This is a genomic window from Rhodococcus sp. 1168 (genome assembly GCF_002091955.1).
GTDB lineage: Bacteria > Actinomycetota > Actinomycetes > Mycobacteriales > Mycobacteriaceae > Rhodococcoides.
On record NZ_MKKY01000072.1, the window covers coordinates 288,084 to 403,426 of the forward strand.

At 62.0% G+C, this 115,343-nt stretch carries 101 protein-coding genes, 5 pseudogenes and 1 riboswitch (2 of these 107 cut by a window edge); of the genes and pseudogenes, 76 read left to right on the forward strand and 30 right to left on the reverse strand.

The genetic code is table 11. The annotated features are described in order from the left end of the window. The 23 genes from BJI47_RS15510 to trmD all read left to right on the forward strand — a co-directional run. Positions 1 to 1,242, forward strand: the 3' end of a protein-coding gene (locus tag BJI47_RS15510; RefSeq protein WP_088944514.1) for a pyruvate carboxylase. 2,169 nt of this gene lie to the left of the window's left edge; 1,242 of the gene's 3,411 nt are visible here — the last part of the coding sequence; its start codon lies off the left edge, out of view; the stop codon is at positions 1,240 to 1,242. 75 nt (positions 1,243 to 1,317) lie between these two features. After that, positions 1,318 to 1,875 (forward strand): 16S rRNA (guanine(966)-N(2))-methyltransferase RsmD, encoded by a 558-nt coding sequence (gene rsmD, locus BJI47_RS15515; protein ID WP_088944515.1) that lies wholly within the window; start codon positions 1,318 to 1,320, stop codon positions 1,873 to 1,875. A gap of 13 nt (positions 1,876 to 1,888) precedes the next feature. After that, entirely contained in the window at positions 1,889 to 2,377 is a 489-nt protein-coding gene (gene coaD, locus BJI47_RS15520; RefSeq protein WP_088944516.1) for a pantetheine-phosphate adenylyltransferase, read from the forward strand. Positions 2,378 to 2,486: 109 nt separating this feature from the next. Continuing rightward, positions 2,487 to 3,254: a DivIVA domain-containing protein gene (locus tag BJI47_RS15525; protein ID WP_088944517.1), complete on the forward strand. Its 768-nt coding sequence runs from the start codon at positions 2,487 to 2,489 to the stop codon at positions 3,252 to 3,254. A gap of 192 nt (positions 3,255 to 3,446) precedes the next feature. Next, positions 3,447 to 4,007: a DUF177 domain-containing protein gene (locus BJI47_RS15530; RefSeq protein WP_254900632.1), complete on the forward strand. Its 561-nt coding sequence runs from the start codon at positions 3,447 to 3,449 to the stop codon at positions 4,005 to 4,007. Between the two features lie 2 nt (positions 4,008 to 4,009). Beyond that, a complete protein-coding gene (rpmF, locus tag BJI47_RS15535; RefSeq protein WP_084348580.1) occupies positions 4,010 to 4,192 on the forward strand; it encodes a 50S ribosomal protein L32 in 183 nt (60 codons plus the stop codon). A 10-nt stretch (positions 4,193 to 4,202) separates the two neighbouring features. After that, positions 4,203 to 5,030 (forward strand): ribonuclease III, encoded by an 828-nt coding sequence (gene rnc / locus BJI47_RS15540; RefSeq protein WP_088944518.1) that lies wholly within the window; start codon positions 4,203 to 4,205, stop codon positions 5,028 to 5,030. Between the two features lie 10 nt (positions 5,031 to 5,040). Next, positions 5,041 to 5,907 (forward strand): bifunctional DNA-formamidopyrimidine glycosylase/DNA-(apurinic or apyrimidinic site) lyase, encoded by an 867-nt coding sequence (gene mutM / locus BJI47_RS15545; protein WP_088944519.1) that lies wholly within the window; start codon positions 5,041 to 5,043, stop codon positions 5,905 to 5,907. Positions 5,908 to 5,945: 38 nt separating this feature from the next. Next, positions 5,946 to 6,374 carry an OsmC family protein gene (locus BJI47_RS15550; RefSeq protein WP_088944520.1) on the forward strand — a complete coding sequence of 143 codons (429 nt, stop codon included), beginning with the start codon at positions 5,946 to 5,948 and terminating at the stop codon, positions 6,372 to 6,374. A gap of 67 nt (positions 6,375 to 6,441) precedes the next feature. Then, positions 6,442 to 6,717, forward strand: coding sequence for an acylphosphatase (locus BJI47_RS15555; RefSeq protein WP_088944521.1), 276 nt, complete (start codon positions 6,442 to 6,444; stop codon positions 6,715 to 6,717). Positions 6,718 to 6,793: 76 nt separating this feature from the next. Continuing rightward, a complete protein-coding gene (gene smc / locus BJI47_RS15560) occupies positions 6,794 to 10,522 on the forward strand; it encodes a chromosome segregation protein SMC (RefSeq protein WP_088944522.1) in 3,729 nt (1,242 codons plus the stop codon). A gap of 76 nt (positions 10,523 to 10,598) precedes the next feature. Continuing rightward, complete coding sequence (gene ftsY, locus BJI47_RS15565; RefSeq protein WP_088944523.1) at positions 10,599 to 11,981, forward strand: signal recognition particle-docking protein FtsY; 1,383 nt, start codon at positions 10,599 to 10,601, stop codon at positions 11,979 to 11,981. Between the two features lie 268 nt (positions 11,982 to 12,249). After that, the gene (locus tag BJI47_RS15570) at positions 12,250 to 13,509 is read left to right on the forward strand and encodes an ammonium transporter (RefSeq protein ID WP_176224909.1); all 1,260 of its coding nucleotides are present in this window, start codon (positions 12,250 to 12,252) and stop codon (positions 13,507 to 13,509) included. A gap of 74 nt (positions 13,510 to 13,583) precedes the next feature. Continuing rightward, positions 13,584 to 13,922: a P-II family nitrogen regulator gene (locus BJI47_RS15575; RefSeq protein ID WP_019664269.1), complete on the forward strand. Its 339-nt coding sequence runs from the start codon at positions 13,584 to 13,586 to the stop codon at positions 13,920 to 13,922. Beyond that, entirely contained in the window at positions 13,912 to 16,443 is a 2,532-nt protein-coding gene (locus BJI47_RS15580) for a [protein-PII] uridylyltransferase (protein ID WP_088944682.1), read from the forward strand. The genes BJI47_RS15575 and BJI47_RS15580 overlap by 11 nt, the downstream gene beginning before the upstream one ends. 184 nt (positions 16,444 to 16,627) lie before the next feature. Beyond that, positions 16,628 to 17,443 carry a M23 family metallopeptidase gene (locus BJI47_RS15585; protein WP_088944525.1) on the forward strand — a complete coding sequence of 272 codons (816 nt, stop codon included), beginning with the start codon at positions 16,628 to 16,630 and terminating at the stop codon, positions 17,441 to 17,443. A gap of 136 nt (positions 17,444 to 17,579) precedes the next feature. Next, entirely contained in the window at positions 17,580 to 19,136 is a 1,557-nt protein-coding gene (gene ffh / locus BJI47_RS15590; RefSeq protein ID WP_088944683.1) for a signal recognition particle protein, read from the forward strand. A gap of 6 nt (positions 19,137 to 19,142) precedes the next feature. Next, on the forward strand, positions 19,143 to 20,225 hold the full coding sequence (locus BJI47_RS15595) for an amidohydrolase family protein (protein ID WP_088944526.1): 1,083 nt from the start codon (positions 19,143 to 19,145) through the stop codon (positions 20,223 to 20,225). Beyond that, a complete protein-coding gene (locus tag BJI47_RS15600) occupies positions 20,222 to 21,052 on the forward strand; it encodes a CPBP family intramembrane glutamic endopeptidase (protein WP_088944527.1) in 831 nt (276 codons plus the stop codon). The genes BJI47_RS15595 and BJI47_RS15600 overlap by 4 nt, the downstream gene beginning before the upstream one ends. Before the next feature lie 128 nt (positions 21,053 to 21,180). Further along, entirely contained in the window at positions 21,181 to 21,672 is a 492-nt protein-coding gene (rpsP, locus tag BJI47_RS15605; protein ID WP_088944528.1) for a 30S ribosomal protein S16, read from the forward strand. Then, on the forward strand, positions 21,669 to 21,911 hold the full coding sequence (locus BJI47_RS15610) for an RNA-binding protein (protein ID WP_003939023.1): 243 nt from the start codon (positions 21,669 to 21,671) through the stop codon (positions 21,909 to 21,911). Before rpsP ends, BJI47_RS15610 begins: the two co-directional genes overlap by 4 nt. An 11-nt stretch (positions 21,912 to 21,922) precedes the next feature. After that, positions 21,923 to 22,456, forward strand: a complete 534-nt coding sequence (gene rimM, locus BJI47_RS15615) for a ribosome maturation factor RimM (RefSeq protein ID WP_088944529.1) — start codon at positions 21,923 to 21,925, stop codon at positions 22,454 to 22,456. 4 nt (positions 22,457 to 22,460) lie between these two features. Beyond that, positions 22,461 to 23,141: a tRNA (guanosine(37)-N1)-methyltransferase TrmD gene (trmD, locus tag BJI47_RS15620; RefSeq protein WP_088944530.1), complete on the forward strand. Its 681-nt coding sequence runs from the start codon at positions 22,461 to 22,463 to the stop codon at positions 23,139 to 23,141. Between the two features lie 10 nt (positions 23,142 to 23,151). Here trmD and BJI47_RS15625 read toward each other — a convergent pair whose 3' ends face one another. Then, the gene (locus BJI47_RS15625) at positions 23,152 to 24,123 is read right to left on the reverse strand and encodes a serine hydrolase (protein WP_088944531.1); all 972 of its coding nucleotides are present in this window, start codon (positions 24,121 to 24,123) and stop codon (positions 23,152 to 23,154) included. A gap of 64 nt (positions 24,124 to 24,187) precedes the next feature. Between BJI47_RS15625 and BJI47_RS15630 the strand changes: the two genes are divergently transcribed. From BJI47_RS15630 to BJI47_RS15695, 15 genes and pseudogenes are all read left to right on the forward strand, one after another. After that, the gene (locus BJI47_RS15630; RefSeq protein ID WP_176224882.1) at positions 24,188 to 26,521 is read left to right on the forward strand and encodes a Tex family protein; all 2,334 of its coding nucleotides are present in this window, start codon (positions 24,188 to 24,190) and stop codon (positions 26,519 to 26,521) included. 79 nt (positions 26,522 to 26,600) lie between these two features. Further along, a pseudogene (locus BJI47_RS15635) lies at positions 26,601 to 27,456 on the forward strand (hypothetical protein). A 138-nt stretch (positions 27,457 to 27,594) separates the two neighbouring features. Beyond that, positions 27,595 to 27,936 (forward strand): 50S ribosomal protein L19, encoded by a 342-nt coding sequence (rplS, locus tag BJI47_RS15640; RefSeq protein WP_088944685.1) that lies wholly within the window; start codon positions 27,595 to 27,597, stop codon positions 27,934 to 27,936. Between the two features lie 173 nt (positions 27,937 to 28,109). After that, complete coding sequence (lepB, locus tag BJI47_RS15645; protein ID WP_088944533.1) at positions 28,110 to 28,892, forward strand: signal peptidase I; 783 nt, start codon at positions 28,110 to 28,112, stop codon at positions 28,890 to 28,892. Between the two features lie 14 nt (positions 28,893 to 28,906). Continuing rightward, entirely contained in the window at positions 28,907 to 29,647 is a 741-nt protein-coding gene (locus tag BJI47_RS15650) for a ribonuclease HII (RefSeq protein ID WP_088944534.1), read from the forward strand. A 39-nt stretch (positions 29,648 to 29,686) separates the two neighbouring features. Further along, positions 29,687 to 29,992 (forward strand): DUF2469 domain-containing protein, encoded by a 306-nt coding sequence (locus BJI47_RS15655; protein ID WP_084348597.1) that lies wholly within the window; start codon positions 29,687 to 29,689, stop codon positions 29,990 to 29,992. A 10-nt stretch (positions 29,993 to 30,002) separates the two neighbouring features. Beyond that, the gene (locus BJI47_RS24135; protein WP_168708264.1) at positions 30,003 to 30,161 is read left to right on the forward strand and encodes a hypothetical protein; all 159 of its coding nucleotides are present in this window, start codon (positions 30,003 to 30,005) and stop codon (positions 30,159 to 30,161) included. A 242-nt stretch (positions 30,162 to 30,403) separates the two neighbouring features. Next, positions 30,404 to 30,742 carry an Lsr2 family protein gene (locus BJI47_RS15660; RefSeq protein ID WP_084348598.1) on the forward strand — a complete coding sequence of 113 codons (339 nt, stop codon included), beginning with the start codon at positions 30,404 to 30,406 and terminating at the stop codon, positions 30,740 to 30,742. Positions 30,743 to 31,032: 290 nt separating this feature from the next. Further along, the gene (locus tag BJI47_RS15665; protein WP_088944686.1) at positions 31,033 to 31,386 is read left to right on the forward strand and encodes a YraN family protein; all 354 of its coding nucleotides are present in this window, start codon (positions 31,033 to 31,035) and stop codon (positions 31,384 to 31,386) included. Beyond that, on the forward strand, positions 31,386 to 32,894 hold the full coding sequence (locus BJI47_RS15670) for a YifB family Mg chelatase-like AAA ATPase (protein WP_088944535.1): 1,509 nt from the start codon (positions 31,386 to 31,388) through the stop codon (positions 32,892 to 32,894). The genes BJI47_RS15665 and BJI47_RS15670 overlap by 1 nt, the downstream gene beginning before the upstream one ends. After that, a pseudogene (locus BJI47_RS15675) lies at positions 32,891 to 33,358 on the forward strand (DNA-processing protein DprA); the annotation flags it as partial. The gene BJI47_RS15670 and the pseudogene BJI47_RS15675, both read left to right, overlap by 4 nt. Positions 33,359 to 33,619: 261 nt before the next feature. Continuing rightward, a complete protein-coding gene (locus BJI47_RS24720; protein WP_254900621.1) occupies positions 33,620 to 34,873 on the forward strand; it encodes a site-specific integrase in 1,254 nt (417 codons plus the stop codon). A gap of 218 nt (positions 34,874 to 35,091) precedes the next feature. Then, positions 35,092 to 36,792 carry a hypothetical protein gene (locus tag BJI47_RS15685; RefSeq protein WP_254900622.1) on the forward strand — a complete coding sequence of 567 codons (1,701 nt, stop codon included), beginning with the start codon at positions 35,092 to 35,094 and terminating at the stop codon, positions 36,790 to 36,792. Then, the gene (locus tag BJI47_RS15690; protein WP_088944537.1) at positions 36,789 to 38,939 is read left to right on the forward strand and encodes a hypothetical protein; all 2,151 of its coding nucleotides are present in this window, start codon (positions 36,789 to 36,791) and stop codon (positions 38,937 to 38,939) included. The genes BJI47_RS15685 and BJI47_RS15690 overlap by 4 nt, the downstream gene beginning before the upstream one ends. Beyond that, positions 38,936 to 39,373, forward strand: a complete 438-nt coding sequence (locus BJI47_RS15695) for a hypothetical protein (RefSeq protein ID WP_088944538.1) — start codon at positions 38,936 to 38,938, stop codon at positions 39,371 to 39,373. Before BJI47_RS15690 ends, BJI47_RS15695 begins: the two co-directional genes overlap by 4 nt. A gap of 233 nt (positions 39,374 to 39,606) precedes the next feature. Here the strand turns inward: BJI47_RS15695 and BJI47_RS15700 are convergent, their stop codons facing one another. The 6 genes from BJI47_RS15700 to BJI47_RS15725 form a co-directional block, all read right to left on the reverse strand. Next, positions 39,607 to 39,996, reverse strand: coding sequence for a hypothetical protein (locus tag BJI47_RS15700; RefSeq protein WP_088944539.1), 390 nt, complete (start codon positions 39,994 to 39,996; stop codon positions 39,607 to 39,609). 147 nt (positions 39,997 to 40,143) lie between these two features. Beyond that, positions 40,144 to 42,633 carry an N-6 DNA methylase gene (locus tag BJI47_RS15705; protein ID WP_176224885.1) on the reverse strand — a complete coding sequence of 830 codons (2,490 nt, stop codon included), beginning with the start codon at positions 42,631 to 42,633 and terminating at the stop codon, positions 40,144 to 40,146. Between the two features lie 64 nt (positions 42,634 to 42,697). Then, the gene (locus BJI47_RS15710; RefSeq protein WP_088944541.1) at positions 42,698 to 45,913 is read right to left on the reverse strand and encodes a type I restriction endonuclease subunit R; all 3,216 of its coding nucleotides are present in this window, start codon (positions 45,911 to 45,913) and stop codon (positions 42,698 to 42,700) included. Between the two features lie 2 nt (positions 45,914 to 45,915). Then, a complete protein-coding gene (locus tag BJI47_RS15715; RefSeq protein ID WP_088944542.1) occupies positions 45,916 to 47,115 on the reverse strand; it encodes a restriction endonuclease subunit S in 1,200 nt (399 codons plus the stop codon). Continuing rightward, positions 47,112 to 49,118 (reverse strand): class I SAM-dependent DNA methyltransferase, encoded by a 2,007-nt coding sequence (locus BJI47_RS15720; protein ID WP_088944543.1) that lies wholly within the window; start codon positions 49,116 to 49,118, stop codon positions 47,112 to 47,114. Before BJI47_RS15720 ends, BJI47_RS15715 begins: the two co-directional genes overlap by 4 nt. 193 nt (positions 49,119 to 49,311) lie before the next feature. Further along, a complete protein-coding gene (locus tag BJI47_RS15725) occupies positions 49,312 to 51,915 on the reverse strand; it encodes a TrlF family AAA-like ATPase (RefSeq protein ID WP_088944544.1) in 2,604 nt (867 codons plus the stop codon). A 1,148-nt stretch (positions 51,916 to 53,063) separates the two neighbouring features. On the opposite strand from BJI47_RS15725, the gene BJI47_RS15735 reads away from it, so the two are divergent. Then, complete coding sequence (locus BJI47_RS15735; protein ID WP_088944546.1) at positions 53,064 to 53,336, forward strand: helix-turn-helix transcriptional regulator; 273 nt, start codon at positions 53,064 to 53,066, stop codon at positions 53,334 to 53,336. A gap of 413 nt (positions 53,337 to 53,749) precedes the next feature. Here the strand turns inward: BJI47_RS15735 and BJI47_RS15740 are convergent, their stop codons facing one another. The 12 genes from BJI47_RS15740 to BJI47_RS15790 all read right to left on the reverse strand — a co-directional run bounded on the left by BJI47_RS15740 (position 53,750) and on the right by BJI47_RS15790 (position 62,630). Continuing rightward, entirely contained in the window at positions 53,750 to 54,058 is a 309-nt protein-coding gene (locus BJI47_RS15740) for an alpha/beta hydrolase (RefSeq protein WP_368655899.1), read from the reverse strand. 184 nt (positions 54,059 to 54,242) lie between these two features. After that, on the reverse strand, positions 54,243 to 54,386 hold the full coding sequence (locus BJI47_RS24145) for a hypothetical protein (protein WP_176224886.1): 144 nt from the start codon (positions 54,384 to 54,386) through the stop codon (positions 54,243 to 54,245). 89 nt (positions 54,387 to 54,475) lie between these two features. Continuing rightward, positions 54,476 to 54,979, reverse strand: a complete 504-nt coding sequence (locus tag BJI47_RS15745) for a hypothetical protein (RefSeq protein WP_088944548.1) — start codon at positions 54,977 to 54,979, stop codon at positions 54,476 to 54,478. Continuing rightward, a complete protein-coding gene (locus BJI47_RS15750) occupies positions 54,967 to 55,356 on the reverse strand; it encodes a hypothetical protein (protein ID WP_088944549.1) in 390 nt (129 codons plus the stop codon). The genes BJI47_RS15745 and BJI47_RS15750 overlap by 13 nt, the downstream gene beginning before the upstream one ends. 18 nt (positions 55,357 to 55,374) lie before the next feature. Then, positions 55,375 to 55,740 (reverse strand): hypothetical protein, encoded by a 366-nt coding sequence (locus tag BJI47_RS15755; RefSeq protein ID WP_125458737.1) that lies wholly within the window; start codon positions 55,738 to 55,740, stop codon positions 55,375 to 55,377. 17 nt (positions 55,741 to 55,757) lie between these two features. Beyond that, positions 55,758 to 56,459, reverse strand: coding sequence for a recombinase family protein (locus tag BJI47_RS15760; protein ID WP_088944551.1), 702 nt, complete (start codon positions 56,457 to 56,459; stop codon positions 55,758 to 55,760). 198 nt (positions 56,460 to 56,657) lie between these two features. Beyond that, positions 56,658 to 57,563 (reverse strand): hypothetical protein, encoded by a 906-nt coding sequence (locus BJI47_RS15765; protein ID WP_088944552.1) that lies wholly within the window; start codon positions 57,561 to 57,563, stop codon positions 56,658 to 56,660. Positions 57,564 to 57,817: 254 nt separating this feature from the next. Beyond that, entirely contained in the window at positions 57,818 to 58,771 is a 954-nt protein-coding gene (locus BJI47_RS15770) for a GIY-YIG nuclease family protein (protein WP_088944553.1), read from the reverse strand. Positions 58,772 to 59,589: 818 nt separating this feature from the next. Further along, complete coding sequence (locus tag BJI47_RS15775) at positions 59,590 to 59,976, reverse strand: hypothetical protein (RefSeq protein WP_088944554.1); 387 nt, start codon at positions 59,974 to 59,976, stop codon at positions 59,590 to 59,592. Positions 59,977 to 60,007: 31 nt separating this feature from the next. Beyond that, complete coding sequence (locus BJI47_RS15780; RefSeq protein WP_254900623.1) at positions 60,008 to 60,574, reverse strand: LppA family lipoprotein; 567 nt, start codon at positions 60,572 to 60,574, stop codon at positions 60,008 to 60,010. A 41-nt stretch (positions 60,575 to 60,615) separates the two neighbouring features. Next, on the reverse strand, positions 60,616 to 62,295 hold the full coding sequence (locus BJI47_RS15785; RefSeq protein ID WP_254900624.1) for an alpha/beta hydrolase: 1,680 nt from the start codon (positions 62,293 to 62,295) through the stop codon (positions 60,616 to 60,618). 38 nt (positions 62,296 to 62,333) lie between these two features. Further along, a complete protein-coding gene (locus BJI47_RS15790) occupies positions 62,334 to 62,630 on the reverse strand; it encodes a hypothetical protein (protein WP_088944557.1) in 297 nt (98 codons plus the stop codon). 664 nt (positions 62,631 to 63,294) lie between these two features. Here BJI47_RS15790 and BJI47_RS15795 point away from each other — a divergent pair. The 3 genes from BJI47_RS15795 (at position 63,295) to BJI47_RS15800 (ending at position 65,973) form a co-directional block, all read left to right on the forward strand. Further along, positions 63,295 to 64,662 (forward strand): hypothetical protein, encoded by a 1,368-nt coding sequence (locus tag BJI47_RS15795; protein ID WP_254900634.1) that lies wholly within the window; start codon positions 63,295 to 63,297, stop codon positions 64,660 to 64,662. 277 nt (positions 64,663 to 64,939) lie between these two features. Continuing rightward, the gene (locus tag BJI47_RS24150; RefSeq protein WP_176224887.1) at positions 64,940 to 65,083 is read left to right on the forward strand and encodes a hypothetical protein; all 144 of its coding nucleotides are present in this window, start codon (positions 64,940 to 64,942) and stop codon (positions 65,081 to 65,083) included. Beyond that, the gene (locus tag BJI47_RS15800; protein WP_176224888.1) at positions 65,080 to 65,973 is read left to right on the forward strand and encodes a type II toxin-antitoxin system death-on-curing family toxin; all 894 of its coding nucleotides are present in this window, start codon (positions 65,080 to 65,082) and stop codon (positions 65,971 to 65,973) included. The genes BJI47_RS24150 and BJI47_RS15800 overlap by 4 nt, the downstream gene beginning before the upstream one ends. On the opposite strand, the gene BJI47_RS23935 is transcribed toward BJI47_RS15800, so the two are convergent. Beyond that, complete coding sequence (locus BJI47_RS23935; RefSeq protein ID WP_139804867.1) at positions 65,958 to 66,290, reverse strand: hypothetical protein; 333 nt, start codon at positions 66,288 to 66,290, stop codon at positions 65,958 to 65,960. The genes BJI47_RS15800 and BJI47_RS23935 overlap by 16 nt on opposite strands. A gap of 171 nt (positions 66,291 to 66,461) precedes the next feature. Between BJI47_RS23935 and BJI47_RS15805 the strand changes: the two genes are divergently transcribed. Beyond that, positions 66,462 to 66,848, forward strand: a complete 387-nt coding sequence (locus BJI47_RS15805; protein ID WP_254900635.1) for a GNAT family N-acetyltransferase — start codon at positions 66,462 to 66,464, stop codon at positions 66,846 to 66,848. A gap of 5 nt (positions 66,849 to 66,853) precedes the next feature. Here the strand turns inward: BJI47_RS15805 and BJI47_RS24725 are convergent. After that, positions 66,854 to 66,994 (reverse strand): annotated as a pseudogene (locus tag BJI47_RS24725) (IS5 family transposase); the annotation flags it as partial. Between the two features lie 1,042 nt (positions 66,995 to 68,036). Between BJI47_RS24725 and BJI47_RS15810 the strand changes: the two are divergent. From BJI47_RS15810 to BJI47_RS15840, 7 genes and pseudogenes are all read left to right on the forward strand, one after another. Beyond that, on the forward strand, positions 68,037 to 69,704 hold the full coding sequence (locus BJI47_RS15810; protein WP_088944561.1) for a DUF262 domain-containing protein: 1,668 nt from the start codon (positions 68,037 to 68,039) through the stop codon (positions 69,702 to 69,704). Further along, on the forward strand, positions 69,704 to 71,968 hold the full coding sequence (locus BJI47_RS15815; protein ID WP_088944562.1) for a DUF262 domain-containing protein: 2,265 nt from the start codon (positions 69,704 to 69,706) through the stop codon (positions 71,966 to 71,968). Before BJI47_RS15810 ends, BJI47_RS15815 begins: the two co-directional genes overlap by 1 nt. A gap of 174 nt (positions 71,969 to 72,142) precedes the next feature. Next, positions 72,143 to 72,591 (forward strand): annotated as a pseudogene (locus BJI47_RS15820) (IS1380 family transposase); the annotation flags it as partial. Positions 72,592 to 73,008: 417 nt separating this feature from the next. Continuing rightward, positions 73,009 to 73,662 (forward strand): annotated as a pseudogene (locus BJI47_RS15825) (DNA-processing protein DprA); the annotation flags it as partial. A gap of 94 nt (positions 73,663 to 73,756) precedes the next feature. Beyond that, positions 73,757 to 74,527 (forward strand): siderophore-interacting protein, encoded by a 771-nt coding sequence (locus BJI47_RS15830; protein WP_088944564.1) that lies wholly within the window; start codon positions 73,757 to 73,759, stop codon positions 74,525 to 74,527. A gap of 96 nt (positions 74,528 to 74,623) precedes the next feature. Next, a complete protein-coding gene (locus BJI47_RS15835; protein ID WP_088944565.1) occupies positions 74,624 to 75,553 on the forward strand; it encodes a tyrosine recombinase XerC in 930 nt (309 codons plus the stop codon). Between the two features lie 140 nt (positions 75,554 to 75,693). Continuing rightward, positions 75,694 to 77,085 carry a MinD/ParA family protein gene (locus BJI47_RS15840; RefSeq protein WP_088944566.1) on the forward strand — a complete coding sequence of 464 codons (1,392 nt, stop codon included), beginning with the start codon at positions 75,694 to 75,696 and terminating at the stop codon, positions 77,083 to 77,085. Between the two features lie 82 nt (positions 77,086 to 77,167). Here BJI47_RS15840 and BJI47_RS15845 read toward each other — a convergent pair whose 3' ends face one another. Then, on the reverse strand, positions 77,168 to 77,680 hold the full coding sequence (locus BJI47_RS15845) for a M23 family metallopeptidase (RefSeq protein ID WP_088944567.1): 513 nt from the start codon (positions 77,678 to 77,680) through the stop codon (positions 77,168 to 77,170). Positions 77,681 to 78,014: 334 nt separating this feature from the next. Here BJI47_RS15845 and rpsB point away from each other — a divergent pair, with 334 nt between their 5' ends. From rpsB to BJI47_RS15875, 6 genes are all read left to right on the forward strand, one after another. Next, positions 78,015 to 78,914 (forward strand): 30S ribosomal protein S2, encoded by a 900-nt coding sequence (gene rpsB, locus BJI47_RS15850; protein ID WP_088944689.1) that lies wholly within the window; start codon positions 78,015 to 78,017, stop codon positions 78,912 to 78,914. A 107-nt stretch (positions 78,915 to 79,021) separates the two neighbouring features. Further along, positions 79,022 to 79,846, forward strand: a complete 825-nt coding sequence (gene tsf, locus BJI47_RS15855; protein ID WP_088944568.1) for a translation elongation factor Ts — start codon at positions 79,022 to 79,024, stop codon at positions 79,844 to 79,846. A 214-nt stretch (positions 79,847 to 80,060) separates the two neighbouring features. After that, positions 80,061 to 80,789, forward strand: a complete 729-nt coding sequence (gene pyrH, locus BJI47_RS15860; protein WP_088944569.1) for a UMP kinase — start codon at positions 80,061 to 80,063, stop codon at positions 80,787 to 80,789. A 61-nt stretch (positions 80,790 to 80,850) separates the two neighbouring features. Further along, the gene (frr, locus tag BJI47_RS15865; RefSeq protein WP_088944570.1) at positions 80,851 to 81,408 is read left to right on the forward strand and encodes a ribosome recycling factor; all 558 of its coding nucleotides are present in this window, start codon (positions 80,851 to 80,853) and stop codon (positions 81,406 to 81,408) included. Between the two features lie 24 nt (positions 81,409 to 81,432). Further along, positions 81,433 to 82,374 (forward strand): phosphatidate cytidylyltransferase, encoded by a 942-nt coding sequence (locus BJI47_RS15870; protein ID WP_088944571.1) that lies wholly within the window; start codon positions 81,433 to 81,435, stop codon positions 82,372 to 82,374. Between the two features lie 29 nt (positions 82,375 to 82,403). After that, the gene (locus BJI47_RS15875; protein WP_088944690.1) at positions 82,404 to 83,120 is read left to right on the forward strand and encodes a class I SAM-dependent methyltransferase; all 717 of its coding nucleotides are present in this window, start codon (positions 82,404 to 82,406) and stop codon (positions 83,118 to 83,120) included. Here BJI47_RS15875 and BJI47_RS15880 read toward each other — a convergent pair. Continuing rightward, the gene (locus tag BJI47_RS15880) at positions 83,117 to 83,968 is read right to left on the reverse strand and encodes a CoA ester lyase (RefSeq protein WP_088944572.1); all 852 of its coding nucleotides are present in this window, start codon (positions 83,966 to 83,968) and stop codon (positions 83,117 to 83,119) included. The two genes, BJI47_RS15875 and BJI47_RS15880, sit on opposite strands and share 4 nt — an antisense overlap. Before the next feature lie 306 nt (positions 83,969 to 84,274). Between BJI47_RS15880 and rlmN the strand changes: the two genes are divergently transcribed. Next, the gene (gene rlmN, locus BJI47_RS15885; RefSeq protein ID WP_084348611.1) at positions 84,275 to 85,426 is read left to right on the forward strand and encodes a 23S rRNA (adenine(2503)-C(2))-methyltransferase RlmN; all 1,152 of its coding nucleotides are present in this window, start codon (positions 84,275 to 84,277) and stop codon (positions 85,424 to 85,426) included. 67 nt (positions 85,427 to 85,493) lie between these two features. Here rlmN and BJI47_RS15890 read toward each other — a convergent pair whose 3' ends face one another. Together BJI47_RS15890 and BJI47_RS15895 are read right to left on the reverse strand one after the other, a co-directional pair. Continuing rightward, positions 85,494 to 85,763, reverse strand: a complete 270-nt coding sequence (locus tag BJI47_RS15890) for a DUF2631 domain-containing protein (RefSeq protein WP_084348612.1) — start codon at positions 85,761 to 85,763, stop codon at positions 85,494 to 85,496. A 120-nt stretch (positions 85,764 to 85,883) separates the two neighbouring features. Next, positions 85,884 to 86,372: a DUF1990 family protein gene (locus BJI47_RS15895; RefSeq protein WP_088944691.1), complete on the reverse strand. Its 489-nt coding sequence runs from the start codon at positions 86,370 to 86,372 to the stop codon at positions 85,884 to 85,886. Between the two features lie 69 nt (positions 86,373 to 86,441). Here BJI47_RS15895 and dxr point away from each other — a divergent pair, with 69 nt between their 5' ends. The 5 genes from dxr (at position 86,442) to BJI47_RS15920 (ending at position 92,822) form a co-directional block, all read left to right on the forward strand. Beyond that, positions 86,442 to 87,620, forward strand: coding sequence for a 1-deoxy-D-xylulose-5-phosphate reductoisomerase (gene dxr / locus BJI47_RS15900; RefSeq protein WP_368655897.1), 1,179 nt, complete (start codon positions 86,442 to 86,444; stop codon positions 87,618 to 87,620). 6 nt (positions 87,621 to 87,626) lie between these two features. After that, positions 87,627 to 88,841 carry an RIP metalloprotease gene (locus BJI47_RS15905; protein WP_088944574.1) on the forward strand — a complete coding sequence of 405 codons (1,215 nt, stop codon included), beginning with the start codon at positions 87,627 to 87,629 and terminating at the stop codon, positions 88,839 to 88,841. A 62-nt stretch (positions 88,842 to 88,903) separates the two neighbouring features. Then, positions 88,904 to 90,043 (forward strand): flavodoxin-dependent (E)-4-hydroxy-3-methylbut-2-enyl-diphosphate synthase, encoded by a 1,140-nt coding sequence (ispG, locus tag BJI47_RS15910; RefSeq protein WP_088944692.1) that lies wholly within the window; start codon positions 88,904 to 88,906, stop codon positions 90,041 to 90,043. Positions 90,044 to 90,122: 79 nt separating this feature from the next. Continuing rightward, on the forward strand, positions 90,123 to 90,959 hold the full coding sequence (locus BJI47_RS15915) for a GNAT family N-acetyltransferase (RefSeq protein ID WP_088944575.1): 837 nt from the start codon (positions 90,123 to 90,125) through the stop codon (positions 90,957 to 90,959). A gap of 51 nt (positions 90,960 to 91,010) precedes the next feature. Beyond that, positions 91,011 to 92,822 carry a penicillin-binding transpeptidase domain-containing protein gene (locus BJI47_RS15920; RefSeq protein WP_088944576.1) on the forward strand — a complete coding sequence of 604 codons (1,812 nt, stop codon included), beginning with the start codon at positions 91,011 to 91,013 and terminating at the stop codon, positions 92,820 to 92,822. Here BJI47_RS15920 and BJI47_RS15925 read toward each other — a convergent pair. Beyond that, positions 92,819 to 93,688, reverse strand: coding sequence for a LuxR C-terminal-related transcriptional regulator (locus tag BJI47_RS15925; RefSeq protein WP_088944577.1), 870 nt, complete (start codon positions 93,686 to 93,688; stop codon positions 92,819 to 92,821). The genes BJI47_RS15920 and BJI47_RS15925 overlap by 4 nt on opposite strands. A 142-nt stretch (positions 93,689 to 93,830) precedes the next feature. On the opposite strand from BJI47_RS15925, the gene map reads away from it, so the two are divergent. The 3 genes from map (at position 93,831) to BJI47_RS15940 (ending at position 97,041) form a co-directional block, all read left to right on the forward strand. Then, positions 93,831 to 94,706 carry a type I methionyl aminopeptidase gene (gene map / locus BJI47_RS15930; protein ID WP_088944578.1) on the forward strand — a complete coding sequence of 292 codons (876 nt, stop codon included), beginning with the start codon at positions 93,831 to 93,833 and terminating at the stop codon, positions 94,704 to 94,706. Between the two features lie 124 nt (positions 94,707 to 94,830). Next, complete coding sequence (locus BJI47_RS15935; protein ID WP_088944693.1) at positions 94,831 to 96,351, forward strand: cobyric acid synthase; 1,521 nt, start codon at positions 94,831 to 94,833, stop codon at positions 96,349 to 96,351. A gap of 123 nt (positions 96,352 to 96,474) precedes the next feature. After that, positions 96,475 to 97,041, forward strand: coding sequence for an alpha/beta fold hydrolase (locus BJI47_RS15940; protein ID WP_088944694.1), 567 nt, complete (start codon positions 96,475 to 96,477; stop codon positions 97,039 to 97,041). Between the two features lie 12 nt (positions 97,042 to 97,053). On the opposite strand, the gene mtr is transcribed toward BJI47_RS15940, so the two are convergent. Next, positions 97,054 to 98,451, reverse strand: a complete 1,398-nt coding sequence (mtr, locus tag BJI47_RS15945) for a mycothione reductase (protein ID WP_254900625.1) — start codon at positions 98,449 to 98,451, stop codon at positions 97,054 to 97,056. Beyond that, positions 98,448 to 99,488 (reverse strand): alpha/beta hydrolase, encoded by a 1,041-nt coding sequence (locus BJI47_RS15950; RefSeq protein ID WP_088944579.1) that lies wholly within the window; start codon positions 99,486 to 99,488, stop codon positions 98,448 to 98,450. Before BJI47_RS15950 ends, mtr begins: the two co-directional genes overlap by 4 nt. Before the next feature lie 162 nt (positions 99,489 to 99,650). On the opposite strand from BJI47_RS15950, the gene mqo reads away from it, so the two are divergent. The 11 genes from mqo (at position 99,651) to BJI47_RS16005 (ending at position 113,369) form a co-directional block, all read left to right on the forward strand. After that, positions 99,651 to 101,186 (forward strand): malate dehydrogenase (quinone), encoded by a 1,536-nt coding sequence (gene mqo / locus BJI47_RS15955; RefSeq protein WP_088944580.1) that lies wholly within the window; start codon positions 99,651 to 99,653, stop codon positions 101,184 to 101,186. 13 nt (positions 101,187 to 101,199) lie between these two features. Beyond that, positions 101,200 to 101,703 (forward strand): GNAT family N-acetyltransferase, encoded by a 504-nt coding sequence (locus BJI47_RS15960; RefSeq protein ID WP_176224889.1) that lies wholly within the window; start codon positions 101,200 to 101,202, stop codon positions 101,701 to 101,703. Continuing rightward, a riboswitch (cobalamin riboswitch) is annotated at positions 101,685 to 101,832 on the forward strand. Its footprint overlaps the gene before it by 19 nt. Positions 101,833 to 101,896: 64 nt before the next feature. Continuing rightward, positions 101,897 to 103,846, forward strand: coding sequence for a magnesium chelatase subunit D family protein (locus tag BJI47_RS15965; RefSeq protein WP_088944581.1), 1,950 nt, complete (start codon positions 101,897 to 101,899; stop codon positions 103,844 to 103,846). An 11-nt stretch (positions 103,847 to 103,857) separates the two neighbouring features. Next, positions 103,858 to 104,478 carry a cob(I)yrinic acid a,c-diamide adenosyltransferase gene (gene cobO / locus BJI47_RS15970; protein ID WP_088944582.1) on the forward strand — a complete coding sequence of 207 codons (621 nt, stop codon included), beginning with the start codon at positions 103,858 to 103,860 and terminating at the stop codon, positions 104,476 to 104,478. Next, positions 104,472 to 105,878, forward strand: a complete 1,407-nt coding sequence (locus BJI47_RS15975; RefSeq protein WP_176224890.1) for a cobyrinate a,c-diamide synthase — start codon at positions 104,472 to 104,474, stop codon at positions 105,876 to 105,878. The genes cobO and BJI47_RS15975 overlap by 7 nt, the downstream gene beginning before the upstream one ends. Continuing rightward, positions 105,871 to 106,272, forward strand: coding sequence for a cobalamin biosynthesis protein (locus BJI47_RS15980; RefSeq protein WP_176224891.1), 402 nt, complete (start codon positions 105,871 to 105,873; stop codon positions 106,270 to 106,272). Before BJI47_RS15975 ends, BJI47_RS15980 begins: the two co-directional genes overlap by 8 nt. 40 nt (positions 106,273 to 106,312) lie before the next feature. Beyond that, positions 106,313 to 107,179 (forward strand): LLM class F420-dependent oxidoreductase, encoded by an 867-nt coding sequence (locus tag BJI47_RS15985; RefSeq protein ID WP_088944584.1) that lies wholly within the window; start codon positions 106,313 to 106,315, stop codon positions 107,177 to 107,179. 80 nt (positions 107,180 to 107,259) lie between these two features. Then, on the forward strand, positions 107,260 to 108,927 hold the full coding sequence (locus tag BJI47_RS15990) for an alkaline phosphatase D family protein (protein ID WP_088944585.1): 1,668 nt from the start codon (positions 107,260 to 107,262) through the stop codon (positions 108,925 to 108,927). A 16-nt stretch (positions 108,928 to 108,943) separates the two neighbouring features. Continuing rightward, on the forward strand, positions 108,944 to 110,626 hold the full coding sequence (locus BJI47_RS15995; protein WP_088944586.1) for an ABC-F family ATP-binding cassette domain-containing protein: 1,683 nt from the start codon (positions 108,944 to 108,946) through the stop codon (positions 110,624 to 110,626). Continuing rightward, positions 110,593 to 111,855, forward strand: coding sequence for a uroporphyrinogen-III C-methyltransferase (gene cobA, locus BJI47_RS16000; protein WP_088944587.1), 1,263 nt, complete (start codon positions 110,593 to 110,595; stop codon positions 111,853 to 111,855). The genes BJI47_RS15995 and cobA overlap by 34 nt, the downstream gene beginning before the upstream one ends. 53 nt (positions 111,856 to 111,908) lie before the next feature. Further along, the gene (locus tag BJI47_RS16005; protein ID WP_254900636.1) at positions 111,909 to 113,369 is read left to right on the forward strand and encodes an MFS transporter; all 1,461 of its coding nucleotides are present in this window, start codon (positions 111,909 to 111,911) and stop codon (positions 113,367 to 113,369) included. A 99-nt stretch (positions 113,370 to 113,468) separates the two neighbouring features. Here BJI47_RS16005 and BJI47_RS16010 read toward each other — a convergent pair whose 3' ends face one another. Together BJI47_RS16010 and yaaA are read right to left on the reverse strand one after the other, a co-directional pair. Continuing rightward, positions 113,469 to 114,692: a DUF2786 domain-containing protein gene (locus BJI47_RS16010; RefSeq protein ID WP_088944589.1), complete on the reverse strand. Its 1,224-nt coding sequence runs from the start codon at positions 114,690 to 114,692 to the stop codon at positions 113,469 to 113,471. Continuing rightward, positions 114,689 to 115,343: the 3' portion of a peroxide stress protein YaaA gene (gene yaaA, locus BJI47_RS16015; protein WP_088944590.1), read on the reverse strand. It continues 89 nt past the right edge of the window; only the last 655 of its 744 coding nucleotides appear in the window; its start codon lies off the right edge, out of view; its stop codon occupies positions 114,689 to 114,691. Before yaaA ends, BJI47_RS16010 begins: the two co-directional genes overlap by 4 nt.

A 115,343-nucleotide genomic window follows, 5' to 3' on the forward strand; every position in this document is an offset into this window, starting at 1 on the left:
AATTTCGATCTGCCGGTGCATGTGCACACCCACGACACTCCCGGCGGGCAGTTGGCGACGTACCTGGCGGCCTGGGAAGCAGGCGCCGATGCCGTCGACGGTGCGAGTGCATCGATGGCAGGTGCAACTTCGCAGCCTGCGTTGTCTGCGATAGTGGCCGCTGCCGCGCATACCGAACGAGATACGGGCCTGGACCTGGCCGCAGTGTGCGATTTGGAGCCGTATTGGGAGGCGTTGCGGAAAGTGTATGCGCCATTCGAGTCGGGTTTGATGGCTCCGACGGGACGGGTGTATACCCACGAGATTCCGGGTGGGCAGCTCTCGAATCTCCGCCAGCAGGCGATCGCACTAGGTTTGGGCGATAAGTTCGAGACCGTGGAAGCGAATTATGCTGCTGCGGACCGGATGTTGGGGCGTTTGGTCAAGGTGACGCCGAGTTCGAAGGTGGTCGGCGATCTCGCGCTCGCCTTGGTCGGTGCCGATGCGTCGGCAGAGGAGTTCGCGGAGAACCCCGGAAAATTCGATATCCCTGATTCGGTGATCGGTTTTCTGCGTGGCGATCTCGGAACGCCTGCGGGCGGATGGCCGGAACCTCTGCGCACCAAGGCTTTGGAGGGACGAAGTAAGGCCAAGCCTGAGACCGAGCTGACCGTCGAGGAGGAGCGGAGTCTCGATGGAACGTCGGCAACGCGTCGGGAGATGTTGAATCGGTTGCTCTTTCCCGGACCTACTGCGGAGTTGGCGGAGCATCGGGAGAAGTTCGGTGATACTTCGCGGTTGTCGGCGAATCAGTTCTTCTACGGTCTGCGTCAGGGAGATGAGCATCGTGTTCAGCTCGAGAAGGGCGTGGAGTTGCTGATCGGGTTGGAAGCTATTTCCGATGCCGATGAGCGGGGGATGCGCACGGTGATGTGCATTCTGAACGGTCAACTGCGTCCGGTGTCGGTGCGTGATCGTTCGATCTCCAGTGAGGCGCCGACGATCGAGAAAGCGGATCGGTCCAATTCCGGCCACGTTCCGGCACCGTTCGCAGGTGTGGTGACGTTGGCAGTGGCCGTGGGAGACGAGATCTCGGCGGGGGATACGGTTGCGACGATCGAAGCGATGAAGATGGAGGCCGCGATCACGGCACCGAAGGGCGGGAAGGTCAGCCGCCTGGCCATCGGCGGTGTTCAACAAGTCGAGGGCGGGGATCTTCTCGTCGTGATCGGAAGCGGCGAGGGCACTTCGGTGAACGACTGACGAGGTCCGGTGAACATGGCGGCAAAGAGGAACTCGACCCTGAGTGTCCTTTTGTAACTGAGTAACCTTCTGTAGATGACCCGGATCGTGGCAGGCATCGCAGGAGGCCGAACCCTGAAAGTCCCGCCTCGCGGCACGCGTCCGACATCGGACCGTGTCCGCGAGGCGTTGTTCAGCTCGTTGGACTCGCGGCTGGATCTCGACGGCGCTGCCGTGCTCGATCTCTATGCCGGGTCGGGCGCCCTGGGATTGGAAGCACTTTCACGCGGTGCATCGACTGTCGTGATGGTGGAGTCCGATCCGCGAGCGGCAGAGGTGATTCGGGGTAATGCCGCCGGCATCGGGCTGCCCGGTGCGTCCGTCAGATGTGCATCGGTCTCTGCTGTGTTGGCGGGGCAGGCCGACCGCCCCTACGACCTCGTGTTGGCCGACCCCCCCTATGCCATCGCCGATTCTGCGGTTGCGCAGATGCTCGTCGAGCTTCTGACGAACGGTTGGTTGACACCGGAAAGCCTTGTGGTGTTGGAACGCTCATCCAGATCGGCAGAGACCACCTGGCCGGAAGGTTTGGTGGCGGAGAAGGTCAAGAAGTACGGCGAGACACGAATCGAAATCGCCGGATTGGCACGGTGATAGCGTGAGCGACATGACTGGAGCAGTGTGTCCTGGATCCTTCGACCCGGTGACCAATGGCCATATAGATGTGATCACCAGGGCTGCGGCGCAGTTCGACGAGATCATCGTCACCGTCATGATCAACAAGAGCAAGCGTGGCCTGTTCTCTGTGGACGAGCGCATCGAGTTACTCGGCGAAGCGACGGCCCATCTGAAAAACGTCCGGATCTCCTCGTGGCACGGCCTCCTCGTCGACTATGCGAAGCAGGAGGGCTTCACTGCGATCGTCAAGGGTCTGCGTGGGGCAAACGATTTCGACTACGAGCTTCAGATGGCTCAGATGAACCAGCGGTTGACCGGTGTGGACACCCTTTTCATTCCCGCGAATCCGTCGTTCAGCTTCCTGTCCAGTTCGCTGGTCAAGGAAGTTGCTACTTTTGGTGGGGACGTCACAGGCATGGTCCCCGAGAACGTTCACTCCAGGCTGCTGGGCCGCATCGCCGAGCGCGCCGCCGAATAGACCAGGCGACACACCGAGGCGAGTGCGACGCGTATGAAGCAATCACCAGGCAAACTGGAAGTGCACTTTCCGCACGTTTCTTCGTAGTTTCTATCGATTGGGGTTACCGGTGTACCGCGTATTCGAGGCACTCGACGAACTCGTCGCCATTGTCGAGGAGGCGCGCGGTGTCCCTATGACTGCCGGCTGCGTTGTTCCTCGTGGCGACGTTCTTGAACTTCTCGACGATGTGCGCGACTCGATTCCTGGTGAACTCGACGACGCACAGGATGTCCTCGATCACAAGGACAAACTGGTCACGGACGCTCGGGCGACGGCAGAGAAAACTGTCACCTCGGCCAACAACGAAGCCCAGGACACCGTCGAGAATGCGCGCGATTCCGCAGACCGAATATTGGCCGATGCCAAAGCGCAGGCCGATCGTATGGTTGCCGAGGCGAAGGCTCACGCCGAGCAACTCGTCGACGATGCGAACGACACCGCGGAGCGTTCGGTCGAAGCAGGAAGGCGTGAGTACGAGACCCTGACGACGCGGGCGCGGTCGGAGTCGGAGCGTCTCATCGAGTCGGGTCAGGCCTCGTACGATCGCTCGGTCGCAGACGGGACCGAGGAGCAGGCGCGGTTGGTCGATCAAACCGAGGTCGTACAGGCCGCACGCACCGAATCGGCGCGCGTCATCGACGCTGCGCATGCCGAATCCGACCGAATGCGCAGTGAATGCGACGTCTACGTCGATACCAAGCTGGCGGAGTTCGAGGAATTCCTCAGTGGCACTATTCGCTCTGTGGGGCGAGGCCGACAGCAGTTGCGAACCGGATCGGGTGTCCCGGATTACGGCCCGGATCCGTCCGGGGACGGTCGTCGTTCGCGCAGGTAATGCGTCCAGATTTGCTCACGTTCGATTCTGTGCGTACCGTTGTGTGGTTGCCCAAAGGTTGTTTTCGTCAGGCGTGCCCCATCGGTGTCGTCGGTCCGGCAGCTTCAAGGTGATCGAATCAATCGTCTGAGCAGGAAGATTACTGTGTCTACCCGTCGTAATACCCCTCGTGCCGAAGCCGGCACGGGATTCGTGCTGGATATCGACAACCTGAGCCGTCGGCCCGGGTCCATGACGGAGATCCAGCGGACGATTGTCGCGCCTACGCGAATCGGCCTCGATGCGATCGCTATCGAAAAGGGGTCGCCGGTCGATATCGATCTTCGCCTCGAAGCAGTATCGGAGGGTGTCCTCGTTACCGGCACCGTCCGCGCAGACACTGCGGGCGAGTGCTCACGGTGCCTGGAGCCTGTTTCCAGCGCGGTCGATGTGTACCTCACCGATCTGTTCGCGTACCCGTCCAGCGTCACTGAGGACACGACCGACGAGGAGGAGATTCATCGCGTTGTCGATGATCAGATAGACCTACAGCCAGTCGTCGTGGATGCGGTCGGATTGGAGCTTCCGTTGCATCCTCTCTGCCGTGAAAACTGTCAGGGATTGTGCTCGGAATGCGGCATCAACCTGGCGATTGCGGAATCTGGCCACAATCATGAGATAGTTGATCCTCGCTGGGCTGGACTTGCAGCCAAATTTGGCGTGGATCCAGTATCGAGCACCGAACTTGTGAACAACGAAGCCGAGGAGAAGTAGAAGTGGCTGTCCCGAAGCGTAAAATGTCGCGTTCCAACACGAGGTCGCGTCGTGCACAGTGGAAGGCCACAGTGCCTACGCTTGTCACGTGCCCCAACCGTGGATGCGGCGAGAAGACTCTGCCCCACATTGCGTGCCCCTCGTGTGGCACCTACAAGGGCCGACAGGTAGCAGCAGCTGTCTGACCTTCAGCACATGACATCGAAGAGCAGTTCTACTCGTCTGAACGGCTCGACAGCTGACAGCGGCGGGGACGACCGAGAGTCGCTCCTCGCCGCTCTTGGCGTCGTACTTGCTGAACCGCTGTTGACTCTGGCTTTGACCCACCGTTCGTACGCGTACGAACGTGGTGGTCTGCCGACCAACGAGCGGCTGGAATTCCTGGGTGATTCGGTTCTCGGTCTGACCGTGACCGAGGAGCTCTACACCGCACATCCGGAGAAATCCGAAGGCGAGCTGGCAAAGATCCGCGCCAGCGTCGTGAACATGCATGCTTTGGCCGAGGTGGCACGCGAACTCGGCGAAGGCGGCCTCGGCCGTCATCTCCTGCTCGGCAAGGGCGAGGAACAGACTGGTGGTCGTGACAAGCCCAGCATTCTGGCCGATGGCATGGAGTCCCTGTTGGGCGCGATTCACCTCCAGCATGGGATAGAGGTCGCACGTCGTGTCGTGCTGGCCCTGTTCGCCCAATTGCTCGACCGAGCCCCACGCTTGGGTGCGGGCCTGGATTGGAAGACCAGTCTTCAGGAGCTGACGGCTGTGGAATCGCTTGGCGTGCCCGTATACGAAATCTCCTCTACGGGGCCAGACCATGACAAAGAATTCACCGCTACCGTCGTCGTAGGCGGCAAGCCACTCGGCGTAGGGGTCGGCCGCTCCAAGAAAGAAGCCGAGCAGAAGGCAGCGAGTACTGCCTGGAACGACATCTCCGACGGAAACAAGAGCTCTGTCGCCGTCGAGCCCTCCGCCGACACACTCGACTCGCCTGCAACTGACGGCGCTACCGCTCCTCACACGGAGTAGCGAAAACTCGATGCCCGAGTTGCCCGAGGTCGAAGTAGTGCGCCTCGGTCTCGAATCGCACGTAGTCAGCACTACCATCGAATCGGTGGAGGTACTGCACCCGCGCGCGGTCCGACGTCACTTTGCTGGTGCGCGGGACCTGGAGGCTCAGCTACTCGGCCGACGCATCGTGTCAGCGGAGCGACGCGGCAAGTATCTGTGGCTGCCACTCGATACGCAGGACGACGCGATAGTCGTGCACTTGGGAATGAGCGGCCAAATGCTCGTGCAGCCACCGTCGGTGCCTGCAGAGAAGCATCTTCGCATCCGCGTAGGGCTGGACAACGGAGCCGAACTCCGATTCGTCGATCAACGAACTTTCGGTGGTTGGTCCATCGCACACCTCGAATCCGTCGACGGGTCCGTGGTTCCCGAGTCCGTGACACATATCGCACGAGACCCGGTTGATCCGTTGTTCGATGCGGAAGCCGTCGTGAAGGTGTTACGGGGCAAGCACACCGAGATCAAGCGCGCCATACTCGACCAAACCGTGCTGTCGGGCGTGGGCAACATCTATGCCGACGAGGCACTGTGGCGCGCCAAGATTCACGGCAACCGAATTGCAGAGACCTTGTCGAGGCCAGTCTTACGCACACTGTTGACTTCGGTTCACGCGGTGATGGGTGAGGCTCTCGCACAAGGTGGTACATCCTTCGATGCGCTGTACGTCAATGTCAACGGCGAATCGGGATATTTCGATCGGTCGTTGGATGCGTACGGCCAGGAGGGGTTGCCATGTTCGCGTTGTGGTAGCCCGATCCGGCGTGAGAAGTTCATGAACAGATCGTCATACAGCTGTCCCACCTGCCAGCCGCGACCTCGGAACACGCGGACCTGACGAAGCCTTTACGGCCGGTCACCCTAGAATCGACTCTCATGGCTGATGAGAGCACACCGACGGCACTGTGGGTCGAACGGACGGGGACGCGTCGATACACCGGAATGAGCTCGCGAGGAGCCGAGGTGTTGATCGGTTCGGAGTCGGTTGACGGAGTCTTCACCCCTGGTGAGCTACTCAAGATCGCGCTGGCGGCATGTACCGGGATGAGTTCGGATCTCCCATTGTCGCGCCGCCTCGGTGACAATTACGACGCGAAGGTGACTGTGTCGGGGTCTGCCGACCGTGAGAACGAACGCTACCCGGAGTTGCGTGAGGTGCTTTCGGTCGATCTCAGCGAGCTCGACCCAGACGCGCAGCAGCGGTTGCTGACCGTCGTCGAGCGCGCCATCGACAAGGTGTGCACCGTCGGACGAACCCTGAAAGCGGGCGCTGAGGTATCCCTCGAAATCGACGTGGACGGCTGACGATGGGGATTCCGACGTCGATGGCGATCGACTCGCTCTACAGAGCGGTCCGAAAGTCGACCTCCCCATGAGCGAGATCCGGTTGACCGCTTGGGTGCACGGTTCGGTGCAAGGCGTCGGGTTTCGATGGTGGACCCGTTCGCGCGCCCTCGAACTCGGACTGAGCGGCCACGCGACGAATAGCGCGGACGGTCGAGTGCTCGTCATTGCCGAGGGTGCACGAGAAAGCGCCGAGCGCCTCCTCGCATTGCTTCGTGGGGGAGATACGCCGGGCGTGGTGACCCTCGTCGTGGAGAGCTGGGATCGGCCGCGTGGTGGGCTCAACGGTTTCGTCGAGCGGTGATGAAGGGACGTATTCGGACCCTGACGCTCCAGATCTCGTACGCGCTGGTGAGGTACACCCGGTACTCTGAAGCGCCATGCATCTCAAGAGTCTGACGCTCAAGGGCTTCAAGTCCTTTGCTTCAGCGACGACTCTTCGTTTCGAGCCAGGTATTACCTGCGTCGTCGGGCCCAACGGGTCGGGGAAGTCCAACGTTGTGGACGCTCTCACCTGGGTTATGGGGGAGCAGGGAGCGAAGGCTCTACGTGGCGGCAAGATGGAAGATGTCATTTTTGCGGGCACCTCGGGACGTGCTCCGCTAGGTCGTGCGGAAGTGACGCTCACGATCGACAATTCCGATGGTGCGTTGCCTATCGATTACTCCGAGGTGTCGATCACCAGGCGAATGTTTCGTGATGGTGCAGGCGAATACGAGATCAACGGAGCCTCGTGTCGTTTGATGGACGTCCAGGAATTGCTGAGCGATTCCGGCATCGGCCGCGAAATGCACGTCATCGTCGGGCAGGGGCGGCTCGCTGCGATCCTCGAGTCCAGACCTGAAGATCGAAGGGCCTTCATCGAAGAAGCTGCGGGCGTTCTCAAACACCGTAAGCGCAGGGAGAAGGCCGTCCGCAAGCTCGATGCCATGCAGGCGAACCTGGCTCGATTGACCGATCTGACCACCGAGCTCCGACGTCAACTCAAGCCTCTCGGTCGTCAAGCCGAGGTCGCTCGTCGCGCGCAGACGGTCCAAGCGGATCTTCGCGATGCCCGGCTGCGTATCGCGGCCGACGACTTGGTCGGCCGACGTGAAGAGTTTGCCAACCAGACTCAGGACGAGGCTGCAGCCCGCGAGCAGTATGCGACAGTCCAGGACACGCTCGAGGCAGGCAATGTCGCACTCGGAGAGCTCGAACAGTCGGTTGCGCGGTTGACTCCGAGCGCGGAGGCCGCCGGGCAAACCTGGTTTCAGTTGTCCGCACTCGCCGAACGAGTCAACGCCACGATCAGAATCGCGAAAGAGCGTGCACGCCATCTCGATTCGGCGTCGTCGACAGGCCGTGGTCAAGACCCGGACGAACTGGAAGCTCAGGCCGATCGTGTCGCCGAAGAGGAATTGGAACTCGTCGAGGCCGTCGAGATCGCACGCGAGTCTCTCGAGGCTGCGAGAGAACAGCTGGCCGAACGTGAGGCTGCGGCTTTCGAGGCGGAACGCGCTCATATGGCTGCGGTGCGTGCGGTCGCCGATCGCCGAGAAGGATTCGCCCGGCTTTCCGGACAGGTCGACACCTACCGAACCAAGGCTGATTCCACCGATGCAGAGGTTGCTCGGCTGTCGGTGGCGATCGACGAGGCTCGTGAGCGCGGGGACATCGCGCAAATGGAATTCGAGAGCGTTCAGGACCAGATAAGCGGGCTCGACGCCAGTGAATTGAGTCTCGACACTCAATACGAGCGAGCGGTGATGGCGCTCCGAGGCGCGGACGTGCGCGTGACGGAATTGCAGAACGAGGACCGAGTTGCAGGGAAAAAGGTCGCCTCCTATCAGGCTCGAATCGAAGCCCTGAAGATGGGACTCGAACGCAAGGACGGAGCCGGCTGGCTCATCGAAAACTCTCAGCCCGGCGTGTCCGGGTTACTTGCCGACCGCATCAGTATAGAAACGGGCTTCGAGGTGGCAGTGGCGGTGGCGTTGGGCCCCGTAGCCGACGCCGCTCACGCCGAATCGTTCACGAGTGCACTCGATGCCGTTCTGGCACTGCGCGATGCGGACGGCGGGCGTGCAGCTGTCGTCTTCGGCGATGTTGCGTCTTCTGCGAATCGCCGCACCGTCCAGTTGCCGCAGGGCGCGAGGTGGGCGCTCGATGTGATCGAGTTCCCCGATGCGCTTTCCGGTTCGATGAGTGCGTTGCTCGGCGGCATCGCAGTAGTCGAATCTCTCGACGACGCCGCGTCTTTGGTGCAGTCCTCACCTGGCGTCAGGGCAGTGACCAAGGCTGGGGATCTTCTCGACACAGGGTGGGTGACTGGCGGTTCGGACAGGCGGCCGAGCACCATCGAGGTGCAGTCTGCAATCGATATCTCGACCGTCGAACTTGCTGCCGCAGAACGATATTCGGCCGAGCTCGAAGCCGCATTGTCCGGAGCTCTGGCGGAGCAAGTCGATCGCCGCGAATCCGCAGAACAAGCGCTGGCCGCGCTCAACGAGTCCGACGCCGCGATTGCAGCGGTGTACGAGCAGCTAGGTCGCCTCGGTCAGCTCGCTCGATCGGCGCACGCAGAATCCTCGCGGTTGACCGAGCAGCGAAACCGAGCAGAAGCCGGTCGTGAGGAGGCTCTTACCGTGTTGGCGGAGCTCGAGGAGCGGCTCAGGCTGGCTGAGGACGAGCAGGCCGGGACCGATAGTGGATCCGATTCGGGTGAATCGATCATGGCGCGTGAGATGGCTGCCGCCGCACTGTCCGAGGTTCGATCGGTCGAGGTCGACGCACGTCTGAATGTCCGCACCGCCGAAGAGCGGGCGCAGTCCGTCCGGGGCCGCGCGGACTCGATGCGTCGAGCTGCCCGTGCCGAACGTGAGGCTCGTGCACGGGCCGAACGGGAGTTGATCGGGCGTCGACACGCTGCAGCGGTCGCGCAGGCGGTGGCGTCCGCCGGTGATCGCGTGGCCGAAAGGCTCGCCGGCGTCGTCGCTGCCGCTGCCGCTCGTCGTGACGAGCTCGCCGCCCAGCGTGCCACTGCCACAGCCGAATTGGACCGGGTCAAAGAGCAGGTTCGTGCTCTTCAAGCCCAGCTCGCGTCGATCACCGACGCGGTCCACCGCGATGAAATTGCTCGGGCGCAGGCCGCGCTCAGAATCGAGCAGCTCGAGGCGACGATCCTCGAACAGCACGGCATCGGGCTCGATGACCTGATCGCCGAATACGGACCGGATGTGAGCCTGCCCCCGACGGAACTCGAGATGAGCGAGTACGAGGCCGCGAAGGAACGCGGAGAGCAGGTGGTGGCACCCGCCCCGATGCCGTTCGATCGGGTGTCTCAGGAAAAGCGGGCGAAGCGTGCCGAACGGGACTTGGCGACCCTCGGGAAAGTGAACCCCCTCGCGCTCGAAGAATTCGCTGCGCTCGAGGAGCGATACAACTTTCTCTCCACACAACTGGAGGACGTCAAGTCCGCCCGTAAGGATCTGCTCGAGGTGGTCGCCGATGTCGACGAGAGAATCTTGCAGGTCTTCACCGAGGCGTGGTTCGACGTCGAACGCGAGTTCACCCAGGTGTTCGCCAAGTTGTTCCCAGGGGGAGAGGGAAGACTGATCCTCACCGAACCAGGGAACATGCTCACTACAGGTATCGAGGTCGAAGCACGCCCACCAGGAAAGAAGGTCAAGCGACTGTCCCTGCTGTCCGGCGGCGAGAAGTCCTTGACAGCCGTAGCGATGCTGGTCGCTATTTTCCGAGCGCGACCATCTCCGTTCTACGTGATGGACGAGGTCGAAGCTGCACTGGACGATACGAACCTCCGACGTCTGATCGGGTTGTTCGAGCAACTTCGCGAGAAGTCGCAGCTGATCGTCATCACCCACCAGAAGCCGACGATGGAGGTTGCCGACGCACTGTATGGAGTTTCGATGCGCGGCGACGGCATCACGACGGTGATTTCGCAACGCCTCAACCGCAACCGAGTCGAGACGATCGGCAGCGTGACGGCCCCCGATGGCAACGAGTCGGATCTCCTCGAGTCACCGGTCCCAGATGACCGTGTCCGTGAAAATTCCGTGCCTGCGGCCGAAGTTTCTCTACCGGAAGGCTCTGAGTCGTCGAACTGAGTTCGAGTGATGTGCTGTGCGCTTGCCCGCCAGGGTGCCGGTTGGGTGGCGAAGACGCTCCTGACAGGATGGACGCGTGAGTAGCGAAGCGTGGATCATCGTCGCGGCCGTTCTGGCCATCCTGGCCGTGGGGCTCGTAGTCGGACTCGTGGTGTCGCGTCGTCGGCGAATATCGCTCACCTCTTCGGAGACCCCGAAGATCGAGGAGGGCGAGAAGGACAAGTCGGGCGGATACAAGGCCGGTGGCGGATTCTCGTTCAGCCAGGGAAGCGCGGTTGCCGAGCCGGATCTTGCGCCGAAACCCGTGCCCGAGCCTCAACCCAAACCCAAGCCTGTGGCCGCGCCGGAGCCTCGGCCTTCCCTGGAGCCCCACCCTTCCCTGGAGCCCCAGCCTTCCCTGGAGCCCAAGCCTTCCCTGGAGCCCAAGCCTTCCCTGGAGCCCAAGCCTTCCCCACAGCTCGAGCCGTCTCCGGAACCGGGGCCGGCACCTGTTCCAGATTCCGATCCGGTGTCCGTCGCGCCGGTTCTCGACGAGATTGCTCCTACCGATGGGCGGCTGGATCGCCTCCGTGGTCGACTCTCTCGCTCGCAGTCCGCGATCGGTAAGAGCTTGTTGGGCATCCTCGGCGGTGGCGACCTCGATGAGGATTCGTGGGAAGAAGTCGAGGACACACTGCTGATCGCAGATCTCGGTTCGTCCACGACCAACGAGATCATGACCTCGCTGCGCGAGCAGATGGCGTCGCGCAGTATCCGCACCGAGGCCGACGCCCGAGCATTGCTACGCGAGATTCTCATCAAGCAGTTGCATCCGGAGTTCGATCGGTCGATCAGAGCGCTGCCGCACGAGGGCACCCCCGCTGTTCTGCTTGTCGTCGGTGTGAACGGGACGGGCAAGACGACCACGACAGGCAAGTTGGCCCGCGTGCTCGTTGCGGACGGGCGTCGTGTCCTGCTGGGTGCCGCGGATACGTTCCGTGCCGCTGCGGCGGACCAATTGCAGACGTGGGGTGAGCGCGTGGGCGCCGACGTCGTGCGCGGCAAAGACGGGGCCGATCCGGCTGCCGTTGCCTTCGACGCAGTGTCACGAGGTATCGAGCAGGGAGTCGACGTCGTTCTTGTCGACACCGCCGGACGTCTCCATACGAAGTCCGGATTGATGGACGAACTCGGCAAGGTCAAGCGGGTAATCGAGAAGCGAGCGCACGTCGACGACGTGTTGCTGGTCCTGGACGCGACCGTGGGGCAGAACGGTCTGATGCAGGCACGCGTATTCGCCGAGGTAGTGAACATCACCGGGGTGGTATTGACCAAGCTCGACGGTACCGCCAAGGGTGGCATCGTCTTTCAGGTGCAGCGTGAACTCGGAGTGCCGGTCAAGCTCGTCGGACTCGGGGAGGGCGCCGACGATTTGGCACCTTTCGAGCCCGAGGCCTTCGTCGACGCGTTGCTCGGCTGACCGGATCGGCTCGGTCGATCTCTGTCCGGAGTACGTCGGGCGGTCTATCGGTTCCTCTCAATTCGATGAAAACTACAAAACGCCTGCACGAAATGTTATTGCAACAGTTTCGGTCCATCCGTTCACACGTGTGAAACACCGGAGTGTCATGAACGAAACTTCGTGAAACCACTCTTTCTCTCAGACGGCGCACCATCCGGTGTGCACGAGAAGGAGGGTGCACGTGAGTCCCGAGGAATTGTTGGCCAACTCCGGCAATGCTGCCTGGATGCTGACAGCAGCATCGTTGGTGCTGCTGATGACGCCAGGCCTGGCGTTTTTCTATGGTGGTATGTCGCAGCAGAAGTCCGTACTCAACATGATGATGATGTCGTTCGGGGCAATGTTCGTCGTCGCACTCGTCTACGTCCTGTGGGGATGGTCGATGTCGTACGGAACCGAGAACATAGGCGGGGTGTTCGCGAACCCCTTCGAGTTCTTCGGTTTGAAGGATTCGATCACCGATGCGGACGGGAACTTCCTCGCCGGCGCCTGGGGTTACCCGAACGTCATCGACATTGCCTTCCAGGTGACGTTCGCGATCATCACGGTCGCACTCATCAGCGGCTCGCTCGCTGGACGCGTCAAGTACGGCACCTGGCTGGTGTTCGCCGGCGTCTGGGTCACCCTGGCCTACTTCCCCCTCGCACACATGGTGTGGGGCGGCGGATTGCTTTCCGGTTCGGAGGACGGCTTCGCGGCGAAAATCTTCGGCACAACCGACGACGGCGACGGCGGGCTCGTTGCGGCTGTCCCACCGATCGACTTCGCTGGTGGCACCGTGGTCCACATCAACGCGGGAATCGCCGGTCTGATTCTGGCGCTCATCATCGGCAAGCGCGCAGGATTCGGTCGAGTTGCCTTCCGGCCGCACAATCTCCCATTCGTCATGCTCGGTGCGGCGCTGCTGTGGTTCGGTTGGTTCGGATTCAACGCAGGCTCCGCCTTCGCTGCTGACGGGTTCGCAGGTTTGGCCTGGGTCAACACGACTACTGCTGCGGCAGCTGCGATCGCAGGCTGGCTCGTCGTGGAGCGTATTCGCGACGGCCATGCCACAAGCCTCGGTGCTGCTTCGGGCATCGTCGCAGGCCTGGTCGCCATCACGCCTGCCGCGGGCGCCCTGACCCCGATCGGATCGATCTTCCTCGGCGTCGTAGCCGGAGTGCTCTCCGCTCTGGCCGTCGGCCTCAAATTCAAGTTCGGCTACGACGACTCGCTCGACGTGGTCGGTGTCCACCTCGTTTCAGGTCTTTGGGGCACCATCGGAATCGGCTTCTTCGCGTCGGAGACCGGGCTGTTCTACGGTGGCGACTACAAGCAATTGGTCGTCCAGACGGTCATCGCTCTGTCTGCCGTGATCTTCACCGGAGTCATTACCGCGATCATCGCGTTTGCGCTCGTACCACTCGGCTGGCGCGTGTCGGAAGAAGGCGAAGCCAAGGGTATCGACGAAGCTGAGCACGCTGAGACTGCGTACGACTTCGCTTGACAGGGTAAAGATAGGGGGCGAGAAGTCGCTCCGAATACAACCGAGCATTCGTGAGCTTGTGAAGGGAAGCACAAATGAAGCTGATCACGGCAATCGTCAAACCGTTCACCTTGGAGGACGTCAAGACAGGCCTCGAACAAGCCGGCGTGCTGGGCATGACGGTCAGTGAAGTCCAGGGTTATGGACGTCAGAAGGGCCATACCGAGGTCTACCGTGGTGCCGAATACTCCGTCGACTTCGTTCCGAAAGTACGCGTGGAGGTCGTCGTAGACGACGCCGCAGTGGAGAAGGTTGTGGAAGTAATCGTCGAAGCTGCACGTACCGGCAAGATCGGTGACGGCAAGGTCTGGGTTTCGCCGGTCGACTCGGTCATCCGAGTACGTACCGGTGAACGTGGCGCCGATGCGCTCTGACCCCAACGGGTCGCGGGCAGGGGGCCCCGATTCTGGAGCGAAAGCTACAGGGTCGGGGCCTTCGGTCTCGAATGGCCCGATCAGCTCGAAGGGCACCAGTGATGCAGCCGCAGATCTGGCGCGAGCCAGAAAACAGCTGCTCGACGACGGAAGCCGGAACCGACGTCTCGACGCGCCCTCGCTCCGACAAGCTTTGGTCGATCTGCACGAATTCTGGTTGACCACCAAGGGTGCCGAGCTCGGTATAAAACCGGATTCCGGATTCGCAATAGTTGCGGTTGGCGGATTGGCGCGGCGCGAAATGTTGCCCTATTCCGATCTCGATCTGATTCTTCTTCATGACGACATGCCTGCCGAGCTCGTAGCCGATGTGGCGGACAAGCTCTGGTATCCGTTGTGGGACGCGCACATCAAGCTCGATCACAGCGTCCGCACCGTTCCGCAGGCCCTGCAGGTTGCAGCGTCGGATCTGACTGCTGCTCTCGGAATGCTCGAGGCGAGGCACATTGCCGGCGATGTCGAATTGAGCAATTTGTTGATCGGTGGAGTCCGGCGAGAGTGGCGGACGAACATCCGTTCTCGCTTCGAAGAGTTGATCACCCAAACCCGGTCTCGTTGGGCCCGTAGCGGAGAGATCGCCCATCGTGCCGAGCCCGAACTCAAGAGTGGCCGCGGAGGGCTGCGCGACGTTCAGCTACTCGATGCGCTGTCCATTGCACAGCTCACCGACGGTATGCCGGGGCTCGGGCCGGAGTCACCGGGCGGCGGACTTGCCTTCGCACATGGCCGTTTGCTCGACGTCCGGACCGAGTTGCACCGTGTTGCAGGCAGAGCACGCGATCAGCTTCGGGCGCAGGACGCCGACGAGATCGGCGCGGCCTTGCGTATCGGTGACAGATTCGATCTCGCTCGCGTACTCAGCGATTCGGCTCGCACCATCAGCTATTCGGTGGATGTCGGCCTCCGTACCGCCGGCAATTCCCTGCCTCGTCGTGGGCTGTCCCGCCTCCGGCGTGTTCCGGTTCGACGCCCGCTCGATGAGGGTGTCGTCGAACATGCCGGTGAAGTAGTACTCGCGCGTGACGCTCGTCCGAACAAGGATCCCGGGCTCATAATGCGGGTTGCCGCTGCCTCCGCGCAGACGGCGATGCCGATGTCGGCTTCGACGTTGAATCGCTTGTCCGAAAGCGCACCCGAGCTACGCGAACCGTGGCCGAAGGAAGCGTTCAACGACCTGTTGGTATTGCTCGGGTCAGGACGCCGAGCGATCGCCGCGATCGAGGCGCTCGATCGGACCGGCCTGTGGGGTCGGCTGATTCCGGAATGGGGAGCCGTTCGTGATCTGCCGCCGCGCGATGCGGTGCACACGTGGACGGTCGACCGGCATCTCGTGGAAACCGCTGCGTACGCAAGTGCTTTGACGACACGTGTGGCCCGACCGGATCTGCTCGTCCTCGGCGCTTTGATCCACGACATCGGGAAGGGAAGGGGCGGAGACCACAGTGCGGTCGGCGCTGAACTCGCGACACAGATCGGGAATCGGCTGGGGCTGTGGCCTTCCGACGTTACGTTGCTGTCGAAAATGGTGCTCCATCACCTGTTGCTTCCGGACACAGCGACTCGTCGCGACCTCGACGACCCGGCCACCGTGGAGAAGGTCGTGCAGACCCTCGGATCGGACACTGTCCTGCTGGAGCTGCTGCACGCTCTCGCCGAAGCGGACTCGCTGGCGACCGGCCCTGGGGTCTGGGGTGATTGGAAGGCCTCACTTATCCGCGAACTGGTTCGGCGATGTCGCTTGGTCATGGCGGGGGAGAGCTTGCCGACTGCCGACCCCCTCGATCCCGCTCACATTGCTTTGGCGGAGAAAGGAGGAGTCCACGTCGATCTGCAGCCGACCGAGGGCTCACACACGTTCGTGGTGACCGTGATCGCTCCGGACAATCCTGGTTTACTGTCCGACGCAGCCGGCGTCTTGGCTCTGCAATCGCTGCGAGTGCTGTCGGCTTCGCTCGGGAGTCACGAGGGGACGGCCGTGAATTCCTTTGTGGTTGCACCGCTGTTCGGCTCACCGCCCCAGGCTGGTCTGATGCGTCAAGAAATCATTCGCGCGCAGGCAGGGGAGCTCGATCTGCTCGGCATGCTCGACGCGAAGGAACGTGATGCTCGACCAGTGAACCTGGGCGGCGAAGTCGATGCGGCCGTACCGGTTCTGTATGCGCAGGCTCCCCCGAGAGTCCTGTGGTTCGACGGGACCGAGCTTGGTCAGCTAGTTCTCGAATTGCGAGCCGAGGATCGACTGGGCTTGTTATCTCGACTGGCCAGCGCGCTCGAGCGCTGCGGTGCACACGTCCGCTGGGCGAGAGTGACAACATTGGGTACGTCGGTCATCGATGCGTTCTGCATCGATCTGGCCGGATCGGACAGCCGCGATACTCGCGAAGAAATCGAGCGTGCCGTGCTCGCGGTAGTTCCGGCGCCCGAACCACCGAAACCAACGGTGAAGCTGGAAGGGACCTGAACGCTGGTTCGGGTGGTCAGAGATCAATCCTCCGATGAGTAGTGATATTTCATAAAGATTCGGTTACGGTCGGTGCGGGCGAGATCAATTTGTTATATTTCACGCCACCGAACGAAAGAACGACTTCTGGTCGTTTTACGACGCTCGAGATTTATTCACGCCGACGACTGATGAGGTATTAACTGTGGGATCCCACCGGCGGTCGAACACGTATGTTCCGATCGAGATGGATATCGATGCACCGCGCGGGCGTCACAGGGCACACGTAGAGAAGAACGAAGCCGGACTTCGGGCCGCGACGATCGTTCTGGCTACCGGCGCGATCGTGGCGGGAGCTGCACAATTGGGGGCAGGTACCGCCGCCGCCGCCCCCGTACCGGAAGCCCCGACAGCAGGGTTGCCGTTCGAAATTCCGCAGAATATTCTTCCCGCGGGCTTCGAGTTGCCGCCGGGTGTGGAGATCCCGGACAACATCGGGCTCCCGCAAGGCCTTCAGCTTCCGGACACGTCGAACCTGCAGGGTTTCGGTCTTCCTGACGTCGGAGCCGCAGCCCAAGGCTTGATCAGGGGTCTCCAGCCGATCAAAGAGCGGGCTGTTCAGCCCGTATCAGGGGTCCTCACATCGTCATTCGGGTCACGTTGGGGTGCGCACCACGGCGGTCTCGATATCGCCGCTCCGGTTGGAACACCGATCTTGGCTGCGACCGACGGTCAGGTGACAGCAGCGGGACCGGCCTCCGGTTTCGGTCTGTGGGTAAAAGTGCTGCACGACGATGGCACCGAAACGGTCTATGGGCATATCAACGACTATTCGGTGACCCCCGGACAGCATGTGACTGCAGGTCAGCAGATCGCCACGGTGGGTAACCGCGGCGAATCCACCGGCCCGCACCTGCATTTCGAGGTCCACGATCCGAGTGGCGTGAAGGTCGATCCCGCCGAGTGGCTCTCCATGCGCGGAGTCTCGGTCACCTGGACCGACCCGGCAATCAACGCCTGATCTCGAAGGTCGTTTTCCGGCGTGCACAGCGCTGTAGAACCCTCGCCGAGAACATGAGGTAGTACCGGGCGCTAGTGTGGAGCCTGCTCTACACGACGTTCAGGCCCCATTCGCAATCGGCTCAGGAGTGCAATCGGTGTTCGAATCCCTTTCCGACAGGTTGACCGGGACCCTCAAAGACCTGCGTGGCAAGGGGCGTCTGTCGCCTGCCGATATCGATGCCACCGCCCGCGAAATTCGACTCGCCCTGCTCGAAGCCGACGTGGCGCTTCCAGTGGTGCGCGAGTTCATCACGCGAATCAAGACGCGTGCCAAGGGTGCAGAGGTTTCGGGTGCGCTCAATCCTGCCCAGCAGGTCGTCAAGATCGTCAACGAAGAACTCGTCGGGATTCTCGGCGGGGAGACCCGCCGACTGAGCTTTGCGAAAACACCTCCGACCGTCGTCATGCTGGCAGGCCTGCAGGGCTCCGGTAAAACCACACTTGCAGGCAAGCTCGCCAAATGGTTGAAGGACCAGGGGCACACGCCTCTTCTGGTCGCCTGCGATCTGCAGCGTCCGGGCGCCGTCAGTCAGCTCCAGATCGTCGGTGAACGCGCGGGCGCGACTGTGTTCGCTCCGCACCCAGGCACGTCCATCGGAGGCGGGGAGAACGAGCTGGGAGTCTCTGCCGCCGATCCTGTCGAGGTTGCTCGCGCCGGTGTTGCCGAGGCCCGGAGCAAGCAGTACGACATCGTGATCGTCGATACGGCCGGTCGGCTCGGAATCGATACCGAACTGATGAATCAGGCCGCAGGCATCCGAGATGCGGTCCAGCCGGACGAAACCCTGTTCGTCCTCGATGCGATGGTCGGCCAGGACGCCGTCAGCACGGCGCAAGCTTTCCGCGACGGTGTCGGTTTCACCGGTGTTGTGCTGACCAAGCTCGACGGTGATGCACGTGGCGGCGCTGCACTGAGTGTTCGCGAGGTGACCGGTGCCCCGATCATGTTCGCATCCACGGGCGAGAAGCTCGAAGACTTCGACGTGTTCCACCCCGACCGGATGGCCAGTCGAATTCTCGGAATGGGTGACGTCCTCAGCCTTATCGAGCAGGCAGAGCAGCATTTCGACGCGGAACAGGCCGAAGCGACCGCGAACAAGATCGGGTCGGGGCAGCTGACGCTGGACGACTTTCTCGAACAGATGATGGCCGTTCGCAAAATGGGCCCGATCGGCAATTTGCTCGGCATGCTTCCCGGCGCCGGCCAGATGAAGGAATTGGCCAATGTGGATGAGAAGCAGCTCGACCGCGTGCAGGCCATCATTCGTGGCATGACGCCACTCGAGCGCACCGACCCCAAAATTATCAATGCCTCCCGCAGGCTGCGGATCGCCAACGGATCCGGTGTCAAGGTTTCCGACGTCAACCAACTCGTCGATCGCTTCTTCGAAGCGCGGAAGATGATGTCGGCCATGGCAGGTCGCATGGGGATGCCGGGCGCTCGCAAGCAGGTCCGCAGCAAGAAGGGTAAAAAAGGCAAGAAGGGTGCTCGTGGCCCAACCCAGCCGAAGATACGTGGCGGCTTCCCGGGCATGCCGGGTGGCATGCCCGCCGGTATGCCTGATCTGTCCGGAATGCCCAAGGGCCTCGATCAGATGCCGCCGGGCCTCGAAGGCATCGACCTGTCCCAGCTGAAGCTGCCCAAGAAGTAGACCGGCATGGTCGGATTCAGAGTTCGGGGTCGGGTGCTGCCGTCCGAGGAACTCGTCGAACTGTGGATAGTGGATGGCCTCGTCTCGGTCGAACCGGTATTGGGTGCGCAGACGCTGTGCGAGGACGGCTGGATTCTCCCCGGACTCGTCGACGCGCACTGTCACGTCGGTATCAAGTACGGCGGCGGACACGAGGACCTTCCCGGCGCAGTCGAGCAGGCGAAGACCGAGCGTGATGTCGGAGCATTGTTGCTTCGCGATGCCGGATCTCCCATCGACACCCGAGAACTCGACGAGTACGAAGATCTGCCGCGGATCATTCGCGCTGGACGGCACATCGCCATGCCCAAGCGGTACATCCCGGGTTTGGCCGTCGATATCGAGGACGAATCGCAACTGCCGGAAGCTGTTGCGCAGCAGGCGCGATCGGGTGACGGGTGGGTCAAGCTGGTCGGTGACTGGATCGACAGAAGCGTCGGGGACCTCAGGCCGCTGTGGGACGAGGCGATTCTGAAAAAGGCAATCGATGCAGCGCACGCCGAAGGTGCGCGAGTTACCGCGCATGTGTTCGGTGAGGACGCGTTGCCCGGCTTGATCGGGGCCGGGATCGACTGCATCGAGCACGGTACCGGGCTGACGGATGCCACGATCGAGCAAATGGTCGAGCATGGAACCGCCCTCGTTCCGACGCTGATCAACATCGAGACGTTTCCCGATATAGCGGCTTCGGCCGGCAAGTATCCGGTCTACGCGCGACACATGCGGGAACTGCACGGTCGAGTGGCGTCGACCATCGGACGAGCACACGATGCCGGTGTACCGATCTTCGCGGGGACCGATGCGGGGGGATCCATTCGGCATGGACGGATTGCCGAGGAAGTGCAGGCTCTCGAACGCGTGGGAATGACCGCGACCGAAGCCCTGGGAGCTGCGTGCTGGGACGCTAGATCGTGGCTCGATCATCCCGGACTAGAGCACGGAGCGTCAGCCGATCTGCTGATCTACACGGCGGATCCACGCAGGGGACCGGATGTGCTGTCGGCGCCCGACGTCGTAGTGATTCGTGGTGTGCCGATCGAACGGAAATGACCCGGCCGGGTCCGAGCGACCCCGAGAATCTTCCGCCGAGTTGGGCCGGGATGGCCCCGATGAACGCTGTTCATCATCAGAGCACCGAGTACTCGGATCGCTACTGGCGGGCCGAGTCGCTGGCTGCGAAACGGCAAGACGGTCAGAGATGGGGAATTCCAGCAGCGGCGGCCGTACTTGTCCTCAACCTTGCAGGCTTCCTCGCGTTGCCTTGGTTTATCGACACCGACTCGTCGCCCGCATACGTTCTGGCGATCATGATTCCCAGTGTTCTGGCTGCGAGCCTTGCATTCGTGATCACCGCGCGCCGAGGAAACGGCCCCGTCCTCGATTTCGGTCTGCCGACCTCGCTTTCCGAATGGGGAGTTCAGGTTCGATCAGGAATCGCCTGGGGTGCCGCTGCCTTGGCTGGTGGCCTGTTACTCGCGCTGCTCATCTTGGCTCGTACCGATCTCGAGAACGAATCACCACTCGGAAATCTGGTCGCCATACCTACACCCTGGAAAGTCGCGTTGGTGGCGTGGATCTGGATCGGCGCCCCGTTCTGCGAGGAAGTGATGTTCCGGGGGATGCTGTGGGGTGCGCTCGAACGGCGTGTAGCGCCGATGAGGATGTCTTGGTTGGGAAACAGATGGGTCGTTCTGGTGGTCACGGCAGTGATGTTCGCGCTGTGGCATCGCGAAGGATGGCGTTTCGTAGTATTGGTGTGGGGCGGATTCGCTATCGGCATCGCCCGAATGCGGACCGGTTCGGTAGTGGCATCCACCACCGCTCACTCGGTGAACAACACCCTGCCGGCGCTGGCGATTCTCTCTCTGGCAGAATAAGCAGCTGTTCGCCCGTCCAACGGTTACGTACCGCACGGCGGTCACAACACCTCCATCGCAAAACCGGGTGCGCATCCCAAGCGCACCGCAGAATTGCGGCGTGACCAACTCGAAAGGCTCTATTTTTCATGGCTGTCAAGATAAAGCTCATGCGTATCGGCAAGATCCGCACCCCGCACTACCGCGTCGTCATCGCTGACTCTCGCACTCGCCGCAACGGCCGTGCGATCGAGACCATCGGCAAGTACGAGCCCAAGCAGGACCCCAGCATCATCGACATCGATTCCGAGCGCGCGCAGTACTGGCTCGGAGTCGGCGCTGTCCCTACCGAGCCCGTCGAGGCACTGCTGAAGATCACCGGTGATTGGCAGAAGTTCAAGGGCCTTCCGGGCGCCGAGGGCACGCTCCGCTTCGCTGAGGCCAAGCCGTCCAAGCTGGACCTCTTCAACGCTGCTTTGGCTCAGGCCGACGCCGAGCCGCTCGGCGACGCTACGACCGCCAAGAAGAAGAAGGCTCCGAAGGCCGACGAGGCTGCAAAGGCCGATGAGACGGCCAAGGCCGACGATTCAGCTGCGGCCGAGACCGCAGAAGCTCCGGCCGCCGAGGCTGCTGAGAAGTGAGTGCCGTTGTCGCCGACGCCGTCGAACATCTTGTTCGTGGCATCGTCGCCAATCCTGACGACGTACGCGTCGAACTGATCACCGGACGTCGTGGGCGCACCGTGGAAGTTCACGTACACCCAGACGATCTGGGTAAGGTCATCGGACGCGGCGGTCGGACGGCAACTGCGTTGCGTACCTTGGTATCCGGAATCGGCGGTCGCGGCATTCGCGTCGACGTCGTCGATACCGATCAGTAGGTAAACTCGCAATGGAGCTCGTAATCGGTCGTGTCGCCAAGTCGCACGGCGTCAAAGGTGAAGTGGTCGTCGATGTTCGCACCGACGAACCGGACGAACGCTTTGCTGTAGGAACGGTGCTGCACGGGCGCAAGCCGCGAGCATCGACCGATACAACCGAGTACACGGTGGAAGCCGCCCGGGACCACTCCGGGCGGCTTTTGCTGCGCTTGAAAGGCGTCGATGACCGCAGCGTGTCCGACGCTCTTCGAGGCACACTGTTCGTGATCGATTCCAAAGATCTGCCGGCCTCGGCGGACGATGACGACGAATTCTATGATCATGAGCTCGAGGGTCTTTCGGTCCGTCTGTCCGACGGTACGGTCATCGGTACGATCCGAGAGGTGCTGCACTCGGCGGCGGGAGAGTTGTTGTCCATCCGCCCCGCCGACGGCAGCCGCGCGGAGTTACTCGTGCCGTTCGTTGCCGCGATCGTGACGTCGGTCTCGCTTGCCGACGGCGTCGTCGTGATCGATCCGCCCGAGGGCCTACTGGACCCGGAGTAGCGCGGTGCAACTCGATATCGTCACGATATTTCCCGAGTACCTGACACCCCTTCGAGCTGCTTTGCTGGGCAAGGCAATCGACAAGGGGCTGGTCTCGGTGGGGGTTCACGATCTGAGGTCGTGGACCCACGACGTGCACAAAGCCGTCGACGATTCGCCCTACGGTGGTGGCCCAGGAATGGTCATGAAACCCACTGTCTGGGGTGATGCACTCGATGACGTACTCGCAGACGATTCACTATTGGTAGTTCCGACGCCTGCTGGTGTGCCCTTCACTCAGCGAACCGCCGAGCGGTGGGCAGGAGAACGTCATCTGGTGTTCGCGTGTGGCCGGTACGAAGGCATCGATCAGCGAGTCTTCGACGACGCAGCTCGACGCGTGCGCGTCGAAGAAGTGAGTATCGGTGATTACGTTCTCATCGGCGGCGAGGCCGCGGTCCTGGTGATGAGTGAGGCCGTTGTACGGCTCCTGCCGGGTGTGCTCGGCAATCAGCAATCGCACCAACAAGATTCGTTCTCCGATGGATTGCTCGAAGGACCCAGTTACACCAGGCCGGTGAATTGGCGTGGACTCGAGGTTCCCGAGATACTTCTCTCCGGCGACCATGCGCGGATCGCAGCGTGGCGCGCCGAGCAGTCCCTCCGACGTACCACCGAGCGGCGACCGGATCTCTTGTCGGACTGAACCGTTCGGGTCAGGCGATCGGCTGGCCGCCGATCGCGCCTTCCGGAAACAGCATCGTCACGACACCGGTGAGCGTGTCGCGAGCGTGCTGAGCGCTACTGTCGTCGGTGACGTCCACGACCGCGGTGTCCGGATAGTGCTCCATATCGTCCTCGTAGTGAATCTCCTCGCGGGAAACGAATGCCAACACGTAGCGATTGTCGACGCCTACTGTGCCCGTCGAGAGATGGATCCACCGGTCGGCGATGCAGCACATCCACCCCTGTTTGACCGCGTAGACCGGCTCGGCTGGTAGGCCGTCGACAATTCCGAAATGCTGGTGATACCCGTCGGTGGCCACCGGAGCCGATTGTCGAAGAAGCCCGATCATCGTTGCGGTCGACGCAGGTGAGAGTCCGCCGACGCCGTCGAGCAGCTGTGTGTAATAGGCAACGAGGTCGGCAGCGGTCGACATCGTGTTCCACCACAGGCCGTCCCACGGTGGTGTGGTCGCCGCCAATCCGTAGCGCTCGGCCACGCGCGTGATGATCTCGGACCCGCCGTACTTGTCCCACAAGTAGTTTGCGGCAAAGTCGTCTGAAGACTCCAGCATCGTCGTCATCGACTCCAGGTCTTCTTCGGCAACCGGGACCTGGCTGACATCCGCCCCGTGCAGTACGTCGTCGGCGATGAAAAGCTTCGATACCGAGGCTGTTTCGATCGGTTCGGCATCGCCGCTGGCAAAGTACGCACCGGTCTCGCGGTCGAGGAAAGCGAAATCGACCTCCGCGCCGCGCCCGATCGCGGACGCTACGGCTTCGGGTATACGCGACTCGATGGACATGTCATCGACGGTGGCCGTGTCGGGGAAGGGTGACTCGGAAGTATCGCTCTCGAGCGCGGCTGGAGTGTCGTCGGGGGCACTGCATCCAGTGAAAAGAATCGATACTGCGGCGACAAGGACCGTGAAAGACATCGCCAGGACTTGCATCGGCCTGGACATGTCTGCAATCTCCCACGATGGTCACTGGTGTTCTTGTCACAGAGTAGCGGTAGGGTCCAACGCCGTGACGACTGCTCTGAAATCTGTGAACAAGCGCATAGCCGAAGAACTCGACGTTCGCGAGGAGCAGGTCCGCGCGGCCGTGGATCTGCTGGACGGTGGTTCGACCGTTCCGTTCATCGCTCGGTATCGGAAAGAGGTCACCGGCAGCCTCGACGACGCCCAGCTCCGTCAACTCGACGAGCGTCTGCGCTACCTCCGCGAACTCGACGAGCGACGTGACGCGGTCATCGAGTCGATTCGATCCCAAGGCAAGCTCGACGAGCCACTCGAGCAGTCCCTGATGTCGGCCGAGACGAAAGCCCGAGTCGAGGACATCTACTTGCCGTTCAAGCCGAAGCGCAGAACAAAGGCTCAGATCGCGCGGGAGGCCGGGCACGAGCCTGTTGCCGACGCACTCATCTCCGATCCGAATACCGACCCGGCGCAGTACGACACCGAGCAACTCGACGGTGCACGCGCGATCCTCGTCGAACGTTTCGCGGAGGATCCGGACCTGGTTGGCGAACTCCGTGAGCTCATGTGGACACGCGGCAAGTTGACGGCGTCCGTCCGTAAGGGCAAGGAGAACGAGGGCTCCAAATTCGCGGATTATTTCGAATTCTCCGAACCCTTCACCAGCTTGCCTTCGCACCGGATTCTCGCTGCGCTGCGCGGAGAGAAGGAGGAGATTCTCTCCCTGAGCCTCGAACCGGAGCACGAGGAAACTCAGCCTGGCGTTCCTACGGTTTACGAAGGGCGCATCGCGAAGAAGTTCGACATCGCCGATCGTGGCCGTGCCGGTGACCGCTGGCTCCTCGACACAGTGCGTTGGGCGTGGCGGACCAAACTTCTGGTGACCATGGCAATCGACGTTCGGATGCGCCTTCGGCAGTCCGCCGAAAAGGACGCGGTGGACGTGTTCGCGTCCAACCTGAAGGACTTGTTGCTCGCAGCTCCTGCAGGTAACCGTTCGACGATGGGTCTCGATCCAGGATTCCGGACAGGCACCAAAGTTGCAGTGGTGGACTCGACGGGCAAGGTCGTCGACTACGACACGATCTATCCGCACAAGCCTCAGGGAAGATGGGATCAGGCGCTCGCGACCCTGGCGGCATTGGCCTCGAAGCACTCGGTTCAGTTGATCGCAATCGGAAACGGCACGGCCTCACGTGAAACCGACGCGCTCGCGGCGGAGCTCATTGCCAAATACCCCGCGGCAGGATTGACCAAGATCGTTGTTTCCGAAGCAGGCGCATCGGTGTACTCGGCATCGGCGTACGCCTCGAGCGAGTTGCCCGAGCTGGACGTGACTATTCGGGGCGCGGTCTCCATCGCACGACGGCTCCAAGATCCGTTGGCGGAACTGGTGAAGATCGATCCGAAATCCATCGGGGTCGGCCAGTACCAGCACGACATTTCAGAGGCATTGTTGGCCAGGTCCCTCGGTGCCGTAGTGGAAGATGCAGTGAACGCCGTCGGGGTCGACGTCAACACGGCGTCCGTTCCGCTGTTGTCCAGGGTGTCGGGAATTGCCGGCTCGCTCGCCGAAAGCATTGTTGCCCACCGTGATCAACACGGTCCTTTCGTCAGTCGATCCAAGCTCAAGGATGTCGCACGGCTCGGTCCGAAGGCGTTCGAGCAGTGTGCAGGATTCCTACGCATCGTCGACGGGGACGATCCGCTCGATCGGTCGAGCGTCCACCCCGAGGCTTATCCAGTAGTTCGGCGCATCGTCGACACAGCCGGGGTAGGGGTACGCGAGGTGATCGGCAACAGCACATTGCTGCGCACACTCGATCCACGAAAGTTTGCCGACGATCGATTCGGCCTCCCTACCGTCACGGACATCATCGCCGAACTCGAGAAGCCGGGTAGGGATCCGCGTCCGGAGTTCAAGACCGCGACATTCGCGGCAGGTATCGAGAAGGTCGCGGATCTGAAGCCGGGGATGACGCTCGAAGGCGTCGTGACGAACGTCGCGGCATTCGGCGCTTTCGTCGATGTCGGCGTCCATCAGGACGGCTTGGTGCACGTTTCGGCGTTGTCGCACAACTTCGTCAAGGATCCTCGAGAGGTCGTCAAGTCGGGGCAGGTGGTCAAGGTCAAGGTCATGGAGGTCGATATCGCTCGTCAGCGCATCGGCCTGAGCTTGCGCCTCGACGACGAGCCCGGTGCCGGATCGAAGGACAAGTCTCGTGGCGGTCAGTCGGATCGGCGCCAAGGGGGGCCACGCAGGGAAGGCCGCGTAGGTGACAATCGCGGAGGTGACAATCGCGGAGGGTCTGGCCGCCAAGCCAGTACTCCCGCAGGTGGCTCGATGGCAGACGCGCTCCGTAACGCAGGATTCGGAAAGTAGAGTTCGGCTCGGTAGCGAAGCTCAGCATCGGCGTGTTCGACCGATGTGAAGCGGGCCGTAGAAGGAAGGGTGGGCCACGGTGAGTGAGTGGCTGGAACGGGAGATCATCGAGGACGGACGACTCCCTCTCCTGTGCTTCCTCATCGGTTTCTTGGTCGGGTTCGCGGCCATTCGACTCAGCGTCCGATTGATCCGGGCGCAGGTGAAGTGGTGGCCGGGAAACATCACTCCCGGTGGTCGGCATATCCATCACGTCGTATTTGGGGTCGTGCTGATGCTCGTCGCCGGGGTTGCTCTCATCACGGTGTACGAGGACGGAAGTGCCGAGACAGGCGCTGCACTCGCTTCGTTGTTCGGAGTCGGTGCGGCGCTTGTGCTCGACGAGTTCGCGTTGATCTTCTACCTCGAGGATGTCTACTGGTCCGAACAAGGCAGAACGTCGATCGATGCGGTGTTCGTCGCGACGGCGGCAACAGGGTTGCTTCTGCTGGGATTTCACCCACTCGAACTCTTGAACGTCACCGATATTCGCCGAGACCCCAACCCCTGGGTCAGGGTTGGGTACGCATCTTTGGCCCTCTTCCACCTTGCCGTCTGCGCGGTCGTCGTGCTGAAGGGGAAGATCTGGACAGGGTTGATCGGGTTGTTCGTAGCGCCGATTCTCTACGTCGGCGCTATCCGGCTGAGCCGACCAGGAGCGCCGTGGGCACGCTGGTATTACACCAGCAGGCCCAAGCGGATGGCGCGTGCACTTCGGCGCGAGCGCACGATCAGACGGCCGACGATCAGGGCGAAGGTCTACCTTCAAGACTTGATCGCCGGGAAGCCCAGCATCGGCCACGCCGTCGAAGCGACGGAATACGAACTGGACAGGACGGTTCGTCCGGCACCACCTCCGGTGCCTGTTCCCTCTGCAGAGTGACGCGATTTCGTAACCAGGGTCTCTTTCTGGCACAATAGGCGGGTTGCCTGTGCAAGGCACAACCCTAATCGGAGTACGAACCAGCCGAGTTCCGTTCGCGGGGCCGCTCGGTTCCTCTGCTCGTGCGAAGAACGCAAGGATGGACCTACCGATGAACACTCTGGACTTCTTGGACAACAAGTCGCTTCGCAGCGACCTTCCTGACTTCCGCCCAGGCGACACGTTGAACGTGCACGTCAAGGTTATCGAAGGCTCGAAAGAGCGCATTCAGATCTTCAAGGGCGTCGTGATTCGTCGCCAGGGTGGTGGCGTTCGTGAGACGTTCACCGTCCGTAAGGTCTCTTTCGGTGTCGGCGTCGAGCGCACCTTCCCGGTTCACAGCCCGAACATTGCCGAGTTCGAGGTTCTGACTCGTGGCGATGTGCGCCGCGCGAAGCTCTATTACCTCCGTGATCTTCGTGGCAAGGCTGCCAAGATCAAGGAAAAGCGCTGATTGCGGTCACTTCCGCCCAGCTTCGAAAAGCGCCGCATCGCCCCTCGGGTCGGTGCGGCGTTTTCTTGTTCTCATCACCGTTGCTCGTTTCCTCGGCACGCGGCGGTGCACTGTTCGAAGCTCGGACAGACTGCGGCTGATAAACACACGAAGACTGGGGCTAATCTAGTGCCGTGGCAGATTCCCAGCAGGATCCGAACCGGCCGTCCGACTCGCACAGTGAGAAGTCGGAAGAGACGCGTCGTGAGAAGAAGCCTCGATCCTTCTGGCGTGAACTGCCGATACTGATACTCGTCGCGTTGGTTCTGAGCTTTCTGCTCCAGACATTCGTTGCACGCGTGTATCTGATTCCGTCCGAATCGATGGAACCGACACTGCATGGCTGCGCTGGTTGCACCGGGGACCGCATCGTCGTGGAGAAGATCGGTTATCGGTTCGGAGACCCCAAGCCGGGCGACGTCATCGTCTTCCGCGGTCCAGACTCGTGGAACAGCGAATTCACCTCCCTCAGGTCTTCGAACGCGATAATCCGTGGCGCCGAGGAAGTCGGCTCGCTGATCGGTGTCGTCGCACCGGACGAAAACGATCTCGTCAAACGAGTGATCGCCACCGGGGGGCAGACCGTGGAGTGCTGCGACGCTCAGGGACGTGTGCTGGTGGACGGTAAGCCGCTCGACGAACCCTATATTCAGATGGACTTCCCGTTCACCCCTGACGTCATGACCTGCGATACCGAGCTGAAGTCCGGTCGGTGCTTTTCGCCCGTCACCGTGCCCGAGGGCAACGTCTGGGTCATGGGTGACAATCGAAGCAATTCGGCCGATTCGCGGTTCCATGTCTCGGACGAACTGATGGGGACCGTGCCGATCGACAACGTGATCGGCAAGGCGTTCCTCATCGCGCTGCCGCCATCGCGGTTCGGCACCCTCGACTCGCCGGACATCCAAGGACAGTGAGCTGAACACAGGCAATGAGTAGTACGAGTCGATCACGAGGCCGTCCGCCGTGGCCACCGCGTCCTGTCATTCGTCGTTCTTCGGGGTTGCGGACGATGGAGTCCGCACTCGACCGCAATGGACTGGGCCCGGTGGCAGGTGTCGACGAAGCCGGGCGGGGTGCGTGTGCCGGCCCGCTTACTGTCGCCGCCTGCGTGCTCGGCGGAAAAGCGCACCCCGCGCTGGCTGATCTGAACGATTCGAAAAAGCTGACCGAGAAGCGCCGTGAGGAGCTGTTTCCGAAGATCCAACGGTTGGCGCTCGCCTGGAGCGTGGTGTTCATCGAAGCCGAAGAGATCGATCGAATCGGCGTCCATGTCGCCAACATCGAGGGAATGCGACGAGCTGTGGCAGGTCTTTCGATGATGCCCGGATATGTTCTGACCGACGGATTTCGGGTTCCTGGACTGCCGGTTTCGTCGCTCCCGGTGATCGGCGGCGACGCGACCGCCGCCTGCATCGCGGCGGCCAGCGTTCTCGCCAAAGTATCGCGCGACCGAGTGATGGTCGAGATGGATGCAGAAATCCCTGGTTACGGCTTCGCCTTGCACAAGGGGTACAGCACCAGAGCTCACGCGGTAGCGATGTCCGAACTTGGACCATGCTCCCAACACCGAATGTCGTACGCGAATGTCGTGGCCGCCGCGGCAGGCAGGACCGACGAAGTAGCGTCGGTCCTGGGCCGAATGGACTGCGATGGACGCAATGCGCGATGATTGAACTTCATGCCAGCCGACGGAGGATGAGAAGAACCGATGAGCGCCGAGGATCTCGAAAAGTACGAAACCGAGATGGAGCTCTCGTTGTATCGGGAGTACCGGGACATCGTCGGTCAGTTCAACTACGTGGTCGAGACTGAGCGCCGGTTCTATCTCGCCAACTCCGTCGAACTCATTCCCCACAACGCGGACGGCGAGATCTATTTCGAGTTGCGCATGTCCGATTCCTGGGTTTGGGATATGTACCGGCCGGCTCGTTTCGTCAAGCATGTTCGCGTGATCACGTTCAAGGACGTCAACATCGAGGAACTCGAGAAGACCGACCTGCGTTTGCCCGAGTAGAGCATTTCCCGTGTCGGTAACACTGTGGTTGCTGTTGATCGCGGCCGGTACCTATCTCGTCGGCCGGCGACGCTCGCGCAAGACTCTCGTCATGTGTGCTCAATTGATCGGCGCAGCCGCGCTGTGCTTCGTACTCGGTCAGGTTTTGTGGTCGATTGTGCAGCAGTAGCTAGTCGGCACAATAAATCGCCGCAATCGGTCGTTGAATAGTGTGAGAGTCAATTCCACATCGTATGCACGGCAAGGGGATTGACCGCTCGCTACTTTTGTGGGCGACTCGAAATCGGCTGTATTTGCTCGATATGAAAGCTGAAACGTTGCTGTGGATTTCTGTCCAATGTTGGGAGAATGAGCCAATTGGTGGTAGAAACGGCTCTATAAGCACTTCCCCCGACTGTTAGAGGTTCGGACATGGCACGCAAGACACTCGTCCAAATGATCGATGATGTCGACGGTTCGGTCATCAAGGACGGACAGGGTGAGACCATCGAATTCAGTATCGGTGGCAATCAGTACAGCATCGACCTGAACCTGAAGCATGCAAACGAACTGCACGAGCAGTTGGCATTCTGGATCGAGCATTCAGAAAAAGTATCGGGTCGTCGAGCACGCAAGACTTCACCGGCCTCCGCTCGTGGCAAGGTCGATCTGCAGGACATTCGCGCATGGGCTCGGGAAAATGGTTATGACGTGAGCGCACGCGGTCGAATCAGCCAGGACGTGCAAGCAGCATACGAAGCAGCGCACTGAGTTCATCCCCCTTCGGGATTTCATCTACGTAGCTGGACTTCGAGCAATGCCCCGACCGAGAAGGTCGGGGCATTGCTTTGTTTGTGGTGCCTTCTGGGGTGTAGTGCCATGCACATGGGTACGACACGTAGGCCCCCCGACGAGTTGATTATCAGTGGTAGTCCACAGGTGATTCGTTTGTAAACAGGGTGATTCACGAGCAGCGGGGATGCGAATTCTCGGTTCGTTGTTGGCGCATCGTCGGTCGCGGGTTCGGCAGATCGGCGAACCGACGACCGTGGGGGAGTGCGATGTCCAATTCGGACTTGGGGGCGCGCGGGGAGGCTTTGGCCGCTCTGCGCCTGGTCGATAGCGGAATGGAAATAGTCGAGAGAAATTGGCGATGCCGGTACGGGGAACTCGACATAGTTGCGCGTGATGGCGAAGTTTTCGTCTTCGTCGAAGTGAAGACCCGTTCGGGGACTGGCTACGGAACACCGGCAGAGTCGGTGACGTACGCAAAACAGCAGCGGATACGTAAGCTCGCGCTGGCCTGGCTGGAGGACCGTGACAGCCCCTGGGTAAGACTGCGTTTCGACGTGGTCGCCATCATGATCGCGCGGGGTGCCGATCCGGTCGTGACACATTTGCGCGGGGTGTTCTGATGGCACTGGGCCGCGCATTTTCGGTGGCCGTGTCCGGTGTGGATGGCCAAGTAGTGGAGATCGAAGCAGATATCGGTCGCGGATTGCCGGGAATTCATTTGGTCGGACTCCCGGACACAGCGTTGAACGAGTCACGAGATCGAGTGAAAGCGGCCGTAACGAATTCTGGCAATAGTTGGCCGGATTCTCGGGTAATTCTGGCACTGTCCCCGGCTACTCTGCCGAAAGTCGGCTCCGTCTACGACCTCGGCCTTGCGTTGGCGGTTCTGGATGCAGCCCGACAGATCCCGCGGCGATCGCTCGAAAGAACCGTGTTCCTGGGCGAATTGGCATTGGACGGACGCCTTCGTCCGGTTCGCGGCGTCCTGCCGGGTGTGTTGGCTGTCAAACGTGCGAGGTGGTCACGAGTGGTGGTGCCGATGACGGCACTGGCCGAAGCCGGCCTTGTCGACGGTATCGAAGTGCTAGGGGCAGGTTCGTTGAAAGAAGTCGTCGAATGGTTGCGAGGGGAAGTCGAACTGAGCCGACCGATTCCCGGGCAATTCGGGCAAGACGTGGCATATCCGGATATGAGCGAGGTAGTAGGCCAGTCCGAGGCCAGGTGGGCATTGGAAGTCGCTGCGGCCGGTGCGCATCACGTAATGCTGACCGGACCTCCGGGGATCGGCAAGACGATGTTGGCACAACGACTTCCAGGAATTCTCCCACCCTTGACCGAATCGGAGGCATTGGAGGTGACCGCAATTCATTCGATTGCCGGATTGTTGACCACAGAGCGGCCGTTGATTTCTTCGCCTCCTTTCATCGCGCCGCACCATTCGACGTCGGTGAGTGCGCTCGTCGGCGGTGGAACCGGAATGGCGAAGCCAGGTGCAGTCAGTCGAGCGCATCGGGGTGTCCTGTTTCTCGACGAATGCGCCGAGATGGGCCTGAAAGTGTTGGAGGCTTTGAGAACTCCACTGGAGGACGGTGAGATCAGGATTGCTCGACGAGATGGAGTGGCTCGGTATCCGGCACGGTTTCAATTGGTGTTGGCTGCGAATCCGTGCCCATGTGCGCCCGCCAGAAATGTCGATTGTGTTTGTGCGCCCATGGTTCGGCGAAAGTACCTCGGCAAGCTGTCCGGTCCGCTTCTCGACCGCGTCGATCTTCGTATCGCCATGATGGGAGTCACGACCGGTGCATTGACGGACGAGCTCGGAGAGACCACCGAGCATGTGCGCGCTCGGGTCATCGCTGCACGCGAGCAGGCAGCCGAACGTTGGCGCGAATACGGGTGGCGGACGAATGCCGAAGTTCCTGGACCGGCGCTGCGGCAGAAGTTCACACTCTCACGTGAAGCGTTGGTTCCGGTCGAGAGAGCGCTTCGTAATGGTTCGCTCACTGCTCGAGGTGCGGATCGTGCACTACGCGTTTCCTGGACTTTGAACGATCTGGCGGGGGGAGTCATGCCGGGCATCGCAGAGGTCGGAGCCGCTTTGGACTTTCGGGACAGGGGGACGAAGTGACTACGCACGATCCACGGCGCCTGGCTTGGGCGTACCTCTCGCGTGTTGCTCAGGGGCCGCATCGAGTACTTCGTGACTTCGCAGCCGACGCAGGTCCCGAAGGTGCCGCCGATGCCGTCTCCCGTGGGGCACTCGGTGAGCGACTACAGGTCCGCTCGCACATCGACACTGCACGCGCGGACCTCGATCTTGTTGCATCTCAGGGTGGTCGGCTCATCACCCCCGATGACGACGAGTGGCCGATGTGGAAACTACTCGCGTTCGACGGCGCTGGGATGCCGGTGGGTACCGGTCAGTGTGCGCCGTTGGCGTTGTGGGTTCTCGGCGCAGTTTCGGTGGCGGAGTTGACCGATCGAGCCGTGTCGATCGTCGGTACACGTGCGGCCACGTCGTACGGCGAGCACGTGACTGCCGAGATTGCCGGAGATTTGGCAGTCGACGGTTGGACGATCATATCGGGGGCGGGACTGGTTCTATAGCCAGTCAACTGTTGTTGGTAAGCTATTGTTAACTGACAGGGTAGGGATTTGACCGACAAGGTGTGGCGGGTTTTTCAATACGACCACGAGCGGCTTTGGCCTGACGTGCCGTTCAAACTGTCCGGTGACAGGCCGGACCTGGCGACGTGGGCACGAGACATGGGAATGCGAAATCGTCAGCGTTTCCTGATCGGTCCATCCGGATATCCTGACCTTCGGGTGAACGCGTTCTTAGCGTCACCGAGGATGCGAAGTCTGGCGGAGACGACCCAGCGTGACTATGCTCACTCGCTAGCTCTATGGCTGAACTTTCTGCATGCTACGGATCAGATCTGGTGGGAAGCCGGTGAAGACGATGCCGAAGAATTCAAATTTTGGCGATTGACCGACCCACAGAACGATCAGCCTGTGGGGACCTCGGCCTTCAGCAAAGACCTCGCCGCTTGCAAAAAGTTCTACACCTGGATCGGCGGACGGTATCCAGCCGTTGCCGATCCGTTCGCGCAAGTCTCGTTCCCCGTCGCCAGGCGCGGAGCTGACGTCAAGTGGCTCGACCCGGCGGCGGTTGCGCGGTGGCGGGACCTGGGGCTGCGCGGGCGACTGCCATCAGGTCGCCGGGACCGGTCGTGGCGGGGGCGTCACGAGCAACGCGACGCAGCGTTCGTCGACGGTTTGTATGGCACTGGGCTGCGACTGACCGAATGGGCAAGTGTGACGCTGCCTGAGCTGCCTGCTCTAGAGTTCGGTCGAGGTTACTACCGGTGCGAGTTGGCGGACATGTGTGCCAAAGGCGGAAACGGTCACTCGTATTGGATCCCCCGCGCGGCTCTGACCGCAGTCCGGGCATACACGGAGGGGGTAAGGGCCCGGGCGGTGCGTCAGGCGCAGGCTGCAGGCCGCTACGAGCGGCTTCCGGGAATACAGGTTGTTGCCGGCGAGCCAAGCCGTGGGTCCGTGACTGTGCCCAATCGGGCAGGGGGGACAGCGACCCGGCCGTGGGCGCTAGTCCGGCCGATTCAGCGGCGTACGCTGTTCCGGTCTACGCCGGCGGGTCTGGAGCCATTGTGGTTGTGGCTCAACGAGGACGGGACGCCGCGGGACCCGCATGGTTGGCATCACACATTCGAGGCGGCCAACCGCAGGATCGCTGGGTTGGGGCTGGACGGGTTTACATGTACTCCCCATATGCACCGCCACAGCTTTGCGCTTCGCTGGTTCTCCATTGGCAAGCTGGTTCGGGGCCACCAGATGGCAAATTTGACGGAAGACCAGACAAACGACTTCTGTGACCAGTTTGGCGACACTTGGCACCTAGTGCAAACGATGCTAGGACACAAACGAGTGGAGACGACAAAAGATGTGTATCTGGAGCCGTTTCGGCGGTTGGAGGTGGAGCAGCTGCTTGCTCATTCCGAGGGTTTCCCCGTGGCGCGGTTCATGGCGGAAGCGTTCGCTTCCCATCCCCGTGTACGCACCGACCCGCTAGCGGGCGCCCAGTGAGTCCGCGAGGCCGAAAGGCCATTTACCCCAACCGCGGCGGGTCCACGACCGACCGAGGCATTTTGCCTGGGACTGGTCTAGTCGTACGGTGCTTCTCCCAAGATGGCAAGCTACAGCGCGACTTCGACTTCGCCGAGCTGACGGTATCGCCGCAGCTCCAGGCGGCGCTGGCAGGCGCGTTCGCTCAACGCGTTGGACCGAAGAAGGGTCTGACAAGGATGTTGTCGATAGCCACGCCATTCCGGGTGTCTCGGCATTTCAGCTACTACCTGGCGCAGCTGGCGCGGCCGCCGACGCAGGTGGAGCACTTGGCGCCGGAACACGTGGACGGCTACTTGGCTTGGCGTTCACAGCAGACCACAGGTCTCAATGATGAGGCGCGGGAGATCAAGACGATGCTTTTACTGGTCGACGGAATCAACGCGGAACTAGTGGTTAGGTGCAGGGAGCCGAATCCGCGGCGGGTTCGAGTCGAGGAAAACCGCAAGCAAAGCTACAGCCGGGAGGAGTTCAAGCGGATAGCTGACGCGGCCCGGTCAGACCTGCGGACCGCCGCTGCGAGGCTCCGCGTCAACCGTGAGCTGCTCACCCGCTATCGGGTTGGAGAGCTAGCAGATCCGGACCGACGGCTAGAGCTTTTGGATTTCGTGGAACGTCAAGGTGATGTCCCGCGCAGGGCCGGTCAAGGAAAGTGGCTGGAAGAAAGACAGGTCCCTATGCCATGGGTGCAGAGGTGCGGCACGGTCGCCGAGGTGGTGTCCGGTGCACATCTGACTGTTAACGAGGCGATGGCTGGGGCGATCCTCTTGGGTGTGATGACGGGGGAAAACCCGAGCGTGCTTTTGGCTACCCAATCGGCGCATCATCGGGCCGACGGCTACGCAGGAGGGCCGGCCACGGCGATCGTGGACGCGATCAAGCCGCGTCGGGGCCGTAGGGCCCACATGAACCTAGCAATGTCGCAGGTGCCGGACTGGATCAGCATCCCGGAAGACCCATCGGAGCTCTCCACCCGCGATGAGCTACACACGCCTTTTGGGGTCTATGCGCTGATGCATGAGTTGACCGCAGCCTCGCGGCGATTGACCGGCTCGGACAAGCTGTTCTTGGCCTACCACGGTAAAGGTGGCGGGAAAAGCGGAAACGGGCGAGGGCTTCGGCCGCTGGACCCGACCTTCTCATGGTATTCCATGGCGAAATGGTCGGAGCAGAAAAAGCTGAGGGCCGATCCCGACCCAAAAGCTGCCGACGCCGGGGAGGCTGCTGAGCCCACGGTGCTTCAAGCAAGGCTGGATAGGATCCGACTAACCTACCTGGAGCTGCATCAGGTACCGGTCGCGCACACAGAGCAGACCTTTGCGAGCGACTACCTAGGTCGCAACCGCGGTAACCGCGCGGAGTATCAGAAGGTAGTTGCGGATGCTCTGAACGAAGAGGTCAGCAAGGCTCGTGCTCGGGGGGTCATGGCCACTTTGAGCAAGGACGATCTTAAGGCGGCCCGCGCTGATATCGGTTCCGCGGCCCGTGATTTCGGAGTCAGCGCTGTCACCCTCAAGAAGTTGGTCGAAGGTCAGCTGGACACGGTGATGAACGGCTGCGTCGATAACGAGGACAGCCCGAACTCGCCGACCGGGCAGCCCTGCCGCGCCTCATTTATGGCGTGCCTGGACTGCCCCTGCGCCAGAGCGCTGCCCAACCACCTGCCGATTCAGACACTGGTCCACGACACCCTCGAGGCCCGCCGCGCGGAGATGACCCCGCTCACTTGGACTCTGCGTTTCGCGATGCCGCACGCCCAACTGGCAGACCTACTCGGCCAGCACGACGACGCCGACGTCGCGGACGCCCGCGATGCCGTTACCGACGCCGACCGCGCTTTGGTAGCGCGGTTCCTGAACCGGGAGCTTGATCTACGATGAGCAGCGCCGCGCGCGAGGAGATATTTGAGGTACCGGCGGGGACCGAGTGGCCGGGGCCGGACACGATTGTGTTGCTTCGTCGCGAGCTGGTTCCAGGCGTCGAAATCGACAACTTGTCGCGGTTCCGCCACGATCGTTGGAGGCTCAACGAGGCGATATTCGAGGAGGATGCAAAGTCGGCCAGCCTGAACTTCGCCGCGATTCCGGCCCCGCTACGTTTGATGGCCAAGCACTACCATTGGCAACAGATTAACGCTGACTCACCGGTGAATATCCGCCGGACCTCGCCGGGCCGGTCCTCCATTCAGTCGCTCCTGGGCGGCTACTCGGCGTTCAAGGACTTCATTCTCTGGCTGAACAAACGTGGTATCACGGCGCTGGACCAGGTCGATGCGGCAGTTCTGGACGATTACTTGATCGATCTGCTTGACAGCGAGACTATGAGCATCGAGCGGAAGTACCGGCGGGCTGCCGAAGTCCGCCGCCTATGGTCCTACCGTGGTCTGCTGCCCGAGCAGATGCGGCTTCCAGTTGTACCGCCTTGGGGTGGGGACCCGACCAGAGAACTATTCGGCCGCACCCGGCCCGTGCGGGAAAACTTGACCCACCGGATCGGCGAGGCCACGATGCAGCCCCTACTGTCCTGGGCGCTGCGTTTCGTCGAGGACTTTTCGGAAGACATTGTCACTGCCCATGCTGAATATTGCTTCCTGCACAACAGGAGCCCGGAACGCCGCCGCGCCCTGGGAACGCTGAAGCGGTCGCCCACCGGCCAAATCGAGGTGCGGATGGCCCACTGGCTGGAGCACCTGCGAGCCACCGGGCAGCCGCTGCCGGGCACGCGCAGACCGGACGGGAGTGTCGGCGTCAGCTGGCGGCATGTCGGTAGGGTTCTGAACTGCCAGGGAAACCCCAAGATGGCTACCACCCCAGCAGGGAAGATGGCACTAGCTTCCGGCATCCGTGTAGCCGAGGGTTGCCTTCTGGAAACCCCAATCAATGGGACGGTTCGCGGACTACCTTGGCGAGACGGTCCCATTGAGTTCGACGAGGCGATGCCTCTGGCCCGGCAGCTGAGCACAGCCTGCTTCGTCGTGTTGTCGTACCTGAGTGGTGCTCGGCCCGGCGAGATTCTCAACCTGCGTCGCGGCTGTGTCAGCTACGACCCGGTCACTGAGTTTCACCTGATGAGCGGGGTCTACTTCAAGAACGCGGTCGACGCGAACGGCAACAAGATCCCAGCCGGGGCGCTACGCCGCGACCCGTGGGTAGTGGTGTCCATTGTTGCCGACGCTGTCGCAGTCTTGGAACGCTTGCATGACCACGAACTGCTGTTTCCCGTTCGTATCGAGGTGCACAGACAGTTGACCAACACCCAGCGCAAGGGGAGGGCGCGAAATAAGCAGCTGATTGCCAACGATCTTTCCGACTTTGTGGCCTGGTGCAATAGCACTGCCGAGCACCTTGGCACCGACCTGATTCCAGCCGACCGCAATGGACCTCTGAACGCCTCCCGGTTCAGGAGAACTTTGGCGTGGTTCATCCGGCGCCGTCCGCGCGGACTCGTCGCGGGCGCGATCCAGTACGGCCACGTCCATACTCGGCTTCTACAGGGATATGCCGGCGACTATGACTCGGGATTCGCAGATGACTACGCTTTCGAGGACTTCCTGGTCCGCATGGAGGAGGTCGCCGAGGACGAGAAAGCACTGGCCAACGGCGAGCGAATCTCCGGGCCTGCAGCGAGCATCTATCGCGATCGAGTGGCCGGCGCGCATCGGCACTACGCCGGACATGTCCTGAAGTCCGGCCGCGAAGCTCGCGACCTGATGGCAAATCCAATGTTAAAGATTTTCCACGGGCACGGCATGACCTGCGTCTTCGAGCCGCAGCAGGCGGCCTGTCAGTTACGTGGCACCCGAGACGACCCCCTGGTCACCCCCGACACGGACGACTGCCGACCGCGTTGCCCGAACATTGCCCGAACCGACAGGGATATCGACGTTGTTCGCGCCACGCACGCAGAACTTAACGAGATCACCGCCGATGTTCTCGCACCGCCAATCCGTCACCAACGTGACCGGCATGAGATGGCGCGGCTCGATGCAATCCTGACCGCCCACGACGACGTTGGAGTTGGGCAGTGACTCGGATTCCCGCAGTCGAGACCGACCCGGTTCGAAAGAAGATAGTTGCCGCGATGCAGCGCTTAACGGCTGGCAAGCCGCTGCGTTCCACCGGTCGGATGAGCGTGTCCCAACTTGCAATTGAGGCTGATGTTCCCCGCTGGCACCTTACCCACCAGCATGTCGACCTCAAAGAGCTATTTCAGGCCCAGGTCAAGACTGCGCAGTCGACACCGGCGGCGTTCGCACGGGACCTCAGCAACTTCGAGAAGCTCAAAGCCAAGCACGCCAAGCTCGTCGAGAGCTACGCCGAACTGGAAGCGCAGGTCACGTTTTACGCAGCTGTTATCAACACGATGGCGCTGGAAAAGGCCGCCGGTGACCAGAAAGCCACACTCACTGACCTTGAGGCGCGGCGTCGACGAGCCCCGAGATCAGCGGACGATCCGGACTGATGCCCGGCACTCGGTCATCGACGAATACCCCAACTCGGCTACAGTGAAGCCCTTTTACGATGAAGCCGTCGCGGCTGTCTCGAGTCTGTGGCCACGCGAAAGGTTGGCTTGGAGTCTTCCACGCTGGCAGCCGGATCGAGCTTCCTGGCAGGTTCGACGCGATCCGCTACTCACTCGCTATCGGCAGTTCGAATCCTTCGCGGACAGGGGGGCAAATTCGGTCGGGTTTCGATTCACGTCGCCCAACGACGCGCGTCGGCGCGCGCGAGCTCCAGTACTGGCTCAATGGAGCGGCCCTCGGCAACCCATTGTGCTGCGCTGCGGTCATCGAGATCGACGAGCGGACTGCACAACCAAGTGGCGCAGGTCCAAGCGTCGGCCGCGGCGTGCAGTATCGACCACAAGGTCACCAGGTCCGGGTAGACCGTTCCCGAGTCGGTGAACTGCCAGATGGGATAGACCCACCCGCCGCCATCGAGCTGGCAGGCGATCACGTCTCCGGTCGATGCGGCCTTGTCGACGGCCTGCCGGCTCACATCCCACCACTGAGTCAGGCCCGAGGTGTCGTAGAACGGGCCGGCGACCTGGTCAAAGCTAAGAGCAGTCGGTAGCGCAAAGATCATGAAATGGCTCCCTTGAGGTCAGGTCGGCCGATGGAGTAATTAGGCGGCCTCTCCCGTGTCAAGTATCCATCGCGGTACCTCACGTTTGCAGACGGCGATGGCCGCACCGGCAACGGCAGTCCCGTATTGGGCTGTGAGGCTGTGCCCTTACGTCTTTCCATGATGGTCATCGGCGACTGCGTCGACGAGTCCCCCAAAATCCAAGAGGAGGCTCTTCACGTCGTCCTGCAGTTCGCTCTCGGGCCCGTACTGGTAGCTGATCATGCGCACGCTCCGCCCCTCGGTGCGGTTGTAGAAATACGTGGTGAAGTGGGCGCTGCTCGGCGCTGCTCGGAGCTGCACAAAGTGCCCTAGGCGCAGCGGCGACTGTGATCCATCTCGGACGAGGTAAAGCTCGTCCTCGAACATTTGCTCCCCCACAGCGAACTCCCGAGCCGCAAAGGGTGTCCGAGTCCCCAATGCGACTTCGGCGGTCTGGATGAGGCCGTCGAGACGGCGTTTGGCGCTGCCGGGGCGAACCAGCACGAGCTGCGACCAAACGTTCCCGAGAAGCCCGCGAAGCTCCCTGAGGTCCGAGTCGAGCGAGTCGACCTGCGTCCTCAACTCCTGCTCTGAGGTGTATCCCGTGTGGCCGGACCACCGATTGCGCTTGATGTTCACCTCCTTGAACTTGTTGACGACGTCTTTCGAGATCAGCCGCTCGATTCCGGCGCGGCCAAGTTCGGCGAACGCGCGGCGGACACGGGCCACGTCATCGGAGTCACCGTCCTGTAGCGCGGTGCGGAGGTACTTTGACGTTTTCTCGACGATCACCACCCAGGTGCCGAACGATGCCTTTTCGATGCCTAGATGCTGCTCATGCAGGGTTTGACGGATAGCGGCCTCGGTCTCGCTGCTACTGCCCGGATCGGTGCGGCTCGCGGAGAGCAGTACCGTCGCGTGGAAGGTCACGATCGCCTCCCAGGCGCGTAAGTAGGCTCGCTGCTGTTCCCCCACCGACTGAGCGGACTCCGCGGTCCACAGAGCCGATGCGATCGGGTACGGCAGCTGGTCGAGCCAGGACGTCAACGAGTCATCGAAAGCCGCGGCGACCTTGCTTACCACCTCGTCAGCGTCCTCCGGCGATGACCAGATGCTCGCTCGTCGTGTGCCGAGGTCAGTCTGGAACGAGCTGAGCCGCTCATCCGCCGCCGCGAGGGCGAGCTGCATGCGGAGATCCGGGACCGGCACGAGGAGCTCGTCAGCCCAACGCATCAATGAGTTGGCATCCGACCGCAGCGCCTTAAAGTGGTTTCCCGAGCTCCCCTTGTCAATCGCATTGAACCTACTGGCTACGCCCTGCTCCGAGTTGAGCCAGGCCGCCATGAAGGGCAGGTGGATCGAGTCGTCGTCGAGCTGTATCACCAGGACCCGCCCGCCGGCGTTCGTCTCAGATAGGTTCGTCGCAGCTATACCACCCCAGCCGGTGGGCACGAACAACCGCCGCTCGTCCTGTTCATTATTCGGATCGATTTCAATGCCGGGCTCTCTGGCAAGGAGGCTGCTCAGCCGCCGGCTAGGCCAGCCTTTTGCAGCCATGTCTCGCAACAGCTCGCGCGAGTCGTCTTTAAAAACGAAACTGGGATCGAGGTCAACGGTTTCGCGCGGCTCCTTAATCAACGAGACGCCGGAATTTGGCCCGTACCGTGCCTCCAGCAAGCCACCGTCGATTGCTGTGTCGTTATATGTGGTGACGCGCCAGGAGAGCTGTCGGCCTTCGTTTGTGGTGCGCGCCAGCCGTGCGTCCCGTCGCGTGAACTGGCGAGTGCTGATGGTGCGGTTACGCGGGCCGGGCTTCGTCGTCCGCAGCCCGAATTCGAGCTCGTGGAAAGCCTCAACCGGGATCGACCTGCGCCCATGATCTGTAGTGAACATCGTCTGCAAGTCGGCGACCATCGCTTTGCCCCGCGAAACGTCCCTGGCGTTGTTCGAGAATGTGAGGAGGTAGAGGGGGATCTGTGTGTTCGGCGAAAGGCCGTCGGGGAGCCGAGTGACCGATTCCAGAAGGCCTTCGTCGAGTATCCTCTGCCGCACCGCAGCGGTTGCGCCGCCGGAGCTCAAAGCGCCCGGGTTCACCAAAGCCGCGACACGTCCCCCGCCCTGCTCGGCAGGGTGAAGCTTCTCAAGGGCCAACGAGATGAACAGCCAGGTGCTGTCGGAGCTCTGCGGAAGACCAAACCGGAACTCACCGTTTGACTGCCGCGCTTTCACGTCCGTGGCCGACCTGCTCCAGTCCATCCCCCAAGGCGCGTCGACGATCACCAGGTCGGCGCTGAAGTCCTTGAAGGCATCGTGCGCCAACGTGTTCGCTTGAGCGATTTCGGCGTCGTGGACCGCGTTAAACCGACGACGACCCGCGGACGCGGTGGCCTCGTCAATTTCCTGGCCGCGATAGCGGATCTCCACTCCTGACGCTTGAAGCGCTTTGACCAGCAGGAAACCGGCGAACCCCAAGCCGGCCGCAGGGTCCCAGATCTTGACGGTCGTGAGACCCGGATCGAGGCGACTTATCCCGCCGACCGCGAGGGCCCTCGCCAAGGACACACTTGTCGTTTGATGCAAGCCAACCGGGCCGCGGTCACCATCGGTGTACGGCACGGACTCGGAGTCTTGGAGCACCGCGCGAACTGCTGGGTGTGGAGCGCTCTTCGTTGCCATCGCGTTATTCGGTCTCGACCGAATGGTCGTTGTCGAGATCCATCGAATCCACCATTCGCATCCTGCGCGACTTGTACAGGTACTGCCCGATCAGTCGGATGAACTCGTCGGCCCGCTCGTTCTCGCCGGTCAGCGCACCGGTGAGCTTGCCAAACGCGCCTTCGTTCAGCACGGCAGCGTCCGTCAGCGTCTCGCGCAACTCCCGCGAGGCCAGGAACTGATCGACGGCGTTGTGGTCTATCTGATCGGCGATTCGCTGGTCCTCCTCGGCCATGCCTGCGGCCGCGATGACGAAGCCCGCGATCTGCGGGTCCGCAAACTCTGAGCCGAAGAGCGAGTTGATGCGAGCGATGATGTCCGACAACAACTCCTGCTGCGGATCGGGCCTGGACACTCCGGACCCGACGCCTGTTATGCCGGACAGCCCGGGCGTGTTTTGGTCACCGGAGAGGCCGATGTCGGCCGCTCCCTGTTCGATCTGGCGTACGCGGCGCAGCTCGAGGCCGGACACGTCTGCGTCCGCGCCTGGGTCGTCGGAGGGCAGCAGCCGTACGAGCTGCCGAAGAAACTCGGATAACTTCTCCAAATCGCTGGTGGCGTAGTCGACGACCTGCGACATGAAGTCGTACAGGCGTACGTAGGAGCCGCAGTCCTTGCGGAAGGTTCGCAGCTCGTCTAGGCCCTGACTGTCCTGCTGATCCGTCGCCTCGGCCCAGCGCTGCGCGAACTGGTCGCGGGCCGGGGTCACGGCAGCCGCCAGCGCCGCGTGTGATTGCGTCGGCGTCCACCACGCCCCCGCGTAACGCTCGACGTCCTCGATGGTGTATACACGCGCCTGTGTCAGTTTGGTCGCGAGCCTGTGCACCAAGTTCGGGTCGGTCTCGGTCTCGATGTGGGCCTCGAGGTAGTACGTGAGGAATGCTTCGCGTATCTCGGCCGGGTCGTTGACGAAGTCGAGCACGAAGGTGCGATCCTTCCCCTCACCTGACGGCGCTCGGTAGGTGCGGTTGAGCCGCGATAGAGTCTGGACAGCGTGCACGTCCGGGAGTTTCTTGTCGACGTACATCGCGCACAGCAGCGGCTGGTCGAAGCCGGTCTGAAACTTGTCGGCGACAAGCATCAGGCGATACTCCGGACGGCGGAACTCCCGCGCGAGGTCCGAGCCAAGCCCGGGGTTCATCGACGCCTCGGTGACATCGGTCAGGCCGTACTCGTCGTCGCTGATCTTGTCGGAGAAGGCGACAATGGACTGGTAGCCGTAGCCCTTTTGCGCGAGGTACTTATCTACCTCGACCTTGTACCGCACGGCAGCCTGACGCGAGTCCGTGACGACCATCGCCTTGGCATGGCCGTCGAGGAGTTGGGCGACGTTCGCGCGGAAGTGCTCGACGATGATCTCGACCTTTTGGCCGATGTTCGTTGGGTGTAGATTCGCGAACCGCATGATCTTCCGGGCCGCAATCTTCGGGTCGACGAGGCGGTCTTCGCTGTCCGCCATGATCCCCGTCACGACGCCGTCCTCGCCGCGCTGCTCGATCTCGAACGCGGTCCTGTAGGTCTGGTAGCCGCGCAGCACATCGAGGATGAAGCCTTCCTCGATCGCCTGCCGCATCGGGTAGACGTCGAAGGACACCGGCTTCCCGTCCTCGTCTTTGCGGCCGAACAGCACCTTCGTCTTGGTTTTCGGCGTGGCGGTGAAGGCGAGCAGCGACACATTCCGAGCACCGGCCCTGGCCGCCGTCTCGGCGGCGATCTGCGCCTCGCGAGCGTCGTCGGTCTCGACGATCTCGTTCACAACGTCTTGGGAGTCGACTTCCTCGTCGGTCGCGACCTGGCCGCCCTCAGTGAGGACCTTCTTCAGGTCCGACGCCGTTTTGCCGGACTGCGAAGTATGGGCTTCGTCGATAATTACGGCGAAGTTCTTGTCGCCCAGCGTCGTGTCCAACAGGCCTTTGACATAGGGGAACGTTTGAATCGTGACGACGACGATGAGCGCCGAGCCGGTCAGCGCATCCAGTAGCGCACGCGACTTCGAGCCACCGGATCGCCGCACAGCGGCCGAGTCAATAACGGCGACGGTGCCGACAGTGTCGTCGACCTGCTCGACAGCCTGCTGCAGCTGCGCGTCGAGTACGCGGCGGTCGGAGACAATGAGGACCTTGTCGAAGACCTTTTCGTTGGCAGCATCGTGAAGCCGAGCGAGCCGGTGCGCGGTCCAGGCGATTGTGTTCGTCTTCCCCGACCCTGCCGAGTGCTCGATGAGATAGCGCCTGCCGGGCTTCTCCTCGGCAATGGTCTCGACGAGCTTCCTCACCGCGCGCCACTGGTGATAACGCGGGAACATCAGCGTCGTGGACCGCCTGATCTTGCCTGTGACCGGGTCCTCGTCCGCCTCTGCCTTGAGGAATATCTGCGAGCCGAGAATGGCCAGCCAGTTGTCGCGTTGGAGGACCCGCTCCCACAGGTAAGAAGTGGCGGCCCCGCTGGGGTTGTGCGGGTTGCCCGCAGCGCCGGTGTCCTTGTGCCCGCGGTTGAAGGGCAGGAAGTAGGTCTTCTCTCCCGCAAGCTTGGTGGTCATGTGGACCTGGTCGTCGTCGACGGCGAAGTGCACTAGGGCTCGGGTACCAAATCCGAGCAACGGCTGCCCCGCAGGGTTCCGATCGTTGCGGTACTGACTGACCGCCGTGCGCCATTCCTGCTTGAAGAACGACTTGAGCTCGACCGTCGCCACGGGCAGCCCGTTAACGAAGAGCACCAGATCGATCGAGCGGTTGTCTCCGCGCTTCGGCGAGAAATGCACCTGCCGGACGACGCGCAGCCGCATCTTCCGGTAATGCTCGGTGGTGGTCGGGTTCTGCGTGGTGGCCGGCTTGAATTGACACATCCGCAGATGCGCCGTCGCCCCGCGGGTGTGGGAAAACTTTCGACGCAGCACATTGAGCGTGCCCCCGCCCGAGCCCATCGGCGTGTCCAGTCGCGACACGAGCGAGTCCACCAGCGCCTCTCGGTCGGCCTGCTCTGCACCGGTCCCCACACGGACGACCTTCGCGTACTCGTCAGGCTGCGTCTCGCTCAGCCACCAGTGCACGTCCTCAGGCCAGATCGCCCGCCCGGCGTCGTAGCCGTCGTCGGTCTCGCTGTACTCCCAGTCGTTCGCTGCGAGATACTCGGCGATCTCGCGCTCGAACGCCTCTTCACGGGTGCCATCGAGTGTCGCCATGGTCAACTTGCCTTCCGTGCGGTTGGTACGTTGATTTGCCCAGTGACCGTTGCGGTGATCAGCGCTGAGCGGCGTTCCTTGGCGAGAGCGATGTGCTCCTGGGTTTTGACGATCAGGGCATTGATGCGGGACATCTGCTCGTGGTACTCGGTGACGAACGACCTCTGGTGCTCTACTGGCGGGAGCATCAGCGGGACGCGCGCAAAGGTCTTCCAGTTCCTGAAGTCGACGCTCCGCTGTCTCGTACTCGGGGCCTGCGTGCTGAGGAAGCCCGATGTGCCCATATACCGAATAAGGAGCGAGAGGTATCGAGCATCGTCGTCATAGCGGGGAGAACACACGTGGTAGACCGGCGAGCACTGTCCCTCGCTGTCAGAGATGCCGACAGCACCGGCGAACCCGTCGAGGGCATGAAATACGATGTCTCCAGGACACACTCCTTGGTAGCCCGCCTCGGCCACCGACATCGTGTACCCCTCAGCTCGGCGGTTGGCACGCAGCGTGACAACGCCATCGCGGTAGGCCGTGACGACGCCCGATCTTGGAATAGGCGTCCGCTTGAGGAGTACCAGCGTCTGACGAACTGTCGCCGTACGTTTGCCGTCGGTCCGTTGAAATTCAGCGTCGACTATGGTGTCCCGTCGCTCACGTAGGAGACCGATGAACTCTTCCTGCTTGGCTACGAGCATGTCGATCTGGGCCGTCTCGTCGTCCAGGTAGTTGGCGATAGCGCGCTGCTCATCGAGCGATGGGAGCACGAACGGCATATCCGTGAGCATCCACCGACGTACCGAATCCACCGTGGTCCGCGCGGATCCGTCTTGCGCCATTAACCTGAAGAAGGAAGAGAAATAGAAGAAGAAATACCGCGGCAGTGAATCTCGAAAGTTCGTTAGCACATACACGCGCTGGTGTGCGTGGAATTTGCCGTTGACGTGGTGGAACACTTCGCCAACCGCACCATCACCAGCAGTCAGCACAGCCTCCGTGTCAAAGGTGAAGTGAGCGCTTCGGAGCGGATTCGGTGATCGGACGTAGAAGTCGTACTGTCCGTCCGGCTCAGCGTCCTGGGTGTCGCCCGACCCCGTCAAGACGTCGCAGATGAACCGGAGCCTCGTGACCGACCAATGCACGGGTACATCCGCCAGCCAGCGATTGTCGATCGTCTGAGTTTCGCGAGTCGCGGACTGTGACGCACTCACGACTCAACCCCGCGCAGCAGCTCCATGATTTCGCCGACGACCCGCTCAAGGTCCGCGTCGATTTCTGCGAGCGTCCTGGGCGGATCGTAGGCGTAGAAGTGTCGGGTGAACGGGATCTCGTAGCCGGTCTTGGTCTTCGACCAGTCGATCCAGGCACCGTTAACGTGCGGTTTCACTTCGAAGTCGAAGTACGCCCGCACGGTTTCTTCGAGCGCCTCGTGCATCTTTGGGTGGCCGCCCCAGCCGAACGGGACGTTCTCGGTGTCGCGGAGGGCCACGTCCGGTTCGTTCTCGCCCTTGTTCGTTCCCGAGGCGTGGACGCAGATGTCGGCGGCATCGTCGTGGACTCCTATGGTTTGCCACAACGTCTTGCGCTGCGCGGTCGTCAGGCGGAGGCCTTCGTCGCCGAGGTGCTTGCCGAGCTCGCGGTTGAATTTCTCCCGGTTCAGGTACGGCTCGTCGCCGAACGACTTGAGTGCTTCGGCTAGGCCTTCAATCTTGCCGAGCGTCTTGTGCTCGTCCACCGCGCAGATCGTCTCCACCGTGCACTCGAATCGGAGTTGGAGCGGGCGCTCCACAATGATGGTCCAGTAAGCGAAATCGAGGTTGTCGAACACCTTCACCGGCACCGCGCCATCACCGCCCTCGCCCTCTAACCCGGCAAAGGCGCGCACAATAGCCTCCCGACCCTCCTCTGCGATCTCGACTCGCTTGGAGCCGATCGATTTGCGCAGCTTCGAGCCGAGACCTGTCGCGTCTATAAGTTGCACCTTGTGCTCGCGCTCCGAGGGCTTGGCGTTCGACAGGATCCAAAGGTAGGTGGCGATGCCGGTGTTGTAGAACATGTCGTTCGGCAGGGCGACGATTGCCTCGACCAGGTCGTTCTCAAGCATGTGACCGCGAATGTCGGACGGCCCGGAGCCTGCGCCGCCGTTGAAGAGCGGCGAGCCGTTGAGGACAATGCCGACCTTGCCGCCTCGGCCGCTGTCGTCTACGTCGCGCATCTTCGAGGCGACGTGCAGCAGGAACAGCATGGCCGCGTCGCCGACACCCGGGAGCCCGGGCGCGAAGCGCCCCTTTCCCCCGCGCGCGTGCTCGTTATTCACGTCGGACTCGACGGCCTTCCAATCCGTCCCAAACGGCGGGTTAGAGAGTACGTAGTCGAAGCGCCGGTTCTCGAACTTGTCGACGACGAGCGTGTCGCCCTGCCGGACGTTGGATGGGTCTTGCCCCTTGATGAGTAGGTCGGCCTTGCAGATCGCGTAAGTGCGAGGGTTGATTTCCTGGCCGAACAGCGCTGTGGACGCGTCCGGGTTGAGCCCGTGCAGGTGCTCGTCTGCGACGGTGAGCATGCCGCCAGTGCCCACGGTGGGGTCATAGATCGAGCGGACGGTGCCGCGGTCTCGCAGCGCCTCGGTGTCCTCGGCGTATACGAGGTCGACCAGGAGCCGCACGACGTCGCGGGGCGTGTAGAACTGGCCGGCGCCGTCGTTGGCGGACTCGGCGAATCGGTAGATCAGGTTCTCGAACAAGTCGCCCATGTCCGCGTTCGAGACAGCGTCGGGCGACAGGTCGATCCTGCCGAAGTGGCGAGCGACCTGCGCGAGCCTGTCGCGCTCGTCCAGCGTGCGGATCACATTCTCGAAACCGAAGGATCTGAATACGTCGAGGTTCGAGGAGAACCCGCCGACATAGTTGATTAGGTTCTCGGCCAGGTTGTCGGGGTCCTGCAACGCTTTCTTTAGCGTGTAGGCGCTCGTGGTCCAGAACGACAGACCGGCGCGGTCCTCGGTGCGGGTGGCGATCTTCAAGTGCGTGCGACGCTGCTGTTCGCCGGGGTACTTTGCGACGATCTCGGCCATTGCGTCGCGGTGCGGCTCCAGTACGCACTCTAAGCGGCGCAGCACCGTGAACGGCAGGATCACCGAGCCGTAGTCGGCTTCGGCGTAAGGGCCCCGCAGGGTGTCGGCGACACTCCACACGAAGCTGGACAGGACAGACAAAGGAACTCCAAATCATCGGCGGTACTCAGGTCTCATCGATCCAGTCACTGACGGACTGCGAGCACGCCTCGAACACTAGTTGTCGGCACCTACTTCGTCGCGAGGTCGACCCGTCGTGTCGGCTGCACCTCGTCGATCCAAGTTCATCACTACGCACAGCATCGTGTTTCACCCAAAGCTCGCCGGTCTCGGGTCAGAATCCGTACAGGTGGTGACGGGCATTGAAGGCTGCAGGACCACCCTCCAAAATATTCTCAGCGAGCGCCCGAATCGTCCTGTCGTCAAGTGAACCGATTCCGCCCTCGGACGGCCTGCCGTGTGTCCCATCACCTTCAAGCGCGATGATTAGTTCAGCGTCTCCCAACACCGGGACATTCGCGTTGTGGGTGCTCGTGATGACCTGCCGCTTGCCCTTCAATATTCGGAGATTGCGGACAATGCCCTTGTAAACGAAGTTGTTGTCGAGGTCGTCCTCTGGCTGGTCGATGATGAGCGGCGCATTGGATGCGCCGAGCAGCAACAACAGGAGCGCGGTAGCTCGCTGCCCCTTCGATAGTTGATCCATCGTTCGGAGCCCAGAGCTTCCGTCGATCTTGAGCTTGACCTCGACGGCCAGGTCGACCGACAACTCCTCCAGCTCACGAGCCAACGCTTCCCCCGCTGTGGCGAGGCCAGCGGCCTGCGCGCCCCGAATGTCGAAGTCAGCAAGCGCATCGGCACCCGTACGAATGGCCGTTGCGAGGGCCTTCGGCGAGAAATCGGCCGCGTTGACGGCGGCCGTGATTTGAGTGCGCTGATTGCTCGTGTGGTTCTTGATGACGTCAAGGATGGAGCTGCGGTCCGAAGTCGGGACGGGACGCACGATGACCACGCCGCCCGTCGCCTCATTCGCTGCGCGCACTGCGGTTTGGAGCTGCTCGGTCCGGTAAGTCTCGTGAGTTCGTAGTTCGCCGAGAAGCTCGTCTCGGCGGTCGAGGAGCTTCTGTATCTCCTCCTGCTGTGCGTCGAGCCGCGGCTTCGAAGTCCGTAGTTCCGTCAGCTCAGCCTTGGTAGCGACGTACATATCGGGCTGCAAACCCTTCTCGTTCAGCTCTCGCAGTACTTCTCCGTACCCCGCCAACTCGTCGGCGGTGGCAGTCTCCCATTCCTGTCGGGCCACTTCGATTTCGGCATCGGCAGCACTAATGGCCTGGGTTGCTTGCGCATGAAGTTCGGCAAGCTTGAGATGGAGCTGCGTGATCGCAGCCACAACTCGCTGCAGGCGGGCCGCTTGCGGGGCACGTTCGATGTCGTCGATTTGAGCCGCTAGATCGCGAACTTCCTGCGCATGGAGGAACGTGTCGTGGTGCTGACGCGCGGCGTCGACACGCGCCTTGCCTTCTTTGAAGATGGCCTGGTCTTGCGCAAGCCTCTGCTGGCCGGCAAGTTTTGCGGGCACATCGGTCTGCTCGTAGTGGCTGACCTGTTCTTCCAGTCGGCCGACTTGGGCAAGCTCGCCCTCGAGTTCGAGCTTGCTGTCCTCAGCTCGCCTCAGGTCTTCTCGGTTGGTTTGAAGCTTCACGAGGGTCCGCGCGAGATCGGCGTCACCGCCACCCGAGCCGTCGAATCGGAGTACGAGCTCAGCGACACTTGTCGAGTCGCCTGCCAGTTCAGCAAGTTCGTGTTGTCCGAAGATTTCGACAGGCCCAATTGCATCCGGCGGCGTGAGCTTGGTGCGCTTGCCACTGGAGTCGAGAACAACCGGCGGATGCGGTACTTCTCGTTCGATGGTGAACCGTTGGGTCCTGGGTGTCACAGAGTCGACCTCGACGCGAACGATGGTGCCGGCGTGGAGCACATTGTCGACCATGTTCTTGTGGTCGGTCTTCATTTGACGGGAGATGGCATCGATACCGAGTGCGTAGCGGATGCTCTCAATAACCGTCGATTTCCCAGCTCCTCGCCCGCCAATGAGGGCCGTAAGATCCGCCGAGATCGGAATTTTGACCCCGTCGAGGTAACCACCAACCCAGGAGACGCTCCTAATTACGGGCCGTGGGGCGACGGCGGGATCGGTGAGGGACACGCGTGTTTCGGGTGTCCGAACAGCGAGCTTGAGACTCATCAGGGACGAGGTGCTGACCTTGAACCAGCTGCTGGCACCGTCAGTGCGAAGTTGGCGAGGCCCCATCACGTCATCCGCGTGGATAACGGCAAGGGGGTGTGTCCGCTCGAACAGGCCAGTTCCCTCGACTACCGCTTGCTGGTCCTTAGTCTCTTCGGTTGTCGGCGTGATGCCGATGGCGTGCAGATCTGGATGCTTGATCATCGTGGCCAGAGGCTGCCCGGATCGCGTCGTGAGCATCCCCGCCGGCTTGACGTTAACGTGTGCGGGAACGGGGAGGGCACCGACAGCTGTCATCTTTTCCATAATTACTGCATAAGATGCTCCGACCGTGCCGTTGTCGCACCCTGGAGACACTTCACATGCACCAATAGCGGCATTGATAGCGGAAAAGGCGGTGTCAGCTTCGAAGATGACGAGGACGTGGATGCCCTCAGATGAGTTCGCTTCGAATCCGGGCAAAGCAACAATGCCGCGAGCCGTCGCGGCATCGACCAAACCACGCGCAGAGTCCACGCACCAGTGATCGGTGATGGCAATCAGGCTGATGTCCTGCACCTGGCATTCATCGAGGAGCGCCTCGTTGTAATCCTCCTCGTTCGCGAAGAAGTTCTTCGGGGCATTCCGGCCCTCGTACGCGTAGGGATTCACCTGTAGAGCCGCGCGAACCCAATGCGCACCGTCGCTGGTCACTTGTCCTCGACCTCGTTCCTTGCCTTGCCGCCGCGGACGATCTGGTCTCCCGGCGCTTCGGACGCGAGCACGCTAGAGGCCGTCACGCATCGCTCATGCGAAAGTCGGCCTGGCGGTCGCCCGACTCGACCTTCATCAACGACTCGAGCAGCTTATCCCAGCTGTTTTTGTTCCCAGCTTTTCTGACGACCTGCCGATCGTCGTGCCGTTTCCGCCTTGGCTCGTGCCCCGCGTCGGATTTCTCCGCTCTCGATCCTGATCCACTCTTGGGTAAGCAGCCATCTCGATTGAGCTTGCGCATCGGTGCCGCTCGCAAAGATGCGGAGGTCGCGTTCGTTCTTGGTGAGGCTAGCGAGTTGGTTCCACGTGGGACTGCGGTGATGTTGGAACCTGAATTCACCGATGAACCGTCCAACTTGTTGGCCGATTTTGTATGAACTTCGTCGGCCTGGTCTTCCGCGGAGGAATGCGAAGTGGGTTGGTCCGGCACAGAGGGACCGTCGGCACCGGTTCGAGACGAGCCAGCCTGTGCGATGAAGTTCCGCGCACAGTATCGATCGCAGCTGAGAGTTGGACGGATGGGCGAGGTCGTTTGTTTGCCAGAACGCGACGACCGCTGCGACTGCGAAGGCTTCGCGTCGCAGTGGGCCGCGGCCGTTGTCGACCCAAAACTCCTCTACCGCGGTTGATATAACCGGCCCGAATGCATCGATGTGCTCGTACCATTTGTCAGCGGAGGCCCGAAAGTCTTTGTCTGCGGCATCCTTTGGTGCGAGTTTCCTGGTTTCAGCCTGTTCGAGCTTCGCGCGGACGGATCGGGGCGTGGGAACCTGACCAGCTCGAAGTAGCGCAACGACAATTGCCTCCTCTGCCGAGTCTGGTTCGGGTGGCGACAAAGCCTCACGGCCAGAACCGTAGGCCTGGGGCGCGCGGGCCCGTGCCAGCAATGCGATGGTGCGTGGCTCTGCAGGTAATCCGACTCTCTGAAGCCACTGCTGAGCCACAGAGTCGGCCTGCAGGGCAATGCACCCATCGTTGTCGATACGCACTGGTCTACCTCCTGAAGGCGGTTGCCGGAGACTTCGAGGACAGACTGAAGCCCTACTAGTAGGGCAGACTTATGTATACCGAATTGTCGTACTTGACGAGTGCCTACGCGACCGAATCAGACAGATCCTGCGCGTGCGCGCCGATGGGATGAATATCGAGGACAGGTGGGATCCCGTATCCGCCAACTTCGGATCGAGCAAGGGTTGACGCAGGAAGCACTCGCACTCGAATCGGGAGTTACACGAAACGTGCTCATACATGTCGAGCACGGTAGACGCGGGCTGCTGTACGAGCGGCTGTTCGATATTGCCGAAGCGCTCGGAGTTCCCGCCGGCTCTTTGCTCGACGAATGCAAACAGGACTCGACGTAGCTCGATATCCCTATCGCGACTTAGGACTGTGCAAGCAGGAGAGTTGCACAGAACCCGTTTCTACCCAACCGACGGACAGGGGGCAGATACGGCCGTTCGCGATGCCCACCCCGTTGCGACCGCGGCCCCAAACTCACTGAATAATCGCCACACAATGTGGGTTCTCGCCACACGTGCCGGCGCTCGTCAGGCTGATCAGCGGCTCGCCACATTGCCAGGGATTGAGCACCGGGCAATTTTTCTCATCGCATCTGGCGGATACTGGTGATGTTGCGGCCCGCTGCCGGTAGTCCACTATGGGACCAGCTTTCAGTTCCGGCTGTATGTGGCGGACTCCCAGTGAAGCACTGGGTCCGGACCTGTGACAGGAATTCCGGGTTCCGTGCTTCGCACTCCGCCAACAACGACGGTAGTCAGTTCACGCTGCCGCTGATCCACGCCTCGATATCGTCGAGCGCTGCACTCGCCATCTGCGTCGGGTGGCCTGTGAACCCGTGCGGCGCTTCCGGGAAGAGTCGAAGGTCCACGTCCACGCCGTGTGCAACGAGCCGTGCGGCCATCGCCACATTGTCGTGAAGCAAGATGTCTTTGTCTCCGAGGATCATCAGGACTGGTGGCAGTTGTTCTAAGTTTGCGTAGATCGGCGACAGCGGTCTCGTCGATTGCCCGAGTGTTGGTTCCGGCCCTACGCTCGGTGCCGAGGTCAGCTTGGAGGGAAGGATCTACGGTGACCGAAGCACCGTAGTCCCACGCCTGCGATCAGAAGTCCGCCAGATCCGGTTAGAAGATTTGACTGAAGATGCACCTTGCGCGTGTGGCGAGTCGCACGTCGGCACGACGAGCTCCGTCACACCAGAATGCCACCCGGGACTAGATCCGCTGCCCTCGTAGATGACGGGGGAGGTGCTAACGCACCGTTGCCGCGGCCAACTTCATCATCTTGGGATCTGGCGTTTTGCTTTGTTGCTGCGCAGCTTTCACAGCAACCTTTGCAGCGGCGATACGAACGCTCGCGCTGCGTACGACACGAGTCCCAGTGGTGTGCGGCATTGTCCATCTCCGGTTCTGTCCTGTTCAGTATCCGCTTCGCCCGCGCGAAACGGAGACTGCCGGCGAGGCGGCAGACGCGCTGCCGCCTCCTACGCCAATGCCCAGGCTGCGGCGGTGACCACGTCGGCAGCCTGATCGATCTCCTGCGCGTTCCCCGCGCAATCCGTCAGCCACTGCGCCATCGACACTTGGCGACCCTTTACGGACAGGGAGGGCTGCGGCTGCGTGAGTAGCGCCTGCACAGTCAGCGGGTGTAGATCCTTCGCTACCAGCGGCATCACCTTCTCGAGGTGAGGTACCCCGCCGGCGGTGGTGAACTGAGCGGGCGGCAGCAGCCGGCTACGGCCGGAGGTGAACGCCCACAGGGTGCCGTCGGCCAGGCGCTGGCGGATCCGGGTGGCGGTGACCCCGAGGCGCTCGGCGGCGTCGGTCACCGAGAGGGAGCGGTGGATCAGCTCCTGCATTCTGATGTCCCGGTCCAGCTGCGCCGCCGTGGCGGCGGCGGGATCGGCAACAAACCCGGACTTGTCGAGCAACGCGGCGTCATGCTCAGACAGGGACAGTTCGGCCGGGTCGCGGGTCACGTCGCCCACCGACGCATGTCGGCGCGGGCCAGCTCCAGGACGTCCTCTACGGGGCGGCCCTCTTCGACCCAGCGCACTGCGCTGCGGTCGTCAAGTCCGGCCTGAGGGCTACGCAGCCATGCGGCACAGGTCCATGGGTCCCCGGACATGCGCAGAGTCGACCACAGGGCGAGCAGATCCGGATGCACCGTCCCCGACTCGGTGAACTGCCACGTCGAATAGACCCACCCACCGCCGTCGAGCTGGCAGGCGATGACGGTGCCGGTGGATGCGGCCTTGGCGATGGTTTGCCGGCTCACGCCACACCACTTGGTGAGGCCGGCGGTGTCGTAGAACGGTCCGACGAGCTGGTCGTAGATGTGACTGGTTGGCAGCGCGGAGGTCATGGAATCGCGCCCTCTAGCTCAGCTCAGCCCGGCCGGCGGGGTGGTCGGGCGTCCCTCCGCAGTGTCGCGGATCCATTGCGGTACATCGCGGCCGGTGCGTTCGCGGAGCGCGATCGAGGCGCGGGCTGCTGCGGCGGCGACTAGGGGCCGCCCGGCGGGACGGTCGGTGCGCTTTTCGGTCGTGGTAATTTCTGGCCCTCCTGCGGGCCTTCTCGGGCCTGGCTGTTCGGCAGGTGGGGTGGTCGGGCGTCCTTCGGCGGCGTCGCGGATCCACTGCGGTACCTCGCGTCCGCTGCGTTCGCGGATGGCGATGGACGCACGGGCGGCTGCAGCGGCTACCTCGGGCCGTGAGGCTGCACTCTTACGTTCTTCGGTGGTGGTCATCGCGGCTCCTCTGGTCCTCATGTGGTGTAAGTCTTGTCGACACGCTCGACGTAGAGGCTGCGGCGGGCCTGTTGTTCAGCTCGTCCCTCCGCTCGGTCTTTGGCGAGCTCGTCGTATCCCGTGGCCGTGAGTTTTCCGCCACGGTTGCTCCTCTGCTCAGTCGGCGGCGGGACGGACAGAACCCGATGCACAGTTCCTACCGAGACCCCCACACCGGCGGCGATCGCGCGCATCGACTCGTCACGATCACGGCGAGCCAGGATCGCCGCGCGCTTGTCATCGTCGACGACGGTGGGTCGACCGCGGATGGTGCCGCGCTTGCGAGCTGCTTCCAGGCCGTTGCGAGTCTTAAGGACGATATCGCGACGGCGGTCCTCAGCCAGGGCGAGAGCCAGGTCCAGGATCAGTGATCGTTCGGTGTGCTCCCCGGCTGCGATGCCATCGAGCACCTTGACGCCGATGCCGCGCTCGAACAGGTCGGTGAGGACCATCAGCCCGTCGAGGAGGTTACGGCCGAGCCGGTCGACCTCCTGGACAGCAAGCAGGTCGTCGGGGCGCAGGTAGTGCAGGGCGGCTTTGAGGCCGGGCCGATCAGCAACGGCGAGCTTGCCCGAGACCTTCTCCTCGAACACTCTCACGCAGATGCTGCCGAGAGCGTCGTGCTGGCGCTGAGTCTCCTGCTTGTTCGTGCTCACGCGAACCAGGCCGATGAGTGCCACCGAGATTCTCCGTTCAATAAACTTGTTCACCTACTCTGGTAGAAGATACCAATCAATGAACGGGTTATTGAACATATTCGGGGCGCGATTCGGGGCAGAGACGGTGGCCGTCGATCGTGTTCCATCAACGACCGTTTTATGAACAGGATTTAGGTTGAGCGCGAGCAGGGGACCTTAGCCGGAATACGAGGCGGCTCCTTACTTGCCGTTAGGGATCGCCGCGTTCGTGACGTGGAGGCGTCTCAGTTTGGCGAGCAGGGCTTCCGCGGACTGTTGCGGATTCTGGCTGCCAATAGAGCTCGCAACAGCCGTGGACACCAGGTTGCGTGAAACGCTGTCGTCGTTGTACGTCACGTCGTGAATTCCAGTGTGTCCTGTCATGAGTTTATTGGCGAGGGCGTCCGGAGCGTCGAAGCCTGCCGCCTCGAACAGGTCGGTCACGGATTTCTCCAATACGTAGTCGTCGGTGCTCCTGTTGTACTGCATGTCGGCCCAGACGCAGACCACGAGGTCAGCCAGAAGGTCTTCGATGGCCTCGTCCGAATTAGCCTCATGGTTCATCCATGGCGTCAGGTTTGGGTAACCCATTGCGATCTGTGGATAGGAGACCCAGAGCTGCAGCACCGACGGGAATCTCGACTCTTTGTACGGGTGGGTCTGGAGCCCGGTCTGCTTCGTAGTGTCTTTGCCCGTATAGGTGTAGCCGCGATTTCCCTCGTCGTCGCTGTGCTGGGTGGTCCTGCGGAGCCACGTGCCGAGGTCAGTCGGCGCGCTGAACACCTGGGTCTCCCGCAGACGCCCGAACATGAATGTTGGCACGCCGCTGGTCGTGCCGGCGAGCCATCCCCGAACTGTGCCCACCTGCAACCTGCCGTGGGGAGAGGTCTTGACTTGAATATGCACGCTGCGGCCAGATAGGCGCCAAGAGTCTTTCCCCGCCCTCGATGCGCCACAGATTAAGCCGTCGGGAACGTGGCAGTGTAGATCCCAGCCTGTGTCGGACGCGGTCAGCGCATTGATGGCGATCCCGTGCTCCAGTAATAGCTGTGCGACCCGCAGCTCATTGAGATCCCCGACTACGTTGCTCCCGTTGCGCCTTGCCATCCTCCGGATATTCCCCGCTCGTCTTGTTCCTGTCGACTGGTGTCCGTCACGGGGGCACTCTGGATGACGCCCTCGGTGTGGGATATCGAAGTCGTGTCATATGGTGCGCCGGCACCGAGACTCGTCACCGGGCGGACCTTACGAGATCGTCCACCCTTCGTTGACACTGACTGGATGAAGGTCGTCCGACCGTCTCACTCACCAATCGGTTTTTTGACGCGGTGGTAGTTGGGGGCGCAGCCGGACGGAAGTCGTCAGCTCGGTGCGGTCTCTGCGCTGGCAACATCGGCGTCAGCAGTGGCAATTGCCCGCTTAGCCCGCTGCTGGAGCCATTGCGCGTACGTCGTGGAGGTCGCTTCAAGCTTCCATTCGAGCTTTCCGTTCGAGTTGCGTCCGAGGACAGACGCTGATGCCGCGCTGGCACTTGAGAACACCTGATTGTGTGTGAACGTGTACCAGCTTCCGTCCTCGGTGGGTTGCAGTGTGCCGTCGTTGAACAGCTTATTTTGCAGGCCGGCGTAGGAGTGCGCTGTCCCAGACCAAGGCTTGGCGCGAGATCCTTGAAGTACGGTGAACTCGCCGTCGACCTCGTGGGCTCGTGCCCACGTCTCACCTTTTAGGCCGGTGACGAATACCGTTTGGGCGGTGTCTTCGAGGGTCGAGGTGTCAGCGTTAATTGAATGTATCGAAGGAGAGGAGCGGAATACGTTCACCTGGAGGACGGGAAGCACGATCGAGGCTTGGGTGAGGTAGTGCTCCATGTCGGAGCGGTCGGCCTCGGGTAGAAGGTTGTCGGTGCTGTTCGTTCCGCCGTTGCCGTTGGTGACTTCGGAGCGCTTTGTATGGCGGGCCATCGCTATCAACCGGGCTTCGAGGTAGCGAACGTGAGCTTTAGTGAGGTTCGAGTCCTTACTGGTGAGAACGACCACTCGGTCCCAAAAGTCCTTTTTCCCTTCGTGGTCTTTCAGGCGGCGGGAGACGTCGTCGCCCTCGCCGATATACACCTGCTGGCCGCCCAGGCTCTCGGGGCTCTCTCCGATCAGCACGTAGACGCCGGTACGGGAGGATTCGGGTCGCTTGAGCAGTTCGAGCAGCCCGGAGCGCTGAACAGCGAGCAGATGTCCGGTCCAGTTCATGATTTCTGCGGTGACCAGACCGCCCATCGAGCCTTCTGCCAGAAAGAGTCGGACACTTTTACCCCCGCGCATCGTTTCCTTTCAACGGTTCTGGGTGGGGCTGATCGCGGTCAGCAGAGACATGTCGAAAGGTACGCGACGTGGTCTCAGAAATGGAATTCAATTCCGGGCACTCGAGTGTGGATCCCTTCTTGCGAGGGCAGCAGCGATCGCCTGGACCACAATCTCGGGTAAGTCCTCCACCGCAGTCAGACGTCGGCGGATGCGCTGTCGCAGCAGAAGAGTGTCGTCCCGCGCCGGATGCACGCGTCGGGCGAACCCGTCTCATCGCTGGTGGACGAGTCCGGCATCAGCCGCGCAACCGTCTGCAGGTTGATCGAGCAGCGAGACTGACGGATCACGGATACTCGACCGGGAGTGACCGGCCGCAGTCAGATCTGACCCCTACATACGCATCAACCGGCCTGGTCGTCTGCTGAAACTTCGTGGTTCCTGAAGGGGCCGAAGAAAGCGGCCGAGTCCGCACTGCGCGCTGCTGAATCCCAGTTCGAACTCGACATCTACGACTTACGATGGCGTCGTGGCGTACCTGTCAGCAGTATTGTTAATGCGATTCGATGTCAGATATCGCGGCGGATGATTTCGAGGAGCCTGCTGCCGCTCGACACACAGTGCCGAGTGTCGGGCGATTTCCATACCTGGTGGCGGGGGTGCGTGGAGGACCGTGGGATTGATGGCTCCATGGAGCGGCGAGTTGACGAAACAACGCAACGATCCCGACAGGTACGACAGGGGGCGCGTCAACGGTGTTCCCGAGGGGTCGTGGCCGGCAGCCCAACGCGCGGCCGACGCACACTGTGAGATGTGGGCTCTACCGAATGAGTCGCTGTTCAACGATTCCGACCGAGGGGGTCCTGTCGGATGCTTTGGAAGTACATGTCGTCGTCCTCGAGAGTCTGCACCGGGTGCGCCGGGTGCGCCGGTTCAGCCTGTATGCGGGCGGCGTAGGTATCGACGAACGAGGTTACTGCCTGGGCATCGGGGTCGCTGAGAACATCCCGCATCGCCTCGTCCAACTGCGGTTGCTTGTCGAGTAGCGCTGCTTGATAGGCAGCCACGATGATGTCGGCATCCGGATGATGCAGTGCGACGAGTCGGTTCTCAGCGTCGACCTCGACGGCGATACCACCGACCCTGCCGACACCACGAATCTCGCGCACGACCAATTGTGCGCGTTGCACTTTCGCGCCCAACTCGTCGAATGCATTGCTCGACATCGTCACCTGAACTCTTTCGATGCGCAGACGATCATGGCTTCGGCGTGACAGGAGGCTGCGGAGCCTGTGCCCCTGACATCTTCGCCTGGGGCAAACGACATCCCGTGCTCGCCGAAATAACGGCACCTCGGCTGCCGATGAAGATGGCCGTGCCTTCCGGGCTGTAGAAACGGACCTCATGATTGTCCGGATCGTCGTGGAAGGTCTGAACTTTGGTCGCGCCCGCAGCTGTGGCGACACGTGTGGCGAACTCGAACACCTGCGGCCATACCGCATCTGGGATCGGCCCCGCCGACACATAGTTCTTCAGTTTGACGTCGTCGCCGTCGGTTCCATCGTACGGCCGGCTGCAGCCGCCGACACTTCGCTCGCGTATCCAGGTCCACTCCATGCCGGGTACGAGGGTGTCGACGAAGGCACCGAGTTGCTCGACAGCGCTCTCGAACTGCACTTCGGTGTCCTCTAGCGACGGCAACGTCTCCAGGATCGCGGCTGAGTCCGCTGTCACGGCCGGGCTGGATTTTTCGTACGGATCATCGAGCACGTCTGATCCACATCCTGTCAACGTGAGGACTGTGGCGACGGTCAGTGCCGTCATCCACCGTCGTGATCGGGAATCGGTCGTTTGTCTCTTGCGCATCATCGGGTCAGATCTATCAGTCCGTCGAGAATGTCGATACCTCCGGTTTTCATTGCCGAGTCACCGGTGACGAGTTGGCCGGGCACATCGGCCAGACCGGCGATGACGACGGCCGTGTTGTAACCGGAGGTACGCAATGCGCCGTTGTCACCCGATCTCGGGTAGTCGCTGTGCCCGGTCGCACCTTGGCGCGCCACACCGTCGGCGGTTGTCGTCGCATCGGTGTCGAGGTGGGTGAATTCCGACATGTATCCGGGACTCCATCCGAATCGGTTCATGTGCGCGACGGGGTCGTCGTGCGCGGTCATCTCGTACGCATGCCCGGGTGCGATGTTGAGCTTGTCGAGGCTGCTGTCGACGAAGTCGTGGCCGGTGCCCAGGCCGGGTGACCCGTAGACCATCACGTCGTCGACGATTCCCTCTGGAGTCTCTTGCAGCGCAAGCCCTGTGGTGAACGACCCGTACGAATGCCCGACCGCGGTCAGGTGCGGGTCGCCGTCGTGGTTCGACGCGTCGATGCCCTCGTAGAACTGCGACAAGTTGGGCGCAGCGGCCTGCGCGTTCCATGGCTGCGCCACCTGAATCGTCCCCGCAATGCTCTCCTCGGAGAGGTAGTCCTCCTTGTCGAGTTGTGGTGCGTCGTAACCGATCCATGCAATGGTCGACACCGTCTCGTTTGCATGGTCGGTCGTGTTGTCGAGTTGCTGCTCGGCGGCCAGCTTCATCTGTTCGCCCTCCTCGGTCATGGCTCCGATGGCACCGCCGACTGTTGTGTTCAATCCGGGCGCGGTGACGGACACGTGATCCGCGGTGTCCGGGTTGCCGACGGCTACTGCCGCGTGGGTCTGCGCACCCGACTGAGTGTCGAGCAGCATCAGCATCCGGTTGGGATCTTTCTCGACGGTGTCCCGAACGGCCTGTAGGTCCACGAGCCGATCCGACACGGCCGGGTCGCAAGCCTCGGCGCGGGCCAACTCGTCGTCGAGTTTGATTCGGTTGTAGTGGTCACGATCGACGACGGGGAGGCCGTCGCGGTTGCCGATGTAGTTGTCGTGGGCGAACAGTGCATCCTTGTCGGCCGGGGACAGCGTGGACCACATCTCGTTCAACTGGGCAGGGTCAGACGGCAGCGAGGTCTTGCCGCTGACGATGTCCGATACCACCGGGCTGATGGTTGCGGCCTCGGGCGAGTTCGAGACGACGTCGAGCTGCTGCTGCGCGGCTCGAATAGCCTGTGCTGCTTGCAGTTCGCCGTCGCCGAATTGTGCGAGGAGGGCCTTGATGCGCACCTCGATGGCGTCGGCCTGCGCGTCGAGTTGACTCTGCAGGAGCATCGCGATGACTACAGCGCCGCCGACCGGAACCGTCGGGGCCGTCACTGTGCCGTCGTCGGCAACCGACATACCGGCGCCGGGCACCTCTAAGTCGACGATGGCCAGCAGTGAGGTACGTATGCCGTCGAGTACTGCCCCTTGGGAGGCGTGCGCCTCGGCGATGGCAATGACGGCCGTGTCGATATGGGAGGCGGCAAGGCTTTCGGACAGACTTCGCGCCGAAGCGGCCGCTGCCGCATCTCCCTGCCACTTGTCCATCGCCGCGTCGACAGCACGATCCATCCGGTGCATCTGGTCGGTGAAAGTATTGTTCGACGCCAGTAGAGACTTGGCGTAATCGACCATCGAATTCGGCTGACAACCCCTCGCGTGGGAAATGGTGGTCACCGCGGGACCCCGGCGTCGTATCGCGTCAACTGAGAACGGAACGCTTCCTCGGCGTCCTCGTAGCTTGTGGCGTTCCACTCGCACGCTGCCGACATCTCGTTGACGTTGCTGGCGATGCGTGTGTAGGCGTCGGCCGTGGTCTTGGTGCTCTGCTCTGAGGCCGGGGCGATCGGCGAGCCCGGCATCGTGACAGTCGCCGTGACGCTGATTGCGTTCATCGTGCTCGCCGTATCGGCGAGTGTTCTACCGAGCGCTCGAAGCTCTTCGGCATCGACTGCCAGCAGTTCGCCCACTTCTCGCCCCCCAGCGAATCCATCGGCGCAGTCGGATCAGCGCCATATTGCCAGCAGGCTAACACGCCGACGACAGGTAGAACTCCCAGCGATTTGAACGATGGTGCGGCCGATCTTAGAGTCTTGGGGTTTTCGTGTGCACCGAATGACGTGGCGCAGGCATTGAGGTACGTTGTCGACTGCTCTGGATCTGACAGTTGCAGCCGTTGGTCGAGCTCGAAGCAGAACGATTTTTCCGAATCAAGTGCTCGTTGGGCCGTATTCGCAAATCCGTCGGAGATGCTGCACCGGGGATCAGTACCGCCACCGACCGGTTCTCCGATTCGCGTTGGCCGTTACCTGAACTCATCGAACTTGGGTTCTCGTTCAGCCTGTTTCGGTTCCTTAAATCTCGATCTATTTGCCAAACCGTCTTTCCAAGCCACACCACGGGTTCAAACCCGACTCCGTGGCTTTGTTCGCCGACTCACGAGACAGCCTTGTCCGGTCAATCCGCATTTTGAACCATTCGATCCGCTCAAGAACACTCGTGCGCGAAACCTCAGCGACTGTCTGAAATGATCCTTGAATGGTCGATGAGGAGTCAGGCGCAACCGAAACCGTGCCGGCGCATGTGTGGGAGTTCGCAAACGAGCAGGACCAGTTGAAGAGGGCCGCGGACCAGATGCGGGGCTTTTTGTACGAGCTGTCGACCGAGGGTTTGATCCCGGTACACACCATCGAGACGCGGGCGAAGAGCCTCACCTCATACATGGAGAAGTGCAGTCGGATTGATGACGGCACTGGTGCGATCAGGTACCAGAATCCAATCTCTGAGATTGACGACTGCGTGGCGGCGAGGGTGATTGTGTACACGACGCGAGCGCGGAGAGACTTCCTGAGCCTGTTGACCACGCGATCCAAGACTCGGGATCATGCGAATCCGGGCAAAGAGAAGCACAACGGATATGACAGCGACCACTTAGTCGTGACCTCGATTGAACTGCCGCACCTGAACGCGCGCTACCCCGACCTTGGGGCGTACTTGCGTAGACGACCAGGTCTTGAGGTCCAGATTCGGACAGTGGCCGGTCACGCATGGGCGGAGTACGAGCATGATGTGCGTTACAAGTCGGCCGCATACAGAAACCTGGAGCCCGGTCCGCGGAAACGCGTAGACCAGTGGTTCATTGAGGCTGGCGGCCTCCGACGCTATCTCGATCAAGTTTTCAACGAGATCGATGAGTTTCTCGTGCCGAGTACCGAGAACACGGCGAAGGCCGACGAAGGTGTTGACGACAGTGCAATCGAAGCTGCCGATGGCCTAGCTGACCCGGACGATCGGTCACTGGACCTCGACACTCTCACCTCTCTGCTCAAAGACCGGTATCGGAGTGCCGCGCCCGGGAGTGACGAGGCGGCGCAGGAGCTACTCGATCAGCTCGACACTCTCGGCATACGCACCGTGGCCGAACTGCAGACCGTATTGGATCAGAACGACCCGGACGAGGTCGCCTCGCTGATGGACTATCCCATCCCGGTATCCGCCACGCGCCGCCTCGATGACGAGCTACTCGCAGCTTTCACCCGCAAATATGTCGACGCTGCAGCGCCGAACGAGGCTCGACAACAACTTCTGAGGCTGCGGCTTCGCCGAGTGGATGGCAGGTTCACCATCTATGTCCTGGAGCCGAAGGGCAAGAAGCGCACTCGACCGATCGCGGCTGCTCGAGCTGTCCGAGAGTTGACTCGGCTCGTCGCCGACGAACTGGGACCGGAGCAGGCATGCATTGAGCATGCAATTGCCTTAAAGCGAAGCGATCTTCAGGCTCATACCAATCCGCGAGTAGTCCAGGTAGGTGACACAGCGATCTACGTCGCAACCAACCTGAACCGCGCCTACTCGGAACAGTTGATGAGGCAGCTGGTTGACCGCCTACCGCACAACCAGATCCTCGTTCTCAGAGCCGGCGACCAGATACTGCCGTCGTTGGCCAACCCTCAAGCTGAAAATGATCCGCGGGAAACATCGGACATGCCCATTCAGACGTAGCATCCTGCGCTGGCAGTCCGCGACGATGTCACGGTCGTGTGTGTCTTTGGCTGCCGCGTATGCAGCCGCTTGGGGGTTGGGTTTGCCTGCAAGTCGCGGAAGCTTCAGGCGTGATGTGCGTTAGGTGGGAGCTACTGCTTGCGCTCGTCATGCGGTGCGCGGCAGGATGGCGAAGCGACTCGGTTCGCTGCGGTGGCCCGACACATTCGAAGGCTTAGTGGGCCGAGAACATAGCGATATCTACTGCGCTTGGCCTATGGCCGGTACTGTCGGGTAGGTGAACACCGAACACGATGTCGAGTTGCACTCGCATGGTGTCTCGCCGTCCGCCTCCGAAGTTGCAGGCCTCGAGGAAACGTTGCGTCTGGCACGTGGCGAAGCCCACCGGTGGGAAACGCTGTTGACTCGATTGGCGAAGTGACTCGCTATCTGAGCGCTGAAGCACTGGTCGCCATCAATGCAGAACACGGCGGCGCAGGGGCAGGCGTTGCAGACCTCGCGGGTATTGAGTCCGCCGCACACCGCCCGCAGACGGAAGCCTTCGGAGCCGAAATCTATCCGGACATTTGGTCCAAGGCCGCTGCATACATCCACAGCCTTGCCAGCACGCAGTACTTCACCGACGGCAATAAGCGCACGGCTTGGCTTGCGGCAATGACGTTCCTAACCCTCAACGGCCATCGCATGCCCCGGATAGCTGATGCCGACTCCGAAGCGCTCGTGCGGTGTGTAGCCGGAAATTTGTTCGCCAGCGACAGCGAACCAGACCGCACGATCGAAGTTGCGGCCGACTGGATACAAACTCGATACGGGCAGCTCAACCGAGTCGGACCCGCCATCGACCCCAGGCTCGAATTCGTGCAGCTGTGCTATCACTACGAAGTCGACCAGGGCCAAGCCGTGTACTCAATTGCCAACGCCGGATTCGACATCCTGTCGACGCCGAACGGATTTCCCCATCCGGGCGATTTCTTCATGCTCGGCCGAATCCACTGGCGTCCCGTCGACATCGGTCGGTCCCACACCCTCACCACTACCGTCATAGCTCTAGATGGCACCAAGCGTGTCAATCGGGCGCAGAAGTCCGAAACACTCTCCGGTCTCCCGATGCTTGAGAGCGACAAGTGGCAGTACCCCAACGGCATCGTGCCGTGGACGTTCGTGACCGACATCGACGCAGTGTTCCTCGAAGCCGGGGAGTACGTCATTCGCCTGGATATCGACGGAGAGTGCGCCGCAGAACAAGCCCTGACTGTCGTCCAGTTCGGGGCAGCACCACCGGACATTCAACTCCTTCACCCGAGCAGCTGACCACCGCGTTTCGCGGTGCGACCGCACCGGATCGAGAGGCGTCGGCGAAGCCGACCTCGGAACGTTATCGACGCGATCAGGCACCCCTGCCGTCGCCGCAGATTCGTCCGAGCAGGAGAAACGCCATGAGCGACGCCCTGACCACGATCGACCGCGCTGCACTGACCGTGCTGGTCGTGCCGGTATAGATGCTCCCGCCCGCCGACCTGCCGCAGGCCTACCCCATCGATCTCGGAGAATCCGCTAGCGAACGCCGCAGCAACGTCCTGCACGCCGCGCTGACGAGCGGAACCGAGTATCGACCGGCGCAACGTCACTCGGAAATGATCGCCGCTTAACGACACACCCAGGGCGTGTTGGTAAATGCTGCCGAGGGCCGACGCGGGGCCGCTGTCAGACTGCTGACATGTCGATCGCACTTGTCCCGATAACCCCCCCCAACGTTTCCCTCGTGGCTGGAACGGAGCCAGACCGAGTACAAGACGGACCTGCTCGCTACAGGTGAGACGCCACGCGCCGCTGAGGAGCACGCCAGGGATGCGTACAAACTTGCTTTTCCAGCGGGTACTCCCACCCCGGGCAACACTGTGTTCGACCTCGTTAACGACACTGACCACATCGTCGGGTACCTCTGGATTGGCCGTGACAACTCGGACGAGGACACCTCGTGGTGGGTTTGGGATGTCGTAGTCGAGCCAGAGCACCGAGGCAAGGGTTATGGGCGAGCAGCGATGCAGCTCGCCGAAGTCCATGCACGCGCAGAGGGTGCGCGGACGCTGGGAATCAGCGTGTTCGGTTTCAATGCGGTCGCGCGCGGGATGTACGAGTCAGCCGGATATGAAACCACGAGTGTGAAGATGCGCAAGAAGCTCTGACCACCTCAATCCTTGTCTCTTGGGGTGGTCGTGAGCCGGTGGAGGATCGCGGCGAGGAAGACACCAGCAAGGTAATTGCGGGCGGTCTTGTCTGATCTCATCGCGATGCCACGTCCATTTTTGAGCTTGTTGGAGCAGCACTCAACGGCATTGCATCTGCGGTGGCGTCCGCGCTGGACGGGGCCGAAGTCGATCGGTCGGCCGCGCTCCTTGCTGTGGTGGCGTCAGGGACACCTTCATTCTCGTCGAGCTTCTCCCACTCGTTCTTCGCGTTCGTCGGAAATGGGCTGCATGCTGTCGGATCCCTTGTGCGAATGGGCCGTCCGGCTGGCAAAAACCCGCCGGCGGTGGAAGTCGCAAAACACCCTTCAGTTTCCGAGGGGCGAGATCCGTTCAAAATGCCAGAAATAGTCCAAATCACGGCTGAAACTCGCCGGGCTGGGGCCTTCCGAAGTTGATAGAAGCACTCGGCCACGAACACGGCCGCGAAATCCGCTACGGACTGTGTCTGCCCCACCTGTCGTTCGAACACCGGGACCTCAGCTTCGCCACATCCGATGAGAATTAGCCACCACACCGATAGATCACCTGCGAATTCGCCAGATTAGCTGAGAACTGACAGCGTCCAATCTTCTCTCATCGGTAGCTATTCCCAGCGTTTCGTTTCGTTACATGTAACGAAACGAAACGAAACGCTGGTGGTCGCTCATGACCTCAGGCTAGCCATCCCCAAGTCAGGCCGACCCAAAATCCACGCGTCCCCGGCCGAACGGGTCGAGGCGCATCGCGCCAGGGCGGCGGAGAGGGTTGGCGTCGCCGCTTAGCACGCTGGCCGGTCCACAGAAGGATGGACTTGAGGTCCCCGCGATTTTGGGCTCAGGATTCCTCCTCGGGATACTCGGAACTGTCGTTCCACCTCGATAAGTTTTCCAGACTGCACCGTGCCGAATAAGGACGGCTATTACTTCATGAACGCCCTAGTTCACATCCAAGAACAGATATGCGACGGGATTGACCCCCTCAGCTCGTACCGGCGCACACTAAGCGAGTCGCGGAGCACGAAGACATCAGGGCAGTAGCTTCGAGTCGGCGCAGTCAAGCCGCCTCATCCGCCTCGCCACGCCACGATAGGCGGCCGTCGGCAACCCCGTCGGGTCGAATCCCGTTGCCTCCCGATACCCTCATGCCGTGGAGGGCGACACGAGTACCGACTTACGGCCGGTACTCGTGGGCGATATCGTCGGCAACTTCCTGGTGCCGGCCTACCAACGGGGTTACCGATGGGGAGGCGACGAGGTCACCAGACTTCTCAACGACATCAGCGAGAGTTCCGGGCGAAAGTATTTCCTGCAGCCTGTCGTCGCGAAACGCCGCGACGACGGCAAATGGGAGCTTATCGACGGCCAGCAGCGCCTGACGACTCTGTTGTTAATCCTTCGGTACATCCGCGAGCACCTGCCGACCGCGCACCCGAGGTACTCGCTGGAGTACGAGACCCGGCCGGGGAGCGCCGGCTACCTACAGGACCCCACCCCTGAGCAGAGCCAGGACAACATCGACTTCTTCCACGTTTTCAAGGCGGTCAGGTGCATCCGAGAGTGGTTCGAGAGCCGTGACAACCCGACTCTCGCCGCGATCAACTTCTACAAGTATCTGTCCGAGTCCGTGTACGTCATTTGGTACGCGGCACCTGCAGAGGTCGAGTCGACAACGTTGTTCACGCGGCTCAATGTCGGGAGGATCCCCCTCACGGACGCCGAACTCGTCAAGGCGCTCCTGCTCACACGCGCCAGCGAACTGAGGCGCGAGCGCGAGATCGCGGCCCAGTGGGACACCATCGAAAGGGATCTTCGCGTCCCGGAGCTGTGGGCGTTCGTCACAGGGCGGCCCAGCCAAGAGGCAACTCACATCACGCTCTTGCTCGACACCCTCGCGGTGTGGCCAAAGGGAAAGCACCGCCCGCTGTTCCACACGTTCGAAACGCTTCGGCCGCTGATCGAGGACGCGGCGCAAGACACGTGGAACAAGGTCGTGGCGCTGCACTCCCTGGTGATGGGCTGGTACGACAACCGCGACCTGTTCCACAAGATCGGATACCTGATCTCGCGGGGGCGCGCGTTCGGCGAGCTCGTCTCCCTGTCAGAGGACTGCACGAAGCGCGAGTTCGAGTCCCGCCTCGACGCGTGGATCCGCGACTATCTTTCCCTCAAAGGGTCAGACCTCGCGGAACTTCGGTACGGAAACAGGAAGACGGCCGATGTGCTGCTGTTGATGAACGTCGAGACCGTGCGAAGCATGAAGCTGTCAGCCGAGCGGTTCTCCTTCCAAGAGCACGCGGCGCGGCGATGGAGCATTGAGCACATCCATGCGCAGAACGCCGAGCAGCTGAATCGCGCTGCGCAATGGCAGGAGTGGCTTCGTCTTCACCGCGACGCGCTCGCGGGGCTGCCGACGATTTCTCAAGAAGCCCGCACCGCATTGACCGCGCGTATCGACGCCGCTATCGGCGATATCTCCGCGGAGACCTTCGCGCCGTTGGAGCAGGAGCTCACCACCCTCTTCAGTCTCCAAGGCGACAGCGGAGACGTCGACGCGATCGCCAACCTCGCGCTGCTGGCGAGCGACGACAACAGCGCGCTCAGCAACTCCGTTTTTGAGGTGAAACGCCGCAACATCCTCGATCGGGACCGTATCGGTTCGTACATTCCGGTCTGTACGCGCAACGTCTTCCTGAAGTACTACACCGACGCGGAAGGCCAGCAGATCCACTACTGGGGCCAGCATGACCGAGACGGCTACCTGGCCGCGATGCGACAGCACGTCGGTGCTTACCTACTCGACGAGGGAAGGATCTGATGTCCGGCTTCCTCACCTCTTACGCCGGGCTGTTCGCGCCGAGCGCGACAGACGCCCCGGTGGTGACAAGCATCGAGATCCCGCTCATCCAGCGTGACTATGCCCAAGGGCGCACCGACGCGCGCGCGTCCGACATTCGCGAGCGTTTTCTCGACGTCTTACACGAAGCCCTCATCGGCGGTAACGACGTCGGCCTCGACTTCGTCTATGGCGACGTCGAAGATGGGACCTTGCGGCCGCTCGACGGCCAGCAGCGCCTAACGACGCTTTTTCTGCTTCACTGGTACCTCGCCTATCGTGCAGGGCAGCTCGACAACCAGCACGCATGGATGCGTTTCTCCTACGCAACCAGACCGACGGCGCGGCTGTTTTGTGAGCAGCTCGCAACCGCGAAGCCGCCGTCCGACGAGCCAGACCCCGCAGCGTGGATCGTCGACCAGCCCTGGTACTTGTACGTCTGGAGAAACGACCCGACGATCCAAGCGATGCTTGTGATGATCGCCGCGATCCACGGCCGGTTCAACGGCTGCGACCCGCACAGCGCATGGCAACGCCTCGTCGACACCGATGCCCCGGCAATCTCGTTTCAGCTCCTGCCGATCGACGATATGGGCTCGGGCGAAGACCTTTACATCAAGATGAACTCGCGCGGCAAACCCCTGACACCGTTCGAGAACTTCAAGGCCCGCTTCGAACGCTCGATCGCGTGGTCCGGGGACAGGTCGACCGAGTTCGATCACCGGATCGACGGCCCGTGGTCGGACATCATGTGGCGCTTGCGCGGTGACGACGACATTATCGATGACAAGTTCCTGCGCTACTTCGCGTTCATCACCGACATCAGCCAGTGGCGCGCCGGCCAGCTGCCCGGCAGTGCACGGCTCGAGACGCGCGCCTTGCCGCTGTTCGGAACAGACGGACCGCAGGCCGACAGAAGCCTTGAATTCTTGTTCCATGCTTTCGACACGTGGAGCGGTGCCGACATCGCCAACGAGTTCGAGCGGCTCTTCGCGACAAACCGGGCCGATCTCGCCCGTCAACCCGACCGGCTCCTTTTGTTCGGGACCGAGACTGGCACCGACCTGTTTGGTGCGTGCTGCCGGAGCTACGGCAGCACGCGGTTCACCTACCGCCAGACGCTGCTCCTGTACGCGGTGTTACTTGACCGTGCCGATCCGTCGGGGCACCTCCCGCGCCGGCTGAGGTTGCTGCGCAACCTAATCGAGGCCTCGGAGAGCGAGCTCCGTCCTCACCGGCTCCCCGCACTCCTCGCCGACGTTGAGCGCATTATCCGAGACGGTTCGCTCAGCGAGATCAACGGCTTTAACAAGGCGCAGGCCGACGATGAGCAAGCGAAGTCGGCGTTCCTGATGGCGCATCCCGATCTAGAGCCGATTCTATTCAAGCTCGAAGACCACGCACTGCTCCGCGGCTCGCTGCAGGCATTCCACCTAGACGCCTCCAATTTCGCGCAGCGCGCTACAGCGTTCGAATCTCTGATGGCCACATCCGACGCCTGGAGCGACCTAACCTCGGCCCTGCTTGCGGCTGGCAACTACCCGCGCCGCCGCCGCAATGACCGCGACCTGCAATTCGGTTCCCCGTCCAACTCGGAGCCATGGCGGACCCTCCTCACAGGGACCTCACGCGCGCATCTACTGCCAACCGCCGACGCTCTCGGCAAGGTTTTGGACGCTGTCGCCGACGGCACGGTGCTCCGCGCCTCCCTTTGGCAGATGCGGGACCACTACGTCAATTCCACACAAGCGACCGGGCACTTTGACTGGCGGTACTACCTGGTGCGGTACAGCTCGATGCGCGAAGGTGCGTCCGGGATCTACGCAAGTGTCGGCGGCAATATGGGATACCGGGTGTGCATGCTCGAGAAGACTCAGATGAACGGACGCTACCGGGACCCGTACCTCGCCGCTCTCGCCAGGGAAGCAGACTTGGGCGACGCCGCGCTGCTCGACGGCGCGGCCGGCCCAGTGTTCACCGGCGGGCACATCGAAAACGACCGCTGGCTGGATCTCGCACGCAGCGGTACCGCAGTGCGCTGCGCGCCCGATGGGTGGGTGCTGAAACGGCCCGAGCGCGAAGAGTTTCATGAGCGCTTCGACGCCGTGTGCGCCGAGTTCGGCATCGACGCGCAGCTCAAACTCGCCATTCCACAAGAGCTTCGTCCGGGTGGGCGGGTCGACACGAGCGACCGGATCCAGGCCGGTGCCAGACTGGTCAGGGCGCTCACAGCCGCAGGACTTTAGCGCCGCGCAGCAACCAGGTGTTGCGCCACGCGGCCACGCTCACCTCGGCAGAGGGGGTTGTGGCGAGGGCAACACGTCGCCCTGAACTGGGAAAATTGAACGTGGGAATGTACCAATCCAGCGAGTGCAGGGAGCACCGTTCCGGTGAGTTAGTCAACGTCGTCGTTCGCCGCCCTGTCCGTCGACGCCACCGGAACCGGTGTCGTGTCGCACACCGGAGCCCTCACGTTACTGCGGACAGCAGAGGCCACAGGGCTGGCGTCCGCGTTGTCGACGAGTCTGGCGTATTGGCGGAAACCCTTGGCGCAGTTCGACCCCGGGAAAATCGTACTCGATCTGGCGACGGCGTTGGCGTTCGGTGGAGACTGCTTCGCCGACATCGCAACCGGGCGCGAACGCAGCGCCGTGTTCGGGAAAGTGCGGGCACATTCAGAGAAGGAATCAGCTGCGCCTCTACTTACAAACGAGGATTCGAGATATCACCCCCTGCTCGCGTTCGTCGACCACGGGGGCGACGGAACTGGCGAACCTGTCGCAGCGTCGAGTTCTGGCCCGACAATGCCGATCCTAGCACTGCCGACGACCACATCGATGTGGGCCGAAAAGCTTTCGCGCAGTTGCCGACATTGATCACTGTGGCGGAATTCGGAACCGTCGCCCTTGACTTGACTAGGGCAAGACGCTGCGGGAAATTGTCTGCGGGGAAATGGATTCCATCACTGCCGTCGGATCCGAGTTTCAGGACCTCGCCTTTTGGAAGCCAATTACCCTGCTTCGCAGTCATTTTGACCAGTTAGCGGCGGTTTGGGATGTCGCGGAGATGTCGGCGGTGGCCCTCTCCAGCACAATGGACACGGCAGGAGCTGCGGTGGCATGTTCCAACACGTCAGCCTGCGACTGGCCCTCCCTGCGGTTAGACGATGCCTTCGGGGCGACTTATGGCCTGTTGCATGTAAGCTGAGCTTCTGAACGTGGTTCCACCTGCGGATAAGGCTTAATTGCAGGGTATTTGAGAAACAGTGCAGACATGCGATAGAACATTTGGGATCGATGCGGCCGCCCACCGGGCAGCATTGGGCGTGGGCGGTTCGACGGTGGCGGTGCTCGCGTGTGGAGTCGACCGCGCGTATCCCTCTGGGCATTCCCGCTTGCTTCACCGAATCGCCCAGACGGGGGCCGTCATCAGTGAATACGCCCCCGGTACGACGCCGGCCAAACATCGCTTTCTCGCGCGTAATCGATTGGTCGCGGGCCTCGGGTCGGCTGTGGTCATAGTCGAGGCCGGTTGGCGCAGCGGTGCCCGCAACACCGCCGGGTGGGCTCGCAAACTTGGACGCCCGGTACTTGCAGTTCCTGGTCCGGTGACGTCGGCGGCATCGAAGGGGTGCCACCGAATGATTCGTGAAGGCGAAGCGCGTTTGGTTGCCGATGCCCACGATGTGGTCGCCGAAGCCGGGATGGCGGGGGAGACCGACGAGGGGAGACCCTCGATGTTTCGCGAGATCGACGCACTGTCCGAGTCGGCGTTGTTGGTGTACGAGGCGCTGCCCGCGTCCGGAACGCTGTCCCCGCGTGAGCTTTCAGATGTGTCGTCGTTGCCTCTGGCTACTGTTCGATCGATATTGCCTCTGTTGGAACTGGATGGGTTCGTAGCCAGTGACGAGACCGGGTGGTCCCGGGTGGTTCGCACGTGAACAAGCTGTAGAACCGCCGGGAACGGTAGCGTGTTAGGTAACACTTACACTTCAAGTCAGCAAAACTATGTCGACAGCTCGGAAAGGCTGAAAAGTGGCACGACGCAAGATCGTCCTGACCGTCCTCCGCACGGAATCACTGACACCGCACATGCAACGGGTGTACCTCGGCGATCCAGGATTCGAGGACTTCCAACCCGTCGACTTCACCGACTCGTACGTGAAGCTCGCATTCGGCTCGGAGGACGAGGAAGTCAAGCGCACCTACACGGTGCGCTCCGTCGATGTCGACGCTCGCGAGATTGCGATCGACTTCGTCGTCCACGGTGACGAGGGCATTGCCGGACCTTGGGCGGCCAACGCGAAGGCAGGCGACCGCATCGGCCTCTATGGCCCCAACGGCGCGTACAAGCCGGCGCCAGAGGCGGATTGGCATCTCTTCGCCGGCGACGAATCTGCTATCCCCGCCATCTCCGCTGCGGTCGAGGCATTGCCGGAAGACGCGATCGCAAAAGTGTTCGTCGAGGTGTCGGACCGTAAGGACGAGATCTACATGGAGACGCTTGCGCTCGTGGACGTCACGTGGATCCATCGCGGGGCCGGTTCCGGTGAGATCGGTGACGACAAGGCCGGGGACAACTCACCGCTGATCGAGGCCGTTCGAAACACCGAATGGCTACCGGGCCAGGCCCAGGTATTCATTCACGGCGAAGCGCATGCTGTCATGCACAACCTTCGTGGCTACGTGCGTAAGGAACGCAATGTTCCTGCCGAGTGGGCCTCGATCTCCGGCTACTGGAGACGGGGGCGCACCGAGGAAACTTTCCGCGTCTGGAAGCGTGAGTTGGCCGAGGCCGAAGCGTGACCGCGAGCGAAGAACGTCTTGTCTCGACAGATGCACGAGATGGAGCGTCCGGCGCGGCTGGTTGCTCCCTGACAGTGCAGCGGTAAGGCTGTGTGAATGGCCGAAAACGAGCTCCCACCGACGCTGCGCGTTCACCTCGAGGAGTACGCCGAGCATCTCGAAATCGGACGCAACCGATCGGTCAACACCGTGCGCGCATATGTGGCCGATGCAGAGTCCTTGCTCCGTCATCTCATCCGACGTGACGCGTCGGCAACGTTGGCCGACCTCGATTTGCGGGTACTGCGGTCCTGGCTGGCGGATCAGGCTCGGCACGGATCCGCCCGAACGTCGATGGCCAGACGCACGTCTTCGGCTCGTGCTTTCACGGCGTGGCTCACTCGTAGTGCCCGCATGGCGAGCGATCCAGCGCTGCGGTTGGCAACACCGGCGGTGCGGCGCTCGCTGCCCTCGGTTCTCAAGCAGAGTCAAGCCGCCGAGGCGCTCACCCAGGCCCAATCAGGGGCGGCAGAGCTGGATCCACTTGCACTACGAGATCGTCTGATAGTGGAAATGTTGTACGCCACCGGAATCCGAGTCGGAGAGCTGTGCGGACTCGATCTCGACGACATCGATACCGATCGACGAGTGGTCCGCGTGATCGGAAAGGGCGACAAAGAACGTTCGGCACCGTATGGAGTTCCAGCGGCCCAGGCCCTCGAGGCTTGGTCGTTGCACGGGCGTCCGGCGCTGATGAACGCTCGTTCGGGACGCGCGTTGCTGCTGGGGCGCAGGGGTGCCCGTATAGATCAACGTCAGGCCCGGACGGCTGTGCACGAAGTCGTGTCGGCGGTGCCCGGTGCGCCCGACATAGGTCCACATGGGTTGCGGCACTCCGCGGCCACCCACCTTCTCGAGGGTGGTGCAGACCTTCGGGTGGTGCAGGAGTTGCTCGGGCATGCTTCCCTCGCAACCACTCAGATCTACACTCACGTGTCGGTCGAGCGATTGCGGGCGGTACACGACCAAGCGCATCCGCGAGCATGAGTCACGCCCGCTACTGGCGAGTTTGGTAGCGTCGTGGCGAAACAAACCGTACGCAAAGTATTGTGTTGCGTAACTGCAGCTCAGTTCGAAAACTGCGGTGGAGTCCAAAGCTGAAGTCGAAATCCGGATACGGGGGGACCGTGGACCGCGAACAACCACTAGGCGCTGGCGCCGTGTGGTCGATCCGTGCCCAGGCGAGTTCTGGTCATCCTTTTCGATCGAACTCTTCACCGATCGAGCCGGTGTGGACGCAGGCATCGTCCGGTGACTCGGGTTCGAGCAGCGGCGAACCCTCGACGGGTGACCGGCAGGTACCCCCGTGGCAATCGAGTCGGACCGCCGATCGTCAGCCGCCACCGCGCTACGCACCACCCTCGCAAGCAGTTCCCGACTCTGCTCGCAATGATCGCGGCGACGACTGGACCCCACCGTGGTCGGGTCCCTCTGCCGCCCGTTCTCAGCAGGTGCGGCCCGCCAGCGGTCGAACCTCCGATAGTCGAACCCCCAGTGGTTATCCGCCAGGCGAGCCGGCCTCCGGTGCAACACCGGGACCGAATCAGCCGTTCGGAGCGCAGTACCAGCCGACCAGCCAGGATCTTGCTCCTGACACCCTTCTGAAGCGTCCGCGACGCACGTCCTCGTCGGGCTGGCGCAAGGGAGTACATCGACTTACCGGTGGGGTGATCAATCCAGGCGAATCGACTGCGGAAGAGCGCTACCGCAACCAAGTGGAGCGCATCAGGCAACCGGTTCTGGGTGACTATCGCATCGCGTTTCTTTCGCTCAAAGGTGGTGTCGGCAAAACGACGACGACCTTGGGCCTCGGTTCGACCTTCGCGTCGTTGCGCGGTGACTGCGTCATCGCGGTAGACGCGAATCCGGATTTCGGAACCCTGGGTGAGCGGGTCCCGCGTCAGACGTCGTCGACGGTGCGCGACCTGCTGGCGGATGCCCCCAATGTTCGACGCTATTCCGACATTCGTGCGCATACCTCTCAGGCACCGAGTCGATTGGAAGTTCTTGCTGGAGAACGTGATCCTGCCGCATCGGAGATGTTCGGAGAAGAGGACTATCGTTCCGTCATCGATATGCTCCAGGTCTACTACAACTTGATCTTGACCGATTGCGGCACGGGCATCATGCACTCGGCGATGAACGGCGTGCTGCAACTGGCAAACGCACTCGTGCTCGTCTCCTCGCCCGCTGTCGATGGCGCGCGGAGCGCAGCGGCCACGCTCGATTGGCTTCAGCTGCACGGCTATGGGCACCTGGTCGAGCGCACGGTGGTCGTGATCAGTTCGGTTCGGCCCGGTTCGTCTGCTGTCGACATGAATCTGCTGACTCAGCATTTCTTGGAACGGTGCCGCGCAGTGCTCGTCGTGCCGTTCGACGAGCATTTGGCCGAGGGTGCCGTGGTCGATCTGGACCTTCTTCGCCCGCAGACGCGTTCCGCGTTCGTCGAGCTTGCGGCAATGGTGGCAGATGACTTTCCGGCAGCATCCGGACGGCATTCGGGCCCGAGTTGGCGTTGAGTCGGGTGCGCCCGGCTCACGCAGATTTATCACTCGATTCGTAGGCTCAGTCGAAATCGGTTGTGGTCGAACCTTGTTCGAGCTACTTCGCGTGAAGAGGTTTGAGTCGAATCGGTGTGAAGTGGACCAGCGCCAACGGGTCGAGATACTCCCGGCCTCGTCGCACACCCCAGTGCAGACACGTATCTGTACAGCTGGGATGACCCGGTTCGAGCGTGCCGACAACTTCTGAGGCCCTGACCCGCATTCCGGCGTGGACCGAAGCGGTCACCGGTTCATAGGTGGTGCGAAGTCCGCCTGGGTGGTCGATCGAGACCACGGGTTTTCCTGCCACTCGGCCCGCGAACACGACTGTGCCAGGCCCTGCTGCGCGAACTGCCTGACTGGAGCTCCCGGCCAGGTCGACGCCGCGATGACCCGGAAGCCAGTCATGCTCGGGAGGGTCGAAAACGGTGACCACTGTCGGTCGCGGCGACAACGGCCAGTGAAATGCCTGCGAAGCAGTCTGAGGAGAAGCTCCGGCCAGGGACCCCTCGGCCAGGCCGCCGGCGGCAGAGATCAGGGCAGCCACGAGGGCTGCTGCCAGGGCTTTCATGGTGATCAGAATGCATGTCCGGGCAATTCTTCAGGGCGCGGTTGTCCACTCCTGTGGATGAACAGAAGTTTTGTCCACACATCTCCGCACCCCTTGACCTCCGTCCTGGTTATGAGCTGCGCCTTTCAGGTCGTACACTGTCGGAGCGACCTGTGTCCGCACGGGTCGACTTCGCGCGTCCGCGTCTTGAGGCAGCCATTTCGATAATGGAAGTCACATACCCGGTTGTCGGCGGTCCCACTTTTTTCGAGTGGGTTCGGCAACCAGCGGTCGCCAGGGCAGAGGTCGAACGACACTCTGCGTCAACCGGCAAATGAAAGCGAGTTATTCAGCCATGGCTGTAGTAACTATGAGGCAGCTGCTCGACAGCGGCACACACTTCGGACATCAGACCCGTCGCTGGAACCCGAAGATGAAGCGTTTCATCTTCACCGACCGCAACGGCATTTACATCATCGACTTGCAGCAGACTCTGACCTTCATCGATCAGGCCTACGAGTTCGTCAAGGAGACCGTCGCCCACGGTGGCACGGTTCTGTTCGTCGGCACCAAGAAGCAGGCACAGGAGTCCATCGCCGCTGAGGCAACTCGCGTGGGAATGCCCTACGTGAATCAGCGCTGGCTCGGTGGCATGCTCACCAACTTCCAGACGGTCCACAAGCGTCTCATCCGCCTCAAGGAGCTCGAGGCAATGGAGCAGACCGGTGGCTTCGAGGGACGCACCAAGAAGGAAATCCTCATGCTGACGCGTGAGATGACCAAGCTGGATCGCACCCTCGGCGGAATCCGTGACATGGCCAAGGTTCCTTCGGCCATCTGGATCGTCGACACCAACAAAGAGCACATCGCCGTCGGCGAGGCTCGCAAGCTGAAGATCCCGGTCATCGCGATCCTGGACACCAACTGCGACCCTGACGTCGTCGACTACCCGATCCCGGGCAACGATGATGCAATCCGCTCCGCAGCACTGCTGACCAAGGTCGTTGCATCTGCAGTGGCCGAGGGCGTCCAGGCTCGCGCGGGTCTCAACACCGCTACCGACGCGAAGCCCGAGGTCGGCGCAGGCGAGCCACTCGCAGAGTGGGAGCTCGAGCAGCTTGCACAGGCATCGCCCGCTGCAGCTGAGACGCAGGAAGCTGCAGCAGAGGCACCCGCTGCTGAAGCTGAAGCGCTTGCCGCTGAAGCACCCGCCGCTGACGCGCCTGCCGCAGAAGCACCAGCAACACAGGCTTGATCGAGGGGGTCCCGATAGGCGTGACCTACGCCTATCGGGACCTTTTCAGCGGTATCCGAGGACTTTTAGCTCTGCCCACCCACAGCATTCGAGGAGGCTCGCTCAACATGGCGAACTACACCGCCGCTGACGTCAAGCGGCTCCGTGAGCTCACCGGCTCCGGAATGATGGACTGCAAGAACGCTCTAGCCGAGGCCGAGGGAGACTTCGACAAGGCCGTGGAGCAACTACGCATCAAGGGCGCCAAGGACGTCGGCAAGCGTGCCGAGCGGTCCACCGCCGAAGGTCTCGTGGTCGCCGCGGGCGGCGTGCTACTCGAGATCAACTCCGAAACCGACTTCGTGGCCAAGAACGAAGAGTTCCAGACATTCGCGAACTCGGTCGCTGCTGTTGCCGCTGAAGGCAAGCCTGCAGACGTCGAGGCTCTGAAGGCACTGGACCTCGACGGAAAGACCGTGGACGCGGCTCTGGGCGAGCTGTCGGCCAAGATCGGCGAGAAGCTCGAACTCCGTCGAGTCGCCTCGTTCGACGGCCCGGTTGCGATCTACCTGCACAAGCGCAGCGCGGACCTGCCGCCGGCTGTCGGCGTACTCGTCGAATACACAGGTGAGGGCGAGGCTGCTGCCGAGGCTGCTCGCGGTGCTGCGATGCAGGTTGCCGCGCTCAAGGCCAAGTACGTCACGCGTGACGAGGTTCCTGAGGACATCGTCGCTTCCGAGCGTCGTATCGCCGAGGAGACCGCTCGCGAAGAGGGTAAGCCGGAACAGGCACTCCCGAAGATCATCGAAGGCCGTGTCAACGGATTCTTCAAGGATGTCGTGCTCACCGAGCAGTCGTCGGTTCAGGATTCCAAGAAGTCCGTGAAGGCGATCCTCGACGAGGCCGGCGTAAAAATCACGCGCTTCGCACGGTTCGAGGTCGGCGCAAGCTGATCGCAGTTACGGAGCAGATTTTCTGAGGTTGCCGTTCGTTCGACTCCGGTCGAGCGGACGGCAACTTTTCGTTTGCTGCCACGACTCGATGCGTAGCGTGAGCTGGGTGGTTTAGTCCGTGGCGGCTTCGATAGGGCAGGATATGGGTAGTGGGTGCCTTTGGAGTGCCCTTGATTCACCGTGCGCAATCGACCGGCGAGAACCGAGGAGAGTTATGACCGATCCCGCCACCGACAGGCCCGGATTCAAGCGAGTAATGCTCAAACTGGGTGGAGAGATGTTCGGAGGAGGCCAAGTAGGTCTCGACCCTGATGTCGTAACCAACGTTGCCGAGCAGATTGCCGAGGTCGTAGCCACCGGAGTTCAGGTCGCTGTCGTCATCGGCGGAGGCAACTTTTTTCGGGGTGCCGAATTGCAGCAGCGGGGGATGGACCGTTCCCGCTCCGACTACATGGGCATGCTCGGAACTGTGATGAATTGTCTTGCCTTGCAGGACTTTCTGGAGAAGCAGGGTGTGGCCACCCGTGTGCAGACCGCGATAACGATGGGGCAGGTCGCCGAGCCTTACCTGCCGCTTCGCGCGCGTCGCCATCTGGAGAAGGGCCGAGTCGTCATCTTCGGCGCGGGAATGGGTATGCCGTATTTTTCGACCGACACGACGGCCGCGCAGCGTGCTCTCGAGATCGGGGCCGAGGTGTTGTTGATGGCGAAGGCCGTCGACGGCGTCTATTCGGCTGACCCGAGGCTCGACCCGGACGCAACGATGTTCGAATCGATCACACATCGTGAGGTCATCGAAAAGGGCCTACAGGTGGCCGACGCCACCGCCTTCAGTCTCTGCATGGACAATCAGATGCCGATCATGGTGTTCAACCTGCTCATCCAGGGGAATATCGCCCGCGCTGTCGCTGGTGAGAAGATCGGAACACTGGTCACAACGTGATCGTTTCCGATCACGTACTCGAACATGCTGGATCATCAGCAAAGACGATGGAGGTCAAGCCGTGATAGACGAAGCGCTTTTCGACGCCGAGGAAAGGATGGAGAAGGCGGTCACCGTTGCTCGCGACGACCTCTCGTCCATCCGAACCGGCAGGGCGAATCCGGGCATGTTCAACCGCATTGTGATCGAGTACTACGGTTCCCCGACACCTATCACCCAGCTGGCGAGTATCAGTGTCCCCGAGGCCCGGATGGTAGTGATCAAGCCGTACGAGCCTGCGCAGCTCGGGCCGATCGAGACTGCGATACGCAACTCCGATCTCGGTGTGAACCCGACGAACGACGGCAACCTGATTCGTATCAGCATTCCGCAGCTGACCGAAGAGCGGCGCCGCGAGTTCGTCAAGCAGGCCAAGGGCAAGGGCGAAGACGCCAAAGTATCGATCCGCAATGTGCGTCGAAAGACGATGGAAGAGCTCAAGCGTATTCAGAAAGATGGCGAGGCGGGTGAAGACGAGGTCCTGCGGGCCGAAAACGAGCTCGACAAGACCACCTCGAAGTACACCGTCTCGATCGACGAATTGGTCAAGCGTAAAGAAGCGGACTTGATGGAAGTCTGATTCTGTGGGAAGAGTCGGACATAGATGATGAAGCAAGGAGATGGCGTCGTGGTGGGATCGGAACGGCCACTGGGCTCTGCCGTACCCGACCCCTCGACGCCTGGGGAGTCGGTGCCGAAATCGATAGGGGAACCGGTGCCGAAGGCGACGGGCAAAGCGGGTCGTAATCTGCCCGCCGCGATTGCGGTGGGCGGCGGGTTGGGCATATCGCTGATATTGATCTTGGTGTTCGCGCCGTTGGTCTGGATCGGCGTTGTCGGCGTTGCGCTCGCTATCGCTACCTATGAGGTGGCCAGGCGTCTTCGTGAAGCCGGAGTGCTCGTCCCACGGATTCCGTTGATCGTGGGCGGTCAGGCCATAATCTGGCTCGGCTGGCCGTGGGGAACTGCCGGCGTGCTGAGCGCTACCGCGGGCACTGTGTTGGTGTGCATGGTCTGGCTTCTGTTGCAGCAGGGCCTCGGTTCGGCGCCGAAGAACTATCTACGCGAACTTGCGGTCACCATCCTGGTGGCGTGTTGGCTGCCCCTGCTGGCATCTTTCGCAGTACTGATAGTTCTGCAGGATGACGGTGCAGGTCGCATTCTGGTGTTTGTCATCGCGGTCGTGTGCTCGGATGTCGGGGGCTACGTGGCGGGGGTCTTGTTCGGCAAGCACCCGATGGCACCTGCGATCAGTCCGAAGAAGTCCTGGGAGGGGCTTGCTGGGTCGCTCCTTTTCTGTGTCATCGGCAGCCTGCTCACTGTCACCCTCATTCTCGATGCAAACTCCATGATCGGTGTTCTGCTCGGCGTGGTTCTGGTCGTGACCGGGACGTTGGGTGATCTCATCGAATCTCAGGTGAAGCGGGATCTGCGGATAAAGGACATGGGGACCTTGTTGCCGGGCCACGGCGGCATCATGGATCGCCTCGACTCGCTCCTGCCGTCGGCGTTCGTCGCTTGGTTGATCTTCACAGTCCTTCTCTGACGTACCGACCCATCTATGTCATACCGATGATGTCGCCGCCGTTTCGCTCGATTCCGAGTCCCAACATCTGGCATTGGCCCGAGGTCTACGAGTCGGAAAATCGTGCACAGGATATCGACGGGCGTATACCTGCAGAACTGCAGAGGATCGCGCCCTGGGACGGCCGGACCATAGTCGATGTGGGATGTGGCACCGGTTACCATTTGCCGCTGTTTGCCTCCCATGCTCACCGAGTCGTGGGCGTCGAGCCGCATGACCCACTAGTGGATGCGGCGCGGGCCAGAGTTGTCGGGTTGCAGAATGTGGAAGTCGTGTCGGGCAGTGCCGAGGCGCTCCCACTCGACGATGCCTCGGCCGATATCGTGCACGCGCGGACAGCGTATTTCTTCGGGCCCGGATGCGGCCCCGGCGTGTCGGAGGCCATGCGTGTGCTCCGGCCTGGTGGAACGCTCGTCGTGGTGGACCTCGACGTCGGGGCATCGCCGTACGGTGACTGGATGCGAGCGGACCTACCGAAATACGACTGTGCGGCCGTCGAATCGTTCTTCGCGGCCCAGGGATTCGATCTGACCCGGGTCGATACTCGCTGGGAGTTCGCTGATCGAGCGACCCTGGTTGAGGTACTGGGTATCGAATTCACTGCGCGCACAGCGGCCAGGGCTGCACGGAGCATCCCCGGCCTGGGTGTCGATGTGCGATATCGAGTTCACTCGCGACGCAAGCCAGTGGGGCTCGAACGAATCTAGGCGGGGTTGTTCTCGGCCGTGATACCGAAAATTCCTGCCGCTTCGCGAATTTTGAGAGCCTTGGCAAGGCGTGGCAGGTCGCTGCCGTCCTTCACGTGCACGCCATCGATGCCCAGCGTGTCGATGACCTCGTCGGCCCAGTTGACGTCGACTGGGGCTGGAGCGAGTACGCGGTTGACGACGGGCGCCTGTTCCGCGTGCATACACAGTTTTCCGGTCATGCCCATCGAGACGGTCAGGGCCGAATCGCGTGCCAGGATGCTGTCGTTGGCGGTCAGCGTGGGGCCGTCGATGGGTCCGGGAAGACGTGCAGCGCGACTCGACACCACCAGCCGTGAGCGTGGGTAAGCCATGGCGAGTGGTTCGTCGCTCATCCCGGTGTCGCGACGGAAGTCGCCGCTGCCGAAAGCCAACCGGAAGGTCGAGTCTGCGCGAGCGATCTCCGGTGTCGCCTCGAGGCCGACTGCGGATTCGACCAGAGCGAGAATGCGTGTCCCAGCTGTCACTCGTGCCGCTGTGGCATCGACCTGGCCGCCGCTCTCGGTTTTCGCGAGCATGATGCCTGCCAGGCCGCGAAGGCCGGAGAGCGCTTCGAGGTCGTCGGCCCAGTAGGGCGTGGTCGCATCGTTGATGCGGACCCATGCCGAGTTACCCGCTTCGAGCCACGCGACGACGGCGTCGCGTGCCGCAGGCTTGGCATGCGGTGCCACAGCGTCCTCGATGTCGAGGATTACCGCGTCCACTTCCGATGCGGCTGCGGTCGTGAATGCTTCGGGCTGGGTAGCGGGTACCAGCAACCATGAGCGTGCTCGCTCCGGTGCTACGCCAAATGTCACTGGGGTCTCCATGAAAGTGGTCACGTCGGGCTCCTTGTGGTGAGATCGGGCACGACCGACATTACCGATTCAGTACGGCGTTGCCATCTTCCGTGCATTCTGTTCACCGCGGGTTAGTTTACTTGCGTTTGGCGCTACGCCTGACCTGGAGGATGCGAACCCCTCTTATAAGAGCGATTCTCAAAGCCACCGCGAGGGAAGATTCGGAGCAGACCGACGCCGTTCGGCTACCCCCCGCCGTGGGGCTGGAAATTGCGCGCTGAATAGGAGAGAAGTGCCCAGTAGTGGGACACTGGATTTATTATGAGTGATTCTGCTATGACCGCCGACGAATCCACAGCCGAGAGCGCCCGCCCGCGGACGAGGCCGACACTGCCGTTGGTGTTCGCGGATCGCCGTCGCGGGATGCCGTCACGACATCTCGCCGACCTGGATCGCGAGGGACTGAAATCGGCAGTCAAGGATCTGGGGCTTCCTGCTTTTCGTGCCGACCAACTTGCACGCCACTACTACGGCAGGCTCGAAGCGGATACGACCAAAATGACCGACCTTCCTGAAGCGATCCGGGAAAAGGTCGGAGCGGACCTGTTTCCGCCACTGCTCACGGCAATCAAGCACTTGTCGTGTGACGACGGCGACACCCGTAAGACGCTGTGGAAGGCCAATGACGGCACGCTGCTGGAAAGCGTTCTGATGCGGTACCCGGATCGGGCGACCTTGTGCATCTCGAGTCAGGCCGGCTGCGGGATGGCCTGTCCATTCTGCGCCACCGGGCAGGGTGGACTGGATCGCAACCTTTCCACTGCCGAGATCGTCGACCAGGTTCGATCGGCGGCAGCGGATCTACGCGACGGCGTCGTGCCAGGAGGCGAGGGGCGCCTGTCGAACGTTGTGTTCATGGGCATGGGTGAGCCTTTGGCCAACTACAAGCGTGTCGTCTCCGCTGTGCGCAAGATCGTCTCGCCTGCGCCCGATGGACTCGGACTGTCGCAGCGGTCGGTGACCGTATCGACGGTGGGTTTGGCCCCTGCTATCCGCAAACTCGCCGACGAGGGCTTGTCCGTCACGCTTGCAGTATCGCTGCATACTCCGGACGACGAGTTGCGGGACACCTTGGTGCCGGTGAACAACAGGTGGTCGGTGGCCGAGGTTCTGTCGGCGGCGAGATACTACGCAGATCAGACAGGCCGTCGAGTTTCGATCGAGTACGCGATGATCAGAGATGTGAACGATCAGCCGTGGCGCGCGGACCTGCTGGGTAAGAAGTTGCACAAAGCGCTCGGTTCGAGAGTGCACGTAAACCTCATTCCGCTCAACCCGACCCCGGGAAGTGAGTGGGACGCCAGCCCGAAGCCTGTCGAACGTGAGTTTGTGAGAAGGGTTATTGCACAGGGCGTTTCGTGCACCGTTCGTGATACTCGCGGTCAGGAAATCGCTGCCGCTTGCGGTCAGCTCGCTGCTGAGAACTGACGAACAGCGCAAAAAAAGAACCCGATATCTGCTCAGTGCAGCTATCGGGTTCTTTCGGTTCTGTGTGCTATCGAGGCTTCCGGCGGACGATGATGTCGCGAACCACGATGCCGACGAGCGCAATGGCGAAGCCGATGAGGTACAGGTCTTCGATTCCGCCCGTATGGTTTCCGTGGATCATGAGCAGCAGGAAGACCGCGACGGCGATAGCAGCGATCCGCATCGCCTTGTTCGACTCACCGCTCCAGCCCCAATCGGCCGAAGGTACTTCGGCTATGTCCTCGTGGGTGTACTCGACCGGGTCGTACGAAGCGGGGTCCAGTTCGGTTTGTGCCACCGGTCGATCCTCTCGGGTCAGGGTGCAGCCGACAGTCCGGCATGCGTGTGCGCTCTCAGTTTGGCATACGACCGGCAGTAGTAGCGAGTAGGGGCGCAACTAGCGGACCACGGTGCCGAGTCACACCGCGTAAGCACGCAAAGCGGCCAGGTACCTGTCGGTGAAGAGTCTTTGGACCCATCTTCCGACAGGCCCGCCGAGTGCAGTGAACCAGCGACCGGGTCGTGAGAACGCGCGGATGTGGGCGAAGACAGCGCCGGTCGCCGGATCGAATTCGACGGCGAAGCTCTCCTCGCCCTGCTCTGGGTGCCCAGGCAAGGTGCCGTACGCGAACCCCCGTCGATCGGGAGAGTCGATGAGGTAGACGACGCGGCAGGGAATCCGAATTCGAGCCAGCGTCAGCACGACGAGGGTGTCCACCTCGGCGGTCGGAGTCGAGGCGTCGACACCGAGTCCCGACTTTCGGTGCATCTGCCATCCCGCCAGCGCGTCGGCTGCTGCTTCGAATGCATCGCGTCCGGTGCCGATGTGCACTCGACGATCGAGGTGGTGGTAGCCGGCGGGCAGTTGGCCTTTGGTGCCGCCGATCTCGGAATAGGTGAGCTCCATGAGAGCCCAGCGTGCCACTGATGACGGCCGCACAGGTCACTCTCAGATTCGATCAGGAACAATGAACGAGTGCCCGAGCATCGAACACCTCCAGTATCGCGTCCTGTCCGGGTGTTGCTCCTGGGCAGCACCGGTTCCATCGGAACTCAAGCCCTCGAAGTGATCGCTGCCAATCCCGAATTGTTCGAAGTGGTCGGGCTCGCTGCGGGCGGTCGCAATATCGACCTGCTCGGACGTCAGATCCGCGATACCGGTGTCTCGTCCGTCGCGGTCGCAGACCCGAATGCGGGTGCCGAATTGGAACTGGCGACCGTCCTGACCGGTGATCGGGCCGTCACCGAACTCGTCGAGTCGGTCGAGGCCGACGTCGTGTTGAACGCTTTGGTCGGCTCGCGTGGGTTGGAGCCGACACTCGCGGCGTTGAAATCCGGAGCAACGCTGGCCCTTGCAAACAAGGAATCCTTGGTCGCGGGCGGGGAGCTCGTCCTAAGGGCTGCTGCTCCCGGGCAGATCGTGCCCGTGGACTCCGAACATTCTGCTCTTGCACAGTGTCTTCGAAGTGGCCGAGCCGAGGAAGTGGAGCGCCTGGTGTTGACAGCGTCGGGTGGGCCGTTCCGCGGTTGGTCGGCGGAGGAGTTGAAATCCGTCACTCCCGAGCAGGCAGCGGCGCATCCGACCTGGTCGATGGGGCAGATGAACACGCTGAACTCCGCGACGATGGTGAACAAGGGGCTCGAACTGATCGAGACCCATCTGCTGTTCGGTATCCCGTACGAGCGGATCGATGTCACGGTTCATCGGCAGTCGATCGTGCATTCGATGGTCACCTTCTTCGATGGATCGACGATTGCGCAGGCCAGTCCACCCGATATGAGGCTGCCGATCGCGCTCGCATTGGGATGGCCGAGCCGGGTCGCGAACGCTGCCCGTCCACTCGATTTCACGACCGCGTTCTTCTGGGATTTCGAACCGCTCGACGATCGAGTGTTTCCGGCTGTCCAACTGGCCCGCGAGGCGGGAATTCTCGGCGGTTGCATGACGGCGGTGTACAACGCCTCGAACGAGGTGGCCGCCGAGGCATTCCTTGCCGGCCGTATCGCATTCCCACGGATCGTCGACACCGTCGAGGAGGTCCTCGGGGCAGGCAGCAGCGAATGGACTGCCACTCCGACTACCGTGGACGAGGTACTCGAAGCCGATTCCTGGGCTCGTCGTCAGGCCCGTGCACTTTTGAATCAGAAGGTATAAACGAAGATGGTGTTCGCATTCGGCGTCATTCTGTTCGCCCTGGGAATCACGGTGTCCATTGCTCTGCACGAGGCGGGTCACATGTTGACCGCCCGCGCCACGGGCATGAAGGTTCGACGCTTCTTCGTCGGCTTCGGTCCGAAGATCTTTTCCTTTCGACGGGGTGAGACGGAGTACGGCCTGAAAGCGATACCGGCAGGCGGATTCTGCGACATCGCGGGTATGACCGCGATCGATGAGCTCGCGCCCGACGAGGTCGAGCGTGCGATGTATCGGCAGAAAACGTGGAAGCGCCTCGTCGTCATGCTGGGCGGAATAGCGATGAACTTCGTTCTCGGGTTCCTGCTCATCTTCACTCTCGCTGTTGGTTGGGGACTGCCGAATCTCAATCAGCCGAGCAACGCGATGGTGGGTGAGATGCCCTGCGTGACAGCGACACAGAACGAGAATCTCACTTACCCGGAATGCAGTGGACCCAGTCCAGCCTATTCCGCGGGTATCCGTGAAGGGGACGTCATCGTCTCGGTGAACGGCACTCCGACTGCAGACTTCGCCGATGTCGTCGAGGCCACGCAGCCGCTGTCCGGAACCGCAGACTTCGTGGTGGATCGTGACGGGAGTGAGCTGACCTTCCCCGTACAAATCCAGCAGGTCCAGCGTTGGGTACGCGACGGCACCGAGACCGGGCGCAAGTCGACAACCGTCGGCGCGGTGGGCATTCAGCTGGCGTACTTCTATCCGACCCAGTACAACCCGCTCGCGGCGATACCGGCATCGTTCGCGTTCACCGGCGACATGTTCGTCGAGACTGCACACCGGCTGGTGCAGATGCCGAGCAAGGTCGCGGACCTGTGGACCTCGGTCACCGGAGGGGCCAGAGACCCGGAAACACCGATCAGCGTCGTCGGGGCCAGCGTGATCGGCGGGCAACTGGTGGAAAGGTCGTTGTGGCCGGTATTCGTACTGCTGCTCGCGAGCCTGAACTTCTTCCTCGGCATTTTCAACCTGCTGCCGCTGCTTCCCCTCGACGGCGGACACATGGCCGTCACCATCTACGAGCGCATCCGCAATTTCTTCCGCCAGCGTCGTGGTCTGCCGGACGGCGGACCCGTCGACTACATGAAGTTGATGCCCGTCACGTATGTGGTGATAGTGATCGGTGGTGCGTACATGTTGCTCACTCTCACAGCGGACATCGTGAACCCGATCCGATTGTTCTAGTTACACTCGTGCTCATAGCTAGGGAAGAAGGCAACGAAGTGACTGTGTCAGTCGGATTGGGAATGCCGGCGCCGCCGGTTCCCGTACTCGCTCCTCGACGTAAGACTCGTCAACTGCAGGTCGGCACCGTCGGTGTCGGCAGCGACCACCCGATCTCGGTGCAGTCGATGACCACCACCAAGACCCACGACATCAACGCGACCCTGCAGCAGATCGCAGAGTTGACGGCCTCGGGATGCGACATCGTGCGGGTGGCATGCCCCACACAAGAGGACGCCGACGCGCTGTCCATCATTGCCCGGAAGAGTCAGATACCGGTCATCGCCGATATCCACTTCCAGCCCAAGTACATCTTTGCGGCGATCGATGCCGGATGCGCGGCCGTCCGGGTGAATCCTGGCAATATCAAGGAATTCGACGGGCGTGTCAAGGAGGTCGCGAAGGCGGCCCGCGAGGCCAACATCCCCATCCGGATCGGCGTCAATGCCGGATCGCTGGACAAGCGGATGATGGACAAGTACGGCAAGGCCACGCCCGAAGCGCTCGTGGAATCGGCACTGTGGGAGGCCGGACTGTTCGAGGAGCACGGCTTCGGCGACATCAAGATTTCGGTCAAGCACAACGATCCCGTCGTTATGGTGGCTGCTTACGAGCAACTTGCGGCGCAGTGTGACTATCCGCTGCACCTGGGAGTAACAGAAGCCGGGCCTGCATTCCAGGGCACCATCAAATCTGCAGTCGCATTCGGAGCGCTGCTCTCTCGTGGGATCGGCGACACGATTCGTGTGTCGCTCTCTGCACCACCGGCCGAGGAAATCAAGGTCGGCAACCAAATTCTTCAGTCGCTCAACCTCCGCCCACGCAAGTTGGAGATCGTCTCCTGCCCGTCGTGCGGCCGCGCTCAGGTAGACGTGTACAAGCTCGCCGACGAGGTCACCGCCGGGCTCGAAGGCATGGAAATCCCGCTTCGTGTTGCGGTTATGGGGTGCGTGGTGAACGGTCCCGGTGAGGCCCGGGATGCGGATATCGGTGTCGCGTCCGGTAACGGCAAAGGGCAGATCTTCGTGAAGGGCAAGGTCATCAAAACGGTTCCCGAAGCTCAGATCGTGGAGACCTTGATCGAGGAAGCAATGCGTATCGCCGAGGAATACGAAGTTGACGAGAGTGCGGATGCAAGCACCCCTGTCGTAACGGTCAGCTGATTGGCACACTTGCGCCCGTAAGTCTGGCAATCTGGACTTCAATGTCAGTGGATGTGTTGGTGTCGAGGAGGTGGCGTAAGTGCTCAAGCTCTTGGGTGCGAAGCCGCTGAGCGGGAAGGACACGGCGCATGTTCTCCGTGTCCTCGACGCCGACCCGGTTGCCTCGTGCATGATCGCGGCTCGAGTGCAAGATTCGGGACTCGACCCGCGATCGTTCCACGGCGAGATGTGGAGCCGAGGTGGCCCGGACGAATCCTTGTGCTTCTACGGTGCCAACCTCGTTCCCCTCCTGGGTTCGGTCGACGATCTCCGCTCGTTCGCCGACCGCGCTTGTCGTGGTCCACGGATGTGTTCTTCGCTTGTCGGCCGCGCCGAACTGACGTTGCCGTTGTGGGACATGCTCGAACCCGATTGGGGTGCGCCGCGCGAGTTGCGCAGCGAGCAACCACTGTTGGCGACATCGACGTATTCGGTATTTCCTCCCGATCCTTTGGTTAGACTCGTGCACGCCGACGAGCTCGACGTCTACCTCAGTGCCGCCGTAGCCATGTTCATCGAGGAAGTCGGTGTCGATCCACAGGCAAACGACGGTGGTAGGGGTTATCGCCGTCGGATCGCCAGTCTCATCGCCGCTGGCAGAGCATGGGCGCGATTCGAGGACGGAGAAGTCATCTACAAGGCCGAAGTCGGATCGCAGTCCGCATCGGTCGGCCAGATTCAAGGTGTGTGGGTTCACCCGCTCTACCGTGGGCAGGGTCTCGGATCAGCGGGGACAGCTACCGTCGTCGACTCGGTGGTGCGCAGCGGTCGTATCGCCAGCCTGTACGTCAACAGCTTCAATTGGCCCGCGCGCCGCGCGTACAGCCGTATCGGCCTCGAGCAGGTCGCCACGTTCACCACAGTCCTTCTGGACTAGACCGCGATTCGCTGCGCTCGCGCGCGCTCTCGCCGAACTACGATGAGCGCGATGAGGTTCTCGGATAAGCGGCGCGTTCGACGACCCGCGGTGGCAGCGCTGGTGTGTGTCTTCGTCGTCGGCACTGCAGTCGCGTGTACCCCCGCCCCGGATGGTCCCGAACCTGCAGCTCAGGAATTTCTCTCGGCCTTTGCCTCGAACGACATCGAGGCAGCCTCGGCGAAGACCGATATTCCCGAATCGGCGGCAGCAGCGCTGGCCGACACCTGGCAGAACCTGCAAGCGGAATCCATGGACGCCCGAACAACGTCGGTGCGCGTCGATGGTGACACTGCGCTGGTCGGCTACACCTATGAATGGCGCCTTCCCAAGGGCCGAGTCTGGTCCTACGACGGAGAACTGCAAATGGGCCGTGCCGACGGCAATTGGGGAGTGCGGTGGACGTCGACCGATATTCACCCTGGTCTCGGTGACACACAGACCATGGAATTGCGCTCGACGTCGCCGCCGCGGGCACGCGTCAACGAGCGGTCAGGTTCGGACGTCCTGGTGCCCGGTGTGGTGCACCGCGTCAAGGTCAACGCTGAAGAATCCGGCAACATCGTCTCGTCTGCGACCGGACTGGCATCCATTCTCGCGCCGTTCGATTCGAATATCTCGGCGCAGAGCATCGTCGAGTCGGCGACGTCGACCAAGGGCGACTATCCAGTTGCCCTGCTCCGCGCCGAGGACTACGAGACCGTCGCGGGGTCGTTGGCAGCACTGTCAGGCGTGACCGTGTCCGGCGAGTCCGATCTGCTCACGACCGATCCGACGTTCGCCCCCGATTTGATTTCTCAGGTGAAGAAGACCGTCATCGACGAGGTCGACGGCAAGGCCGGGTGGAGCGTGGTAACGGTGAACCGGAACGGGGTCGACGTCGATGTACTGACCGATACGCCCTCGCAGCCTGCGCCCTCGGTGTCCATCAGCCTCGATCGCAACATTCAGGTGGCGGCACAGAATGCGGTGAACGCGCGGATCGAACAAGCCATGATGGTGGTTATCCAGCCGTCCACTGGGGCGATTCTCGCAGTTGCCCAGAACAAGGAAGCCGATCGCGACGGTCCTGTTGCCTCTGCCGGGTTGTATCCGCCCGGGTCTACCTTCAAAATCATCACAGCGGGCGCAGCCATATCGTCGGGACTCGCGACGCCGGACACGACGGTGCCGTGTCCTGGGCGCATTGTGATCGGTGAACGCAGCATCCCGAACTACAACGAATTCTCGCTCGGGAACGTATCGATGGGAACCGCGTTCACTCGCTCCTGCAATACGTCCTTCGCCAAGCTCGCCAGCGAAATGGAACCTGACGCGCTCACCGTGGCAGCCTCACAGTTCGGGGTCGGTCCGGACTACGACGTCGTGGGATTGCCCACTGATTCGGGGTCGGTGCCACCAGCCGAGGAATTGGTCCAGCGAACAGAGGACGGATTCGGTCAGGGCAAGGTCGTGGTCTCGACGTTCGGAATGGCGCTTGCTGCTGCCACCGTGGCACACGGATCGACACCGGAACCGAATCTGATCTTGGGACGCGAAACTCGGATCGAGGGTGACCATCCGCCGATCTCGCCGCTGATGGTCGACGGGCTTCGAGGGATGATGCGCTCGGTCGTCACCAGTGGTACCGCCGAGCGGATCGCCGATCAGGGCGAGGTGTACGGCAAAACGGGTGAGGCCGAGGTCGAGGGCGGTTCGCACGCGTGGTTCGTCGGCTACCGCGGCGACCTGGCATTTGCGACGCTCGTCGTTCGTGGCGGAAGCTCCGATAACGCGGTAGCGGTCACCAGGGAAATGTTCGAGCAGTTGCCGGCGGACTACTAGGGCAGTAGCCCGCGACGCCGCGCGGTGACCACTGCCTCGTGTCTCGTCTTGGCGCCAGTCTTGTTCATGGCGGTGCGAAGGTACGACTTGACTGTTTCCTGACCCAGCGACAATCGCTGCGCTGCCTGGGCATTGGTGCATCCGAGGGCGATCTGAGCCAGGACGTCGATTTCGCGAACCGAGAGTCGGACCTCGGTGTCGGGCTTTCGGTCCGCCGATCGAAGAGATGCCGACATTCGGTCCGACAGCATTCTCAGCTCGGAACGCGTGGAGACATCGGACGTCGTGCTCGCGAGCGTCCTCAGTTCCGCATAGATATCGCGCAGCTCCGCGGTGGCTGCCGAGTGCCCGGTGACGCCGGCTTCGGCGGCGGCGCTGGAATCGAGCAACCTGAGGCGCATGTCCACCTCGTCTCGGATGGCGATCTCGTGACTCAGTCGTCGAGATGCCTTCACCATCATCTCGGCAATTCGGTCGCCGATGGCGCCGCGCTCGCGGACAGCTGCGTACATCACTGCGCGCGAGGCGCCGGCGACGACGACAGGAACCGCGAGGATCGATCGCAGGCCCTCACCGAGAACGGGTCGGTCGTAATCATGGGTGATGTATTGCGAGCGTCCATAGTCGCTGACAGCCGCAGGTTGCTGCTGGTCGAGGACGCGGCCACCGAGGCCGGATCTACTCGGGATCAACAGTCCGTCCAGCCCCTTGGTGCGGGTGCCGTGGAATTCGCTCAGATACAAGGTGTTGCCGGCGGACACTTCACCGCCGAATACCACCGGCATGCCGGACAATGCCACGATCTGCCGTAGTTCGGCGCGAAGCGCATCACCGTCTCGCGGGCGCAGCACGTCGGTCGTCGGCATGGTCACCTCTTTCGCAGACGTCAGTTCCTTGTCCGAACTTCAGTGATTTGAATCATAGAGGGCGCATCGAGGTCCGTACATGCACGGTCGGGTCCGGGGACCGACTACGCATACACCGATGCACAGCGCATACGCTGGAGTCATGTCTGTGACCGCCGAGAGCAAGCCCCGTCAGCCACTGGTGCCAGGCGTCGTGTCGCCCACACTGCCCGTGCCGAGTTCGATCGAACGCCCCGAGTACGCCTGGAAGCCGACGGCGAACGAGGGAAACGAGCCTTGGGTTCAGACACCCGAGGTCATCGAGAAGATGCGTGTCGCCAGCAAGATCGCTGCGCGGGCACTGCAGGAGGCGGGCAAGGCGGTAGCGCCCGGGGTCACGACCGACGAACTCGACCGGATCGCTCACGAGTACATGATCGACCATGGCGCCTACCCTTCGACGTTGGGTTACAAGGGTTTTCCCAAGTCGTGCTGCACCTCTCTCAACGAGGTCATCTGCCACGGCATCCCGGACTCGACAGTGATTCAGGATGGCGACATCGTGAACATCGACGTCACGGCATACATCGATGGCGTGCACGGAGATACCAACGCGACCTTCCTCGCCGGCAACGTGTCGGAGGAGGCACGTTTGCTGGTAGAGCGCACTCACGAGGCGACGATGCGTGCCATCAAGGCAGTCAAGCCGGGACGGGCGCTCAATGTGATCGGCCGAGTCATCGAGTCGTATGCGCACCGTTTCGGATACGGCGTTGTCGAGGACTTCACCGGCCACGGCATCGGCACCACGTTCCACAGCGGGCTCGTCGTTCTGCACTACGACCAGCCGTCGGTCGAGACGATCATCGAGCCAGGGATGACCTTCACCATCGAGCCGATGATCAACCTCGGCGGAATCAACGCCGAGATGTGGGACGACGGCTGGACGGTGGTCACCCACGACCGGAAGTGGACTGCGCAGTTCGAGCACACCCTCGTGGTCACCGAGACCGGTAGTGAGATCCTCACGTTGCCGTGAGTGGAGCTTGCGGAATGAACCGATGGCCGTGAGTGGAGCTTGCGGAATGAACCGATGGCCGTGAGTGGAGCTTGCGGAATGAACCGATGGCCGTGGGTGGAGCTTGCGGAATGAACCGACTGTGGTGAGTGGAGCGGGGCGCGGCGGCGCGTTGCTGGTGGCCGGGACGACGTCGGATGCGGGTAAGAGTGTTCTGGTGGCCGGTCTGTGTCGTTTGTTGGCACGCAGAGGGATGTCGGTTGCGCCGTTCAAGGCCCAGAACATGTCGAACAATTCGGTGGTGACGCTGGACGGCGGCGAGATCGGGCGGGCGCAGGCGTTTCAGGCGCGTGCCTGTGGTCTGGAGCCGAGTGTGCGGTTCAATCCGGTGTTGCTGAAGCCGGGGAGCGATCGGACGTCGCAGTTGGTGGTTCGGGGTCGCGCTGTCGCGAATGTATCGGCATCGAGTTACGTCGAGCATCGTCAGTCACTTCGTGCTGTCGTCGCTGCCGAGTTGGATTCGCTGCGCAAGGATTTCGATTTTGTGATCTGTGAGGGGGCTGGATCCCCGGCGGAAATCAATCTACGTGAGACGGATCTCGCGAATATGGGGTTGGCCACGGCAGCACGGCTTCCGGTCATCGTGGTGGGGGATATCGACCGTGGGGGAGTGTTGGCCCACCTCTACGGCACGGTGGCGATACTCGACGAGGCTGATCAGGCACTGATCGCAGGCTTCGTGATCAACAAGTTTCGCGGCGATCCGTCGTTGCTGGCTCCTGGACTCGTCCAGCTCGAAACTTTGACGGGTAGGCCCACTTATGGGGTCGTTCCGTACGCCGACGGTCTTTGGATGGATGCCGAGGACTCGCTCGGTGTCGTCGCGGACGCTCCGGTGGGTAGGCCACGTCCGCCGGTGGGGTCGCAGTGGTTGCGTGTCGCTGCGGTGCGGCTACCTCGGATTTCCAACACGACCGACGTCGAGGCACTGGCGTGCGAGCCGGGGGTTTCGGTCAACTGGGTGACCGAGCCGTCCCGGTTGACCGACGCCGATCTGGTCATCGTTCCCGGCAGTAAAGCGACACTCTCGGATTTGCATTGGTTGCGGAAAACTGGTCTGGCCGAGGCCATTCGCGACCGGGTGGAGGACGGACGCCCGGTTCTCGGGATTTGCGGCGGGTATCAGATGCTCGGTCGAACGATTACGGACGGAATCGAATCCGCGGATGTTCGGGCTTCGGGACTTGGATTGCTCGATCTCGATATCGAGTTCGAGGCCGACAAGGTTCTTGCGGGTGTGGACGGGGAATCGCCGTTTTTCGGCGTCGGTGACGTCACGGGTTACGAGATTCATCACGGACGCGTCGTGCACAGCGGCGATACGCCACTGTTTCGATATCACGATGGTCGAGCGGAGGGGAGTGTGCGGGAGGCAGTCATGGGTACCCATTGGCACGGTGTGCTCGAATCCGATTGTTTCCGTAGAGAATTCCTCCGATGGGTGGCCGCTCGTGCTGGACGAAATGACTTTGTCGTAGCACCGGACACCTCGGTGGCTGGGTTGCGTCAGGAGCAACTCGACCTCTTGGCGGATTTGGTCGAGGACAACGTCGACGTCGACGCCGTCCTGGCAGTGATCGAACGCGGTGTCGACGCGAAGTTATAGTTGGGGACCTGTGAGAATCGAGTCAGTGACGAGATATGTCTACCGTTGGGCTTCGGCGACACGAGCCCACTGCCTCGATGGTTGCGAATGTCTCCGATCGGGCGTGCAGTAGCGTCCTATCCCATGGAGTACAAGCAGGTATCGACGGGCGGCGTGACTCGCACGGTGCGTATCGCCGGACCGGAATCCAGGCATGTCGTGCTGTTGCTTCCGGGTCTGGGGGATAGCCCCGACGTATTCGACGGCGTATCCGAGCGGTTGCATAATTCGGACCTGAAAACCGTTGCAGTGGAAGATGTGCGAGGACTCGACGGCGATGCCATGGTGGCAATCCTCGACGAATTGTCGTTGCCCTGGGTGCACCTCGTCGGCAGTCGTGAGGGCGCTGAACTGGCGTGGACGCTGGCGGCCCGAACGTTCGGCCGATTCGCGAGCCTTGTCGCGTGCGACCGCGGTCACCCGGCCGTCGCCGACCAGGACGGGGTTATCCGCGCTTCGGACTGCTCGCCCGTCGAACTGCCGACCACGATCGTGATCGGCAGTTCGCTGCAACGTGCGAGTGCGGACGGCAGCGGGAGGTTGGTCTATTCGGACTTCCGCGTCGTTCAGCTCGACGGTGTGGGCAACATCCCGAGCGATGCAGCAGCCGAACTTGCTACCGAAGTCGTGCTCCGCACCAACCCTTGGTGATGCGGAGCCCTCTCAGACGTCGAGACCGAGCAGTGCGTTCTCGACCACTTCGGGCAGGCCGGGGTGAATCCAGTACTGCCCGCGAGCCATGTCGAGGGCGGAGGTTCCGAAACTTATTGCTTGGATGAGCGGCTGTATGACCGTCGATGCCTGAGCGCCGATGACGTGGGCTCCTACTATGCGACCAGTCTTCTTTTCCGCAATGATTTTGCAGAAACCGTCTTGGTCCTCCATCGCCCAGCCGTACGCGACGTCGCCGTAGTTCTCGATCTTGACCGTGATGTCCAGGCCTGCGCTGCGCGCCTGGGCTTCGGTCAGTCCGACCTCGGCGATTTGGGGATGGGTGAACACGGCCGCCGGCACGAAGCGGTGATCGTACTTCCGAAGGTTCGTCGTATCCTGCCAAGCGTTGTTCGACAAATTGTGCTGCACTACTCGTGCTTCGTGGTTGGCAACGTGCTTGAGTTGGAACGGAGAAGACACATCACCGAGTGCGAAAACGCCCTCGGCGGTCGTGCGACCGTATGCGTCGACTCGAATTCGACCTTCCCCGTCGAGTTCGATTCCACCCTTGTCGGCGCCGAGGCGATCGCCATTGGGTGTGCGTCCGACAGCGACGAGGAGTGCGTCACCGAGAATCCGGGTGCCGTCGCCGAGTTCGAGACCGACGCTCGTGCCCTCGGAGATCGCCTTCGCATCACGGCAATCGAGGTGGACGTTCCAGTTCTTTTGTGCAAGTTCGGTGAAGCGAGCCGATATGTCAGCGTCGAGACCGCGAAGCAGTGTGTCCTTGCGGGCGACGATCGAAATTTTCGATCCGAGCGCGCCGAACACATGAGCAAATTCTGCCGCGATGAAGCCGGAACCAAGGATCACGAGATGCTCGGGTAATTCGGGCAGTCGCATGACGTCGTCATTCGTATGAAACGGAACACCGCTGTCGAGTATCTGTCGAGGTATCACCGGCCTGGATCCGGCTGCAATGACGACCTGGTCGGCGGTGATTATCTCGCCGGCACCGGTGTCGATGGTCCGGGGACCGACGAACGACGCGTGGCTCGAAAAAAGGGTGACGTTGGGGCTGCCGCTTTCGCGGTAGTGCTTACCGCCCGCCGAAATGGGGTCGATGCGACCGAATACCCGGCTCACGATGTCGGACCAGCGGACTTGCTCGATCGAAGAGTCGATGCCGTAGCGCGCCGATTCGCGGATCGTCTGTGCGACCTCGGCTGCGTAGACGAACATCTTCGTAGGAATGCAACCGACGTTGAGGCAGGTGCCTCCGAACGGTGAATGCTCTTCGAAAATTGCCACCGTCTTGTCCGAGAACTGCTCGTTGACGATGGAATTGCCCGAACCCGACCCGATGATCGCGATGTCGAAATGACGACCGATTGCCTGACTGCTCACGAAATGGTTCCTAGTTCGTTGTGGTTTCGTCCGGAATCTCGTTCGATGTGCTCACTTCGATGTAACCACTCGAGCCATTCGTCGACCTCGTCGAACGCCCGTGCCCGCGGTACGTCCTGTGAAAGAAAGACGTCGTGGCGGGCGCCCTCGATGGGTACGATCGTCGTACGATCGCCCAGACAGCCCGCCCAGCGAGCGATTTGACGAACATCCAGCACCGCATCGGCAGCATCGATCGCGGAACTGTACTTGCGGGAGAAGTGCGTCACTTTCGACCGCAGAATCAGCGATGGAATTCCGATGTCGAGACCTCGATGCAGCTTTGCATGCCCGTGTCGGATCGCGCGGATCCAGCCGAACGTGATGGGGAAGCCGGACAACGGCTTCCATTCGAGATTGTAGTCCCACTCGCCGTGCTCGGAGGCAGCAAGAGAGAGGCCATAGGTGTCCAGGCCCATGCCGGGCAAAGCAGTCTTTGCCTTGACCTTGCCTATGACGCCGATTGCGGTGGTGCCGACGGTACGAACCGCTGCGGGGCCCTGCAGGTCGAACCAAGGACTGTTCAGGATGACACCGTCGATGCCGAGGCCGGTAGTGCCGCCATCCTGACGGTTCAGACGATCGAGCCACAACGGAAGAATCAGCCCGCCGGTCGAGTGAGCGATCAGCAACACCGACTTACCGCTCGGCTCCCTGCGTACCAGCGAGAGCGCTTCGTTCAACTCCTCGTCGTAGAACGCCAGATCCGTCACGAAGTGCGGTGTCTGGCCTTCACGCAGAGATCTTCCACACTTACGCAGGTCCAGTGCATAGAACGCATAGCCTTTGGCTGCGAAGTGTTCGGCCAGGTGCTGTTGGAAGAAGTAGTCGGTGAAGCCATGAACGTAGATCACCGCTCGATCGAAGGACGGTGCAGCTGCTGGCTGGTACCGAACGAGAGTCGCTTCGACCTGGCCTTCACCGTCCGGATCTGCACCGAGGGGAATGGTCGTCTGCTCGTAGCCGTCGCCGAGGACATCGGGTACCCAGGTAGTCACAAATCACAACTGTAGTAGCAGGTGCAAAGTGCACTTCGGGAGCACAATCGAAGAAGTGCTTGAAAGCGCTTCGAGTCGGGTATCTACGTGCGGGTAATGTAGCCGCCACCTGAGCAGAGTTTCCTCACGCGAGTACTCACGAACAAGGAAGTCGAATCTCCAGTGTCAAATGAACAGCGCTCCAATCAAGAGCAGGTCAAGCGAGTGAAAACCGATGTGGTCCTCGTCGGCGCCGGAATCATGAGCGCAACTCTCGGGGCACTGCTTCGACAGTTGGAGCCCGATTGGTCGATCGATGTGTACGAGCGACTCGATGCCGCTGCCGCCGAAAGCAGTGACGCATGGAACAACGCCGGTACCGGCCACTCCGCGCTGTGTGAGCTCAATTACACACCGCAGAACAAGGACGGTTCCGTCGACATCACCAAGGCTCTCAGTGTCAACGAGCAGTTTCAGGTCTCCCGACAGTTCTGGGCGCACAGCCTGGAAGCGGGCATGCTGAGCGACGCGAAGAACTTCATCAATCCGATCCCACACGTGAGCTTCGTTCATGGTGAGGACAACACCAAGTACCTGAAGGCTCGATACGACGCTCTGGCTTCGAATCCGCTGTTCGAAGGTATGGAGTACATCGACAGTCCGGACGAGTTCACGCGTCGACTTCCGCTCATGGGTGCGGGCCGCGACTTCTCCGATCCCGTCGCTCTCAACTGGAGCGACAACGGAACAGACGTCGACTTCGGTGCGCTGACCCGCCAGCTTCTGAACTATATTTCCGGGGCCGGCGCCACCGTGCACTTCGGAAACGACGTGCGCAACATCTCGAAGCAATCGGACGGAACGTGGGACGTGAAGGTGGCAAACCTTCGCACTGGTTCCAAGAAGACGGTCAACGCCAAGTTCGTGTTCGTCGGCGCGGGTGGCGGTGCTCTGCATCTGCTCCAGAAGTCGGGCATCAGCGAGATCAAGGGCTTCGGAGGGTTCCCGGTCAGCGGTGAGTGGCTGCGCTGCACCAACCCCGAGCTCATCGAGCAGCACTCGGCCAAGGTGTACGGCAAGGCGTCGGTCGGTGCGCCCCCGATGTCGGTGCCTCACCTCGACACTCGTGTCATCGGGGGAAAGCCCGGTTTGCTCTTCGGTCCGTACGCAGGATGGTCGCCGAAGTTCCTCAAGGAAGGAAAGCTGACCGATCTTCCTTCGTCGGTCAAGCCGGGAAACTTGATGTCGATGCTCGGCGTGGGCGTAACCGAGCTCGGACTCGTGAAATATTTGCTGAGCGAGCTGTCGCAGTCGCAGGCCGATCGCGTGGAGACGCTTCGCGAATTCGCACCCAAGGTTCTCGACAAGGACTGGGAGATCGTCACCGCCGGGCAGCGAGTCCAGGTGATTCGAAAGAAGGGCCGTGGCGGAGTTCTCGAATTCGGCACCGCAGTGATCAACGCTGCAGACGGGACGATCGCGGGCCTGCTCGGTGCTTCGCCGGGTGCCTCCACTGCGGTACCGGCGATGCTCGACGTGTTGCAGCGTTGTTTCGGCGACCGCTACGACGCGTGGCAACCCAAGCTCAAGGAGATGGTGCCTTCGCTCGGGGTCAAATTGGCCGAGGATCGTTCACTGTTCCGCGAGATATTCGACTGGACCTCGCGCGCGCTCGAGCTGGACGAGTCTTCCCAACTCGCACAGCACACCGGCGTGTGATAGCAACAGTCGTATGACTACGCAAGCTGCTGCCCTCAAGCGCTCCTGGGCTTTGGACCTGTCCAACAACACCCTGTACGACCTGTTGAAGCTGCGTGTCGAGGTTTTCGTCGTCGAGCAGGCGTGCGCCTACCCGGAACTCGACGGTCGAGATTTGCTCACCGAGACGAGGCATTTCTGGCTCGAACGTGACGGCGAAGTGGTGTGCACACTGCGTCTGCTCGAGGAGCACGACAACGGTGAGAAGGCCTTCCGTATCGGCCGGCTGTGCACGCAGCGGTCGGCACGGGGGCAGGGGCACACCACGCGGATCCTGCGTGCTGCACTTGCCGAGGTCGGATCCTCTCCGTGTCGCATCAATGCCCAGAGCTACCTGGTGGACATGTACGCGAAACACGGCTTCCTACCCGACGGTGAGGAAGTTCTCGAAGACGGAATTCCGCACACGCCCATGCGTCGGGGCGGAGGAACCCCCTGGGGCGAGGTGTCGGGCGGCAGCAAGGTCGAACGACGGTAGGGTTCGACCAACGGAGCTGATGCGGGGAAGTCCTGTGTGATTCAGGCGCGGTCCCGCCACTGTGTACGAGTATTCCGATTGTCGGCAGCCTCGTAAGCCAGATCACCGCACAGCATCGAAATTACTTTGCCCACTTCTTCGGTGGGCATCGAAAGTCCTCGGCGCGGAAACCGAGGAATGAAGGGGATCGAAAGTGCAGCAGGCTGTTGGATCTTCAGAACCCGGTTATCCGTTCAGCGCGATAGTCGGCCAAGACCAGCTTCGATTGTCATTGATCCTGTGTGCGGTGCACCCGGGGATCGGTGGCGTCCTCGTTCGCGGCGAGAAGGGGACGGCGAAGTCCACTGTCGTACGCGCACTCGCAACGCTGCTTCCGGACATCGAGGACGATGGCGAGAGTCGACCGGCCCGACTGGTAGAGCTTCCGGTCGGCGCGACCGAGGACCGCGTGGTTGGTTCGCTCGACCTGGAGAAGGTACTGCGAGACGGCGAACGTGCATTCCAACCTGGACTGTTGGCCGCCGCCCATCGCGGAGTGCTGTACGTGGACGAGGTGAATCTTCTCCATGATCACCTGGTCGATGTTCTGCTCGACGCCGCTGCGATGGGGCGCGTCCATATCGAACGCGACGGGGTTTCACATTCGCATCCCGCGCAGTTCGTCCTCGTCGGAACCATGAATCCCGAAGAGGGGGAGCTCCGCCCACAGTTGTTGGATCGTTTCGGGCTCGCCGTAGAGGTCACTGCCTCTCGTGACGTGGACATCCGAATGGACGTCGTGCGGAGGCGTCTGAACTACGAGCGTGACCCCTTTGCTTTTGCCGCACGCTATGCCGACGAGGACGCGGACATTGCCGCACACATCGTTGCGGCGCGACTGGTACTCGATCAGGTGGAACTCGACGACACCGAACTTCGTCGAATTGCGGCATTGTGTGCGTCGTTCGACGTCGACGGGATGCGAGCGGACCTCGTAGTCGCAAGGACCGCCTCGGCGCACGCGGCTTGGCGAGGTTCGGCGAAGATCGAGGAATCGGATGTGCGGGTCGCCGCGGAATTGGCACTGCCGCATCGCCGCAGACGTGATCCGTTCGACGAGCCCGGGATCGACGAGAGTGCACTCGACGATGCCATGCGCGACGCCGCAGAACAGGCAGACTCCGCACAGGCAGACTCCCCGGATCCGGAATCCGGCCAGGAGTCCGACGAACCGACCGATCCCGAACCCACCGATCCCGATCCGACCGATCCCGGACCTACGGACTCAGGACCGGACCCGGACGGTGGCGGCACACCGACACCGAATCCACCGTCCGGCAACGGATCTCGTGACCGAGATGCCGCAGCGCCCGGATCGCAGTTTCGCGCGCGGTTGATGGAAATTCCCGGTGTCGGCGAGGGAGCGCCCGGCCGTCGCTCCCGATCGCGTGCTGCGCAGGGGCGGGTGGTGCGCCCGACCACCGAGCGTGGCAAGGGACTTCACCTCATCGGAACATTGTTCGCGGCAGCCGAGGATCAAGTCGCGCGCGGACGAACATCGGGGAAGTTCCGGCTCGAGCCCGCGGATCTGCGCGGGGCAATTCGTGAAGGTCGCGAAGGCAACCTCATCGTGTTCGTTGTCGACGCATCCGGGTCGATGGCTGCACGCGATCGGTTGTCTGCGGTGACGGGAGCCGTGCTGTCGCTACTGCGCGATGCATACCAACGGCGAGACAAGGTTGCGGTCATCACTGTTCGAGGGCGCGAGTCCGAGTTGGTTCTTCCGCCGACTTCGAGCGTCGACGTCGCTGTCACCCGCTTGCGCAGGATGAAAACCGGCGGCAAGTCTCCACTGGCGCAAGGCTTTCTGCGTGCCCGCGAGGTCGTCCTTCGAGAGAAGGTCAGAGATCCGTTGCGCCGTGCGCTCGTCGTCGCGATGACGGACGGCCGAGCGACGGGCGGTGTCGATCCGGTAGGCCGTGCACGTATCGCTGCGTCGCGTTTGGCAGCCGACGGCACTGCTTCGGTTGTCGTGGACTGCGAATCGGGCATGGTCCGTCTCGGACTGGCCGCCGATTTCGCCGGGCACTTACAAGGTGGCTACGTGCGGCTTGCCGACCTTTCCGCCGAGCACGTTGCCGCCGTCGTTCGCGCAGCGGCCTGAGAGGACGAGCAATGCCACAGGGAGTACCACTTCCGGGAACTGTTCCCGACGACGGCCTGACGACGCGTCAGCGCCGAAATCAAGCACTTCTCGCAGTTCACACCGGGCCTGGCAAGGGCAAGTCGACCGCGGCCTTCGGGATGGCACTGCGGGCGTGGAATCAAGGATTCGACGTCGGAGTGTTCCAGTTCGTGAAGAGTGCAAAATGGAAGGTCGGCGAGGAGTCCACGTTCAAACTGCTCGGCGAACTACACGAGACTCAGGGCACCGGCGGGGCCGTCGAGTGGCACAAGATGGGCGAAGGGTGGTCCTGGACGCGCAAGAAGGGTTCGGACGTCGACCACGCTGCCGCAGCTGCGGAGGGCTGGGCCGAAATCTCTCGGAGATTGAGTGAGGAGACGCACCGCTTCTACGTGTTGGACGAATTCACCTACCCACTCAAGTGGGGGTGGGTGGACATCGATGAGGTGGTCGAAGTGCTCGTGAACCGGCCGGGTAATCAACACGTCGTCGTCACCGGACGTGACGCACCGCAGGCGCTGATCGATGCCGCCGATCTCGTCACCGAAATGACCAAGGTCAAGCATCCGATGGATGCAGGCCGAAAGGGTCAGCGCGGGATCGAATGGTGAGCCGTTCCGCTCCCGCCGTCGTGATCGCTGCGCCAGCATCGGGTAGCGGAAAAACGACGGTAGCTACCGGGATGATGGCTGCTCTCCGTGCCTTGGGGGACCGGGTAGCGCCGTTCAAGGTGGGGCCGGACTATATCGATCCTGGATACCACTCTCTCGCAACGGGGTTGCCGGGCCGCAATCTCGATGCAGTGATGGTGGGGCGAGAGCGCATAGGCCCGCTGTTCCTGCATGGCAGTGCAGGATGCGACATCGCGATCGTCGAGGGGGTCATGGGGCTCTTCGACGGCAAGATCGACATGACGGGTGCCGGACAGGCTTCCGCGGAGGGGTCGACGGCAGCAGTAGCCGCGATGCTCGGCGCACCGGTCGTTCTCGTCGTCGACGCTCGCGGCCACAGTCAGAGCCTTGCCGCTCTGCTGCACGGGTTCTCGACGTTCGATCCGTCGGTCCGGATCGGTGGAGTGATATTGAATCGGGTCGGCAGCCCGAGGCACGAAGAGGTTCTGCGTCAGGCGTGTGAGCGTGTCGGTGTTCCCGTTCTCGGGTCGTTACCGCGGATGTCGGAACTGGCGGTCCCGTCGCGGCACCTGGGACTGATCACGGCACTCGAACACGGGAGCCGAGCAGGCGCCGCAGTGGACGCAATGGCAGAACTGGTGACAAGCCACGTCGACCTGGCTGCCGTCCGAGCATTGGCAAGATCGTCGGTCACCGGTACCGCCTGGGACCCGAACGAAGAAGTGAGTGAGCCGAGCAGGACGGGTGCAGTCGTCGCCGTGGCCGGCGGTCCTGCCTTCACGTTCGGTTACGCCGAGCACGTGGAACTGCTGCGCGCTGCAGGCTCGGAGGTGGTGGTGTTCGATCCCCTCACCGACGGATTGCCGGAGCGCACGGCGGGTGTCGTTCTGCCGGGCGGGTTTCCGGAGGAACATGCCGAGCAGTTGGCGTCGAACGAGCCTCTGTTGGCGGATATCCGCAGGGCCTCGGCCGCCGGATTGCCGATCCACGCAGAATGCGCCGGTTTGCTGTACCTGGCGCGATCCCTCGACGGCCACGCGATGGCCGGAGTCATCGACGCGGAAGCCCGGTTCGGATCGAAGCTCACACTCGGCTATCGCGATGCGGTCGCACTGGGTGATTCGGTGTTGTTCGAGGCGGGGACTCGGGTGACGGGCCACGAGTTTCACCGCACTGCGCTCGTCGACTTCGCTGCCGATCTCGCACCGGCATGGGGTTGGCAGAATCCGAGCGCAGCTGCCGACAAACGCGTCGTTCGGGAGGGGTTCGTTCACGGCAACGTCCATGCTTCGTATTTGCATACGCACGCGGCAGGCAGCCCGCGATCGGTTCGGAACTTCGTCGAGGCGTGTGACCGGTTCGCGCCTGTCGATGTCTGAACCTGAGTGCGCTGGATCGGACCGCGCTGAATCGATCGTCGTCGGGGTCGGCGCGACGGCAGCAGCGACGGCATCTGATATTGCGGCCGGGTTCGCTTCGGTCGCCAGGCCGAAATGGACCGTGGTCGCAGTAGCGACTCTGAATCGAAAGCATTCCGCAGTGGAGGCTTTTGCTTGTTCGCTTTCAGTGCCGATGAGCGTGTGGACGGCCGCCGAATTGGCTTCCGTCTTCGTGCCGACGCCGTCCTCACTGGTCGACGACGCCGTCGGGACCCCGAGCGTGGCAGAAGCCGCAGCAGTATTGGGGAGCGGCGGAGGCACGCTGATTCTGGGCAAGACGAAGGTGGGTCCGGTGACCATTGCGGTAGCAAGAGCAGCGTTGCCCGAGGAGTAAGAAGCCTTGTGTGCCCGACTGGAACACGTTCTAATGTTGCATGCGCTTCGGTCTCGTTCTGTTCACCTCCGATCGTGGAATAACGCCTGCGGCCGCGGCCGCAGCGGGCGAGCGATTGGGATTCGACTCGTTCTACGTACCGGAGCACACCCACATTCCCGTCAAACGTGAAGCGGCTCATCCGCAGACTGGTGACTCTTCGTTACCGGATGATCGGTATGCGCGAACTCTCGATCCGTGGGTGTCGCTGGCCGCAGCGTCGGCGGTGACGAAACGAATAGCATTGGGCACCGCCGTCGCAATACCGGTGGAGCACGACCCGATTACCCTCGCCAAAACCATTGCCTCGCTCGACCACCTCAGTGATGGCCGTGTTGTCTTGGGAGTCGGATTCGGTTGGAACGTCGACGAATTGGTCGATCATGGAGTGCCTCCTGCCAGGAGACGGACCATGCTCCGCGAATATCTGGAGGCGATGCGTGCACTGTGGTCACAGGAACAGGCGGAGTTCTCGGGTGAGTTCGTCGAATTCGGTCCGAGCTGGGCGTGGCCGAAACCTGCTGCAGGACGTCATATCCCGACGCTCGTCGGTGCTGCGGGTACGGACAAGAATTTTGCCTGGATAGTTCGATCTGCCGACGGTTGGATCACCACACCGCGCGAGCAGGACATCGAGTCGAGGGTTGTTCGACTCCAGCAGATGTGGCGCGACGGCGGTAGGGACGGTTCGCCACACATCGTCGTACTCGATTTCAAGCCCGATGCAGAGAAGCTGGCGAGATGGGAACAAATGGGCGTCAGTGAAGTGGTCTACGGAATGCCCGACAGATCCGAGCCCGAGGTGCTCGCATATCTCGAGCGTCTCGCTGTGAAATTGACCGGTCGGTTGGCCGTCGCGAGCAGCTGACAACCCCAGTGGGCCGCTGAGATGTCCATAGGGGCCGGAAGCGGTGGCGTCTGGGTCCGAGTAAGGGCACTGTAGGCACCATGAAGTCTTCTTCACTCGTACTCGGCCCACTCGTCCGTTACGTCGGCGTGGACTCGGCGACGTTCTGGTTCGAACTCGATGCGCCCGGAACGGTAGCTGTTCGCACTGCCGTCGGGGTGGTGGGAGAAGCACGTACCTGGGGCGTGTACGGCCACCACTACGCATTGGTCGCACTGACGGGTCTGCCTGCGAACACCGCGATTACCTACGATGTGACGTTCGAAGATACGAGGATCTGGCCCGAACCAGGCGCGACCGCCGCTGTTCATACCGGAGATCCTGTCGGCCCCGTGACCATTGCATTCGGATCATGCCGGCGGGGAGACAACTACGGTGAAGACTCACTCCGACGAATCGGTGCCGACGCACTCGCCGGTCTGGGCAATCGAATGTCCACCCAAGATCCCTCGGAATGGCCTCGAGCACTGCTGTTGCTCGGTGACCAGGTGTACGCAGACGAACCGTCGCCCGAAATCTTGGAAAGACTCCACGCGCGACGGCAAGGTGGGCAAGGCCCTGACAGCGCACGGGGTACCGATGCCGAGAACGAGATCTGCGACTTCGAGGAATACTCCTGGCTCTACCACGAATCCTGGGTTGTCGAGCCGGTGCGCACGCTGTTGGCCAGTGTCCCGTCGTGCATGATTCTCGATGACCACGATCTGCGCGACGACTGGAATTCGTCCGCGTCCTGGCGAGAGGACATAGAAACCCGGCCGTGGTGGAACGATCGCGTGGTCGGCGCATTCTCCTCGTACTGGGTTTACCAGCATCTGGGTAATCTCTCACCCGAAGAACTCGCTCGCGACAAGCTGTACGAGGCGGTACGAACGGCTGCCGACGACGCTGCGCGTGAACGCTTGCTCGCGGATTTCTCGCTGTTGGTCGATCGCGACCCCTCGGCCGGACGGTGGAGCTTCTACCGCGACTTCGGTGACACCCGACTGCTCATGATCGATTCTCGTTGCTCGCGCAATCTCGACCCGAACGATCGGGCGATGGTGGACGACGCCGAATGGGCCTGGGTCCGAGAGCGCGCGCTGGAAGGCTCGCACAAGCACCTACTGTTCGGATCCTCCCTACCGTTCTTGATGTTGCCCGCGTTGCATCACCTGGAACAATGGAACGAGGCTGTAGCGCAGGGGAGTTGGGGTAGGACGGCGGCCCGCGTGGCCGAGAAGCTGCGCATCGCGCTCGATCTCGAACACTGGGCAGCGTTCGGGAAGTCGTTCTCGGACATGGCAACTCTGACGCGCGAGCTGTCCAGGTCGGCGAATCCACCGGCCAGCATCCTGTGGTTGTCGGGTGACGTGCACTGTTCCTATGTAGCGCGTGCAGACTTCGGTGTCGGGGGGAAACAAGTCCCGGCCACCTACCAACTCACGATGTCGCCGTTCCGAAACCCGTTGAACCTACCGATTCGGGTGGCCAATCGTTTGGCCATCAAACGGCCCGTTGCAGCTCTGATGGAGAAGCTTGCTCGCGCCGCCCATGTGGGGCCGGACGATGTCCACTGGCAAGCCGAGGCAGGTCCGTGGTTCGCCAACGGCGTCATGTTGCTCACCACAGAGGGAGATTCTGCGCGGCTCCGCGTCGAGCATGCGCATCTCGATTCAGCCCGAAAGCAGATACTGAAGACGACTGCAAAGATCGTATTGGCGCCGTGACATAGGATTTGTCTCCGTGGCTCACCTCGAACTCACCGACATCGACTACTTTCTTCCCGACGGCAGACAACTGCTCAGCGGGGTCGGTTTTCGAGTCGGCGACGGCGCAAAGGCGGCGCTCATCGGGCCGAACGGTACCGGGAAGACCACGCTGACACGGATCGTGGCCGGCGACCTCGCACCCGATGACGGAAACGTCGCCAGTTCGGGATCGCTCGGGGTGATGCGCCAGTTCGTCGGCCAGTTGCGCGACGACTCGACTGTGCAGGACCTGCTGTTGTCAGTGTCGCAGCCGGGGGTACGCGTCGCAGCGAAAGCACTCGACGATGCCGAGAACGCGATGATCGACGTCGACAACGAAAAGACTCAACTGAAATACGCGAACGCGCTGTCGGATTGGGGTGACGTCGGCGGGTACGACCTGGAGCCGTTCTGGGACAAGGCGACGATGGCCGCGCTCGGGATGTCGTTCGACCGGGCGAAGTGGCGTGCGGCCTCGACTCTCAGTGGCGGCGAACAGAAGCGCCTCGTTCTGGAAGCCCTGTTCGGAGGACCGGATCAATTACTACTGCTCGACGAGCCGGACAACTATCTGGACGTACCAGGTAAACGGTGGCTGGAGAAGACGATTCGCGAGTCCGACAAGTCGGTCCTCTTCATCAGCCACGACCGTGAACTCATCGCCAACGCCGCTACTCGGATCATCACGCTGGAGCCGGGAATCAACGGCGCGACCTCGTGGGTGCACGGCGCCGGGTTCGAGACGTATTACGACGCTCGCGAGGATCGAAATGCCCGACTCGACGAGCTTCGTCGTCGGTGGGACGAAGAGCGCGTCAAACTCCGTGCGCTCGTCCTGCGCTTGCGGGAGAAGGCAAAGTTCAACGACGGCATCGCCGCTCGCTATCACGCTGCACAGACGCGGCTAGCGCGGTTCGAAGACGTCGGACCGCCGGAAGCGGTGCCGGTCAAACAGAAGGTCACGGTACGACTGCACGGCGGCCGAACCGCGAAACGCGCGCTGGTATGCACCGATCTGGAGCTGACCTCGCTCATGAAACCGTTCGACACCGAAGTCTGGTTCGGCGACCGAGTCGCAGTTCTCGGATCCAACGGATCGGGTAAGTCACACTTTCTCCGGTTACTGGCCGCAGGCGGTACCGATCCCGAACGGGAGCACGAGCCGGTCACCGAACTCGTCCTCGATCCCGTCCCGCACACGGGCACAGCAGTGCTGGGCGCTCGCGTGCGCCCCGGATTGTTCGCTCAGACCCACACCCGGCCCGACCTGAACGGCAACACCTTGCTCGACATCTTGCACCTGGGCAACGAGCACCGTGACGGCATGGGCCGCGAGGCGGCGAGTCGGGCACTCGATCGCTACGGACTCGCCCGCGCTGCCGAACAGCTCTACGACAACTTGTCCGGAGGCCAACAAGCGCGCGTTCAGATCCTGCTGCTCGAGCTGTCCGGTGCGACACTCCTGCTTCTCGACGAGCCCACCGACAACCTCGACTTGATGTCGGCGGACTCCCTTCAAGACGCCATCGCGGCATTCGAGGGGACCGTCATCGCGGTCACCCACGACCGTTGGTTCGCCCGCAGCTTCGAGCGGTTCTTGGTTTTCGGATCCGACGGCCGCGTCTACGAATCCGAAGAGCCAGTATGGGACGAAACCCGCGTGGCGCGGGCGCGGTAGCGTTTGCTCTCGTGGATGCGACTGATTCTCCTTACCTCGTCGGCCTGAATCTGTCAGGCAAACGCGTCGTTGTGGTCGGCGGCGGGACCGTCGCGCAGCGGCGACTGCCCCTGTTGATCTCTTCCGGCGCCGAAGTGCACGTCATCACCCGGGTCGCGACTCCGGCCGTCGAAGCGATGGCAACCGCTGGTCAGGTGACGATGGAACTGCGTGAATTCGCCCCTGGCGACATCGACGATGCCTGGTACGCCATTGCCTGTACCGACGAGGCAGAGACGAATGCCGCGATCGTGGCCGAGGCCGAGAAGTCGAGAATCTTCTGCGTTCGCGCCGACATCGCTCGTGACGGAACTGCGGTCACCCCAGCATCTGCGGACTACGACGGACTCACTCTCGGCGTCTTGGCGGGCGGTGAGCACCGGCGCTCGGCAGCGGTGCGCAATGCAGTTCTCGAAGCTCTTCAGTCGGGGCTGATCACCGATTCGGCGCACGCTCCGCTGACCGGTGTTGCCCTCGTCGGTGGCGGTCCGGGAGATCCGGATCTGATCACCGTTCGTGGCCGCCGACTCCTGGCGTACGCCGATGTCGTCGTCGCCGATCGTCTGGCGCCACCGGAGCTACTTGCCGAACTAGGACCACACGTCGAGGTCATCGATGCGTCGAAGATTCCGTACGGACGCGCAATGGCACAGGAAGCGATCAATCAAGCATTGATCGACGGAGCCAGGGCCGGCAAGTTCGTCGTCCGCCTCAAGGGCGGCGACCCGTACGTGTTCGGTCGTGGATACGAAGAACTCGAGGCTCTCGCCGAGGCCGGGATACCGGTGACCGTGGTCCCCGGCATCACGAGTGCGATTTCGGTGCCGTCGGCGGCAGGAGTTCCGGTGACGCACCGCGGCGTCACCCACGAATTCGTGGTCGTGAGCGGCCACCTCGCCCCGGAACACCCCGACTCGCTGGTCGATTGGGGCGCGCTCGCACGCTTGAAAGGCACGATCGTGCTCTTGATGGCGGTCGAACGCATCGAGAAATTCGCCGAAGTGCTCATCGAAGGTGGACGGCCCGCCTCGACGCCGGTGTTGGTGGTGCAGGAGGGGACGATGCGTACTCAGCGTGAGGTCAGAGCCGATCTCGCGACGGTAGGCCGGCGCGTGAAGGAAGAGGGAATTCGCCCGCCGGCAATCGTCGTAATTGGAACCGTTGCGGGTTTCTCCGTGGACCCTCGGTAACGTTAACTTCCGTGTCTGACCAATCGCAGCCCGCAGCGCCCACGACGGGCATCGTGTACCCGGTGACGACCAGGGCTTTCGGCCTCGCAATCATCGTGCTCAGCGGCCTTCAGTTGATGGTGGTTCTCGACGGGACGGTGGCAAACCTGGCGTTGGCGCCGCTGCAGGCCGATCTGGGTTTGAGCGACGCCGGCCGCAACTGGGTTCTCACCTCGTACGCATTGGCCTTCGGCGGACTGATGCTTCTCGGTGGAAGACTTGGTGACGCGTTCGGTCGAAAGAAGATGTTCCTCGGCGGCGTCGTACTGTTCACCGTGGCATCTCTGCTCTGTGGGTTGGCCATCAACGAGGCGACTTTGGTGGCTGCGCGTGCCCTTCAGGGCGTTGGAGCGGCGGTAGCGTCGCCGACGGCGTTCGCCTTGGTCGCGACGACCTTTGCGCCGGGACCGGTTCGGAATCAAGCAATCGCGATCTATGCGGCGATGACCGGCGTCGGATCCATCGCAGGCCTCATCATCGGCGGTGCGTTGACCCAAGTTTCTTGGCGCTGGATCTTTCTCATCAACGTGCCCATCGGCATCGCCATCGCAATTCTGGCCATGGTGTCGCTGAAGGAAACTGCGGGCGTACGACTGGCCCTCGACTTCCCCGGCGCGATCCTCGGCACACTCGGCTGCACAGGTGTCGTCCTCGCCTTGAGCGAGGGAACCGAAATGGGGTGGTCGAGCCCGCTCGTCATCGGTTCGCTGCTCGGCGGCCTGATACTGCTCGGACTGTTCCTGGTCGTCGAGCGAAGGGCCGATAACCCGCTGCTGCCGTTCTCCCTGTTCGCGAACAAGAACCGCGTGGCCACGTTCGTCGCGATCCTCTTCGCAGGCGGAGTCATGTTCTGCCTCGCAGCGTTCGTTGCACTTTTCGTCCAGGACATCCTCGGCTACAGCCCACTCAATGCGGGCCTGGCGTTCGTTCCGTTCGCATTCGGCTTGGGTGCTGCAGCGTTCATCACCTCGAAGCTGGTAGTTCGGATACAGCCGCGTTGGTTGGTCATGTCGGGCAGCGCCATCATGGTGGGGTGGTTGTTGTTCTCGGTCGTGACGATGAACGCAGACTCGTCGTACTTCCCTGGAATCCTTTTCCCCGTCATCGGGATCGGCTTCGGAGTCGGTATGGCGTCGATACCGCTGCCTCTGTGTGCCATCGCCGGCGTCCGAGCAACCGAGATCGGGCCACTGACAGCAATCGCTCTGGTAGCTCAGACCTTGGGTGGTCCCGTTGCACTGGCCGTGGTGGGTGCGTTGGTCACCTCGCGAACGATTTCGCTCGGGGGAACCACCGGCCCGGCAACTCTGATGAACGAGACCCAACTCGATGCATTGAGCTCCGGCTACATGTTCGCCCTGTTCTGCTGCGCAGTCGCGGCGGTCGTTGCCGGACTCGCCGCGTTCTTCATCAAGTTCACCCCGCAGCAGGTTGCTCAGGCCCAGGCTGCGCAGGAAGACGTGCTCGCGACGTAGCCGTCGATGGGCGGTCTTCGGTTGGACGCCGAGGACTCCCGGTGCGGTCAAGTCTCGTTCGCTTGCGGCCGAAGCAGGTCGGATGCGCGGTTGATCGTGCTACGCCAGTTCCGCGTCGTCCGCGGCCGCGTGCCCCGACTCCCACCCCTCGACATCCAACCTCGGACCGCGCATGGTCCGCACTCGTGGGAAGAGTCGGTCGAATTCTTGCTCTACAGCTACGGTCTGAGCCGCCAGCATCGGTAGTAGGTTCCCGGATTGTTCCGACGCTTCTTCAACCGCGTGGGCATCGGCCTCGCCGAGCCGTTCGCCGATCCTGACCGCGTACGCATAGAGAAACGCCTTGCCGAATGCCGCCGAGGCAGAACCCTTACGTCGCTTGGCTTTGGGGGAGTGCGACAGTGAGCGTGTCGCCTGAATCAGCAACGAGGTGAACATTATCTCCGTCTGCTCGATGTCGACGGGTGAACCGACGAGCGTTGCAATCGCGTACTCCGGATCCCAGATGCTCTTGACTCGGTTGACCGTGCTCACCGCATGCAGCAGTTGGGCTTTGGGTGGAGCATGGGGGTTGTCGACATGCAGACGTCTGCTGATCACATCGACATTTCCTTCGGTCAGCAACAGCGAATCGATGGAATATCTGGTCATCAACTCCTGCGCCTTGGTGGTGAGTGTCTCCGCCTCTTCCTCGAAATCGGTGGCGTCGGCCTTGGCAAGCAGCCCACGAATCTTGCCGAGCATCTTGGTGTTCGGAGATCCGCTCGCCGACCCGGACTTCGCGGTTCGGCCGGCCCGCCGAACCGGCCACTGCGACGGAAAGGGTCCGATTCGGGGCCACCTCGGCAGCGTCTGCCATTGGCCCAGCAGCGCAAGTACCGCTATCCACTGATCGTTGGCGGCAATGTAATCCGTTTTGCCACTCGACTTCAGCAGTGCAGCAAGAAAACTCGGTGAGGCTGTCAGTGGCCCTGCAGCCTTCGGATATGCGGCACAGATGTCGGATAGCTGGTCGACCCAGTTCTCGGGCGCCCGATCGTGCGAGTTCGTCAGATCCGATTGGTGAAGCAGGACTGCAGCGGCGAGCGAGGACACCGCGAGCGTCTGCTGGCGCTTGACGATATGGAGAAGGTCGAACGGTTGCCAGCCCGCCTCGTACATCGTCTCGATCATGTTCGTCAGCGCCAACGAAGCCAGTGCCGAGGCATCGTGGTCCTCCAACGCGATCAGGCGATCGACGATTTCGTCCACGCGCCGCAGATCCCGACCCTTGCCATAGGAGACGTCGGCGCCCTGTCGGAGTAATTCTGGGACCGCGTTCATTTGGTGAGGACGATCAGTTCGGTCGCCGATGCGACTTCCACGCTCAGACCGGCACGAGAGGCAACTCGGGCCAGCGCACGCACATTCTTCGGCTCGGCGGTGGTCAGGGTCAGCGCACGCGCCAGCACGCCTTTGTGGTGCTTGTTGAAGTGGCTCACGACAGATCTGCTGCCATCGGGTTTCTCGGTCAGAACCGTTGCCGTGATGGCACCGGGCACCGGGCCGAGTTGCTGGTACGTCCCCGAGCGCAGGTCGACGACCAGTCCATCGGACTGCGCAGCCACCGCGTCCGCCAACTCGGGCTTCCAATACGACCGAAGGGTGCCGAAGCCAGGGATTGTCGATCCACCGGACAGCCGGTAGTACGGAATCGGATCGTATGCACGTACGGCCCCGAACAATGCAGATCCGATCCACAACCTTGCCGCCGCCCGTGCGCGACCGGCCTTCGTGAACGAACGCGCGTCGAGAGCGTCGTAGAGAACCCCGGTGTAGCGGCTCAGCGCGGGTGTCGAGGGGGAAGTCCACAGGGCGGCGTTGCGTTCGACTTCTTCGGTCTGGGTCGGTCCGAGACCCAGCGCGGTCGCCGATGCCTCGGGATCGCCGGCCAGCCCCACAAGCGCGTCCGCCAGCTTGTGTCGGAGTGGATTG

Excerpts from the sequence above, each read along its gene's own strand:
- rsmD (WP_088944515.1), top strand. The coding sequence starts at position 1,318 with ATGACCCGGATCGTGGCAGGCATCGCAGGAGGCCGAACCCTGAAAGTC.
- coaD (WP_088944516.1), top strand. The coding sequence starts at position 1,889 with ATGACTGGAGCAGTGTGTCCTGGATCCTTCGACCCGGTGACCAATGGC.
- rnc (WP_088944518.1), top strand. The coding sequence starts at position 4,203 with ATGACATCGAAGAGCAGTTCTACTCGTCTGAACGGCTCGACAGCTGAC.
- mutM (WP_088944519.1), top strand. The coding sequence starts at position 5,041 with ATGCCCGAGTTGCCCGAGGTCGAAGTAGTGCGCCTCGGTCTCGAATCG.
- BJI47_RS15550 (WP_088944520.1), top strand. The coding sequence starts at position 5,946 with ATGGCTGATGAGAGCACACCGACGGCACTGTGGGTCGAACGGACGGGG.
- BJI47_RS15555 (WP_088944521.1), top strand. The coding sequence starts at position 6,442 with ATGAGCGAGATCCGGTTGACCGCTTGGGTGCACGGTTCGGTGCAAGGC.
- smc (WP_088944522.1), top strand. The coding sequence starts at position 6,794 with ATGCATCTCAAGAGTCTGACGCTCAAGGGCTTCAAGTCCTTTGCTTCA.
- BJI47_RS15570 (WP_176224909.1), top strand. The coding sequence starts at position 12,250 with ATGCTGACAGCAGCATCGTTGGTGCTGCTGATGACGCCAGGCCTGGCG.
- BJI47_RS15575 (WP_019664269.1), top strand. The coding sequence starts at position 13,584 with ATGAAGCTGATCACGGCAATCGTCAAACCGTTCACCTTGGAGGACGTC.
- BJI47_RS15580 (WP_088944682.1), top strand. The coding sequence starts at position 13,912 with ATGCGCTCTGACCCCAACGGGTCGCGGGCAGGGGGCCCCGATTCTGGA.
- BJI47_RS15595 (WP_088944526.1), top strand. The coding sequence starts at position 19,143 with ATGGTCGGATTCAGAGTTCGGGGTCGGGTGCTGCCGTCCGAGGAACTC.
- BJI47_RS15600 (WP_088944527.1), top strand. The coding sequence starts at position 20,222 with ATGACCCGGCCGGGTCCGAGCGACCCCGAGAATCTTCCGCCGAGTTGG.
- rpsP (WP_088944528.1), top strand. The coding sequence starts at position 21,181 with ATGGCTGTCAAGATAAAGCTCATGCGTATCGGCAAGATCCGCACCCCG.
- rimM (WP_088944529.1), top strand. The coding sequence starts at position 21,923 with ATGGAGCTCGTAATCGGTCGTGTCGCCAAGTCGCACGGCGTCAAAGGT.
- BJI47_RS15625 (WP_088944531.1), bottom strand. The coding sequence starts at position 24,123 with ATGTCCAGGCCGATGCAAGTCCTGGCGATGTCTTTCACGGTCCTTGTC.
- rplS (WP_088944685.1), top strand. The coding sequence starts at position 27,595 with ATGAACACTCTGGACTTCTTGGACAACAAGTCGCTTCGCAGCGACCTT.
- BJI47_RS15650 (WP_088944534.1), top strand. The coding sequence starts at position 28,907 with ATGAGTAGTACGAGTCGATCACGAGGCCGTCCGCCGTGGCCACCGCGT.
- BJI47_RS15655 (WP_084348597.1), top strand. The coding sequence starts at position 29,687 with ATGAGCGCCGAGGATCTCGAAAAGTACGAAACCGAGATGGAGCTCTCG.
- BJI47_RS15660 (WP_084348598.1), top strand. The coding sequence starts at position 30,404 with ATGGCACGCAAGACACTCGTCCAAATGATCGATGATGTCGACGGTTCG.
- BJI47_RS15665 (WP_088944686.1), top strand. The coding sequence starts at position 31,033 with ATGTCCAATTCGGACTTGGGGGCGCGCGGGGAGGCTTTGGCCGCTCTG.
- BJI47_RS15670 (WP_088944535.1), top strand. The coding sequence starts at position 31,386 with ATGGCACTGGGCCGCGCATTTTCGGTGGCCGTGTCCGGTGTGGATGGC.
- BJI47_RS24720 (WP_254900621.1), top strand. The coding sequence starts at position 33,620 with ATGCGAAGTCTGGCGGAGACGACCCAGCGTGACTATGCTCACTCGCTA.
- BJI47_RS15685 (WP_254900622.1), top strand. The coding sequence starts at position 35,092 with ATGTTGTCGATAGCCACGCCATTCCGGGTGTCTCGGCATTTCAGCTAC.
- BJI47_RS15690 (WP_088944537.1), top strand. The coding sequence starts at position 36,789 with ATGAGCAGCGCCGCGCGCGAGGAGATATTTGAGGTACCGGCGGGGACC.
- BJI47_RS15700 (WP_088944539.1), bottom strand. The coding sequence starts at position 39,996 with ATGATCTTTGCGCTACCGACTGCTCTTAGCTTTGACCAGGTCGCCGGC.
- BJI47_RS15710 (WP_088944541.1), bottom strand. The coding sequence starts at position 45,913 with ATGGCGACACTCGATGGCACCCGTGAAGAGGCGTTCGAGCGCGAGATC.
- BJI47_RS24145 (WP_176224886.1), bottom strand. The coding sequence starts at position 54,386 with ATGCCGCACACCACTGGGACTCGTGTCGTACGCAGCGCGAGCGTTCGT.
- BJI47_RS15750 (WP_088944549.1), bottom strand. The coding sequence starts at position 55,356 with ATGACCTCCGCGCTGCCAACCAGTCACATCTACGACCAGCTCGTCGGA.
- BJI47_RS15755 (WP_125458737.1), bottom strand. The coding sequence starts at position 55,740 with ATGACCACCACCGAAGAACGTAAGAGTGCAGCCTCACGGCCCGAGGTA.
- BJI47_RS15765 (WP_088944552.1), bottom strand. The coding sequence starts at position 57,563 with ATGGCAAGGCGCAACGGGAGCAACGTAGTCGGGGATCTCAATGAGCTG.
- BJI47_RS15770 (WP_088944553.1), bottom strand. The coding sequence starts at position 58,771 with ATGCGCGGGGGTAAAAGTGTCCGACTCTTTCTGGCAGAAGGCTCGATG.
- BJI47_RS15775 (WP_088944554.1), bottom strand. The coding sequence starts at position 59,976 with ATGTCGAGCAATGCATTCGACGAGTTGGGCGCGAAAGTGCAACGCGCA.
- BJI47_RS15780 (WP_254900623.1), bottom strand. The coding sequence starts at position 60,574 with ATGACGGCACTGACCGTCGCCACAGTCCTCACGTTGACAGGATGTGGA.
- BJI47_RS15785 (WP_254900624.1), bottom strand. The coding sequence starts at position 62,295 with ATGGTCGATTACGCCAAGTCTCTACTGGCGTCGAACAATACTTTCACC.
- BJI47_RS15795 (WP_254900634.1), top strand. The coding sequence starts at position 63,295 with ATGCGGGGCTTTTTGTACGAGCTGTCGACCGAGGGTTTGATCCCGGTA.
- BJI47_RS15815 (WP_088944562.1), top strand. The coding sequence starts at position 69,704 with ATGTCCGGCTTCCTCACCTCTTACGCCGGGCTGTTCGCGCCGAGCGCG.
- BJI47_RS15835 (WP_088944565.1), top strand. The coding sequence starts at position 74,624 with ATGGCCGAAAACGAGCTCCCACCGACGCTGCGCGTTCACCTCGAGGAG.
- BJI47_RS15845 (WP_088944567.1), bottom strand. The coding sequence starts at position 77,680 with ATGAAAGCCCTGGCAGCAGCCCTCGTGGCTGCCCTGATCTCTGCCGCC.
- rpsB (WP_088944689.1), top strand. The coding sequence starts at position 78,015 with ATGGCTGTAGTAACTATGAGGCAGCTGCTCGACAGCGGCACACACTTC.
- tsf (WP_088944568.1), top strand. The coding sequence starts at position 79,022 with ATGGCGAACTACACCGCCGCTGACGTCAAGCGGCTCCGTGAGCTCACC.
- pyrH (WP_088944569.1), top strand. The coding sequence starts at position 80,061 with ATGACCGATCCCGCCACCGACAGGCCCGGATTCAAGCGAGTAATGCTC.
- BJI47_RS15870 (WP_088944571.1), top strand. The coding sequence starts at position 81,433 with ATGATGAAGCAAGGAGATGGCGTCGTGGTGGGATCGGAACGGCCACTG.
- BJI47_RS15875 (WP_088944690.1), top strand. The coding sequence starts at position 82,404 with ATGTCGCCGCCGTTTCGCTCGATTCCGAGTCCCAACATCTGGCATTGG.
- BJI47_RS15880 (WP_088944572.1), bottom strand. The coding sequence starts at position 83,968 with ATGGAGACCCCAGTGACATTTGGCGTAGCACCGGAGCGAGCACGCTCA.
- rlmN (WP_084348611.1), top strand. The coding sequence starts at position 84,275 with ATGACCGCCGACGAATCCACAGCCGAGAGCGCCCGCCCGCGGACGAGG.
- BJI47_RS15895 (WP_088944691.1), bottom strand. The coding sequence starts at position 86,372 with ATGGAGCTCACCTATTCCGAGATCGGCGGCACCAAAGGCCAACTGCCC.
- BJI47_RS15905 (WP_088944574.1), top strand. The coding sequence starts at position 87,627 with ATGGTGTTCGCATTCGGCGTCATTCTGTTCGCCCTGGGAATCACGGTG.
- ispG (WP_088944692.1), top strand. The coding sequence starts at position 88,904 with ATGCCGGCGCCGCCGGTTCCCGTACTCGCTCCTCGACGTAAGACTCGT.
- BJI47_RS15920 (WP_088944576.1), top strand. The coding sequence starts at position 91,011 with ATGAGGTTCTCGGATAAGCGGCGCGTTCGACGACCCGCGGTGGCAGCG.
- BJI47_RS15925 (WP_088944577.1), bottom strand. The coding sequence starts at position 93,688 with ATGCCGACGACCGACGTGCTGCGCCCGCGAGACGGTGATGCGCTTCGC.
- map (WP_088944578.1), top strand. The coding sequence starts at position 93,831 with ATGTCTGTGACCGCCGAGAGCAAGCCCCGTCAGCCACTGGTGCCAGGC.
- BJI47_RS15940 (WP_088944694.1), top strand. The coding sequence starts at position 96,475 with ATGGAGTACAAGCAGGTATCGACGGGCGGCGTGACTCGCACGGTGCGT.
- BJI47_RS15960 (WP_176224889.1), top strand. The coding sequence starts at position 101,200 with ATGACTACGCAAGCTGCTGCCCTCAAGCGCTCCTGGGCTTTGGACCTG.
- cobO (WP_088944582.1), top strand. The coding sequence starts at position 103,858 with ATGCCACAGGGAGTACCACTTCCGGGAACTGTTCCCGACGACGGCCTG.
- BJI47_RS15975 (WP_176224890.1), top strand. The coding sequence starts at position 104,472 with ATGGTGAGCCGTTCCGCTCCCGCCGTCGTGATCGCTGCGCCAGCATCG.
- BJI47_RS15980 (WP_176224891.1), top strand. The coding sequence starts at position 105,871 with ATGTCTGAACCTGAGTGCGCTGGATCGGACCGCGCTGAATCGATCGTC.
- BJI47_RS15985 (WP_088944584.1), top strand. The coding sequence starts at position 106,313 with ATGCGCTTCGGTCTCGTTCTGTTCACCTCCGATCGTGGAATAACGCCT.
- BJI47_RS15990 (WP_088944585.1), top strand. The coding sequence starts at position 107,260 with ATGAAGTCTTCTTCACTCGTACTCGGCCCACTCGTCCGTTACGTCGGC.
- cobA (WP_088944587.1), top strand. The coding sequence starts at position 110,593 with ATGGGACGAAACCCGCGTGGCGCGGGCGCGGTAGCGTTTGCTCTCGTG.
- BJI47_RS16010 (WP_088944589.1), bottom strand. The coding sequence starts at position 114,692 with ATGAACGCGGTCCCAGAATTACTCCGACAGGGCGCCGACGTCTCCTAT.